The organism is Pseudomonas sp. 05N36 (genome assembly GCF_056397385.1).
In genome coordinates this window covers 1-115,343 of record NZ_JBFTNH010000006.1, presented here as the reverse complement: position 1 = coordinate 115,343, position 115,343 = coordinate 1, and the positions used below count along the sequence as shown (strand labels likewise).

Annotated in this window: 103 protein-coding genes, 1 tRNA gene and 1 pseudogene (1 of these 105 running past the window's edge); 42 read left to right on the top strand and 63 right to left on the bottom strand. The window is 60.0% G+C overall.

All coding sequences use genetic code 11. The annotated features are described in order from the left end of the window. The 8 genes from AC1DIH_RS10845 to cmoB all read left to right on the top strand — a co-directional run. On the top strand, positions 1 to 1,293 hold the 3' portion of the coding sequence (locus tag AC1DIH_RS10845) for a carbohydrate porin (protein WP_477771668.1). The gene continues 90 nt to the left of window position 1, outside the view; the window shows 1,293 of its 1,383 coding nt (coding positions 91–1,383); its start codon lies beyond the left edge, outside the window; it ends in the stop codon at positions 1,291 to 1,293. Positions 1,294 to 1,502: 209 nt separating this feature from the next. Then, positions 1,503 to 3,914 (top strand): glucose/quinate/shikimate family membrane-bound PQQ-dependent dehydrogenase, encoded by a 2,412-nt coding sequence (locus AC1DIH_RS10840; protein ID WP_477771667.1) that lies wholly within the window; start codon positions 1,503 to 1,505, stop codon positions 3,912 to 3,914. A gap of 409 nt (positions 3,915 to 4,323) precedes the next feature. Beyond that, the gene (locus AC1DIH_RS10835) at positions 4,324 to 4,695 is read left to right on the top strand and encodes a DUF6124 family protein (protein WP_477771666.1); all 372 of its coding nucleotides are present in this window, start codon (positions 4,324 to 4,326) and stop codon (positions 4,693 to 4,695) included. Between the two features lie 708 nt (positions 4,696 to 5,403). Further along, positions 5,404 to 7,824, top strand: coding sequence for an endopeptidase La (gene lon / locus AC1DIH_RS10830; protein ID WP_477771665.1), 2,421 nt, complete (start codon positions 5,404 to 5,406; stop codon positions 7,822 to 7,824). Positions 7,825 to 8,028: 204 nt separating this feature from the next. Beyond that, the gene (locus AC1DIH_RS10825; RefSeq protein ID WP_216741109.1) at positions 8,029 to 8,421 is read left to right on the top strand and encodes a protease inhibitor I42 family protein; all 393 of its coding nucleotides are present in this window, start codon (positions 8,029 to 8,031) and stop codon (positions 8,419 to 8,421) included. Between the two features lie 2 nt (positions 8,422 to 8,423). Then, complete coding sequence (locus AC1DIH_RS10820; protein WP_477771664.1) at positions 8,424 to 9,059, top strand: lysoplasmalogenase; 636 nt, start codon at positions 8,424 to 8,426, stop codon at positions 9,057 to 9,059. A 217-nt stretch (positions 9,060 to 9,276) separates the two neighbouring features. Next, on the top strand, positions 9,277 to 10,056 hold the full coding sequence (cmoA, locus tag AC1DIH_RS10815; protein WP_173860016.1) for a carboxy-S-adenosyl-L-methionine synthase CmoA: 780 nt from the start codon (positions 9,277 to 9,279) through the stop codon (positions 10,054 to 10,056). Further along, complete coding sequence (cmoB, locus tag AC1DIH_RS10810) at positions 10,053 to 11,009, top strand: tRNA 5-methoxyuridine(34)/uridine 5-oxyacetic acid(34) synthase CmoB (RefSeq protein ID WP_477771663.1); 957 nt, start codon at positions 10,053 to 10,055, stop codon at positions 11,007 to 11,009. The genes cmoA and cmoB overlap by 4 nt, the downstream gene beginning before the upstream one ends. A 140-nt stretch (positions 11,010 to 11,149) precedes the next feature. On the opposite strand, the gene tadA is transcribed toward cmoB, so the two are convergent. The 7 genes from tadA to treP all read right to left on the bottom strand — a co-directional run bounded on the left by tadA (position 11,150) and on the right by treP (position 20,765). Further along, positions 11,150 to 11,647: a tRNA adenosine(34) deaminase TadA gene (gene tadA / locus AC1DIH_RS10805; RefSeq protein WP_477771662.1), complete on the bottom strand. Its 498-nt coding sequence runs from the start codon at positions 11,645 to 11,647 to the stop codon at positions 11,150 to 11,152. Then, complete coding sequence (locus AC1DIH_RS10800) at positions 11,647 to 13,023, bottom strand: multicopper oxidase family protein (protein ID WP_477771661.1); 1,377 nt, start codon at positions 13,021 to 13,023, stop codon at positions 11,647 to 11,649. The genes tadA and AC1DIH_RS10800 overlap by 1 nt, the downstream gene beginning before the upstream one ends. 248 nt (positions 13,024 to 13,271) lie before the next feature. Then, on the bottom strand, positions 13,272 to 13,562 hold the full coding sequence (locus AC1DIH_RS10795) for a PTS sugar transporter subunit IIB (RefSeq protein WP_477771660.1): 291 nt from the start codon (positions 13,560 to 13,562) through the stop codon (positions 13,272 to 13,274). Positions 13,563 to 13,564: 2 nt separating this feature from the next. Continuing rightward, complete coding sequence (gene ptsP / locus AC1DIH_RS10790) at positions 13,565 to 16,099, bottom strand: phosphoenolpyruvate--protein phosphotransferase (protein WP_477771659.1); 2,535 nt, start codon at positions 16,097 to 16,099, stop codon at positions 13,565 to 13,567. A gap of 61 nt (positions 16,100 to 16,160) precedes the next feature. Then, positions 16,161 to 17,384 carry a carbohydrate porin gene (locus AC1DIH_RS10785; protein ID WP_477771658.1) on the bottom strand — a complete coding sequence of 408 codons (1,224 nt, stop codon included), beginning with the start codon at positions 17,382 to 17,384 and terminating at the stop codon, positions 16,161 to 16,163. Between the two features lie 96 nt (positions 17,385 to 17,480). Then, on the bottom strand, positions 17,481 to 19,130 hold the full coding sequence (gene treC, locus AC1DIH_RS10780; RefSeq protein ID WP_477771657.1) for an alpha,alpha-phosphotrehalase: 1,650 nt from the start codon (positions 19,128 to 19,130) through the stop codon (positions 17,481 to 17,483). A 192-nt stretch (positions 19,131 to 19,322) separates the two neighbouring features. Then, the gene (gene treP / locus AC1DIH_RS10775; protein WP_477771656.1) at positions 19,323 to 20,765 is read right to left on the bottom strand and encodes a PTS system trehalose-specific EIIBC component; all 1,443 of its coding nucleotides are present in this window, start codon (positions 20,763 to 20,765) and stop codon (positions 19,323 to 19,325) included. Positions 20,766 to 20,987: 222 nt separating this feature from the next. Here treP and treR point away from each other — a divergent pair, with 222 nt between their 5' ends. Continuing rightward, entirely contained in the window at positions 20,988 to 21,692 is a 705-nt protein-coding gene (treR, locus tag AC1DIH_RS10770) for a trehalose operon repressor (protein WP_427544386.1), read from the top strand. Positions 21,693 to 21,791: 99 nt separating this feature from the next. Further along, positions 21,792 to 24,839, top strand: a complete 3,048-nt coding sequence (locus tag AC1DIH_RS10765; RefSeq protein ID WP_477771655.1) for a membrane-targeted effector domain-containing toxin — start codon at positions 21,792 to 21,794, stop codon at positions 24,837 to 24,839. An 89-nt stretch (positions 24,840 to 24,928) separates the two neighbouring features. On the opposite strand, the gene guaA is transcribed toward AC1DIH_RS10765, so the two are convergent. From guaA to AC1DIH_RS10745, 4 genes are all read right to left on the bottom strand, one after another. Continuing rightward, positions 24,929 to 26,506 (bottom strand): glutamine-hydrolyzing GMP synthase, encoded by a 1,578-nt coding sequence (gene guaA / locus AC1DIH_RS10760; RefSeq protein ID WP_477771654.1) that lies wholly within the window; start codon positions 26,504 to 26,506, stop codon positions 24,929 to 24,931. A 99-nt stretch (positions 26,507 to 26,605) separates the two neighbouring features. After that, positions 26,606 to 28,075, bottom strand: coding sequence for an IMP dehydrogenase (gene guaB, locus AC1DIH_RS10755; protein WP_145015140.1), 1,470 nt, complete (start codon positions 28,073 to 28,075; stop codon positions 26,606 to 26,608). Positions 28,076 to 28,338: 263 nt separating this feature from the next. Then, positions 28,339 to 28,887, bottom strand: coding sequence for a sugar ABC transporter ATPase (locus AC1DIH_RS10750; RefSeq protein ID WP_145015139.1), 549 nt, complete (start codon positions 28,885 to 28,887; stop codon positions 28,339 to 28,341). A 166-nt stretch (positions 28,888 to 29,053) separates the two neighbouring features. Further along, complete coding sequence (locus AC1DIH_RS10745) at positions 29,054 to 29,815, bottom strand: sulfite exporter TauE/SafE family protein (RefSeq protein ID WP_477771653.1); 762 nt, start codon at positions 29,813 to 29,815, stop codon at positions 29,054 to 29,056. 127 nt (positions 29,816 to 29,942) lie between these two features. Here AC1DIH_RS10745 and xseA point away from each other — a divergent pair, with 127 nt between their 5' ends. From xseA to leuA, 3 genes are all read left to right on the top strand, one after another. Next, positions 29,943 to 31,322, top strand: a complete 1,380-nt coding sequence (gene xseA / locus AC1DIH_RS10740; RefSeq protein WP_054595815.1) for an exodeoxyribonuclease VII large subunit — start codon at positions 29,943 to 29,945, stop codon at positions 31,320 to 31,322. A gap of 3 nt (positions 31,323 to 31,325) precedes the next feature. After that, entirely contained in the window at positions 31,326 to 32,147 is an 822-nt protein-coding gene (locus tag AC1DIH_RS10735; RefSeq protein WP_477771652.1) for a peptidoglycan DD-metalloendopeptidase family protein, read from the top strand. A 480-nt stretch (positions 32,148 to 32,627) separates the two neighbouring features. Next, positions 32,628 to 34,307, top strand: a complete 1,680-nt coding sequence (gene leuA, locus AC1DIH_RS10730) for a 2-isopropylmalate synthase (protein WP_477771651.1) — start codon at positions 32,628 to 32,630, stop codon at positions 34,305 to 34,307. Between the two features lie 198 nt (positions 34,308 to 34,505). Here the strand turns inward: leuA and AC1DIH_RS10725 are convergent, their stop codons facing one another. The 21 genes from AC1DIH_RS10725 to trmJ all read right to left on the bottom strand — a co-directional run bounded on the left by AC1DIH_RS10725 (position 34,506) and on the right by trmJ (position 53,341). Continuing rightward, positions 34,506 to 35,297 (bottom strand): amidohydrolase, encoded by a 792-nt coding sequence (locus AC1DIH_RS10725; protein WP_477771650.1) that lies wholly within the window; start codon positions 35,295 to 35,297, stop codon positions 34,506 to 34,508. Next, on the bottom strand, positions 35,285 to 36,433 hold the full coding sequence (locus tag AC1DIH_RS10720) for a pyridoxal phosphate-dependent aminotransferase (protein WP_477771649.1): 1,149 nt from the start codon (positions 36,431 to 36,433) through the stop codon (positions 35,285 to 35,287). Before AC1DIH_RS10720 ends, AC1DIH_RS10725 begins: the two co-directional genes overlap by 13 nt. 156 nt (positions 36,434 to 36,589) lie before the next feature. Further along, entirely contained in the window at positions 36,590 to 38,053 is a 1,464-nt protein-coding gene (gene der, locus AC1DIH_RS10715; protein WP_427544411.1) for a ribosome biogenesis GTPase Der, read from the bottom strand. 143 nt (positions 38,054 to 38,196) lie between these two features. After that, entirely contained in the window at positions 38,197 to 39,348 is a 1,152-nt protein-coding gene (gene bamB, locus AC1DIH_RS10710) for an outer membrane protein assembly factor BamB (RefSeq protein ID WP_427533316.1), read from the bottom strand. Beyond that, positions 39,341 to 39,982: a tetratricopeptide repeat protein gene (locus AC1DIH_RS10705; RefSeq protein WP_477771648.1), complete on the bottom strand. Its 642-nt coding sequence runs from the start codon at positions 39,980 to 39,982 to the stop codon at positions 39,341 to 39,343. The genes bamB and AC1DIH_RS10705 overlap by 8 nt, the downstream gene beginning before the upstream one ends. Before the next feature lie 40 nt (positions 39,983 to 40,022). Then, complete coding sequence (gene hisS, locus AC1DIH_RS10700; protein WP_477771647.1) at positions 40,023 to 41,312, bottom strand: histidine--tRNA ligase; 1,290 nt, start codon at positions 41,310 to 41,312, stop codon at positions 40,023 to 40,025. Positions 41,313 to 41,335: 23 nt separating this feature from the next. Continuing rightward, positions 41,336 to 42,445: a flavodoxin-dependent (E)-4-hydroxy-3-methylbut-2-enyl-diphosphate synthase gene (gene ispG / locus AC1DIH_RS10695; protein ID WP_427533318.1), complete on the bottom strand. Its 1,110-nt coding sequence runs from the start codon at positions 42,443 to 42,445 to the stop codon at positions 41,336 to 41,338. Positions 42,446 to 42,448: 3 nt separating this feature from the next. Next, the gene (locus AC1DIH_RS10690) at positions 42,449 to 43,477 is read right to left on the bottom strand and encodes a RodZ domain-containing protein (RefSeq protein WP_477771646.1); all 1,029 of its coding nucleotides are present in this window, start codon (positions 43,475 to 43,477) and stop codon (positions 42,449 to 42,451) included. Further along, the gene (pilW, locus tag AC1DIH_RS10685; RefSeq protein ID WP_054595804.1) at positions 43,477 to 44,235 is read right to left on the bottom strand and encodes a type IV pilus biogenesis/stability protein PilW; all 759 of its coding nucleotides are present in this window, start codon (positions 44,233 to 44,235) and stop codon (positions 43,477 to 43,479) included. Before pilW ends, AC1DIH_RS10690 begins: the two co-directional genes overlap by 1 nt. A gap of 12 nt (positions 44,236 to 44,247) precedes the next feature. Beyond that, positions 44,248 to 45,396 carry a dual-specificity RNA methyltransferase RlmN gene (rlmN, locus tag AC1DIH_RS10680; RefSeq protein ID WP_145015130.1) on the bottom strand — a complete coding sequence of 383 codons (1,149 nt, stop codon included), beginning with the start codon at positions 45,394 to 45,396 and terminating at the stop codon, positions 44,248 to 44,250. 28 nt (positions 45,397 to 45,424) lie between these two features. Then, entirely contained in the window at positions 45,425 to 45,850 is a 426-nt protein-coding gene (gene ndk / locus AC1DIH_RS10675; protein WP_007903599.1) for a nucleoside-diphosphate kinase, read from the bottom strand. Positions 45,851 to 45,940: 90 nt separating this feature from the next. Further along, positions 45,941 to 46,141: a Fe-S cluster assembly protein IscX gene (gene iscX, locus AC1DIH_RS10670; protein ID WP_477771645.1), complete on the bottom strand. Its 201-nt coding sequence runs from the start codon at positions 46,139 to 46,141 to the stop codon at positions 45,941 to 45,943. Positions 46,142 to 46,155: 14 nt separating this feature from the next. Further along, positions 46,156 to 46,497, bottom strand: a complete 342-nt coding sequence (fdx, locus tag AC1DIH_RS10665) for an ISC system 2Fe-2S type ferredoxin (protein WP_054595801.1) — start codon at positions 46,495 to 46,497, stop codon at positions 46,156 to 46,158. Positions 46,498 to 46,500: 3 nt separating this feature from the next. Then, complete coding sequence (gene hscA / locus AC1DIH_RS10660; RefSeq protein WP_477771644.1) at positions 46,501 to 48,363, bottom strand: Fe-S protein assembly chaperone HscA; 1,863 nt, start codon at positions 48,361 to 48,363, stop codon at positions 46,501 to 46,503. Positions 48,364 to 48,414: 51 nt separating this feature from the next. Next, positions 48,415 to 48,936 (bottom strand): co-chaperone HscB, encoded by a 522-nt coding sequence (gene hscB, locus AC1DIH_RS10655; protein WP_054595799.1) that lies wholly within the window; start codon positions 48,934 to 48,936, stop codon positions 48,415 to 48,417. Between the two features lie 8 nt (positions 48,937 to 48,944). Beyond that, positions 48,945 to 49,268, bottom strand: a complete 324-nt coding sequence (iscA, locus tag AC1DIH_RS10650) for an iron-sulfur cluster assembly protein IscA (RefSeq protein WP_477771643.1) — start codon at positions 49,266 to 49,268, stop codon at positions 48,945 to 48,947. Positions 49,269 to 49,302: 34 nt separating this feature from the next. After that, entirely contained in the window at positions 49,303 to 49,689 is a 387-nt protein-coding gene (gene iscU / locus AC1DIH_RS10645) for a Fe-S cluster assembly scaffold IscU (protein WP_003443374.1), read from the bottom strand. Between the two features lie 94 nt (positions 49,690 to 49,783). Next, positions 49,784 to 50,998, bottom strand: a complete 1,215-nt coding sequence (locus tag AC1DIH_RS10640; protein ID WP_477771642.1) for an IscS subfamily cysteine desulfurase — start codon at positions 50,996 to 50,998, stop codon at positions 49,784 to 49,786. A gap of 50 nt (positions 50,999 to 51,048) precedes the next feature. Beyond that, positions 51,049 to 51,540 carry a Fe-S cluster assembly transcriptional regulator IscR gene (gene iscR, locus AC1DIH_RS10635; protein WP_019693470.1) on the bottom strand — a complete coding sequence of 164 codons (492 nt, stop codon included), beginning with the start codon at positions 51,538 to 51,540 and terminating at the stop codon, positions 51,049 to 51,051. 251 nt (positions 51,541 to 51,791) lie between these two features. Further along, positions 51,792 to 52,568, bottom strand: coding sequence for a serine O-acetyltransferase (cysE, locus tag AC1DIH_RS10630; RefSeq protein WP_477771641.1), 777 nt, complete (start codon positions 52,566 to 52,568; stop codon positions 51,792 to 51,794). 2 nt (positions 52,569 to 52,570) lie between these two features. Next, positions 52,571 to 53,341 carry a tRNA (cytosine(32)/uridine(32)-2'-O)-methyltransferase TrmJ gene (trmJ, locus tag AC1DIH_RS10625; protein ID WP_347929010.1) on the bottom strand — a complete coding sequence of 257 codons (771 nt, stop codon included), beginning with the start codon at positions 53,339 to 53,341 and terminating at the stop codon, positions 52,571 to 52,573. A gap of 146 nt (positions 53,342 to 53,487) precedes the next feature. On the opposite strand from trmJ, the gene suhB reads away from it, so the two are divergent. Then, positions 53,488 to 54,306 carry a type III secretion system regulator SuhB gene (gene suhB, locus AC1DIH_RS10620; RefSeq protein WP_427543145.1) on the top strand — a complete coding sequence of 273 codons (819 nt, stop codon included), beginning with the start codon at positions 53,488 to 53,490 and terminating at the stop codon, positions 54,304 to 54,306. A 249-nt stretch (positions 54,307 to 54,555) separates the two neighbouring features. Here suhB and AC1DIH_RS10615 read toward each other — a convergent pair whose 3' ends face one another. The 6 genes from AC1DIH_RS10615 to queA all read right to left on the bottom strand — a co-directional run bounded on the left by AC1DIH_RS10615 (position 54,556) and on the right by queA (position 60,643). Next, entirely contained in the window at positions 54,556 to 55,110 is a 555-nt protein-coding gene (locus AC1DIH_RS10615; RefSeq protein WP_123582688.1) for a glycine zipper 2TM domain-containing protein, read from the bottom strand. Between the two features lie 118 nt (positions 55,111 to 55,228). After that, on the bottom strand, positions 55,229 to 56,143 hold the full coding sequence (secF, locus tag AC1DIH_RS10610; protein WP_477771640.1) for a protein translocase subunit SecF: 915 nt from the start codon (positions 56,141 to 56,143) through the stop codon (positions 55,229 to 55,231). Positions 56,144 to 56,152: 9 nt separating this feature from the next. After that, on the bottom strand, positions 56,153 to 58,021 hold the full coding sequence (gene secD, locus AC1DIH_RS10605; protein WP_477771639.1) for a protein translocase subunit SecD: 1,869 nt from the start codon (positions 58,019 to 58,021) through the stop codon (positions 56,153 to 56,155). A 63-nt stretch (positions 58,022 to 58,084) separates the two neighbouring features. Beyond that, positions 58,085 to 58,420, bottom strand: a complete 336-nt coding sequence (yajC, locus tag AC1DIH_RS10600) for a preprotein translocase subunit YajC (RefSeq protein WP_019693477.1) — start codon at positions 58,418 to 58,420, stop codon at positions 58,085 to 58,087. Positions 58,421 to 58,463: 43 nt separating this feature from the next. Continuing rightward, the gene (gene tgt, locus AC1DIH_RS10595; protein WP_477771744.1) at positions 58,464 to 59,579 is read right to left on the bottom strand and encodes a tRNA guanosine(34) transglycosylase Tgt; all 1,116 of its coding nucleotides are present in this window, start codon (positions 59,577 to 59,579) and stop codon (positions 58,464 to 58,466) included. 14 nt (positions 59,580 to 59,593) lie between these two features. Continuing rightward, positions 59,594 to 60,643 carry a tRNA preQ1(34) S-adenosylmethionine ribosyltransferase-isomerase QueA gene (gene queA / locus AC1DIH_RS10590; protein WP_123582692.1) on the bottom strand — a complete coding sequence of 350 codons (1,050 nt, stop codon included), beginning with the start codon at positions 60,641 to 60,643 and terminating at the stop codon, positions 59,594 to 59,596. A gap of 107 nt (positions 60,644 to 60,750) precedes the next feature. On the opposite strand from queA, the gene AC1DIH_RS10585 reads away from it, so the two are divergent. Together AC1DIH_RS10585 and AC1DIH_RS10580 are read left to right on the top strand one after the other, a co-directional pair. Next, a tRNA-Leu gene (locus tag AC1DIH_RS10585) sits at positions 60,751 to 60,835 on the top strand. Between the two features lie 163 nt (positions 60,836 to 60,998). Further along, complete coding sequence (locus AC1DIH_RS10580) at positions 60,999 to 61,190, top strand: Arm DNA-binding domain-containing protein (RefSeq protein WP_477771638.1); 192 nt, start codon at positions 60,999 to 61,001, stop codon at positions 61,188 to 61,190. A 70-nt stretch (positions 61,191 to 61,260) separates the two neighbouring features. Here AC1DIH_RS10580 and AC1DIH_RS10575 read toward each other — a convergent pair whose 3' ends face one another. Beyond that, entirely contained in the window at positions 61,261 to 62,007 is a 747-nt protein-coding gene (locus tag AC1DIH_RS10575; RefSeq protein WP_477771637.1) for a hypothetical protein, read from the bottom strand. 670 nt (positions 62,008 to 62,677) lie between these two features. Here AC1DIH_RS10575 and AC1DIH_RS10570 point away from each other — a divergent pair. From AC1DIH_RS10570 to AC1DIH_RS10550, 5 genes are all read left to right on the top strand, one after another. Then, entirely contained in the window at positions 62,678 to 63,154 is a 477-nt protein-coding gene (locus AC1DIH_RS10570; protein WP_054595777.1) for a formate dehydrogenase subunit gamma, read from the top strand. After that, positions 63,151 to 64,713, top strand: coding sequence for a formate dehydrogenase beta subunit (locus tag AC1DIH_RS10565; protein ID WP_477771636.1), 1,563 nt, complete (start codon positions 63,151 to 63,153; stop codon positions 64,711 to 64,713). The genes AC1DIH_RS10570 and AC1DIH_RS10565 overlap by 4 nt, the downstream gene beginning before the upstream one ends. Further along, entirely contained in the window at positions 64,710 to 67,595 is a 2,886-nt protein-coding gene (gene fdhF / locus AC1DIH_RS10560; RefSeq protein WP_477771635.1) for a formate dehydrogenase subunit alpha, read from the top strand. The genes AC1DIH_RS10565 and fdhF overlap by 4 nt, the downstream gene beginning before the upstream one ends. Beyond that, on the top strand, positions 67,592 to 67,813 hold the full coding sequence (locus tag AC1DIH_RS10555) for a formate dehydrogenase subunit delta (protein WP_477771634.1): 222 nt from the start codon (positions 67,592 to 67,594) through the stop codon (positions 67,811 to 67,813). The genes fdhF and AC1DIH_RS10555 overlap by 4 nt, the downstream gene beginning before the upstream one ends. Before the next feature lie 375 nt (positions 67,814 to 68,188). Then, positions 68,189 to 68,647 (top strand): hemerythrin domain-containing protein, encoded by a 459-nt coding sequence (locus AC1DIH_RS10550; protein ID WP_477771633.1) that lies wholly within the window; start codon positions 68,189 to 68,191, stop codon positions 68,645 to 68,647. 146 nt (positions 68,648 to 68,793) lie between these two features. On the opposite strand, the gene AC1DIH_RS10545 is transcribed toward AC1DIH_RS10550, so the two are convergent. After that, positions 68,794 to 69,678, bottom strand: coding sequence for a LysR substrate-binding domain-containing protein (locus AC1DIH_RS10545; protein ID WP_477771632.1), 885 nt, complete (start codon positions 69,676 to 69,678; stop codon positions 68,794 to 68,796). A 104-nt stretch (positions 69,679 to 69,782) separates the two neighbouring features. On the opposite strand from AC1DIH_RS10545, the gene AC1DIH_RS10540 reads away from it, so the two are divergent. Beyond that, positions 69,783 to 71,027 (top strand): MFS transporter, encoded by a 1,245-nt coding sequence (locus AC1DIH_RS10540; RefSeq protein WP_477771631.1) that lies wholly within the window; start codon positions 69,783 to 69,785, stop codon positions 71,025 to 71,027. Between the two features lie 119 nt (positions 71,028 to 71,146). Here the strand turns inward: AC1DIH_RS10540 and AC1DIH_RS10535 are convergent, their stop codons facing one another. Next, entirely contained in the window at positions 71,147 to 72,475 is a 1,329-nt protein-coding gene (locus AC1DIH_RS10535; protein ID WP_477771630.1) for a sensor histidine kinase, read from the bottom strand. Positions 72,476 to 72,483: 8 nt separating this feature from the next. Then, on the bottom strand, positions 72,484 to 73,194 hold the full coding sequence (locus tag AC1DIH_RS10530) for a response regulator (RefSeq protein ID WP_477771629.1): 711 nt from the start codon (positions 73,192 to 73,194) through the stop codon (positions 72,484 to 72,486). A gap of 199 nt (positions 73,195 to 73,393) precedes the next feature. Between AC1DIH_RS10530 and AC1DIH_RS10525 the strand changes: the two genes are divergently transcribed. The 5 genes from AC1DIH_RS10525 (at position 73,394) to AC1DIH_RS10505 (ending at position 75,518) form a co-directional block, all read left to right on the top strand. After that, positions 73,394 to 73,657 (top strand): hypothetical protein, encoded by a 264-nt coding sequence (locus AC1DIH_RS10525; RefSeq protein ID WP_477771628.1) that lies wholly within the window; start codon positions 73,394 to 73,396, stop codon positions 73,655 to 73,657. A 53-nt stretch (positions 73,658 to 73,710) separates the two neighbouring features. After that, positions 73,711 to 74,151 (top strand): bleomycin resistance protein, encoded by a 441-nt coding sequence (locus tag AC1DIH_RS10520; RefSeq protein WP_477771627.1) that lies wholly within the window; start codon positions 73,711 to 73,713, stop codon positions 74,149 to 74,151. Positions 74,152 to 74,245: 94 nt separating this feature from the next. Further along, positions 74,246 to 74,824, top strand: a complete 579-nt coding sequence (locus AC1DIH_RS10515; RefSeq protein ID WP_477771626.1) for a DedA family protein — start codon at positions 74,246 to 74,248, stop codon at positions 74,822 to 74,824. A gap of 188 nt (positions 74,825 to 75,012) precedes the next feature. Continuing rightward, positions 75,013 to 75,267, top strand: a complete 255-nt coding sequence (locus tag AC1DIH_RS10510) for a type II toxin-antitoxin system prevent-host-death family antitoxin (protein ID WP_262116002.1) — start codon at positions 75,013 to 75,015, stop codon at positions 75,265 to 75,267. Beyond that, positions 75,264 to 75,518, top strand: a complete 255-nt coding sequence (locus AC1DIH_RS10505; RefSeq protein ID WP_477771625.1) for a Txe/YoeB family addiction module toxin — start codon at positions 75,264 to 75,266, stop codon at positions 75,516 to 75,518. Before AC1DIH_RS10510 ends, AC1DIH_RS10505 begins: the two co-directional genes overlap by 4 nt. A gap of 180 nt (positions 75,519 to 75,698) precedes the next feature. Here AC1DIH_RS10505 and AC1DIH_RS10500 read toward each other — a convergent pair whose 3' ends face one another. Beyond that, complete coding sequence (locus AC1DIH_RS10500) at positions 75,699 to 76,880, bottom strand: acetylornithine/succinylornithine family transaminase (protein ID WP_477771624.1); 1,182 nt, start codon at positions 76,878 to 76,880, stop codon at positions 75,699 to 75,701. A gap of 102 nt (positions 76,881 to 76,982) precedes the next feature. On the opposite strand from AC1DIH_RS10500, the gene AC1DIH_RS10495 reads away from it, so the two are divergent. The 4 genes from AC1DIH_RS10495 (at position 76,983) to AC1DIH_RS10480 (ending at position 80,002) form a co-directional block, all read left to right on the top strand. Next, positions 76,983 to 77,891: a LysR family transcriptional regulator gene (locus AC1DIH_RS10495; RefSeq protein WP_427532678.1), complete on the top strand. Its 909-nt coding sequence runs from the start codon at positions 76,983 to 76,985 to the stop codon at positions 77,889 to 77,891. Between the two features lie 131 nt (positions 77,892 to 78,022). Beyond that, positions 78,023 to 79,036 (top strand): GGDEF domain-containing protein, encoded by a 1,014-nt coding sequence (locus tag AC1DIH_RS10490; RefSeq protein ID WP_477771623.1) that lies wholly within the window; start codon positions 78,023 to 78,025, stop codon positions 79,034 to 79,036. Continuing rightward, positions 79,036 to 79,434: a GNAT family N-acetyltransferase gene (locus tag AC1DIH_RS10485; protein WP_477771622.1), complete on the top strand. Its 399-nt coding sequence runs from the start codon at positions 79,036 to 79,038 to the stop codon at positions 79,432 to 79,434. The genes AC1DIH_RS10490 and AC1DIH_RS10485 overlap by 1 nt, the downstream gene beginning before the upstream one ends. Positions 79,435 to 79,564: 130 nt before the next feature. Further along, positions 79,565 to 80,002: a GNAT family N-acetyltransferase gene (locus AC1DIH_RS10480; protein ID WP_477771621.1), complete on the top strand. Its 438-nt coding sequence runs from the start codon at positions 79,565 to 79,567 to the stop codon at positions 80,000 to 80,002. A gap of 159 nt (positions 80,003 to 80,161) precedes the next feature. On the opposite strand, the gene msrA is transcribed toward AC1DIH_RS10480, so the two are convergent. From msrA to msrB, 3 genes are read right to left on the bottom strand one after another with little or no spacing between them, the layout of a single operon-like run. After that, on the bottom strand, positions 80,162 to 80,869 hold the full coding sequence (gene msrA / locus AC1DIH_RS10475; RefSeq protein ID WP_477771620.1) for a peptide-methionine (S)-S-oxide reductase MsrA: 708 nt from the start codon (positions 80,867 to 80,869) through the stop codon (positions 80,162 to 80,164). A gap of 58 nt (positions 80,870 to 80,927) precedes the next feature. Then, complete coding sequence (locus tag AC1DIH_RS10470) at positions 80,928 to 82,727, bottom strand: cytochrome c biogenesis protein DipZ (protein ID WP_477771619.1); 1,800 nt, start codon at positions 82,725 to 82,727, stop codon at positions 80,928 to 80,930. A gap of 44 nt (positions 82,728 to 82,771) precedes the next feature. Further along, entirely contained in the window at positions 82,772 to 83,290 is a 519-nt protein-coding gene (msrB, locus tag AC1DIH_RS10465; protein ID WP_477771618.1) for a peptide-methionine (R)-S-oxide reductase MsrB, read from the bottom strand. 152 nt (positions 83,291 to 83,442) lie between these two features. Between msrB and AC1DIH_RS10460 the strand changes: the two genes are divergently transcribed. From AC1DIH_RS10460 to AC1DIH_RS10450, 3 genes are all read left to right on the top strand, one after another. After that, positions 83,443 to 84,159, top strand: a complete 717-nt coding sequence (locus tag AC1DIH_RS10460; RefSeq protein WP_477771617.1) for a response regulator transcription factor — start codon at positions 83,443 to 83,445, stop codon at positions 84,157 to 84,159. Then, positions 84,156 to 85,682: a sensor histidine kinase gene (locus AC1DIH_RS10455; protein ID WP_477771616.1), complete on the top strand. Its 1,527-nt coding sequence runs from the start codon at positions 84,156 to 84,158 to the stop codon at positions 85,680 to 85,682. Before AC1DIH_RS10460 ends, AC1DIH_RS10455 begins: the two co-directional genes overlap by 4 nt. A 90-nt stretch (positions 85,683 to 85,772) precedes the next feature. After that, a complete protein-coding gene (locus AC1DIH_RS10450) occupies positions 85,773 to 86,285 on the top strand; it encodes a hypothetical protein (protein ID WP_477771615.1) in 513 nt (170 codons plus the stop codon). Between the two features lie 53 nt (positions 86,286 to 86,338). Here AC1DIH_RS10450 and AC1DIH_RS10445 read toward each other — a convergent pair whose 3' ends face one another. Both AC1DIH_RS10445 and AC1DIH_RS10440 read right to left on the bottom strand, forming a co-directional pair. Further along, a complete protein-coding gene (locus AC1DIH_RS10445; protein ID WP_477771614.1) occupies positions 86,339 to 87,694 on the bottom strand; it encodes a hypothetical protein in 1,356 nt (451 codons plus the stop codon). Continuing rightward, positions 87,694 to 88,746 (bottom strand): LysR substrate-binding domain-containing protein, encoded by a 1,053-nt coding sequence (locus AC1DIH_RS10440; RefSeq protein WP_477771613.1) that lies wholly within the window; start codon positions 88,744 to 88,746, stop codon positions 87,694 to 87,696. The genes AC1DIH_RS10445 and AC1DIH_RS10440 overlap by 1 nt, the downstream gene beginning before the upstream one ends. A gap of 94 nt (positions 88,747 to 88,840) precedes the next feature. On the opposite strand from AC1DIH_RS10440, the gene AC1DIH_RS10435 reads away from it, so the two are divergent. From AC1DIH_RS10435 to AC1DIH_RS10420, 4 genes and pseudogenes are all read left to right on the top strand, one after another. Beyond that, positions 88,841 to 90,760: an FAD/NAD(P)-binding protein gene (locus tag AC1DIH_RS10435; RefSeq protein WP_477771612.1), complete on the top strand. Its 1,920-nt coding sequence runs from the start codon at positions 88,841 to 88,843 to the stop codon at positions 90,758 to 90,760. Positions 90,761 to 90,790: 30 nt separating this feature from the next. Then, the gene (locus AC1DIH_RS10430) at positions 90,791 to 91,861 is read left to right on the top strand and encodes an NAD(P)H-dependent flavin oxidoreductase (protein ID WP_477771611.1); all 1,071 of its coding nucleotides are present in this window, start codon (positions 90,791 to 90,793) and stop codon (positions 91,859 to 91,861) included. A 379-nt stretch (positions 91,862 to 92,240) separates the two neighbouring features. Further along, positions 92,241 to 92,945, top strand: coding sequence for a hypothetical protein (locus AC1DIH_RS10425; RefSeq protein ID WP_477771610.1), 705 nt, complete (start codon positions 92,241 to 92,243; stop codon positions 92,943 to 92,945). 366 nt (positions 92,946 to 93,311) lie between these two features. Next, a pseudogene (locus tag AC1DIH_RS10420) lies at positions 93,312 to 93,551 on the top strand (YebG family protein); the annotation flags it as partial. Positions 93,552 to 93,714: 163 nt separating this feature from the next. Here the strand turns inward: AC1DIH_RS10420 and AC1DIH_RS10415 are convergent. The 4 genes from AC1DIH_RS10415 to AC1DIH_RS10400 all read right to left on the bottom strand — a co-directional run bounded on the left by AC1DIH_RS10415 (position 93,715) and on the right by AC1DIH_RS10400 (position 98,050). Continuing rightward, a complete protein-coding gene (locus AC1DIH_RS10415) occupies positions 93,715 to 94,824 on the bottom strand; it encodes a dihydrolipoamide acetyltransferase family protein (protein ID WP_477771609.1) in 1,110 nt (369 codons plus the stop codon). A 28-nt stretch (positions 94,825 to 94,852) separates the two neighbouring features. After that, positions 94,853 to 95,839 (bottom strand): alpha-ketoacid dehydrogenase subunit beta, encoded by a 987-nt coding sequence (locus tag AC1DIH_RS10410; protein ID WP_477771608.1) that lies wholly within the window; start codon positions 95,837 to 95,839, stop codon positions 94,853 to 94,855. Then, on the bottom strand, positions 95,832 to 96,929 hold the full coding sequence (pdhA, locus tag AC1DIH_RS10405; protein ID WP_477771607.1) for a pyruvate dehydrogenase (acetyl-transferring) E1 component subunit alpha: 1,098 nt from the start codon (positions 96,927 to 96,929) through the stop codon (positions 95,832 to 95,834). The genes AC1DIH_RS10410 and pdhA overlap by 8 nt, the downstream gene beginning before the upstream one ends. Before the next feature lie 101 nt (positions 96,930 to 97,030). After that, positions 97,031 to 98,050, bottom strand: a complete 1,020-nt coding sequence (locus AC1DIH_RS10400) for a Leu/Phe/Val dehydrogenase (protein ID WP_477771606.1) — start codon at positions 98,048 to 98,050, stop codon at positions 97,031 to 97,033. 184 nt (positions 98,051 to 98,234) lie between these two features. Between AC1DIH_RS10400 and AC1DIH_RS10395 the strand changes: the two genes are divergently transcribed. Then, positions 98,235 to 99,038 (top strand): SirB1 family protein, encoded by an 804-nt coding sequence (locus AC1DIH_RS10395; protein WP_477771605.1) that lies wholly within the window; start codon positions 98,235 to 98,237, stop codon positions 99,036 to 99,038. A 175-nt stretch (positions 99,039 to 99,213) separates the two neighbouring features. Here the strand turns inward: AC1DIH_RS10395 and maiA are convergent, their stop codons facing one another. From maiA to hmgA, 3 genes are read right to left on the bottom strand one after another with little or no spacing between them, the layout of a single operon-like run. Continuing rightward, a complete protein-coding gene (gene maiA, locus AC1DIH_RS10390; protein WP_477771604.1) occupies positions 99,214 to 99,849 on the bottom strand; it encodes a maleylacetoacetate isomerase in 636 nt (211 codons plus the stop codon). 12 nt (positions 99,850 to 99,861) lie between these two features. Beyond that, positions 99,862 to 101,166 carry a fumarylacetoacetase gene (fahA, locus tag AC1DIH_RS10385; protein WP_477771603.1) on the bottom strand — a complete coding sequence of 435 codons (1,305 nt, stop codon included), beginning with the start codon at positions 101,164 to 101,166 and terminating at the stop codon, positions 99,862 to 99,864. Between the two features lie 3 nt (positions 101,167 to 101,169). Beyond that, a complete protein-coding gene (hmgA, locus tag AC1DIH_RS10380; protein ID WP_477771602.1) occupies positions 101,170 to 102,474 on the bottom strand; it encodes a homogentisate 1,2-dioxygenase in 1,305 nt (434 codons plus the stop codon). A 165-nt stretch (positions 102,475 to 102,639) separates the two neighbouring features. Here hmgA and AC1DIH_RS10375 point away from each other — a divergent pair, with 165 nt between their 5' ends. Next, entirely contained in the window at positions 102,640 to 103,446 is an 807-nt protein-coding gene (locus AC1DIH_RS10375) for an IclR family transcriptional regulator (RefSeq protein WP_477771601.1), read from the top strand. Positions 103,447 to 103,470: 24 nt separating this feature from the next. Here the strand turns inward: AC1DIH_RS10375 and AC1DIH_RS10370 are convergent, their stop codons facing one another. The 6 genes from AC1DIH_RS10370 to AC1DIH_RS10345 form a co-directional block, all read right to left on the bottom strand. Beyond that, entirely contained in the window at positions 103,471 to 105,945 is a 2,475-nt protein-coding gene (locus AC1DIH_RS10370; protein ID WP_477771600.1) for a dermonecrotic toxin domain-containing protein, read from the bottom strand. Positions 105,946 to 106,154: 209 nt separating this feature from the next. Then, positions 106,155 to 106,310, bottom strand: a complete 156-nt coding sequence (locus tag AC1DIH_RS10365) for a hypothetical protein (RefSeq protein WP_477771599.1) — start codon at positions 106,308 to 106,310, stop codon at positions 106,155 to 106,157. A 112-nt stretch (positions 106,311 to 106,422) separates the two neighbouring features. After that, complete coding sequence (locus AC1DIH_RS10360) at positions 106,423 to 106,776, bottom strand: hypothetical protein (RefSeq protein WP_477771598.1); 354 nt, start codon at positions 106,774 to 106,776, stop codon at positions 106,423 to 106,425. A 667-nt stretch (positions 106,777 to 107,443) separates the two neighbouring features. Further along, positions 107,444 to 108,355, bottom strand: a complete 912-nt coding sequence (locus AC1DIH_RS10355; RefSeq protein WP_477771597.1) for an SDR family oxidoreductase — start codon at positions 108,353 to 108,355, stop codon at positions 107,444 to 107,446. 218 nt (positions 108,356 to 108,573) lie between these two features. Further along, positions 108,574 to 108,981 carry an HPF/RaiA family ribosome-associated protein gene (locus tag AC1DIH_RS10350; RefSeq protein ID WP_477771596.1) on the bottom strand — a complete coding sequence of 136 codons (408 nt, stop codon included), beginning with the start codon at positions 108,979 to 108,981 and terminating at the stop codon, positions 108,574 to 108,576. A 213-nt stretch (positions 108,982 to 109,194) separates the two neighbouring features. After that, positions 109,195 to 110,142 carry a LysR substrate-binding domain-containing protein gene (locus AC1DIH_RS10345; protein WP_019693524.1) on the bottom strand — a complete coding sequence of 316 codons (948 nt, stop codon included), beginning with the start codon at positions 110,140 to 110,142 and terminating at the stop codon, positions 109,195 to 109,197. Between the two features lie 135 nt (positions 110,143 to 110,277). Between AC1DIH_RS10345 and AC1DIH_RS10340 the strand changes: the two genes are divergently transcribed. Continuing rightward, a complete protein-coding gene (locus tag AC1DIH_RS10340; protein ID WP_477771595.1) occupies positions 110,278 to 111,654 on the top strand; it encodes an L-serine ammonia-lyase in 1,377 nt (458 codons plus the stop codon). Positions 111,655 to 111,717: 63 nt separating this feature from the next. Beyond that, entirely contained in the window at positions 111,718 to 113,019 is a 1,302-nt protein-coding gene (locus AC1DIH_RS10335) for a serine/threonine transporter (protein ID WP_477771594.1), read from the top strand. A gap of 317 nt (positions 113,020 to 113,336) precedes the next feature. Here the strand turns inward: AC1DIH_RS10335 and tnpC are convergent, their stop codons facing one another. Next, positions 113,337 to 114,869 (bottom strand): IS66 family transposase, encoded by a 1,533-nt coding sequence (tnpC, locus tag AC1DIH_RS10330; RefSeq protein ID WP_477771593.1) that lies wholly within the window; start codon positions 114,867 to 114,869, stop codon positions 113,337 to 113,339. 18 nt (positions 114,870 to 114,887) lie between these two features. Next, the gene (gene tnpB, locus AC1DIH_RS10325; protein WP_019412232.1) at positions 114,888 to 115,247 is read right to left on the bottom strand and encodes an IS66 family insertion sequence element accessory protein TnpB; all 360 of its coding nucleotides are present in this window, start codon (positions 115,245 to 115,247) and stop codon (positions 114,888 to 114,890) included. Between the last annotated feature and the right edge of the window lie 96 nt (positions 115,248 to 115,343).

Sequence of the window (115,343 nt, the reverse complement as noted above, 5' to 3'; positions counted from 1 at the left end):
CTGAGTCTTGCCGCCTACTCTCAGGCTGCCCCTGCATTCGATAGCGACTCACCGTGGATGCTCGGCGACTGGAACGGCACACGCACCGAACTCGCGGAAAAAGGCTACGACTTCAAGCTCGACTACACCGGCGAGATGGGCAGCAACCTGCACGGCGGCTACGACCACGACCGCACCGCGCGCTACAGCGACCAGTTCGGCCTCGGCACGCACCTGGACCTGCAAAAAATCCTCGGCTGGCACGACGCTGAATTTCAGCTGACCCTCACCGAACGCAGCGGCAACAACATCAGCAACGACCGGGTCAACGATCCGCGTGTCGGCGGTTTCACCTCCGCCCAGGAAGTCTGGGGCCGTGGCCAGACCACCCGGTTGACGCAGATGTGGTATCAGCAGAAATTCTTCGATCAGAAACTCGACATCAAGGCCGGCCGTTTTGGCGAAGGCGAAGACTTCAACAGCTTCCCCTGCGACTTCCAGAACCTGGCGTTCTGCGGCTCCCAGGTCGGCAACTGGGCTGGTGGCATCTGGTACAACTGGCCAGTCAGCCAATGGGCGCTGCGGGTCAAATATCACCTGACGCCCGAGCTCTACGCCCAAATCGGCGCCTATGAACAGAACCCGTCGAACCTGGATCGCGACAACGGCTTCAAGCTCAGCGGCAGCGGCACCCAAGGCACGGTGCTGCCGGTGGAGTTGGTGTGGACACCGAAACTCAACGGTCTGCCCGGCGAATACCGCGCCGGTTATTACTACAGCAGCGCCAAGGCCACCGACGTCTACAAGGACAGCAACGGCCAGCCCGCCGCCCTGAGTGGTCAGCCCTACCGCAGCGCATCGAGCAAGCACGGCGTCTGGCTGGGCGTGCAGCAGCAACTGACCAGCCGCGCCAGCGATAACTCGCGGGGCTTGAGTGTGTTTGCCAACGGCACGATGCACGACAAGAAGACCAACGCCGTCGACAACTATGTCCAGGCCGGCGTCGTCTACAAAGGCCTGTTCGATGCCCGCAGCAAGGACGACATCGGCTTCGCCATGGCCCGGGTTCACGTCAACCCGGCCTTCCGTAAAAACGCCGAGGCGATCAACCAGGCACACGCGGTCTTCGACTACAACGACCCGTCCTTCTTGCCGCCGCAAGACACCGAATACAGCGCCGAACTCTATTACGGCGTGCATGTGACCAACTGGCTGACCGTGCGCCCGAACCTGCAATACATCCGCCATCCCGGTGGCGTGAATGAGGTCGATGACGCGCTGATCGGCGGGATCAAAATCCAGTCGTCGTTCTAACCAACGAGACAGAACCTGTGGGAGCGGGCTTGCTCGCGAAGGGGCCGTCAGCTTCGACATCAATGTTGACTGACCCATCGCTTTCGCGAGCAAGCCCGCTCCCACAAGGAATGCATCACTGAGCTTTTTGTACTGAAACCTGCCCGTGCCTGATCGTCATCTACAGTGAACAGGCGCGGGACTACTTAAACGTCACGGAGAACCACACTATGAGCACTGATGGTGCTTTGAGTCGAAGCCGCCTGCTACCGAGCCTGCTCGGTATCGTGCTTCTGCTAATGGGCCTGGCCTTGCTGGCCGGGGGGATCAAGCTGAGCATGCTCGGCGGCTCGCTGTATTACCTGCTGGCCGGGATCGGCCTGGTGCTGACCGGGATTTTGCTGCTGGCTGCCCGCCGTGCGGCGCTGGGCCTGTACGCCGTGGTGCTGTTCGCCAGTACGGTGTGGGCGCTGTGGGAAATCGGTCTCGACTGGTGGCAACTGGTGCCACGTCTGTCGCTGTGGTTCGCCCTTGGCGTAGTCCTGCTGTTGCCGTGGTTCCGCCGTCCGCTGCTGCGTGACGGCGCCGCTCCGCTGGGCACTGCCGCGCTGAGCGTGGCCGTGGTTTTGGCCGGCGCCACCGCGGTTGCCAGCCAGTTCACCCACCCGGGTGAGATCATGGGCGAGCTGGGCCGCGACACTGCCGACATGACCAGCACCGCGCCAGCAATGCCCGAAGGCGAGTGGCAGGCCTATGGCCGCACCGAATTCGGCGACCGCTACTCGCCGCTGAAGCAGATCACCCCGGCCAACGTCGGCAAGCTGCAAGAAGCCTGGCGCATCCGCACCGGCGACCTGCCGACCGCCGATGACCCGGTGGAGCTGACCAACGAAAACACCCCGCTGAAGGTCAACGGCATGCTCTATGCCTGCACCGCCCATAGCAAGGTGCTGGCGCTGGACCCGGACACCGGCAAGGAAATCTGGCGCTTCGACCCGCAGATCAAGAGCCCCGTAGGCTTCAAGGGCTTCGCCCACATGACCTGCCGTGGCGTTTCCTACTACGACGAGAACGCCTACGCCAAGGCTGACAACGCTTCGGCCGCCGTCATCTCCGAAGCTGGCAAAGCGGTTGCGCAAGCCTGCCCGCGTCGTCTCTACCTGCCTACCGCCGATGCTCGCCTGATCGCGCTGAACGCCGACACCGGCAAAGTCTGCGAAGGCTTCGGCGATCACGGCGTGGTTGACCTGACCCAAGGTATCGGTCCGTTCACTCCCGGCGGCTACTACGCCACCTCGCCGGCGGCGATCACCCGTGATCTGGTGATCATGGGCGGTCACGTCACCGACAACGAGTCGACCAACGAGCCGTCCGGCGTAATCCGCGCCTTCGACATCCGCGACGGTCACCTGGTCTGGAACTGGGACAGCGGCAACCCTGAGGCGACCGAGCCTTTGGCTCCGGGCAAGACCTACACCCGCAACTCGCCGAACATGTGGTCGCTGGCCAGCGTCGACGAAAAACTGGGCATGGTCTACCTGCCGCTGGGCAACCAGATGCCAGACCAGTGGGGTGCCGACCGCACGCCAGGCGCAGAAAAATTCAGCGCCGGCATCGTTGCCCTGGATCTTGCGACCGGCAAGGTGCGCTGGAACTTCCAGTTCACTCACCACGACCTGTGGGACATGGACGTCGGCAGCCAGCCGACCCTGCTCGACATGAAGACCGCCGACGGCATCAAGCCGACGCTGATCGCACCGACCAAGCAGGGCAGCCTGTATGTGCTCGACCGTCGCAACGGCACACCGATCGTGCCGATTCGCGAAGTGCCGGCGCCGCAAGGTGCAGTCACCGGCGACCATACCGCGCCGACCCAGGCTCGCTCGGACCTCAACCTGCTCGCTCCGGATCTGACCGAGAAGGCCATGTGGGGCGCCAGCCCGTTCGACCAGATGCTCTGCCGCATCCAGTTCAAGCAACTGCGCTACGAAGGCCAGTACACCCCGCCGTCATTGCAGGGCAGCTTGATTTATCCGGGTAACGTTGGTGTGTTCAACTGGGGCAGCGTGTCGCTCGACCCGGTTCGCCAGATGCTGTTCACCAGCCCGAACTACATGGCGTTCGTCTCCAAACTGATCCCGCAGGCTGAAGTGGCTGCCGGGAGCAAGCGCGAGAGCGAGACCTCGGGCATCCAACCCAACACCGGCGCACCATACGCGGTGACCATGCACCCGTTCATGTCGCCATTCGGCGTACCGTGCCAGGCTCCGGCCTGGGGCTACGTCGCCGGTATCGACCTGACCACCAACAAAGTGGTGTGGAAGCGCAAGAACGGCACCAGCCGCGACAGCTCGCCACTGCCTATCGGCCTGCCGATCGGCGTGCCAAGCATGGGCGGCTCGATCGTCACCGCCGGCGGCGTCGGCTTCCTCAGCGGCACCCTGGACCAGTACCTGCGCGCCTATGACGTCAACAACGGCAAGGAACTCTGGAAGTCGCGCCTGCCGGCCGGCGGCCAAGCCACGCCGATGACCTACACCGGCAAGGACGGCAAACAGTACGTCCTGCTGGTGGTTGGCGGCCATGGTTCGCTGGGCACCAAAATGGGCGACTATGTGATCGCTTACAAACTGTCGGAATAAGCGTTAACCGCAGTTAAAACGAAGGCGACTACCGCGAGGTAGTCGCCTTTTTTGTGGCCGATGGAATCGTTCCCACGCTCTGAACCGTAGCAGCTGCCGAGCCTGCGAGGCTGCGTTCGACTGCGAAGCAGTCGCTGAATCAGACCGCGCGTTCTTCCAGGTAAAATGTGGATGCAGGATTTGCGAGGACTTCGTCCTCGAACGCAGCCTCGCAGGCTCGGCAGCTGCTACGGGAGTAGTCCTGCACCGTCTTTAAACTGCCGCGGGAACGTAGGACCCAGAGAAGCTTCCGACATGTATTTAAGGTTGCTGGTGGGAAGCCGCATCACTAGTCTTTGGTGGTCGCTGCCCATTCAGCGACCGGGTTTGACCGTCCGAACACACTCCAGGTGCACATAGGAGCGTCACCATGCACAAAGTCTCTCCCGATTTCCCTGAAACCCCAAGCACTTCCCCTTACGCCTCCACCGACTCGAAAAAACTCCACGACGCTGCCGAACGGGCGCTGGATCATTACCTGAAACCACCGTTCGACAAGGGCAATCTGCCCGACAAACGTCCCTCCAACATCTTCGCGGTCATCCCCGATCTGGATAACGAAACCCTGCTGGCGCATGCCTCGGAAACACTCGCCTCGGTCAATGTGCTGGCCAGCGATTTGGCGTTTGAGCTTGAAGGCACGCGCCGACATGTGGCGTTGGCGATTCAGCAAATGGTCTCGTTGGGGGAACTGTTGGTGAATCGGGCACTGGATAGTTTCGATCAGCCAGAAGAGCGGTAGCGCCGGATTGTGGGAGCGGGCTTGCTCGCGAAGAGTTCATCACATTCAACATCTCAGTTGACTGCCAGTCCGCCTTCGCGAGCAAGCCCGCTCACAATTTTGATCGATGTACATCAGCCTCTAAAACCGTACACGCCCCAACCACTCAGGCCGGCCGGTAGGCCGCCGTGCTGTTGCCTTTGATTTTGATCCACCCGCCCCTTTCGGGAGGCCGAGTGGAGGTGTTCATCAGGGGGTGGGCGCGCAGCGCCGTACGGCGCAGCCGGACACATCGAGAGGAGGTCGTCGCGAAGCAGACCGTAGGCGATGCCCCCTGATGAATACCGTAGCGAGGGAACGCCGAGCCTAAGCGAGGTGCCGTACGCTTGGGGCGAGCGTTTTTTGCTTACTTTTTTTAGGCGCTTGTAAAAAAAGTGAGTCGCCGTCAGGGCGAAACCCTAAGTGGCCGTTACCGCAGGAATGGATATGTACACCTGCAAGACATTGGCCGGCTGTCCGGCCGCCATCGCGAGCAGGCTCGCTCCCACAGTTGAACTGTGTACATCCGCAAGAGGTTGGCCGGCTGTCAGGCCGCCATCGCGAGCAAGCTCAGCTCCCACAATAGTTGGGCGAATACACCTTATGAAACACCCGCTAACAACCGCCCCCCATTGAAACCACCCACCACCTGCCCCATCTATCCCTCATACCCCATTGCGCAGGTGYCCCATGAGCGACCAGCAAGAATTCCCGGATAACCCGAGCGACTACGCCGACCCCGAAAACGCCGAACACCACACCTCAACAGGCAAAGGCCTGGCCCTGCCCGGCCAGAACCTGCCGGACAAGGTCTACATCATCCCGATTCACAACCGCCCGTTCTTCCCCGCGCAAGTACTGCCGGTGATCGTCAATGAAGAACCCTGGGCCGAAACCCTCGACCTGGTCGCCAAGTCCGAACATCACTCGCTGGCACTGTTCTTCATGGACAGCCCGCAAGAAGACCCACGGCATTTCGACACCTCCGCCCTGCCGCTCTACGGCACGCTGGTAAAGATCCATCACGCCAGCCGCGAAAACGGCAAACTGCAATTCGTCGCCCAGGGCCTGACCCGCGTACGCCTCAAGACCTGGCTCAAACACCATCGCCCACCGTACCTGGTGGAAGTCGAATACCCGCACCAGCCAAGCGAGCCGACCGATGAGGTCAAGGCCTACGGCATGGCGCTGATCAACGCGATCAAGGAACTGCTCCCGCTCAACCCGCTGTACAGCGAAGAGCTGAAAAACTACCTCAACCGTTTCAGCCCCAACGATCCGTCGCCACTGACCGACTTCGCCGCCGCCCTGACCTCGGCCACCGGCAGCGAGCTGCAAGAAGTGCTCGACTGCGTGCCAATGCTCAAGCGCATGGAAAAAGTCCTGCCGATGCTGCGCAAGGAAGTCGAAGTCGCGCGCTTGCAGAAAGAAATCTCCGCCGAAGTGAACCGCAAGATCGGCGAACACCAGCGCGAGTTTTTCCTCAAGGAACAACTCAAGGTCATCCAGCAGGAACTGGGGCTGACCAAGGACGACCGCAGCGCCGACGTCGAGCAGTTCGAGCAGCGGCTGGTGGGCAAGGTCCTGCCGCCACAGGCACAGAAACGCATCGAAGAGGAAATGAACAAGCTGTCGATCCTCGAAACCGGCTCGCCGGAATACGCCGTCACCCGCAACTACCTGGAGTGGGCGACAGCGGTGCCGTGGGGCGTTTATGGCGAGGACAAACTCGACCTCAAGCACGCGCGCAAAGTCCTCGACCAACACCATGCCGGGCTCGACGACATCAAGGACCGGATCCTCGAATTCCTTGCGGTCGGCGCCTACAAAGGCGAGATCGCCGGCTCCATCGTGCTGCTGGTCGGCCCGCCTGGCGTGGGCAAGACCAGCGTCGGCAAATCCATCGCCGAGTCGCTGGGGCGGCCGTTCTATCGCTTCAGCGTCGGCGGTATGCGCGACGAAGCCGAGATCAAGGGCCACCGCCGCACCTACATCGGTGCGCTGCCGGGCAAACTGGTCCAGGCGTTGAAAGACGTTGAAGTGATGAACCCGGTGATCATGCTCGACGAAATCGACAAGATGGGCCAAAGCTTCCAGGGCGACCCAGCCTCGGCATTGCTGGAAACCCTGGACCCGGAACAGAACGTCGAATTCCTCGACCATTACCTGGACCTGCGCCTGGACCTGTCGAAAGTGCTGTTCGTCTGCACCGCCAACACCCTGGACTCGATTCCAGGTCCGTTGCTCGACCGGATGGAAGTGATTCGCCTGTCGGGTTACATCACCGAAGAAAAGGTCGCCATTGCCAAGCGTCACCTGTGGCCAAAACAGCTTGAGAAAGCCGGGGTGTCGAAAACCAGCCTGTCCATCAGCGACAGCGCGCTGAAAGCCCTGATCAACGGTTACGCCCGCGAAGCCGGGGTGCGTCAGTTGGAAAAACAACTGGGCAAACTGGTGCGCAAAGCGGTGGTGAAGCTGATCGACGAACCGAAAGCTGTAATCAAGATCGGCCCCAAAGACCTCGAAGCCTCACTCGGCATGCCGGTGTTTCGCAACGAACAAGTGCTGTCCGGCACCGGGGTCATCACCGGCCTGGCCTGGACCAGCATGGGCGGCGCGACCTTGCCGATCGAAGCCACGCGCATTCACACCCTCAACCGCGGCTTCAAGCTCACCGGGCAACTGGGTGACGTGATGAAGGAATCGGCCGAGATCGCCTACAGCTACGTCAGCTCGCACCTCAAGCAGTTCGGTGGCGACGCGAAGTTTTTCGACGAAGCCTTCATCCACCTGCATGTACCCGAAGGTGCAACACCGAAAGACGGCCCAAGCGCCGGCGTAACCATGGCCAGCGCCCTGCTCTCGCTGGCGCGCAACCAGCCGCCGAAAAAAGGCGTGGCCATGACCGGCGAGCTGACGTTGACCGGGCATGTACTGCCGATTGGCGGGGTCCGCGAGAAGGTGATCGCGGCGCGTCGGCAGAAGATCTTCGAACTGATCTTGCCGGAGCCCAACCGTGGCAGTTTTGAGGAACTGCCGGATTACCTGAAGGAAGGGATCACCGTGCACTTTGCCAAGCGCTTTGCGGATGTGGCGAAGGTGTTGTTCTGACAGTGATGTAGCGCCATTACCATTGCCATCGCGAGCAGGCTCGCTCCCACAGGGATAGTGATAAACCTGTGGGAGCGAGCTTGCTCGCGATGACGTCAGCACTCACGACGCCAAACCTTCGGCCGTCCCGGTCGGGACCGTCACACTTTGATTCATCTTCGGTTATGCTCGCCGTTCGTCGTGAATACCGGAGTTCCAGATCCAATGTCCCCTACCCGTCTGCTTCTGCCCCTGAGCCTCGCCCTGCTGGCCGCCTGCGCCACTCAACCGAAACAGAACGTGACGGTGGAAAAACAAAGCGAATGCCCGGTGCAACTGAACAACGGGCAACACCTGATCCTGACCCTGCCAAGCAACCCGACCACCGGTTATCGCTGGGCGATCCAGGATTCGGCTGGCGGTGTGCTGCGGGCGATCAGTCCCGAGGTTTACAGCAACCCGGAAAACACCGGGCTGGTGGGCAGTGGCGGGCAATCGACCTGGCGCTTTCAAGCGTTCGCTGCAGGCAACGGACGTTTGCGCCTGACTTATCAACAGCCGTGGGAACCGGAAGTCGAACCTGCACAAACTTTCGACTGCGCGATTTCGGTCAACTGATCATGGGCTGGCTGATTCTGGCGCTGATGGGCGCGGTGACGTTTCTTTACGGAGTGAGCATTCACGCCGCGTTGCTGTGCCTAGTGGTCAAACCGTTGCCGGTGTTGGCGCTGCTCGGCTGGTTGCACGACGCGCCGCCCAGCGACTATCGGCGCTGGATCAGCCTTGGCCTGATGTTTTCGGTGCTCGGCGATGTGCTGCTGGCGTGGCCGGGGGATTTGTTCGTGTTTGGCCTCGGCGCGTTTCTGGTGGCGCACCTGGTGTACTTGAAAGCCTACTTGAGTGATTGCCGACGCCTGGCGCTGGCGCCGCTGACCTTCGCGCTAGGCGTCGGTGCTGTGTTGCTGGGGATCCTGATCAGCCATGGCCTGGGGCCGTTGCTGGTTCCGGTGATCGTCTACGGCGTGGCCATCAGCGCCATGCTTTGGCGAGCCTTGGCCCGTTTGGGCAGCGACGTGCCCAAGCGCTCGGCGCTGTTGGCGGCCGGTGGTGCGTTGGCGTTTGTGTTCTCCGACAGCGTGATCGGCATCAGCCGTTTTGTCGTGCCGTTTGAAGCCGCACCTTACGTGATCATCCTCAGCTACTGGCTGGGGCAATGGGGGATTACCGCGTCGGCGTTCTCCCAGAAACCGCGCTGAACCCTGTGGCGAGGGAGCTTGCTCCCGCTGGGTTGCGAAGCGGCCCTAAACCCGGTGAACGCGGTGTACCTGACAAAACCCGATTGCAGGTTTTGGGAGTGCTACGCACTCCAACGGGAGCAAGCTCCCTCGCCACAACAGCCCGCTCGCCGCACAGATTGCGTGAACCAGGCGGTTTATCAGACAACCCGCGCATCCCCCCGTCAATTTGGCTAAAATGCCGGCCTTTTCCACATCCGCCGCTGGAACCGCCGTGAGCAAAGAATCCGATCGCCTTTTCGCCCAGCCTTTGGCCCAGGTGCCTGACTTCGCCTTTAACGAGGACGTGGTGCGGGTGTTCCCGGACATGATCAAGCGCTCGGTGCCGGGTTACCCGACCATTGTCGAAAACCTCGGTGTGCTCGCGGCRCAATTCGCCCAGCCGGGCAGCGTGCTCTACGACCTCGGCTCGTCGCTTGGCGCTGTGACCCAGGCCCTGCGCCGTCATGTGCGCACCGACGGTTGCCGGGTGATTGCGGTGGATAACTCGGCGGCGATGGTCGAGCGTTGCCGCGAATACCTCAACGGCCAGGACTCGATGTTCCAGGAGCTGTTGCCGGTTGAAGTGATCGAAGGCGACATTCTCGCGCTGGAGTTCAAACCGGCCTCGGTGGTGGCGCTGAACTTCACCCTGCAATTCATTGCCCCGGACCAACGCCTGGCACTGCTTGCACGTATTCGTCAGTCGCTGTTGCCGGGCGGCGCACTGATTCTGTCGGAAAAGCTGCGTTTCGAAGATGCCGAAGAACACGCGCTGCTCACCGACCTGCACATCGCCTTCAAACGCGCCAACGGCTACAGCGAACTGGAAATCGCCCAGAAGCGCAGCGCCATCGAAAACGTCATGAAGCCCGACAGCCTCCAGGAACACCGCGAACGCCTGCTGGCCGCCGGGTTCTCGAAAGTCGTGCCGTGGTTCCAGTGTCTTAACTTTGCCTCGTTGATTGCCTTGCCATGATTGATCTGTCCCCCCTCGCCCGCCGTCTGGCCGGCACGCCACTGGCCGATTGGGCCAACACCCTGCAAGCGCAACTCGACGTAAAAATGGAAAAAGGTCACGGCGACCTCGAGCGCTGGCAGAGCGCGCTGGACGCCTTGCCGAAGCTCCAGCCGAGTGAAGTCGACTTGCTGAACGGCCTGACCCTGAACACCGACTGCGACGATGAAACCCGCGCGCAAATGCGCACCGCGCTGATGGGTTTGTCGCCTTGGCGCAAAGGTCCGCTCGACCTGTTCGGTGTACACGTCGACACCGAATGGCGTTCGGACTGGAAGTGGTCGCGAGTCGCCCCGCACCTGGACCTCAAGGGTAAACGCATCCTCGATGTCGGCTGCGGCAACGGCTACTACATGTGGCGCATGCTCGGCGCCGGTGCCGACAGCGTGATCGGCGTCGACCCGAACTGGCTGTTCTTCTGCCAGTTCCAGGCGGTGCAGCGTTACCTGTCCGAGCCCAACGCCTGGCACCTGCCGTTTCCTTTTGAAGACCTGCCACCGAATCTGGAAGGCTTCGACACCGTGTTTTCCATGGGCGTGTTCTACCACCGCCGCTCGCCAATCGAGCATTTGCTGGCACTGAAGGATTGCCTGGTCAAGGGCGGTGAGCTGGTGCTGGAAACGCTGGTGATCGAAGGCGATGAGCAGCAGGTGCTGGTGCCGGAAGACCGTTATGCGCAGATGCGCAACGTCTGGTTCCTGCCGTCGGTGCCGGCGCTGATGCTCTGGCTGCGCCGTGCCGGATTCAGCGATGTGCGCTGCGTGGATGTCAGCGTGACCACGGTTGAAGAACAACGCGGGACCGAGTGGATGAAGTATCAGTCGCTGAGCGACTTTCTCGATCCGGATGATCACAGCAAGACCATTGAAGGTCTGCCGGCGCCGATGCGCGCGGTGATCGTGGCCAAAAAATAACGCCCAATCTCCCTGCCAATGGAGATCCCCCCTGTGGGAGCGAGCCTGCTCGCGATGAGGCCCTAACATCCAACATCAATGTTGAATGTCAGGCCGCCATCGCGAGCAGGCTCGCTCCCACAGTTGATTTGTGTTGTGTCTCAAACTGCGGGTTTGGCGCGTCGGGCCTTGAAGAACTCGCTCAGCACCGCGCCGCACTCTTCGGCCAAGACCCCGCCTTCGACCAGCACCCGGTGGTTGAGAAAGCCCTGGGTAAAGAACTGCCCCTGGCTTTGCACGATCCCAGCCTTGGGCTCCAGCGCCCCATAAACCACCCGCGCAATCCGTGAATGCACGATCAAACCGGCGCACATGCTGCACGGTTCCAGTGTGACGTACAGCGTGCTGCCCGGCAGGCGATAGTTGCTCACGGCCTGCGCCGCAGCGCGAATCGCGACCATCTCGGCGTGGGCGCTCGGGTCGCTGCCGCTGATCGGGCAATTGAAGCCGCGACCGATGATTTCACCGTCCTGCACCAGCACCGCGCCCACCGGCACTTCACCGAGGGCGGCACCTTGCGCGGCCAGCGCCAGGGCTTCACGCATGAAGTCCTGATCGCGGCTACGGTCGATGATCTTCGCCGGGCGTATCTGACGCATCAGGCCACCTCGATCGCGGCCATCAGGCCGGTTTCCATGTGGTCGATCACATGGCAGTGGAACATCCATACCCCCGGGTTATCCGCCACCAGCGCTACCTGGGCGCGTTCGTTCTTGCCCAGCAGGTAGGTGTCGGTGAAATACGGAATGATCTTTTTGCGGTTCGAGGCAATGACCTTGAAGCTCATGCCGTGCAAGTGAACCGGGTGCTGGTACTGGGTCATGTTCTTCAATTCGAAAATGTAGCTTTTGCCTTTCGCAAGCTTGGCAATCGGGCGGTCGGCGCAGGTTTTGTCGGTGATGTCCCAAGCCTTGCCATTGATCTGCCAGAGGCTCGGCGGCTTGCCATTATCGACGTTCACCGACACCGATCCAACCCATTCGAAATTGAAGTTGAGCTTCTCGGCATTGGCCAGGTCCGGCTCGGAAATCGGGTTGGCCGGCAGCGCCGGTGGCCACTGGGTTGGCGCGTCATTGTTGGCCACCGAACGCAAGGTGCCAATGCGCACCGGCCCGTTACGCAGCGACAATTCTTCACCCGCCGCTGGGGCCTTGATCGCCAGGCAAATCCGCATGCCGGGGCCTAGCCAGTATTCCTTACCCAGCGGACGCGGCTCGATCGGGTTGCCGTCGAGCGCGTAGATCTGCGCTTCGACGCCCGGAATGTTGAGGCGGTAAGTCAGGGTGTTGTCGAGATTCAGCAGGCGCACCCGGGTGATCTGCCCGGCCGGCAAGTCGATCACCGGCAGTGGCACGCCATTGATGGTCGCCAAACGCCCGGCCGTGCCGCCGCGCGCCGCTTCACGAGGAACGCTGAACGGCACGAAGGCGCCCTCTTCATCGACGTGCCAGCTTTTCAGGCTGAGGGTCTTCTCGTACTTGAAACCGGTGGGCTCGCGTTCTTCGATGATCAGCGGCCCGACCAGCCCGCGCCCCAGCTCTTCGCTGCTGTTGACGTGCGGGTGATACCAGTAGCTGCCAGCGTCCGGCACGCGGAATTTGTAGTCGAAATACTCGCCCGGCAGTACCGGCAATTGCGAGACGTACGGCACGCCGTCCATCTCCAGCGGCAAACGGATGCCGTGCCAGTGAATGGTGGTGGGCACCGGCAGGTGGTTGATGAAGCGCACCCGCAGCCATTCGCCCTGGCGCACCCGCAGTTCCGTCCCCGGCGCCGACGGACCAAAGGCCCAGGCCTCGGTTTTGTGCCCCGGCACCAGCTCGACATCCAGCGGCGCGGCGATCAGTTCGTAGTCATGACCCGCACTGGCGTCGGCCATTTTCCCCAGCCAGTAACGCGATGCACCACCCGCCCCGACGCCCACCACTGCCAAACCGGCCAGACCACCCAGTATTTGTCGACGGGTAAAGGACATGAACTCAACAACCTCACGTATCAGCGGCAGGCCTGAGCCCGCAAAAGGCGAATACGATACACCTGCGGATGAGAAACAGTAAGGGCAACAAAGGGACGCACATCACCTGTGGCGAGGGAGCTCGCTCCCGCTCGAGTGCGAAGCAGTCGTAAAACCATCCTGTGCTTGGTGTCTGGCGGAATGCGATTTCAGGTTTTAGGGCCGCTTCGCGCCCCAGCGGGAGCAAGCTCCCTCGCCACAGGATTCGGTTACGCATCCAGTCCTGTGATCAGGTGCACCACCCCGCCCGCCAACGCCATCACCCCCGGTACACCCGCCGCACGCAAGGCTGTCGCGTCCAGCAGCGCGGCATCCTTCAACTCCACCCGCACCCGCGTCAGGGCAACGTGCTGTTGCGACTTGAGGTTGCTCGCCCCGCCCAGCGCGGCCACGACATTCGCTGTCAGGCCCGAGACAGGACGGGCAGCCACCTTCGGCTCATCCACCACCAGGTCCGGGGTCAGCGCCTTCCAGAACGCCCGTTGCATTTTCTCGAACATGTTCAGCTCTCCAACACCTGTGAAGTTTCGACCATCGCCTGCTGCTGCACACTCAAGGCCTCGCGGACCTGCTCGGCGCTTTCCAGCCCCAGCACCTGATGCGCGATGGCCTGACAGTCGCTGAGCTCGACCTCGCGAATCGCCGCCTTGATCGCCGGAATCAGCGGCACGCTGACCGACAGTTCATCCACGCCAAGCCCCAGCAACAGCGGCACCGCCAAGGTCTCCGAGGCCAGCGCGCCACACACCCCGACCCACTTGCCATGGGCATGGGCGGCCTTCACGGTGCTGGCGATCAGGCGCAGTACCGATGGGTGAAAACTGTCGGCCTGACTGGCCAGGCGCGGGTGATCGCGGTCCATGGCCAGGGTGTACTGGGTCAGGTCGTTGGTGCCGATGGAAAAGAAATCCACTTCAGGTGCAAACAGGTCCGCCATCAGCGCCGCTGCCGGGACTTCGATCATGATGCCCAGTTTCGGCAGCTCCGTGAGCCCCAGCGCCAGCGCCTCTTCTTCAAGCATCAGCCGCGCCAGACGCAGCTCCGACAGCTGGCTGACCATCGGCAACATGATGTGCAGACGCGCCAGCCCGGCGCTGCTCAGAATCGCCCGGAACTGCTCACGCAGCAGCTGCGGACGCTCCAGGCACAGGCGAATCCCGCGCATGCCCAGAAACGGATTGGCCTCGCTGTCCATCGGCACGTAGGCCAAGGGTTTGTCGCCGCCGACATCCAGCGTACGCACCACCAAATTGCGTTGCGGGCCCAGTGCGCGGGCGATGGCGCTGTAGGTGCCGGCCTGTTCATCGTGACTCGGCGCCACGCTGCGCTGCTGATACAAAAACTCCGAACGCAACAGGCCGATACCTTCAGCCCCGAGGCTCATGGCCTGCTCGGTTTCGGCCAGCGAAGCAACGTTGGCCGTGACTTCAAAGTGATGACCGTCGCGGGTGACGGCGGCCCGTGCAGCGTTTTCCAGTTCGTGTTGATGACGCTGGCGTTGCTGCTGGCGTTTGGCATGCAACTGCTCGATCACCGACACCGCCGGGTCCAGGTGCAATTCGCCCTTGTCGGCATCGAGCAGCACCCGCGTGCCACTGGCCAGCGACAGCACTTGCAGCGGCAAACCACACACGGCCGGCAAACCCAAGGCCCGGGCGAGAATCGCCACATGGCTGGTGGCACCTCCGCCGACGGTGGCGAAGCCCAACACCTTGCTGGTATCCAGCGCGGCGGTCTGCGACGGTGTCAGTTGTTCGGCAATCAAGATCGCCTGATCCGGCAACTCCCAGACACCGTCCGGCACCCCGAGAATCAGCTTGAGCACACGCTGACCGACGTCCATCAGGTCCAACGCGCGCTCAGCAAGCAACGTGCTGCCCAGCGACTTGAACAGCGTGGCGGTGGCTTCGGTGGCACTGTTCCAGGCAAACGCCGCGCTCTTGCCCTCAGCGATCAGGGCCTGGGCTTGCTCCAGCAGGCTCGGGTCTTCCAGCAGTTCCTGATGCGCCTTGAAAATGTCCGCCTGCGCCTCAGCGGTTGCGTTGTCACGCAAGCGTTGCAGCGCCTGCGTCGCGTGTGTCAGCGCACATTCCAGCGACTCGCGCTCCACCTGCTGATCCGCAGCAAACTCAGGCATTTCCAGAGCACGCTCCGCCACTTGCACCACGTACCCGAAGGCCGAACCCGCCGAAGCGCAGACACCGCGCAGCAGCTTCGCCGACACCTCCTGCGCCTGAACCACTGGCGCGACCACTGCCACCGCAGTCACAGCCTCGCCGCAGCCATCCGCCAGTAATTGGGCCAGCGTGCTGATTGCCAATTCGGCATCTTCACCTACCGCACTGACCTGCAACGCATCGCCGTGCACCGTCTGCAACGCCATGATCGCTACCAGCGACTTGGCGTTGGCGCTGTCCTGCTGCTTGTGCAGGCAAATGCTCGCCGCAAAGCCTTTCGCCGCCTGCGCAAAGACCGCCGCCGGCCGTGCGTGCAGGCCATTGGGGTTGGGCAGATGAACCGGTTTGGAGAACAGCGCTTCGCCCTCCTCCTGCGCAACAACGGTACGCGGATCGCCCAGGCTCAGGCGCAACACCGGCTGCGCACAGGCCACCAGACCGCTGTCCGGTGTCAGCAGACTGAAGGGCTCGCCGCTGACCACCAGCATCAAGGTCAACAGGCTGCGGGCATGCAGGGCAATATAGTCGGCATCGAACTCGATCAACGGCTGCCCGGCTTCAACACGCTGCCCCTGCTCGACCAAGGCGCTGAACCCTTGGCCTTTCAGGTTCACGGTGTCCAGGCCAATGTGCAGCAACACCTGTACACCGCTGTCATCGGTGATGCTGATCGCATGGCCGCTGTGTTGAAGATTACTGACGGCGCCGGCCAACGGTGCGCACAGGACCTGCGAGGTCGGGTCGATGCACAGGCCGTCGCCGATTACCCGGCTGGCGAACACCGGATCCGGTACGTGATCAAGCGGCATCAGCACCCCGGACAGCGGCGCCAGCAATTGCAAGGGTTGGGTTAGGGTCATGACTTCACCTGCGGTTTTGTTCTTTGAAGTGCCGATGGAGCACGAGCCCCGACAGCATCGCTTATTTCCACCAGTACTCGACCTGCAATCCGACGTTCGCACCATGCAATGCCGTGCCGAACGCGCCGGTATCGGACAACGCCGAACCTTGCGCCAGTTCATTGGCCGCACGCTTGGCGGCCTCGTTCCAGCTGGCATAGGTGTAGTACAAACGCACCTCGGGGCGTTCCCAGAACCCCGGACCTTTGGGCGACCAGGTCGGGGCAAAGGTGAACTTGCTCAGCTTGCGCGTGCCGCCGGGCGCCTCAACCTGATCGTGCCCCAGCTCAGTCACCAGCTTGAATTGATCGGTGATCGCATACGCCGGACGAACTCCCAGGGAAATCCAGTTCTGGCCGTTACCGTCCGGGCGAATATCCTTTTGATAGACCGCTTCGACCTGACCACCAAAACGCGGCGTCAGTTGCCAGTCGAAGAACTCCACCAGCCGGTAGCTCTTGTTGCGGTCATCCAGCCCCACGTCGCCGGTGTAGCCCAACCCGGTGCCGGGCCCTTCGCCGTATTGCAGCGCCAGTTTGTTCTTGCCGCCGAAAAAGTCTTTCTGCACATGTTGAGCAGTGATCGCCCAGCCTGCGTGCGCGTCGCGACGGTCGGGCTTGTCGATGTAGCTCAGGCCAAACTCCAGCTCGCCACCAGGGTTGGTATCAAAGCCTGAGACGTTGAAATCGTGTCGAGTCACGTAGTCCTTCTGGTACAGGTTGTCCTTGCGCGAAAACGCGTAGCTGTATTTCAGATCGCCAATCTTCACGTCCTCGATACCGCCGCCCGTGGCGCTCTGGTTCCAGTAGTAGAAGTCGGAAATGTGGATGTCGTTTCGTTTGTAGTAGCGCCGACCGGCCCACAGCGAACCGCCGTTAAGGCTCGGCAGGTTCGACCACTGCGCATACATCTGCGGCATCCGCACCGAGCCGTTGTCACCCTGGAACGTCAGATTGCGGTCGTACTGGTTGTACAGCGAAGCCATGCCATCGACGCTGAGCACCGAGCCGTCATCGAGGGTCAGCAGGTTCTGACGCAACTCCAGCTCCGCGTACTGTTCGCACTCGTTACCCAAACGGTACTTCGACTCTGCGCCGGGCAGTTTGAAACACGATTGCGAGCCGCCATTGACCGTGCTCCCGACGCCGCTGCGCAGGTAGCCGGCGAACTCCAGAGCGTGGGCCGAGAACGGCAATACCAGGCACACGCACGCTGTTGCAAGGCTACGATTTATTGTTGTTTTCAAGAGCCACCCCATTATTTTTATTGTGCTCATCCGGCAAAACCTGCGCGCAAAAAGCCCCCGCGCAGTGCCCTGCGAGTTGTTTGAAAAGCCTGTTGTTTAGTGGTCGGTCAGGTGCAGAACGAACGACTCGTAAGGCCGCAGGAACAGTTGCTGCTTGCGCACCTCACTGTCCGGGTAGTTGCTGATCACCCGGCGTTGCAACATGCAGTCGGTGATCACCCGCTCCGGCAGCTCGACTTCACACGCCGTGCCATAGAAGTTGTTCACCACCAACAGCCGCTCGCCTTCTCCTTCACGCAGGTACACCCAGACCTGTTTGTGCGTGGGCAAGAGCTGGCGATACACGCCGTCCTGGATCAGCGGTTCGCTGCGGCGCAAGGCAATCAGTTGGCGATAGTGGTGCAGCACCGAAGTCGTGTCGTCGAGCTGGTTTTCGACGTTGATCTGCGTGGCGTTGGCCGGCACGCCGATCCACGGCTCGGTGCTGCTGAAACCGGCATTGGGTAACGCGCTCCACTGCATGGGAGTGCGACTGTTGTCGCGGGATTTCTGCATGATCGCAGCCATGCTCGAGGCCTCGGACTCGCCCGCCTCGCGCTTGAGCCGGTAGATGTTCAGGGTTTCGACATCCCGGTACTGCTCGATGCGTTCGAAGCCCGGGTTGGTCATGCCCAACTCTTCACCCTGATAGATGAACGGCGTGCCCTGCAAAAAGTGCAGCGCGGTGCCGAGCATCTTCGCCGAGACCACTCGATGTTCGCCGTCATCGCCAAACCGCGACACCACGCGCGGCTGATCGTGGTTACACCAGAACAGCGCATTCCAGCCGCCACCGGCCTGCATCCCGGTCTGCCAGTCGGAAAGGATGCGCTTGAGTTCAAGGAAGTCGAAGTCGGCGCGAACCCACTTCTGCATGTTGGGGTAATCGACCTTCAGGTGATGAAAGTTGAAGGTCATCGACAGCTCTTTGGAGTCCGGCCGCGAATAGCGGATGCAGTGCTCAAGGCTGGTGGAAGACATCTCGCCAACGTTGATCAGGTCATGGCCTTCGAAGACTTCGCGGTGCATTTCCTGCAAATATTCGTGCACGTTCGGGCCGTCGGTGTAGAAGCGTCGGCCATCGGTGTGGTCTTCGGGGAAGTCCGTCGGCTTGGAGATCAGGTTGATCACGTCCAGACGGAAACCGCCCACGCCTTTGTCACGCCAGAAGCGCATCAGCTTGAAGACTTCAGCACGGACCTGCGGATTGTCCCAGTTGAGGTCGGCCTGGGTGTGGTCGAACAGGTGCAAAAAGTACTGCCCGGTTTGCGCCTCGTATTCCCAGGCCGAACCGCCGAACTTGGACTCCCAGTTGTTCGGCTGATCGCGCCAGATGTAGAAGTCACGGTACGGGTTATCAAGGCTGCTGCGCGCTTGCTGAAACCAGCTGTGCTCGATGGAGGTGTGGTTGACCACGATGTCGAGCATCAGCTTGATCCCGCGCTTGCCGGCCTCGGCGATCAGCAACTCGCAGTCGGCCATGGTCCCGTAGCTCGGGTCGATGGCGTAGTAGTCGCTGATGTCGTAGCCGTTGTCGCGTTGCGGCGACCGCAGGAACGGGGTGATCCACAGGCAGTCGACACCCAGCCATTGCAGGTAATCAAGCTTGGCCACCACCCCGAGCAGATCGCCCGTGGGGTTGCCGGCGTGGCTGTGAAAACTCTTCGGGTAGATCTGGTAGATCACCGAACGCTGCCAGTCTTGCATGGCGGATTCCTTCAATGAATTTATGCGCTGAGCATTGTTCTTTTGTGGCGAGGGAGCTTGCTCCCGCTGGGCCGCGAAGCGGCCCCAAAAACGTGTAAATGCATTTAGCCAAGCACACCGCATCCGCCGGTTTTACGACTGCTTCGCAGCCGAACGGGAGCAAGCTCCCTCGCCACAGGTGTGCTCAGCCTGTTAAGCCACTCGATATCCCGCTCGAACGATTTTCATGCTCATGCCACAGGTCAAAACAAACGGCACGACCATGGCGATGACCATCCCGACAATGAACATCGGAATGAACTGCGGGATGATCGAGATAAAACCGGGCAAGCCGCCGACACCGATCGCCGAGGCCTGAACCTTGTTCAGCGACAGGAACATGCAGCCCAGCGCCGAGCCGGTCAGTGCGGCGTAGAACGGAAACTTGTAGCGCAGGTTAACGCCGAACATCGCCGGTTCAGTGATGCCGAAATAGGCGGAAATCGCCGAGGTCGAGGCCATGCTTTTGTCCCGCGCGCTGCGGGTCATGTAGAACACCCCGAGTGCCGCGCTGCCCTGAGCGAGGTTGGACATGACGATCATCGGCCAGATGAACGTGCCGCCCTGGGTCGAGATCAACTGCAGGTCCACCGCGAGAAACATGTGGTGCATGCCAGTGATCACCAACGGCGCATAGAGCAGACCGAAAATCGCCCCGCCAACCATCGGCGCCAGGTCGAACAAGGTCACCACGCCTTCGGTAATCAGAATCCCCAGGTGCCGGGTCACCGGACCGATCACGGCCAGCGCCAACACCCCGGTCACGACGATGGTGGTAATCGGCACCACCAACAGTTGAATGGCATTCGGCACCCGTGCCCGCAGCCATTTTTCAATGACGCTCATGACGTAGGCGGCCATCAGGATCGGCAGGATCTGGCCCTGGTAGCCAACCTTCTCGATCTTGAACCAACCGAAAATATCGAAGTACGGCAGGCTCTGGCCGTCCAGCCCGGCCACCGCCTTGCCGTAGTTCCAGGCGTTGAGCAGGTCCGGGTGAACCAGCATCAGGCCGAGCACGATGCCGAGGATTTCACTGCCGCCAAAACGCTTGGCCGCCGACCAGCCAACCAGCGCCGGGAGGAACACGAACGAGGTGTTGGCCATCAGATTGATCAGGCTCCAGACACCGTCCAGCGTCGGGTAGGCCTCAAGCAGGGTCTTGCCTTCGATGAACATGCCTTTGGCGCCGATCAGGTTGTTCACGCCCATCAGCAGGCCGGCAATGATCAGCGCCGGCAGGATTGGCATGAACACATCGGAGAACACCCGCACCAGACGCTGCATGGCATTGGTCTTGTCGGCGCCCTTTTGCTTCACATCGGCGATGGTCGACGCGGCAAGGCCGGTCTGTTGGCGTAGCGCGGCGTAGACCTTCTCGACCTCGCCGGGACCGATGACCACCTGAAACAGGCCGCCGGTGAAAAACGAGCCTTTGACCAGGTCGATCTGGTTCAGCGTCGCGCTGTCGACCCGCTGCGGGTCTTTGAGGGCCAGGCGCAGACGCGTGACGCAATGCGCGGCCTGTTCAAGGTTGTCAGCACCACCGAGGCTATGAAGCAGCTCGCTGGCGATAGTCGGGTAATCGTGGCTCATGCTTTTTCATCCACTGTGTTTTTTTGTTGTTGGCAGCATGCCGAAGCGAAAAGTACTCGTCTGTACGAGTTAATGCAACAACTCGTACAGACGAGTTTCAATTTGTTTACCCACAAGCCGACCAGTGGCTCTATTTCCCACAGGTGAGGATTTCAACGCTAAATGGACAAACCCCACCTCTGCCCTTAAGGTTCCTGCCTTGAGCACAACGCAGCCATCCCTATGAGCAAATACAACCAGATCTACAGCGATCTGCTTGCCAGCATCACCACCGAACGTCTGGAACGCGGCGCGCGGCTGCCTTCCGAAACCGAATTGATGGACAGCTACCAGGCCAGCCGCGGCACCGTGCGCAAGGCTATCGAACTGCTTCAGGAACGCGGCTTCGCCCAGAAAGTCCACGGTAAAGGCACCTTCGTACTGTCGACCAACCCGATCGAATTCCAGCTCGGCGGCATCGTCAGTTTTCAGGAGACCTACCCAAGGCTGGGCAACGACGTCAGCACCGAGGTCGTGGAGTTCGAGCAGATTCCCCTGCAAGGCGCCCTGCTCGAACACCTGAAAGCTGAAGAAGGCAGCCTGATCACGCGGATCAAGCGCGTGCGTCGAATCGACGGCAAGCGGGTGATCCTCGACATCAACCACTTCGTCGCCGACCTGATTCCGGGGCTGAACCGCGAGATCGCCGAGCACTCGATCTACGCCTTCATCGAGCAGACCCTGCAACTGCAAATCGCCTACGCCCAACGCACCATCGAAGCGGTGCCCCGCAGCAAGGACGACCAGCAGCACCTGGACCTCGACGGCCAGAGCCATGTGATCGTGGTCAGCAACCAGACCTTTTTGCAGGATGGCCGCCAGTTCGAATACACCGAATCGCGGCATACCCTGGACAAGTTCTACTTTTCTGATGTGGCGCGGCGCTGACCCTACACCTTCCGGAATCGTGTTTGAGCATAACTATGTAGTGCACTTCCCTTGAGCAAATGAGCAATCCTCTCAGCCCATTTCTCAAGGAGCGAGAACATGCCTACCGATCAAACACGTGAAACGCTGCCCGATAACACAGACAAACAACACCTGCTGGCCATCGCGCCCGTCATCGTGACTGCCTGTCCCGACTTGCACGAAGAAGCCCATGGGATGGCCACCGAAATCCTGAAAAAACACGGCATTACCGGCCTGGACCCCGATCAGGTCTGGTGGCATCGTTTTGGCAATGTCACGGCCAGCAGCACCAAGACCTTCCTGGGTTGGGAGCACTACCCTAAACCCACTCAGTCAATGACCCTGACGCAACTGGTCATTCATCGGTATTACGTCACCGATCAGGATTACTTCGATCAGCTGGACTGTTACGGCGGGTTTTACACCGCCGATGCAACCGCCAGCATTTACAACGAAACCAACGAAGTGCGGATGTACCCCAGCGCCGTGCTCAAGGACTTCTGGCACGAGACCTTCAGCGATCGGTATCTGGCCAAGCTGAATGCCTACTGGAGCGTGCATTTTGATGACTACCGGACCCTGGCGAAATGCAACTACCTGAGTAAAGCCGTCGAGGCACGGGAAAACGGTACGCTGCAGGAGGAAGAGTTTCAGACCGTTATCCGGGCCGTCGCCGCAGACAAAAACTGGCCGCTCACCCTGGAGAACTTGCGAGCGCAAACCTCAGCACCCGCTAATCTGCGGGTATGCGCCCTGGATGTAGCCGGGCATGTCGCCACCGATATCCTGCGTATCGATGACGGTAGCGGACGGCAAATCACCTATGTTCCCGGCGCCACTGATGCGTTCCACGTGCACCCGACGCTGACGGACATGCATTGGTGGATCCTGCTGCAAATGAACGATGACACGCGCTATGCCGAATTCATGACGCATTTCCCGCTGTCGGTGCGCCAGGAGATCCACGACAACATCACGCCCCTGATGAACCAGTTGGTGGGTACGTGGGGCAAATACGATCACCATCTGATCAATCAAAAAAACATCACCGTCAGCGGCGACGCGTTTTCCTGGCTGAGCCGTAATGTGCAGAGCGCAATGTCGCAAGAGGCCGATCTGTCCCTGGTGACCAACGGACAACTGCGTAAAGGCATGTGGCTGGGCTACCTGAGCGCCGGCCTGCACGTCTTCGGGCCGCTGGCGCTGCTCGGCTGGCCGATTGCACTGCCGGTAATTGGAGCCAGCATCGCGTCCATGGGCTTGAACATCGACAAGGCCGTCAACGGCAAAACCGTGGCCCAGCGCAAGGAAGGCGTAAAAGGCGCCGTGCTGGCTGGCATCAACCTTCTGTTCAACCTGCCGCTGCTCAAGGAGGTCGATGTTCTGGAGGAGGTCGGCGCTTCGGCCGAGGCCGCCGAAGCCGCCGAAATGGCCAGGCTGCGGGAGACCACCAATCCTGCTGAACCGATCGGTGCGCAAGGACCGGAGGTATCCGACGGTTCAGAGGCCGCAGTTACTCAAATTCAAGAGTTCATCCCGCTGAAGCCGGAGCCGGCACAGCACCTTGAAGTACCGGAGCACTGGCAAAGTAACGAGATTCTGGAAAGTGAGGCGCCGCTTGCCACCAGCGGCAAGTTCCAGGGCATCTACTCGCTCAACTCCCCCCCCTCGACTGCGATCATGATGAACGACGCAGCCTATTACGTGCGCTACGAAGCCGACATCAATGGCGGTGGCACCTGGGCCATCATCGACCCGGCAAACCCATACGCGTCCACGGGATCGATACCCGTGCGCTTGAATGCCGAGGGCGAGTGGGAGCTGACATCGAAACCCGGTTTAAAGGGTGGCGGCAAAGACGACCTCGCCGCTGTTGCGGGACCTTCCCGGTTTCCCGACCATGTCCGGCCACCGGAAGCATTTAGTGTGCCCTCGACGAAGTACGATACCGCCACTGGGCGGTCGCTCAACGCCCTGGCGTTAGGCAAAAAAGAAACCCACGTAAAAATAATCAACCTTCCCAACGGACGCATACAAGGGCTGACAGCCTATGAAGAGTTCGTCGCAGGACATCGCGCCGCCCTGTTGAAAGATACTCGCGCCCTCTTTTCCAAAGAAAACTTCTTTGCCTCATTACCGGCACGTCCGGTACAGCCCGTCATCACGCCGTCCATGACTGTCCCGGAACTCATTCAGAACATCTTCGATGCTTCACCGGGGTTGGTGATTGGAGAAAGCCAGGATCGAATTGCCAGCATGCGGTTCCTGATCGAGAACATGCAGACGTTGGCCAGGCAAGGCGTCAAGACGATCTACATGCATCGCCTGCTCAACGACTTCAATCAATTCGACCTGAATACCTTCCTCAGAAGCGCAAAAATGGAAGGCATGCTCGAAAAGTATCTGAAACAGCTCCAAAGCGATCCCGCCGGGCAGTTCACCCCACTCGAGGTCGTCAAGGTGGCTCGCGAGAACGGTATCCGGATCCAGGCGACCGACTGCCTGGCAAGCTACCGCTATCCAGCATCGCCCTTGATTGACGTTCAGGAACAATCCATTAAAAACTACCTCACCACCACGATCATGCGTGCCAATGAAGCGCTTGGCAGCTCAGGTAAATGGGTGGTCCTGACGGGCCAGGAAAACACCAATACCTTTAGAGGCATTGCCGGCATCAGTGAAATGAACGGCGGTGTCGGTTTGCGTATTGAGGAGGTGCTTCCAGAACGCAGCCTGCAGATAGAGATAGACCACGGCATCGAGGTGGGTCGCAATGCCAGCCCACCACCGGTCAACTTTCATGGAGAGTTCGACACCTTGTATGCCGATATCAACCTGCAAGTGCCGACGCCGATGCTGCAACGAACGCCGGACGAAATCGCTCGCCTCCTGTTCCGCCAGGGAATGTTCACCTTCAAGGAAACTGATGGAACCTGGACATTGATCCATCGCAGCAGAACCAATCTGATCATAGAAACCCTGGTTGAACGAACGGCCAATGGGCAATACCTGGTCAATCGCCCCGCCTGGATCGACGTCCATCAAAAACCTTACCCCAGCCTGGTCGATCTTTCGCACGCACTCACCCGCATGGGCATGAAGCTCGAAGGACGCTTGCCAGCGTAGGAAAACACCGTAACGCGATACGCAAAAGGCCCCGTGAATTCACATTCACGGGGCCTTTCGGTTATTACGGACGATCAGTCAGATCGGGATCATTCCCACTCGATCGTCGCTGGCGGCTTGCTCGACACGTCGTAAGTAACGCGGGAGATGCCTTCGATTTCATTGATGATCCGGCCGCTGACGGTTTCCAGCAGCTCGTAAGGCAGGTGAGCCCAACGCGCGGTCATGAAGTCGATGGTTTCTACTGCACGCAGGGCGACAACCCAGGCGTAACGACGGCCATCACCCACCACGCCTACCGATTTCACCGGCTGGAACACCACGAATGCCTGGCTGACCTTGTGGTACCAGTCGGCTTTACGCAGTTCTTCGATGAAGATGTGGTCGGCGCGACGCAGCAGGTCGGCGTATTCCTTCTTCACTTCGCCAAGGATCCGCACGCCCAGGCCCGGGCCCGGGAACGGGTGACGGTAGACCATGTCGTACGGCAGGCCGAGTTCCAGGCCCAGACGACGGACTTCGTCCTTGAACAGCTCGCGCAGCGGTTCAACCAGCTTGAGGTTCATTTCTTCCGGCAGGCCACCCACGTTGTGGTGCGACTTGATCACGTGTGCCTTGCCGCTTTTCGCGCCAGCCGACTCGATCACGTCCGGGTAGATGGTGCCTTGGGCCAGGTACTTGATGTTGTCGAGCTTGCAGGATTCGGCATCGAACACGTCGATGAAGGTACGGCCGATGATCTTGCGCTTCTTCTCTGGGTCGCTTTCGCCTGCCAGGTTACCGAGGAACTGGTCTTCGGCGTTGGCACGGATCACCTTGACGCCCATGTTCTCGGCGAACATGGCCATCACTTGCTCGCCTTCGTGCAGACGCAGCAGGCCGTTGTCGACGAAGACGCAGGTCAGTTGGTCGCCAATGGCTTTGTGCAGCAGTGCGGCAACCACCGAGGAGTCAACGCCGCCGGACAGGCCGAGCAGTACGTTGTCGGTGCCGACCTGGGCGCGGATGTTGGCGATGGCGTCTTCAGCAATCTTCGAAGGCGTCCACAGGGCTTCGCAGCCGCAGATGTCGAGGATGAAGCGCGAGAGGATGCGACCGCCCTGCTTGGTGTGGGTCACTTCCGGGTGGAACTGCACGCCGTAGTAGCCGCGAGCATCGTTGAACATACCGGCAATCGGGCAGCTCGGAGTGCTGGCCAGGATGTGGAAATCCTCTGGCATCTTGGTGACCTTGTCACCGTGGCTCATCCATACGTCGAGACCGAACAGGCCATCAGCGTCGATGTGGTCTTCGATGCCGTCCAGCAGACGGCTCTTGCCGACGACGTCGACACGGGCGTAACCGAACTCACGCAGCTCGGAACCTTCAACCTTGCCGCCCAGTTGCTCGGCCATGGTCTGCATGCCGTAGCAGATACCGAAGACCGGGACGCCCAGGTCAAATACGGCTTGCGGGCAGCGCGGACTGTCAGCGACGTGCACGGACTCGGGGCCGCCGGCGAGAATGACGCCTTTTGGAGCGAATTCGCGAATCGCGTCTTCATCCATGTCGAACGGGTGCAGTTCGCAGTAAACACCGATTTCACGCACGCGACGGGCGATCAGCTGGGTGTACTGGGAACCGAAGTCGAGGATCAGGATGCGGTGAGCGTGAATGTCGAGGGCCATGATTCAGTCTCGTCTAAGTAATTCAAAAACAGTCGTGATTCAGAAACAACTCGGGGCTGAATAGAACAGCCCCGGTTGCTTAACGATTTGCTTGAAGGCTCAACCTACGCGGTAGTTTGGCGCTTCTTTAGTGATCTGTACGTCGTGGACGTGCGACTCGGCCATGCCAGCGCCGGTGATGCGCACGAACTCTGGCTTGGTGCGCATTTCTTCGATGTCGGCACTGCCGGTGTAACCCATCGAGGAACGCAGGCCGCCCATCAGTTGATGGATGATGGCGCTCAGGGTGCCCTTGTACGGAACACGCCCTTCGATACCTTCCGGAACCAGCTTCTCGGCGCCTGCCGAGGAGTCCTGGAAGTAACGGTCGGAAGAACCTTGAGCCTGGGACATGGCGCCCAGCGAACCCATGCCACGGTAAGCCTTGTACGAACGGCCCTGGAACAGTTCGATCTCGCCCGGCGCTTCTTCAGTACCGGCGAACATCGAGCCCATCATCACGCAGGAGGCACCGGCAACGATGGCCTTGGACAGGTCACCGGAGAAACGGATACCGCCATCGGCGATCAACGGAACGCCGGTGCCTTCAAGGGCAGCGGCGACGTTGGCGATGGCGCTGATTTGCGGCACGCCGACACCGGCAACGATACGGGTGGTGCAGATCGAGCCAGGGCCGATACCGACCTTGACCGCGTCCGCGCCCGCTTCGGCCAGCGCCTTGGCAGCAGCGCCGGTGGCAATGTTGCCGCCGATCACCTGGACTTCAGGGAAATTCTGCTTGACCCAGCGAACACGGTCGATCACGCCTTTGGAGTGACCGTGGGCAGTGTCGACCACCACCACGTCAACACCGGCAGCAACCAGTGCCGCGACGCGATCGCCGGTGTCTTTACCGGTACCGACCGCAGCGCCTACGCGCAGACGACCCTGGTCGTCCTTGCTGGCCAGTGGGTAGGCCTTGGCTTTTTCGATGTCGTTGACGGTCATCATGCCTTTGAGGGCAAATTTATCGTCGACGATCAGCACGCGCTCGATACGGTGCTTGTGCAACAACTCGCGAACGTCGTTCTTGTTGGCGCCTTCCTTGACCGTGACCAGACGCTCTTTAGGCGTCATCACTTCACGGACAGTGGCGTCCAGACGGTTCTCGAAGCGCACGTCACGGGAAGTGACGATACCGACCAGGTCGCCATCGTGCAGTACCGGAACGCCGGAGATGTTGTGCATGCGGGTCAGTTCGAACAGCTCACGCACCGTGGCATCAGCCTCGATGGTGATCGGGTCCTTGACCACGCCGGCCTCGTACCGCTTGACCTTGCGCACTTCGGCAGCTTGCTGCTCGATGGTCATGTTCTTGTGGATGATGCCGATGCCACCTTCCTGAGCCATGGCGATTGCCAGACGGGCCTCAGTGACGGTGTCCATGGCGGCGGAAACCAGTGGAATATTCAGCTCGATGCCACGGGTAAGGCGGGTYTTGAGACTGACTTCGTTAGGAAGCACCTCGGAATAACCGGGCACTAAAAGAATGTCGTCGAAGGTCAGAGCTTCTTGGCTGATACGCAGCATCGCGGGGGCTCCCGAGCGGGAAAATGGAAGCGCGCCATTATACTCAGACACCCCCGCCGGCTCAATGTAAAACTCAGCCTATTATCGGATGGGCTTATTTTGGCCAGACGCAGTCCCTGTAGCAGTTGCCGAAGGCGACGTTCGGTTGCGAAGCAGCCGTAAATCCGCATAACGCGATTCAACAGGAAAAACGGGATGATCGAGTAGCGCCCGCTTCGCGGCCGAACGTCGCCTGCGGCAACTGCTACAGGGACGGCGGCGCCTTACAGTTCCACTTTCACCCAACTCACCGGCAGGTCGAGCCATTCGGCGAACTCGTCGATGAAGCTCTGCTTGAACCCGGCCTCGGCCCAGTTATTGAAGATAAAGCCCAGGTTCGAGAAGCCGCACTCCTGCAGGAACAGAAAGCCGTTGATGTCGTCTTCATGCCCGCATTCCGGGCAGATGAAGTTGTCGGTGCGCCCTGGCATCCAGTCTTCCAGGCTTTCGAACAGCGCTTCGCCGATCTCCTTGCGGCATTCGGCACAACCGGCTTCTTCGAGAAAGCCCTTGGCCGGTGTATAGATGCAGCGCTTGGTGATGATTTCCAGCCCATTGATCGGCTCGCCGAATGGCAGCGCTTCGGGATGCAACACCACCGCCCGCGCGCCCGGTGCGATGGCGTGGGCCATGCGATTGCCGGTACGACCGCAGGTGGTGAGCTGTTCTTCAATGATGTTCTTGCGCACCAGCCACCGCACAATCGCCCGCGCCCGAGGTTCGTGCACCGGCAGTGTGGAGATTTTCGGGACGAGGATGCTTTGCGAGTTCATGGGTGCAGCCCTGTTGCAAACACTGAAGATTATCCCTGTGGGAGCGAGCCTGCTCGCGATGGCAGCAGATCAGGCAACCTCGATATTGATTGTGATGGCCTATTCGCGAGCAGGCTCGCTCCCACAGGATTTGGCGGTCGGCAGCTTAATCCCTGACAGGCTCAGGTCAAGTGTTCAGATACCTGACGATCAAGGCAATGCCACTGGCCAGCACCAGCCAGGTCACCAGCCGCACAAAAGCCTCGCGGGACAACCTCATGGTCAACCGTCGACCGGTCCACAGCCCCAGCGCCATTGCCGGCAACAAACATACCGCCAGTACCAACAAGGGTAGCTCGGCATAGACCCCGGCGATCGCGAACAGGCTCAAGCGCACCACCGTACTGCAACTGATCAACGCACTTTGCGTGGCGCGGGCCTCATCCTTGGGCAAGCGGCTGTTCAGATAGATGGCATATAAAAAGCCGCCACTGCCAAACAACGCCCCGAACATTCCGCCCACCGTGCCCATCGGGATCGCCCACGCGGCAGCCAACTGCGTCGGCCGGGCTTTCACCCACAAGCTGTAAATCGCATACGCGCTGATAAACAGCCCCATCAATAGCAGCAACAGGTTCGATTTGAGGTTCAGCAGGAAGATCACTCCCAACGTACACCCCACCGCCATGCACGGCAGCAAGCGCAACAACTCGGGCCTGGCGACATCGCGCCGCGACGGCAGCAGATTGCCGAATGCCGCGATGAAATCGAGCAGCACCAGTAGCGGCACGATCTTCGACAATGGCATGAACAGAATCAGGATCGGCCCGGCCACCAGCGCCGTACCGAAACCAGCGACGCCAAAGACGATGTACGCCAGGCTGATACCCAGCCCGATCACCAGCCAGTCCGTTGCGCCGAAGGCCCAATGATTCAGTAATTCCAGCAATGCAACTTCCTTTTTATCACTGTGATGGTTTTAGCCGGCAGTCCCTGTGGGAGCGCGCAGCGCTCACTTCAGCAAGAAGGTAATCGGCCATGGAGATTGATCGCCGAATGCCTTTAAACTGCGCCCCATGATTAAAGATCCCTTTGCAAGACTCGGCCTGGACCGAGAAGTCCTGACGGTCAGCCAGCTCAACGGCCGCGCGCGGGTGTTGCTTGAAGACGTGTTCAGCAACATCTGGGTCGAAGGCGAAATCTCCAACCTCGCCCGCCCGGCATCCGGCCACATCTATTTCACCCTAAAGGACAGTGGCGCCCAAGTGCGTTGCGCGCTGTTCCGGCAGAACGCTGCGCGGGTTCGCCAGGCGTTGAAGGATGGCCTGGCGGTCAAGGTCCGGGGCAAGGTTTCGCTGTTTGAAGGGCGTGGCGACTATCAGCTGATTCTCGACACCGTGGAACCTGCCGGTGACGGTGCGCTGCGCCTGGCGTTCGATGCACTGAAGGAAAAACTCAGCGCCGAAGGCCTGTTCAGTGCCGAACGCAAAGTGCCGCTGCCGGCACACCCGCAACGCATCGGCATCATCAGTTCGCCGACCGGCGCGGTGATTCGCGACATCATCAGCGTCTTCCGTCGCCGTGCGCCGCAAGTGGTGCTGACCCTGATTCCCACCGCCGTGCAAGGCCGCGAAGCCACCGCGCAGATTGTCCGCGCACTGAAACTGGCTGACGCCCGCGGTTTCGATGCGCTGATCCTCGCGCGTGGCGGCGGTTCGCTGGAAGACCTCTGGTGCTTCAACGAAGAAGCCGTGGCCCGTGCGATAGATGCCTGCGTCACCCCGATTGTCAGCGCCGTCGGTCATGAAACCGATGTGTCGATCAGCGACTTCGTGGCCGACGTCCGTGCACCGACGCCTTCCGCCGCAGCCGAACTGTTGGCTCCGGATTCCAGCGACCTGGTGCGTCGGGTCGAAAGCTTGCATCGGCGTCTGGTGATGCGCATCCGCGACCGCTTGATGCGCGATCGTCTGCGCCTGGAAGGTATATCGCGTCGCTTGCGTCATCCCGGCGAACGCCTGCGCCAGCAAGCGCAACGCCTGGACGACCTGGACATGCGCCTGCGCCGGGCTTTCGAGCGCAGTCTCAATACCCGTCGCGAACGACTGATTCGCCTGGAGACCCGCCTCGCCGGGCAACATCCGGGACGGCAACTGGCGCTGCTGCGCCAGCGCCTCGACAGCCTCGCCGAGCGCCTGCCGCGCTCGATGCGCGAGGGTCTCAAGGCCCGTCGCCTGCAACTGCAAACCCAGATGCAAACCCTGCACGTGGTCAGCCCGCTGGCGACATTGGGTCGTGGTTACAGCATTTTGCTCGATGAGCGCGGCAACGCGATCCGCAGCGCCGCACAGACCCAGAACGGCCAACGCCTGAAAGCCATACTCGGCGAAGGCCAATTGCAGGTCCGGGTTGAAGACAACCACCTGACGCCCGTCACCCTTTCTTTACTGGATTGATCCATGCCGCGTTTTCTTGCACCGCTGTTGTTGCTTTGCCTGACCTTCAACGCCCATGCCGACAGCTACATCACCCGCCTGCTGAACAAACCGGTGCCCGGCGGTGTAGCGGTGGTCGACCTGGGCGCTTCGGCTCAGGCGCCCAAGGCCAGCTACCAAGGCAAACCGGTGCTGGTGGTCAAGGAACAGAACAACTGGCTGGCGATTGTCGGCGTGCCGCTGACCGTCAAACCCGGCAACCAGCAGCTCAGTAGCGGTGGCCGTAACCTGAGTTTCATGGTCGGCAACAAGAAATACCCGGAACAGCACATCACTTTGAAGAACCAGCGCCAGGTCAATCCGAACCCGGACGACCTGAAACGCATCGACGCGGAACTGGACGAACAGGTCCGCGCCTACCGCAGTTTCAGCCCGGTGACGCCGAGCAACCTGCTGCTGGACAAGCCGGTCAATGGCCCGCTGTCGAGCAAGTTCGGGGTGCGCCGGTTCTTCAACGGCGAAGAGCGCAACCCCCACGCGGGCCTGGACTTCGCGGTGCCGGCCGGTACGCCGATCAAGACCCCGGCGGCCGGCAAGGTGATCCTGATCGGCAACTACTTCTTTAACGGCAACACGGTATTCGTCGACCACGGCCAGGGCTTCATCAGCATGTTCTGCCACATGTCGAAAATCGACGTGAAAGTCGGCCAGCAACTGGCACGCGGCGGCGTGGTCGGCAAAGTCGGCTCCACCGGGCGTGCGACCGGACCGCACATGCACTGGAACGTCAGCCTGAATGACGCGCGCGTAGACCCGGCGATTTTCATCGGCGCGTTCCAGCCTTGAATACTCGCTGAAGCCACTGGCCTCATCGCGAGCAGGCTCGCTCCCACAGGGTATCGGTGTGACCACAGATCTGGTGAACCCCCCAAATCCACTGGTGGGAGCGAGCCTGCTCGCGATGACAATTTCACAGGCACCGAAGAACTTCCCGCTGCCTGAATCTTCAATTGCGCTTAGCCCAACCCTCACGCAAACATCACAACAATTGCAGCCACACACAGCAATAAAATCTCGATAAAAAAGACTTTTCGGGTATTTATCTCAAAGTTTTTCGACTGCTTGCCATCTTTCACCCTCGCGGTTAGGGTTGAAGACATGAAAACTTCTCACACCCTCATTCAGCTCCGCCAGCACCGCAGCCTGTGCCTCGTCAGCGCACGACTGCCGGGCTGAATCGCGGTGCCTCGTCCCACGTTTTATCCAACGTTTTTTTGATCCACCGGCAGGCCGCCTTTTTTCGGCCCACACAATAAGGATTTTCCGATGAGCATGCTCAAAGACCCGTCTTCGAAATACCGCGCCTTCCCGACAATCGACATTCCGGATCGCACCTGGCCGTCGAAGACCATCACTGCCGCGCCGATCTGGTGCAGCTCCGACTTGCGCGATGGTAACCAGTCGCTGATCGAGCCAATGGACGCGGTGAAAAAGCTGCGCTTCTGGAAAACCCTGGTCGCCGTCGGCGTGAAAGAAATCGAAGCCTCTTTCCCGGCCGCCTCGCAAACCGACTTCGACTTCGTGCGCACCCTGATCGAAGGCGGCCACATCCCGGACGACACCACCATCCAGGTGCTGACCCAGGGCCGTGAAGACCTGATCGAGCGGACTTTCGAATCCCTTCGTGGCGCGAAAAAAGCCATCGTTCACCTCTACAACGCGACCTGCCCTTCCTTCCGCCGGATTGTCTTCAATCAGGACAAGGACGGGATCAAGGCCATCGCCGTGAACGCTGCCAAGCTGTTCGTCAAATATGCCGCCAAGCAGCCGGAAACCGAGTGGACCTTCGAATACTCGCCAGAGACGTTCAGCGCCACTGAGCTGGAGTTCGCCAAGGAAGTCTGCGACGCGGTGATCGAGGTCTGGAACCCGACGCCTGAGCACAAGGTCATCCTCAACCTGCCGGCTACCGTCGAATGCGCTACACCGAACATCTACGCTGACCAGATCGAGTGGTTCGGCCGTCACATCAACCGTCGTGACAGCGTGATCATCAGCCTGCACACCCACAACGACCGTGGCACTGGCGTTGCGGCCACCGAACTGGGCCTGATGGCGGGCGCCGACCGTGTCGAAGGCTGCCTGTTCGGCAACGGCGAGCGTACCGGTAACGTTGACCTGGTCACCGTGGCCTTGAACCTCTACACCCAGGGCGTTGACCCTGAGCTGGATTTCTCCGACATCGACGGCGTGCGCAAAGTCGTTGAAGAGTGCAACCAGATTCCGGTGCACCCGCGTCACCCGTACGTCGGCGACCTGGTTCACACCGCGTTCTCCGGCTCGCACCAGGACGCCATCCGCAAGGGCTTCGCCCAGCAGAAACCGGATGCCCTGTGGGAAGTGCCGTACTTGCCGATCGACCCGGCCGACATCGGCCGCAGCTACGAGGCGGTGATTCGCGTCAACAGCCAGTCCGGCAAGGGCGGTATCGCTTACCTGCTGGAACAGGAATACGGCATCAACTTGCCGCGCCGCATGCAGATCGAGTTCAGCCAGGTGGTACAACGCGAAACCGATCGCCTGGGCCTCGAGATGACTGCCCAGCAGATCCACGCGCTGCTGCACAGCGAGTACTTGCAGGCCAACACGCCGTACGCGCTGGTCAGCCATCGCTTGCAGGAAGAAAACGGTCACAGCGCCGTCGAAGTCGAAGTCTCCAGCAAAGGCCAGGGCGAAACCAACCTGCACTGGCGCGGCAAGGGCAACGGCGCCCTGGAAGCATTGGTGGCCGGTCTGCCGATTCCCGTGGAGATCATGGACTACAACGAACACGCCATTGGCGCAGGCACCAATGCCAAGGCTGCGGCCTACATTGAACTGCGCGTGAACGGCGAGCGTGCAGTGCATGGCGTGGGCATCGATGAAAACATCACCACCGCCAGCTTCAAGGCCCTGTTCAGCGCGCTGAACCGCTCCCTGAGCCAGCCGGAAGCGAAAGCGGCGTAAGCCGTCCGCTGAAACGCAAAAGGCCCCGAGGTGACAACCTCGGGGCCTTTTTTGTGCCTGCAAGCTTTGTGTTACCTGTGATGGCCCCATCGCGAGCAGGCTCGCTCCCACAGGGTTATGTGCTGATTGTTGGACCTGTACAAATCCAATGTGGGAGCGAGCCTGCTCGCGATGAGGGCCTAGAAGGCAGCGAAAATCTCAAGTCAGTTCGAAGGTATCGGCATCCAGATTCGCCGGGAACCGTGTGCGATACGCCGCCAGCTCCGCAGCGCTCAGCACGACCTGAAACACTCCATCGGCCTCACCGACACCCAGCAGCGTCTCGCCCTGGAAATCCAGTACCTGGCTATCACCGGTATACGCAAAACCCTTGCCGTCGGTGCCAATCCGGTTCACCGCCGCGACATAGCAGAGGTTCTCGATGGCCCGCGCCGGCAGCAAACGGTTCCAGTGCTGACGCCGTGCACCCGGCCAGTTGGCGGTGTACAGCAGCAGGTCGGTGTCTTGCGCATCGCGGCTCCACACCGGGAAACGCAAGTCATAGCAAATCAGCGGACGCACCCGCCAGCCCTTGAGCTCGAACTGCACCTGACGCTCGCCGGCGGTGTAATGCTTGTGCTCGCCGGCCATGCGAAACAGGTGACGCTTGTCGTAATGCAAGACCTCACCGTCCGGCCGCGCCCACAACAGCCGATTGCGATGGCTGCCATCGGCGGCCTGGACAATCACGCTGCCGGTAATCACCGCATCAAGTTTGGCGGCTTGCGCTCGCAGCCATTTACTGGTCGGGCCGTTTTCCACTTCAGCGAGGTTTTGCGACTCCATCGAGAAACCGGTGGTGAACATCTCCGGCAGGATGATCAGGTCGGCGCCCCGCGCCTGCTCCAGCAACTGTTCGAAATGCTCGAGATTGGCCTTGCGGTCATGCCACGCCAATGTGGTCTGGATCAACGCAACGTTCAGATTGGGCAAAGCGGTCAGATCGCGCATAGTTTCTCCGCTGCCTGACGCAGCGTCTCCTCACGCTTGGCAAAACACAGGCGCACCAGACGCTGTTCTGGCAGCGGGTTCTGGTAGAACACCGAAATCGGGATCGCCGCCACGCCATGCTCGCGCGTCATCCACTTGGCCATCTCGACATCGTTCAGGTCCGGGCGGATCTGCGAATAGTCGACCAACTGGAAATAGGTCCCGGTGGCCTTGGTAAAGCTGAACCGCGAAGGCGCCAGCAAATCACAGAACAGATCACGCTTGGCCTGATAGAAACCCGGCAACTCTTCGACATGCTCCGGGTGCTCGGCCATGAAGTCGGCCAGTGCGTACTGCAACGGGGTCACACCGCAGAAACTGACGTATTGATGCACCTTGCGCAGTTCTTCGGTGAGCGCCGGTGGCGCGACCACGTAGCCGGTCTTCCAGCCAGTGACGTGGTAGGTCTTGCCGAAGGAACTGACCACGAAGGCCCGCCGGTACAGCTCTTCATGGGCCAAAACGCTGGCATGCGCTACGCCGTCAAACACCAGGTGTTCATACACCTCGTCACTGATCAGGTAGATATCGCGGTCGCGAATCAACGCTGCCAACTGATCCAGCTCGGCACGCGAGATCAGCGCACCACTCGGGTTATGTGGCGAGTTGAGGATGATCATTCGCGTACGCGGGCTCAGCGCGTCGGCGAGCTTCTGGAAGTCGATGGCGAAATCCTTCCCGCCCAGCGGCACATGCACGCAACGACCGCCGGCCAGCGCCACCGAAGGCTCATAACTGTCGTAGGCCGGATCGAAGACGATCACTTCGTCACCGCTGTGGATAACCGCCGCAATGGCGCAGAAGATCGCCTGGGTCGCGCCGGGAGTGATGGTCACCTCGGTGTCGGCATTGACGCTCACGCCATAGCTGCGAGCGATCTTCGCCGCCACTTGCTGGCGCAGCGCCGGCAGGCCGGTCATCGGTGAATACTGGTTATGGCCATTGGCGATGTGCCGGCCGACCGCATCGCACAAGGCTTGCGGAGCATCGAAATCGGGGAACCCCTGGGACAGGTTGATCGCGCCGGTCTGTGCCGCGAGCTGAGACATTTGGGTGAAGATAGTGATGCCGATATTCGGCAGCTTGCTGGTGATCATCGGTGATTCCCTACTGAACACCCGGCTCTAACGGCGGCACGGGAGAGCCCCCGAGGATAGCTCAAACGCCAGACACGAAAAAGGGCGCCATCGGCGCCCTTCCTCTAATACAGCTACCACAAGAGCCCATTCCGAGGGGATGGGCCGGCGCACCAATCAGCGCTTGTCGCGGCGCTTCTTGTCGGCTTTCTTGTGGTGCGACATCAAGCGGCGCTTCTTGTTGACCTGACGGTCGGTGAGCGTGTTCTTGTTGCCTTCGTACGGGTTCTCGCCACCTTTGAACTCGATGCGGATCGGCGTACCGACCAGCTTCAAGACGCGACGGTAAGTGTTTTCCAGGTAACGGACGTAAGAGTTCGGAACCTTCTCGACCTGGTTACCGTGGATCACGATCAGCGGCGGGTTGGCGCCACCCAAGTGGGCATAACGCAGCTTGATCCGGCGGTTGTTGACCATCGGTGGCGCGTGCTCGCCAACCGCGTCCTCGAGGATCTGGGTCAGGCGGTTGGTCGGCCAGCGAGTGATCGCCGACTTGAACGAGTTCTGTACCGACTGGTACAGGTTGCCCACGCCAGTGCCGTGCAGCGCCGAGATGAAGTGGATATCGGCGAAGTCGACGAAGAACAACCGACGCTCCAGCTCGATCTTCACGAAATCACGCTCGGACGGCGTCATGCCGTCCCACTTGTTCAGGGCGATAACGATGGCACGACCGGCTTCCAGGGCAAAGCCCAGCAGGTTCAGGTCGTGGTCAACCACGCCTTCACGGGCGTCCATCACGAAGATCACGACGTTGGCGTCTTTGATCGCTTGCAGGGTTTTGACCACCGAGAACTTTTCAACTTCCTCGTGGATCTTGCCGCGCTTGCGCACACCTGCGGTGTCGATCAGCGTGTACTTCTCTTCGTTACGCTCGAACGGGATGTAGATACTGTCGCGGGTGGTGCCGGGTTGGTCATAGACGATTACCCGGTCTTCACCAAGCATGCGGTTGACCAGGGTCGACTTGCCGACGTTCGGGCGACCGATGATGGCGATCTTGATGCCATCCTTTTCGCTCGGACCCGGAATCCGGATCGCTTCCTCGCCTTCGGCGACGTTAGCGTTGAGATCCTCTTCTTCGGTGTCACGCGGGAACTCGCTCAGGGCGGCTTCCAGCAGTGTGTTGACACCGCGACCTTGCGCACCAGCCACACCAATGGCGTGGCCCATGCCCAACGGGGCGAATTCGGCGCGGGCCATTTCAGGATCGATGTTGTCGATCTTGTTGGCCACCAGCAGGGAGCGTTTGTTGCGCTTGCGCAAGTGCTCGGCAATCATCTGGTCGGCGGCGGTGAAGCCAACCTTGGCATCTACCAGGAACAGAACGACATCGGCTTCTTCAATAGCCAGCAGCGACTGCTCGGCCATCTTTTCATCCATGCCGTGCTCATCACCGGAAATACCACCGGTGTCGACCAGGATGTAGGAGCGCCCTTGCCACTTTGCCTCACCGTATTGGCGATCACGGGTCAGACCGGAAAGGTCGCCGACAATAGCGTCGCGGCTTTTGGTCAGGCGGTTGAACATGGTGGATTTGCCGACGTTCGGTCGGCCCACCAGGGCGATTACGGGAACCATGCGGCTCTCCACTTCGTTATTTCAGAAAATACAAAAGCCGCTGCGAGGCAGCGGCTGGTGCTCGGGGCAGCACTTGATGTACTGCGAGCCTTGTAAAACAAGGCCGCCTGGGAACATTGCTATCCCCAAGCATAGTCAAACCATTACTTGATGGTCAGGGCTTCCAGTTTGCCGCTGTTGCCATACACGTAAATCATGTCACCCATCACCAGCGGACGGGCACGCAGGCCGTCGCTGTCGATGCGTTCACGGCCGACGAAACGACCGTCCACCTGACTCAACAGGTGCAGGTAACCTTCCAGGTCACCGACTGCAACGTAGCTGGAGAACACTTCCGGTGCCGACAGTTGACGGCGGGCCAGTGAGTCGTTGCTCCACAAGGAGGTGGTCGAACGCTCGTCGACGCCTTCAACGGTACCCGAAGACAGGCTGATGTAGACGCTGCCGAAACCTTGGGCGACACCGGCATAGCTGGAAGCATCACGCTGCCAGAGCTGACGACCGCTTTGCAGGTCCAGGGCTGCTACGCGCCCCTGATAGCTGGCGACATAAATCTTGTCGCCGGACAGCAGCAGGCCGCCGTCGATATCGACCACGCGCTCCAGCTCCGAGCGACCCTGTGGAATCGCAATGCGCTGTTCCCAGACCGGCACGCCGTTGGAGATATCCAGCGCCACGACCTTACCGGTCGACAGGCCGGCAATCGCCAGGCGATTGGTCACGATCGGCGCACTGGTGCCGCGCAGAGTCAGGACCGCAGGCGTGCTGTCATACAACCAGCGCTGGTTGCCGGTGGAAGCGTCCAGACCGATCAGACGATCGTCCTGGGTTTGCACCACCACCACATCACCGTTGTTGGCAGGCGGCGCGAGCACTTCACTGGTCACGCGAGCGCGCCATTTCTCTTCACCGGAGCTTGCGTCCAGGGCAACCACTTCACCCTTGAGCGTGCCGATCATGACCAGACCGTAACCCACGCCAACGGCGCCGGACACAGGCAGCTCGAGATCCTTCTTCCATTTGACGTCGCCGTTCATGCGATCCAGCGCCATCACCACGCCTTTGACGTCGGCAGCATAGATGGTGTTGCCATCGATGGCCGGCACCAGCATGTTGTAGGTCTCGCCCTGGCCGCTACCGACCGAACGGCTCCACTGCTTTTGCAGGACCACTTCTTCCTTGAACTTGACCAGCTCGGCCGGCGGCAATTCTTTTTTGCTGTTGCTGCTGCAACCCGCGGCCAGAATGGCCAGAGCCAGCAATGCTGCATGTTTCCAACGGATCACGTCACGCATCCCCTTTGGCCAGGTCGTCCAGCTTGATTTGTAAGCCACCGACCGCCGCTTCATCCGACAGCGCAGCCTTGGCTTTTTGGTAAGCAGCATGGGCTTCATCGGTACGACCCAACTGGACCAGCAGGTCACCCTTGAGTTCTTCGCGAGTGGCCAGGAATGCCTGATCGGCATCACCTTCGAGCAATTTCAGTGCTTCGTCAGCCTTGTTCTGTGCGGCCAGGACCTGAGCCAGACGCTGACGCGCCACTTCGCCCAGCGCCGGGTTGGCAGGTTTGTCAGACACAACCTTGAGCTGGCTTGCAGCGTCATCCAGCTTGCCGCTGTCGACCGCGACTTTCGCCACGAACAGGCTGCCGTATTGGGCGTAAGCCGTGCCGCCGAACTCGCTGTTGAGCTTGTTGGCGAGGTCCGCTACACGGGCCGCGTCAGGCTTGCCGTCCGGGGTCAGCGTGGTTTCCAGCAGTTGCTGGTAAAGCATCGAGGCGCCTTGCGACTGATTGCTCTGATACTTGTGAAACGCCTGCCAGCCGAACACGATGACCAGTGCCAACAAACCGCCGGTTACGAGAGGTTTGCCGTTACGCTGCCACCAGTCTTTGAATTCCGCCAGATGTTCCTCTTCGGTACTCGACACCCCAATACTCCTTATTCGCTAAATCGGCTGTTTGACAGCTTCAACCCTGCACGACGCAGGTGGCCAGGTGAGCGGCAAGCGCATCCCAGGCAATGCTTTGTTGTTCGCCCTGGCCACGCAGGGGTTTGAAACCTACCACTTGCTGGGCCATTTCGTCGTCACCGAGGATCAATGCGTACCGCGCACCGCTCTTGTCGGCCTTCTTGAACTGACTTTTGAAGCTGCCCGCGCCCGCATTGATCTGCAGGCGCAGGTTTGGCAGCTGATCACGCACCCGCTCGCTCAGTGTCAGGGCGGCCAGTTCGGCAGCCTCACCGAAGGCGCACAGGTAGACATCAACCTGCCGGGAGATTTCTTCCGGGATCTGCTCCAGGGTTTCGAGCAGCAGCACCAGGCGCTCGATGCCCATGGCGAAACCAACGCCCGGCGTCGGCTTGCCGCCCATCTGCTCGACCAGGCCGTCGTAACGGCCACCCGCGCAGACAGTGCCCTGGGCACCGAGTTTGTCGGTGACCCATTCGAATACGGTTTTGCTGTAGTAATCCAGCCCGCGCACCAGCTTCGGGTTGATCACGTAAGGAATGCCGGCAGCGTCCAGACGAGCCTTGAGGCCCTCGAAGTGCACGCGGGATTCTTCATCGAGGTAATCGGCCATCTTCGGTGCATCGACCAGCGCCGCCTGGGTATCGGCGTTCTTGGTATCGAGCACTCGCAGCGGGTTGGTTTTCAGGCGGCGCTGGCTGTCTTCGTCCAGTTGGTCCAGGCGTGCCGTCAGGTATTCGACCAGTGCATCGCGATAACGAGCGCGAGATGCGCTGGTGCCCAGGCTGTTGAGCTCGAGCTTGACCGCGTCACGGATGCCCAGCTCGCCCCACAGGCGCCAGGTCAGCACGATCAGCTCGGCGTCGATGTCCGGACCATCAAGGTTGAAAACTTCGCAACCGATCTGGTGGAACTGGCGATAGCGACCTTTCTGCGGACGCTCGTGGCGGAACATCGGGCCGATGTACCAGAGTTTCTGCACCTGGCCACCGCCGGTGATGCCGTGCTCAAGCACTGCACGCACGCAGGCCGCCGTGCCTTCAGGGCGCAGGGTCAGCGAGTCGCCGTTACGGTCTTCGAAGGTGTACATCTCTTTTTCGACGATGTCGGTCACTTCACCGATGGAGCGTTTGAACAGCTCGGTGAACTCGACGATCGGCATGCGAATCTGCTTGTAACCGTAGTTATCCAGCAGACGCGCAACGGTGCCCTCGAAATGACGCCACAGCGGGGTCTGTTCGGGCAGGATGTCGTTCATGCCACGTATGGCTTGCAGAGACTTGCTCACTTTAAATCCTTAAATTCGTTCGATCAGCCGCGCGCGATCAGCGCTGCGTCGGCTTCGACCTTTTCGGCCGCTTTCTGGCGGATCAGCCTTTCCAGCTCATCCACCAGATTGTCATTCGTCAATTTCTGCGACGGCTTGCCATCGATGTAAATCAGGTTCGGCGTACCGCCAGTCAGGCCGATATGGGCCTCCTTGGCTTCGCCGGGACCGTTGACCACGCAACCGATGACCGCGACATCCAGCGGCACCAGCAGATCTTCGAGGCGCCCTTCCAGTTCGTTCATGGTTTTCACCACATCGAAGTTCTGCCGCGAGCAGCTCGGGCAGGCGATGAAGTTGATGCCACGGGAACGCAGGTGCAGGGACTTGAGAATGTCGTAGCCGACTTTCACTTCCTCGACCGGGTCAGCCGCCAACGAGATGCGAATAGTATCGCCAATCCCTTCGGCGAGCAGCATACCGAGGCCCACGGCGGATTTCACTGTGCCTGAACGCAAACCGCCGGCTTCAGTGATGCCCAGGTGCAGTGGCTGGACGATTTCCTTGGCCAGCAGACGATAGGCTTCGACGGCCATGAACACGTCGGAGGCCTTCACGCTGACCTTGAAGTCCTGGAAGTTCAGGCGTTCAAGGTGCTCGACGTGACGCAGCGCCGACTCGACCAGCGCGGCAGGCGTTGGCTCGCCGTATTTCTTTTGCAGGTCTTTTTCCAGGGAGCCGGCGTTGACGCCGATACGGATCGGAATCCCGCGGTCACGGGCGGCATCGACCACCGCGCGCACACGGTCTTCACGACCGATGTTGCCCGGGTTGATCCGCAGGCAATCGACGCCCAGTTCGGCTACGCGCAAGGCGATCTTGTAGTCGAAGTGAATGTCGGCAACCAACGGCACCTTGACCAGTTGCTTGATGCGACCGAAGGCTTCGGCCGCGTCCATGTCCGGAACGGAAACCCGCACGATGTCGACACCGGCCGCTTCCAGACGATTGATCTGGGCCACGGTGGCGGCAACGTCATTGGTGTCGCTGTTGGTCATGCTCTGTACAGCGATAGGCGCATCACCGCCCACCGGTACCGAACCAACCCAGATCTTGCGGGATTCGCGACGTTTGATTGGAGATTCGCCGTGCATGACTTATTGACCCAACTTCAGGCGAGCAGTCTCGCCACTGGTGAACGGAGCTACATCGACCACTTGCCCGTTGTAGCTGACCTGCGCGCCACGGGCGTAGCCCAGGCGTACTGTAAACGGTGGTTTACCGCTGACGTCGGCGGTTTCGCCCTTATGCTTGAGAGCGCTCAACAGCACTTTGCCGTTGCCATCGGTGACTTGTGTCCAGCAGTTGGCAGAGAACTGAATCTGCACCTTACCCGCACCGGCAACCGGAGTGGCCGGTGCAGCAGCCGAAGCGGCAGGTGCTGGCACGGCTGCCACGACTGGCGTTGGCGCAACAGCCACAACCGGGGCCGCCGGCGTCGCAACAACCGGGGCTGGCGCGGTACGCACTGGAGCGACAACCGGGGCCGTCGGTGCAACCACCGGAGCGGCCGGCGCCGGCGCTTCGGCAGTTGCCTGAACTTCGGCAGGCGCCTGGCCTTCAGGCAATGCCAGAGGCGTCCCGGCTTCGGCCTGGCCTTCTACCACGGCCTGATCTTCCGGCTCGTCGAGCGGATGGATCTGCGTGGTGCCATCGGCGCCTTCGACTTCGACGTGTTCAGGGCTAAGGCCAATCAGGTCCTTGGTGCGCAATGAGGTTTGATCCTGCCACCAGACAAAACCGCCACCCACCACGGCCATCAGCAGCAACAGGCTGACGATGCGCAAAATGGTGTGGGAGACCCGCGATGGCTCCTCGATACGCCCAAGGCTGTGCACGTTGCTGCCCTGGGAGTCGGTGCCGGTGTGCTGGTCGAACTGCTGGACCAGAACGGCCTGGTCCATGCCGAGCAATTTGGCGTAGGCGCGGATATAGCCGCGAGCAAAGGTATGCCCCGGCAGCTTGTCGAAAGCGCCGTCTTCCAGATTCTTCAAGGAATTAGCGGTGAGATTGAGCTTGAGCGCTACTTCCGCCAGCGACCAACCATTGCTTTCGCGGGCCTGACGCAGGGTCTCTCCGGGGTTTACGCGAGTCGCTGCTACAACTTCTGGATGCGCCGCTTTCATCATTGCTCCGACAGGTATTGCTGATATTCCGGCGTACCGGGATAGAGTCGTTTTAATTGCAGGCCAAAACTGGCGGCCTTGTCGCGATCTTCGAACACTTTGGCCAGCCGAACGCCGAGCAATAGACTACGTGCATTTTGCTCGGCGAGCAGGCTAAAACGATCGTAATAGTCACGCGCGGGCACATAATGCCTGTCTTCGTACGACAACTCAGCCATTTCCAGCAACGCCCGTGGCTGTTGGCGGTTCAGGCGCAGGGCTTTTTCCAGTTGCTGCCGGGCCAGGTCACGCTGACCGAGCATCGAGGCCGTCATGCCAAGGTTCTCGAAAACCCGTGAACGCTCAGGATAAAGGCTATCGGCAGCCGCTTGTTCAAAGCGCTCGTAAGCTTCTTTGTAACGTTTCTCTTCAAAGAGAAAGCTGCCGTAGTTGTTCAGGATACGAGCATCGCCAGGACGGCCGGACAATGCCTTGCGAAAATGCTGATCCGCGAGCTCGGGTTCCATCTCGGCCTGGAACACCAGGCCCAGCGCTGCGTTGGCATCCGGGTCGGCGCTATCCAGTTCGAGGGCCTTCTTCAACGGGACTTTCGCCCGTTCGGTCATGCCCTGCTGCAGATACCCCACGCCCAGCTGCACATACGCAGCACGCGCCTCATCGCGCCCCTTGCTGGTTTTCATCGGATTGAAATCACCCGACAGAACACAACCAGCCGACAGGCTGGCGAACAGCAGAAGCAGCGCTAGGCGCAGTGACATAGAGATCCTCTCTTAAGTACGATTCGCAGCGTCTTGCGGCATATCGTTGTCGGCGCTCAACTCACGCACGGCGATATAACGTTCGCTACGACGGGTGCGATCCAGCACCTGTCCTACCAATTGGCCACACGCAGCGTCGATGTCTTCGCCACGGGTGGTGCGCACGGTGACATTGAAGCCAGCGTGATGAAGTTGATCCTGGAAACGACGGATGGCGTTGTTGCTCGGCCGCTCGTAACCGGAATGAGGGAACGGGTTGAACGGGATCAGGTTGATCTTGCAAGGCGTGTCCTTGAGCAACTCGATCATTTCAACCGCATGCTCGACCTTGTCATTGATGTCCTTGAGCAAGGTGTACTCGATGGTCAGCACGCGCTTTTCGCCCAGGGACGACATGTAGCGGCGGCAGGACTCGAGGAGCATTTTCAGCGGGTACTTCTTGTTGATCGGTACCAACTGGTTACGCAGCGCATCGTTCGGTGCGTGCAGGGACAACGCCAGAGAGACGTCGATGTGCTTGGACAGCTCATCAATCATCGGCACCACGCCGGAGGTCGACAGGGTCACGCGGCGCTTGGAGATGCCGTAGCCCAGGTCGTCCATCATCAGGTGCATGGCGGCAACGACGTTGTCGAAGTTCAGCAGCGGCTCACCCATGCCCATCATCACCACGTTGGTGATGGCACGGTCGGCGGTTGCCGGGATGCTGCCGAACGATTTATTGGCAATCCACACCTGGCCGATGACTTCGGCGGCGGTGAGGTTGCTGTTGAAACCTTGCTTGCCGGTGGAGCAGAAACTGCAATCCAGGGCACAGCCTGCCTGGGACGAAACGCACAGAGTGCCGCGCTTGCCCTGGGGAATGTAGACGGTCTCGACGCAGCTGCCGGACGCCACGCGCACCACCCACTTACGGGTGCCGTCGCTGGAGATGTCCTCGCTGACCACTTCGGGGCCGCGAACCTCGGCAATAGCCTTGAGCTTGTCGCGCAAGGCCTTGCTGACGTTCGTCATGGCGTCGAAATCATCGACGCCAAGGTGGTGAATCCACTTCATTACCTGACCGGCACGGAAACGCTTCTCCCCGATTGAGTCGAAGAATTTTTCCATTTCCTGTTGAGTCAGACCCAGCAGGTTGGTTTTTACAGTCGATGTAGTCATGGATTCACCTTCACTCTTAAGCCAATGCTTAGCGAGTGGTTACTTCAGTAGCTGCGAAGAAGTACGAGATTTCGCGAGCAGCAGCGGCTTCGGAGTCCGAACCGTGTACAGCGTTGGCGTCGATGGAGTCAGCGAAGTCAGCACGGATGGTGCCGGCAGCAGCTTCTTTAGGGTTGGTAGCGCCCATCAGCTCACGGTTCAGAGCGATAGCGTTTTCGCCTTCCAGAACCTGAACGACAACCGGACCGGAGATCATGAAAGCAACCAGGTCGTTGAAGAAACCACGAGCGCTGTGCTCAGCGTAGAAGCCTTCAGCTTCAGCTTTGGACAGTTGCTTCAGTTTCGAAGCTACAACGCGCAGGCCAGCTTTTTCGAAACGAGTGGTGATCTCGCCGATAACGTTTTTTGCAACGGCGTCAGGCTTGATGATGGAGAAAGTACGTTGAACAGCCATGGTGTAACTCCAGAAACGGTAATTTGCGAAAAATTAAACCCGCGAATTATACGCGGGTTCTTGGGTATTGCCTAACGGCGTACAATGCGTTCAGTCGGCTTCTTCGATCCAGGCCGCTTGAATCGCTTCAAGCACCTTCTCGCCACCGCGGGCCGGGTCATCACTGAAGTCCGGCAGAGCCATGACCCAGTTATGCAGATCGACGAAGTTCACGTAACGCGGATCCACTTCCGGCTTGCTGTCAGCCAGCTGGATCGCGATTTCCAGCACATCAACCCATTTAAGACTCATGCCAGTTCCTTGAATCAGTGCGGCGCTTCGGCAGCGTGGTTGAGCGAGTATTTAGGAATTTCAACGGTCAGGTCTTCAGTCCCGACGATTGCCTGACAGGTCAGGCGCGACTGCGCTTCCAGACCCCAGGCCCGATCAAGATAGTCCTCTTCCAGCTCATCGGCCTCATTCAGCGAGTCAAAGCCTTCGCGAATGATGCAGTGACACGTGGTGCAGGCACAGACGCCGCCGCAGGCGCTCTCGATCTCGATATGGTTCTCATGAGCCACTTCGAGAATGGACTTGCCGGTCTCAGCCTCTACGACCATGCCGTCCGGGCAATGCTCGGCGTGTGGCAGAAAAATGATCTGCGGCATCAGTTATTCCTCGATTTCATTCAGGTTGCGCCCCGCCAGAGCGGCTTTCACCGTCGAGTCCAGGCGGCGGGCAGCAAAGGCATCGGTCACTTGCGACAGACGCTTGGTCTGTTGCTCGATGGCGTAACCATCGGTGCCTTTCATCAATTCGGTCAGTTCCTGCATCTGCAACTCGATGACCATGCGTTCTTCGGCGTCGAGCAGGCGCTCGCCGTCGACATCGAGGGCGCCCTGCACCGCTTCGATCAAACGCTGGGCATCGACCTGCTGTTCACGCAGTACGCGGGCGACCTTGTCGTCGTTGGCGTGCTGGAACGAATCCTTGAGCATGCGGGCGATTTCACCGTCGGTCAGGCCGTAGGACGGCTTGACCTGAATGCTCGCCTCGACACCCGAACCCAATTCGCGGGCGGCCACGCTGAGCAAGCCATCGGCATCGACCTGGAAGGTCACGCGAATCTTCGCCGCACCCGCCACCATCGCCGGAATGCCGCGCAATTCGAAGCGCGCCAGGGAACGGCAATCGCTGATCAGCTCGCGTTCGCCCTGCAGCACATGAATCATCATGGCCGACTGGCCGTCTTTATAAGTCGTGAAGTCCTGAGCGCGGGCAACCGGGATGGTGGTGTTACGCGGAATCACCTTCTCCATCAGACCGCCCATGGTTTCCAGCCCCAGGGACAACGGAATCACGTCGAGCAGCAATAGTTCGCCGCCATCGCGCTTGTTGCCCGCCAAGGTATCGGCCTGGATCGCAGCACCAATGGCCACCACTTGATCCGGATCGATCTCGGTCAGCGGCTGACGACCAAAGGCCTCGGCTACGGCGTTGCGAACACGCGGTACGCGGGTCGAACCGCCGACCATCACCACTGCGTGCACGTCTTCCAGTTCGATACCGGAATCACGCACGGCGCGACGGCAGGCTTTCAGGCTGCGAGCGACCATCGGCTCGATCAGCGCATCGAAAGCTTCACGGGTCAGTTCGGCTTTCCACTCGCCATAAGCAACTTCAACGCTCGCTACATTAGTCAGCGCTTCTTTAGCCGCGCAGGCGGTTTGCAGCAGATGACGCTGCGCACCCGGATCGAGGTCGGCGGACAGGCCCGCGCTCTCGATGATCCAGCCAGCAATCGCGTGGTCGAAGTCATCGCCGCCCAGGGCGCTGTCGCCACCGGTCGCCAGTACTTCAAACACACCGCCGGTCAGACGCAGAATCGAAATATCGAAAGTGCCGCCGCCCAGGTCGTAAATGGCAACCAGGCCTTCAGCATGTTGATCCAGACCGTAAGCCACCGCCGCAGCGGTTGGCTCGTTGAGCAAACGCAGCACGTTCAGGCCGGCCAGCTTGGCCGCATCCTTGGTTGCCTGGCGCTGTGCGTCATCGAAGTAAGCCGGAACGGTGATCACCGCGCCAACCAGTTCGCCGCCCAGCGTCAACTCGGCGCGCTGACGCAGCACCTTGAGGATATCGGCGGAAACTTCGACCGGGCTTTTCGGCCCTTGCACGGTGTCGATGAACGGCATGTGCGACTCGCCATCGACAAAGCGGTACGGCAGTTGCTCGCCCAATTGCTTGACGTCGGACAGACCACGACCCATCAAGCGCTTGACCGACAACACCGTGTTCAGCGGATCGGTAGCGGCTGCCAGCTTGGCGGACTCGCCGACCTCGACACGGTCAGCGTGATAGCGCACCGCAGACGGCAGGATGACCTGCCCGTCAGCGTCGGCCAGTGGCTCGGAAAGACCACTGCGCAACGCAGCGACCAGCGAATTGGTAGTGCCCAAGTCGATCCCCACAGCCAGACGACGCTGGTGCGGTTGAGGACTTTGGCCGGGTTCGGCGATCTGCAGTAGGGCCATCGTTATCAGGACTTATCTGTATATCAGGCGTGCGACCGAGGCGGCACTGGGTTAATCGTCGAGGCGCTCTTCTAACTGGCGCACTTCGTAGGTGAGCTTGTCGAGGAACTGCATGCGCCGCATCAGGCGTTCGGCCTGTTCACGCTGCACTGCATCATTCCAGCAAGCTGCGAAGCTTTCGTTCAATACATCCTGAGCGACTTTCAGGCGGCGCTTGAACACCACAATCCCGGCCAGGTCGGCACTGTCTTGCAGGTCTTCGAGCTCTTCGCGCCATTGCATCTGCTGCAGAAGAAATTCCGGATCATGCACCGTGACCTCCAGCGGCAGCTCGCGACCACCCATGGCGAGCAGGTAACGCGCGCGCTTGGGGGGACTTTTGAGCGTCTGGTAGGCCTCGTTGAGGCTCGCGGATTGCTCTAGCGCCAGCCGTTGCTCACGCTCGGAAGCGTCAGCAAAGCGGTCTGGATGAACGCCGCGCGCCAACTCACGGTAGCGCGTAGCCAGCTGATCGAGATCCAGATTGAAGCTCGGTTGCAGCTCAAATAATGCGAAATGACAAGGAGTACCCACGAGCAGCCTCAGATGTTGAAGCTTTCGCCGCAGCCACATTCACCGCGCACGTTGGGATTGTTGAACTTGAAGCCTTCGTTCAACCCTTCCTTGACGAAATCGAGCTCGGTGCCGTCCAGGTACGCCAGGCTTTTTGGATCGATGATCACTTTCTCGCCGTGGCTGACGAAGACCTGATCGTCTTCCCCCACCTCATCGACAAACTCCAGCACGTAGGCAAGGCCGGAACAGCCCGTGGTGCGAACACCCAGACGAATCCCATCACCCTTGCCGCGCCCGTCGAGGGAGCGTCGCACGTGTTGAGCAGCCGCTTCTGTCATGCTGATAGCCATCGGTGACTCCTTACTCGTCGCCAATACTTGAAAGTCAGATCAAGCCTTTCTTCTGCTTGTAATCGCGAACGGCAGCCTTGATGGCGTCTTCAGCGAGTACCGAGCAGTGGATTTTCACTGGCGGCAAGGCCAGTTCTTCAGCCAGCTGGGTGTTCTTGATGGTCTCTGCTTCGTCCAGGGTCTTGCCCTTCATCCACTCGGTAGCGAGGGAGCTGGAAGCAATCGCAGAGCCGCAGCCGTAGGTCTTGAACTTGGCGTCTTCGATGATGCCTTGCTCGTTGACCTTGATTTGCAGGCGCATAACGTCGCCGCACGCCGGAGCGCCGACCATGCCGGTGCCGACATCAGGATCTTCCGCGTCCATCTTGCCGACGTTGCGCGGGTTCTCGTAGTGGTCGATGACCTTTTCGCTGTAAGCCATGATTCAATCCTCACTCATCAGAGAGTCGCTCTTCGGGCCCTGCAAGCCAACTTTTCAACAGGGTTACAGAGCCCGTGTGCGGCGACTTAATTCGTTAGTGTGCCGCCCACTCGATTTTCGAAATGTCGACGCCGTCTTTGTACATGTCCCACAGCGGCGACAGAGCGCGCAGCTTGGTGACGGCCTCGCAGACTTTCTGCGCGGCATAATCGATTTCTTCTTCGGTGGTGAAGCGGCCGAAGGTGAAGCGAATCGAGCTGTGTGCCAGTTCGTCGTTGCGGCCCAGGGCGCGCAGTACGTACGAAGGCTCAAGCGACGCCGAGGTGCAGGCCGAACCGGACGATACCGCCAGGTCCTTGAGCGCCATGATCAGCGACTCGCCTTCAACGTAGTTGAAGCTCAGGTTCAGGTTGTGCGGAACGCGGGCGGTCAGGCTGCCGTTGACGTACAGTTCTTCGAGGCCTTCGACCTGCTTGAAGAAACGGTCGCTCAGGGCTTTGATCCGAACGTTTTCGCTAGCCATGTCTTCCTTGGCTACACGGAACGCTTCGCCCATGCCAACGATCTGGTGAGTGGCCAGGGTGCCGGAACGCATGCCGCGCTCGTGACCGCCGCCGTGCATGGTCGCTTCAAGGCGAACACGCGGCTTGCGGCTGACGTACAGCGCGCCGATGCCTTTAGGGCCGTAGGTCTTGTGGGCCGAGAAGGACATCAGGTCGACTTTCAGCTTCTGCAGGTCGATCTCGACCTTGCCAGTGGACTGCGCAGCGTCGACGTGGAACAGGATGCCCTTGGAACGGGTCAGTTCGCCGATGGCTGCGATGTCGTTGATGGTGCCGATTTCGTTGTTCACGTGCATGACCGACACCAGGATGGTGTCATCGCGCAGCGCGGCTTCGATCATTTCAGGCGTTACCAGACCGTCTTCACGAGGATCGAGGTAGGTGACTTCGAAACCTTCGCGCTCCAGTTGGCGCATGGTGTCGAGGACCGCCTTGTGTTCGATCTTGGTGGTGATCAGGTGCTTGCCTTTACTGCCATAGAAATGCGCGACACCCTTGATTGCCAGGTTGTCGGACTCGGTGGCACCGGAGGTCCAGACGATTTCACGCGGGTCGGCGTTGACCAGGTCGGCGAMCTGGCGGCGAGCGTTTTCGACCGACTCTTCGGCTTTCCAGCCGAACACGTGGGAGCGGGACGCCGGGTTACCGAAGTTTCCGTCGACCAGCAGGCATTCACTCATCTTTTGCGCGACACGCGGATCAACCGGGGTGGTCGCAGAGTAATCAAGGTAAATCGGCAATTTCATGGACTCTCTCCTAATTCAGGCTGGCTGGCGTGCCGCTAGCTCTTTGGCTGTCATTCGACGGCGGACGCTTCAATCTTGTCCAGACGCGGTGTCTTGCTGTTGCAACGACGCTGGTCCTGACGCTGGGCTACTTCTTGCACTTCACGGCGAGTGACAAGGTCAGCCAAGCTGATACCGCTCAGAAATTCGTGGATTTGCAGGCTCAGATCACACCACAAGTGGTGGGTCAGACAGGTGTCGCCGCCATGGCAATCACCCAGTCCCTGGCATTTGGTTGCGTCGACCGATTCGTTTACCGCATCGATCACCTGAGCGACCTGGATGCCCTGCATGTCACGCGATAGCTGGTAGCCACCGCCTGGTCCACGGACACTGGAAACCAGATTGCTGCGGCGCAATTTGGCGAAGAGCTGTTCGAGGTAGGACAGGGAAATGCCTTGGCGCTCAGAGATATCGGCCAGGGACACCGGGCCATGTTGCGCGTGCAACGCCAGGTCAAGCATGGCGGTGACAGCGTATCGGCCTTTTGTAGTCAGTCGCATGGACAATTACCACGGAGTTACGGGATGGGGGCGAGTATGCAATTCCCGAGTATTCAAGTCAACTATAAGACCTAGTACTTTAGTCAGGTTTACCCGCAAAAGAGCGCGCGCACTATAGCAAAGGCTGGCGGTGATCGACCAGCAAATGCGCGTTATCGTTCATCGCGAGCAGGCTCGCTCCCACACTTGATCTGCGCAACACCAGAGATCCAGTGTGGGAGCGAGCCTGCTCGCGATTGGGCCAACCCGATTCAGCTGGCCTGGCTTTCATCCTTGCCTTTTACGCAGGCGAAGTCTTCTTCGCGCAGCTCGGGCAAGTCCTTGGCACAGTAAGGGCTGCCCAGGTCCTTGAGCGCGCCGCACATGTCTTCCAGTCGACCATCGACCGCTTGCAGGTGATCCAGCAACTGACCGATGGCTCGCGCCACCGGGTCTGGCATGTCTTCACCGACGCCGTAGGCATCAAAACCAATCTTCTCGGCCATGGCCTTGCGCTTGGCTTCCAGCTCATCATCGGACTTGACGATAATCCGCCCCGGAATCCCGACCACTGTCGCCCCTGCCGGCACAGCCTTGGTCACCACCGCATTGGAGCCCACCTTGGCCCCCGCCCCCACGGTGAACGGCCCCAACACCTTGGCGCCAGCGCCTACCACTACGCCATCTTCCAGCGTCGGGTGGCGCTTGCCTTTGTTCCAGCTGGTACCGCCGAGGGTCACGCCCTGATACAGCGTCACGTCATTGCCGATTTCAGCGGTTTCGCCGATGACAATGCCCATGCCATGGTCAATAAAGAAGCGACGGCCGACCTTGGCACCCGGATGAATTTCGATCCCGGTCAACCAGCGACCGAAGTTCGACACCAGTCGCGCCAGCCATTTCCAGCCCATGCCCCATAACGCCGACGACAGGCGATGAATCCAGATAGCGTGCATGCCCGGGTAGCAGGTCAACACCTCAAACGCATTACGTGCCGCCGGGTCACGGTGGAAAACGCTCTGGATATCTTCACGCAAACGCTCGAACATCATTAATCCTTCCGTTTAAGAAGCTCGCCACGGGCCGCTTTCTGGGTTTCCGTGAGGATGCCACGCAAAATATTCATTTCCGCCCGGCTGACCGAGCTTCGTCCGTACAATCGACGCAGGCGCGCCATCAAGTGCCGCGGCTTTTCCGGATCGAGAAACTCGATGGCCACCAGCGTCTGCTCCAGGTGCTCATAGAATCGCTCAAGCTCATCCATGGTCGCCAGCTCGCCGCTCTTGGTCGACGCCACTTCTTCCTTCTCGATCTTGCTTGGCTGACCTTGGGCCGCCAGCCAGGACATGCGCACTTCATAGCTCAACACCTGCACCGCTGCCCCGAGGTTCAGCGAACTGAACTCAGGGTCTGATGGAATGTGCACGTGATAATGACATCGCTGCAGCTCTTCATTGGTCAGGCCGGAATCTTCACGACCAAAGACCAACGCAATCTCGGCGCCTTGCGCTGCTTCCTCAACCACTTTCGTCCCGCATTCACGGGGATCGAGCAGCGGCCAAGGGATACGACGATCACGGGCGCTGGTGCCCAGCACCAGGTTGCAGCCGACCAGCGCATCTTCCAGCGTGGCGACGACTTGGGCGCTTTCCAGGATGTCACCGGCACCGGAAGCTCGCGCATCGGCTTCGTGGTGCGGGAACAACCGCGGCTCGACCAGCACCAGTCGCGACAGGCCCATGTTCTTCATGGCACGCGCAGCCCCGCCGATATTCCCCGGATGGCTGGTATTGACCAGGACGACACGAATGTTCTGCAGCAAGGGAGGCGCTCTCTGACAGGGAAATTAGGGAGCAAATCTTACAGTTCCTCCTACCGTTAAGCTATGAAAGCGAACGTCGACCTTCACCTGTAGAAACTTTCTGATAGAATGCTCGGCTTTCTTTAACAACCTTAGGTGACACATCCATGCAGCCCATGCTGAATATCGCGCTGCGCGCCGCCCGCAGCGCCAGTGAATTGATTTTCCGCTCCATCGAGCGCCTGGATACCATCAAGGTCGACGAAAAAGACGCCAAGGACTACGTGTCCGAAGTGGATCGCGCTGCCGAACAGAAAATCATCGACGCACTGCGCAAGGCTTACCCGAATCATTCGATCATGGGTGAAGAGACCGGCATGCACGCCGGCTCCGGGATCGAAGGCGAAGAATACCTGTGGATCATCGATCCACTGGACGGCACCACCAACTTCCTGCGCGGCATTCCTCACTTCGCTGTCAGCATCGCCTGCAAATACCGCGGTCGCCTGGAGCACGCTGTTGTTCTGGACCCGGTTCGCCAGGAAGAATTCACCGCCAGCCGTGGTCGCGGCGCTCAACTGAACGGTCGTCGCCTGCGCGTCAGCGGTCGCACCAGCCTGGACGGCGCCCTGCTGGGTACCGGCTTCCCGTTCCGTGACGACCAGATGGACAACCTCGACAACTACCTGGGCATGTTCCGCGCCCTGGTTGGCCAGACCGCCGGCATCCGCCGCGCTGGCGCAGCGAGCCTGGACCTGGCTTACGTCGCTGCCGGCCGTTTCGACGCCTTCTGGGAGTCGGGCCTGTCCGAGTGGGACATGGCGGCAGGCGCCCTGCTGATCCAGGAAGCTGGCGGCCTGGTGAGCGACTTCACCGGCGGTCACGACTTCCTTGAAAAAGGCCACGTCGTTGCCGGCAACACCAAATGCTTCAAGGCAGTACTGACGGCCATCCAGCCGCACCTGCCAGCCTCGCTGAAACGCTAAGCGCCAGGCACAAAAAAGCACCCTCCGGGGTGCTTTTTTATGCCTGAAATTTGCCCCCCCCCACAAACACCACACCCCCAACGTGGGAGCGAGCCTGCTCGCGATAGCGGTATGTCAGCCAGCGTCAATGTTGAATGTTAGACGGTCATCGCGAGCAGGCTCGCTCCCACAGGGGATGGGTGGCGGCGCATAAATTCGGGGTATAAAAAAAGCACCCTTTCGGGTGCTTTTTTGAGTCTGGCATTCAGCTTATTTCTGAGCGGGCTGGTTCTGACCGAGGATCAGATGACCATCCTTGTCGACCGGAATCTGGTTGCCCGGATCACGATCCATCCGCACTTTACCTTCCTTGCCGCCCAGCGAATACCGAACGTCATAGCCTACGAGCTTGTCGCTGAGGTCATTGACCGTCTCGCAACGTCTTTGCATCGTGGTGGTGGTATCACCGTTCTGCATGCGCTCTTGCACCTTGTTACCGGCATAACCACCGCCAACCGCACCCGCCACCGTGGCGAGCTTCTTGCCATTACCGCCACCGACCATGTTGCCCAACAAACCACCGCCGACCGCACCGATCACCGTACCGAGGATCTGATGCTCATCCTTCACCGGCGCCTGCCGGGTCACAGGCACATCCCTGCACACTTCACGCGGAGTCTTGATCTGTGTTTTGACCGGCTCTACCGCCAGTACTTGCGCATACTCAGGTCCGCCGCTTTTTACCAGGCTGTAGGTGGCAACAGCGCCTCCGGCAGTGACACCGACAGCACCCAATACCGCACCAACCAGTAACGACTTGTTCACTTGAACCTCCTGACCATCACATGCGGGACATGCCCGCGCTTCTCCCAACGTTGGAGCATAAAAAAAGGCGCGAGTTCAATACTCGCGCCTTCTTGTTATAACGAGAGGAAATAACGCCTCAAGGACGGTCGTCCACTTCCTTCTCGGTATTGGCCGGAGGAATCAGGTCCTCGCTGCTCAGGTTCAGCCAGATCAGCACCACGTTGGCGATGTAGATCGACGAGTAAGTACCCGCCAGAACACCGATAAACAGCGCGATAGAGAAACCGAACAGGTTGTCACCACCGAAGAACAGCAGCGCAGAGATCGCCAGCAAGGTGGAGATCGACGTCGCCATGGTCCGCAGCAGGGTTTGGGTGGTCGAGATGTTGATGTTCTCGATCAGCGTTGCCTTGCGCAGCACCCGGAAGTTCTCACGAACCCGGTCGAATACCACAATGGTGTCGTTGAGCGAGTAGCCGATGATCGCCAGCACCGCCGCCAGTACCGTCAGGTCGAAGGTGACCTGGAAGAACGACAGGATACCGACAGTCACGATCACGTCGTGGATCAGCGAAACGATTGCACCGACCGCGAACTTCCACTGAAAGCCGAAAGCCAGGTAGATCAGGATACCGCCCAGCGCCATCAGCATGCCGAGGCCGCCCTGGTCGCGCAGCTCTTCACCCACCTGCGGACCGACGAACTCGACGCGCTTGACCACAGCCGGGTTGTCGCCGCCGACTTTCTGCAGTGCCTCAGCGACCTGGTGACCCAATTGCGGGTCTTCGCCAGGCATGCGCACCAGCAAATCGGTGGTGGCGCCGAAGCTCTGAACGATCGCTTCGTGATAACCCGCCTCAGTCAGCTGGGAACGAACTTTCAAGACGTCGGCCGGACGCTCGTAGGTCAGCTCGATGAGCGTACCGCCGGTGAAGTCCAGACCGTAGTTCATGCCCTTGTGGAAGCAGCTGAACAACGCCAGAGCGGTAAGGAACAATGTGACGCCGAACGCAACGTTGCGAACGCCCATGAAGTTGATAGTACGTAACATGGCAGCCCCTTAAATCCACAACTTCTTGAAGTCACGACCGCCGAAGATCAGGTTGACCATCGCGCGGGTCACCATGATGGCCGTGAACATCGAGGTAAAGATCCCGAGGGACATGGTCACTGCGAAGCCCTTCACCGGGCCGGTGCCCATGGCGAAGAGGATGCCGCCGACCAACAGAGTGGTCAGGTTGGCGTCGAGAATCGCGGTGAATGCCCGGCCGAAGCCTTCGTTGATTGCCCGCTGCACGGTCATGCCGGCCGCGATCTCTTCACGTATCCGCGAGAAGATCAGTACGTTGGCGTCGACCGCCATACCCATGGTCAATACGATACCGGCGATACCCGGCAGGGTCAGCGTTGCCCCCAGCAGCGACATCAAGGCCAGCAGCAGCACCATGTTCACCGCCAGCGCAACCGTGGCGATCACGCCGAAGAAGCGGTAGATGGCCATGATGAACAGCGAAACGAACAGCATGCCCCACAGCGACGCATCGATACCCTTGGTGATGTTGTCAGCACCCAGGCTTGGACCGATGGTGCGTTCTTCAGCAAAGTACATCGGTGCCGCCAGGCCACCGGCGCGCAGCAGCAAGGCCAGCTCCGAGGACTCGCCCTGACCGTTCAGGCCCGTGATGCGGAACTGAGCACCCAGCGGCGACTGAATGGTCGCCAGGCTGATGATCTTTTTCTCTTCCTTGAAGCTCTGGACCGGCACGTCTTTCTCGACGCCGTTGACCATCTGCTTGACGTAAGTCGTCACCGGGCGTTGCTCGATGAAGATCACCGCCATGCTGCGACCGACGTTGGAGCGCGTCGCACGGTTCATCAGCTCACCGCCGTGACCGTCCAGACGAATGTTCACTTCCGGCGTACCGTGCTCACCGAAACCAGCCTTGGCGTCAGTCACCTGGTCGCCAGTGATGATCAGGCCACGCTCGATTTGCGCAGGAGGACGCTTGCCCTCACGGAACTCGAAGGTCTCGGAAGTGGCTTTCGAAGCACCCGGCTCAGCTGCCAGACGGAACTCCAGGTTGGCCGTCTTGCCGAGGATACGCTTGGCTTCGGCAGTGTCTTGCACGCCTGGCAGCTCAACCACGATGCGGTTGGCACCCTGACGTTGAACGATCGGTTCGGCAACACCCAGCTCGTTGACGCGGTTACGCACCGTGGTCAAGTTCTGCTTGATGGAGTATTCGCGGATTTCCGCCAGCTTGGCCGGGGTCATCGCCAGACGCAGTACCGGTTGGCCATTGAGGTCGGCCGGAACAATGTCGAAATCGTTGAAGTTCTTGCGGATCAGCGCACGAGCATCTTCACGGGCAGCTTCATCACTGAAACCCAGCTGAATGGCGCCATTGATCTGCGGCAGGCTGCGATAGCGCAGTTTCTCTTTACGCAGCAGGCTCTTGACGTCGCCTTCATAGACTTTCAGGCGGGCGTCGAGGGCTTTTTCCATGTCCACTTCAAGCAGGAAGTGCACACCACCGGACAAGTCCAGACCCAGCTTCATCGGATGCGCGCCGACAGTGCGCAGCCATTGCGGGGTGGTTTGTGCCAGGTTCAGTGCGACGACGTAGTCATCACCCAGCGCCTTGCGCACGACGTCTTTGGCTGGCAGTTGGTCTTCCGCCTTGGTCAGGCGCAACAAACCGCCCTTGCCATTGGCCGACAGAGTGGCCGCCTTGACGTTGATCCCGGCATCGTTGAGCGCTTTGCTCACGCGATCCAGATCAGCCTGATTGACCTGCAGCGCAGTGCTTGCACCGCTGACCTGAATGGCCGGATCGTCAGGATAAAGATTGGGAGCGGAATAAATCAGACCGACCGCCAGCACCGCCAGGATCAGAATGTATTTCCACAGAGGGTATTTGTTCAGCATCACGCCGCCCGCTTATGACGCGGGGCGCCTTGCGCGCCCCGTCGATTGAGTAGAAGTTGAAACTTAGATCGCTTTTAGCGTGCCTTTTGGCAGCGTGGCGGCAATGGCGCCCTTTTGGAATTTCATTTCGACAGTGTCGGAAACTTCCAGAACAACGAAATCATCTGCCACTTTAGTGATCTTGCCGGCAATACCACCGGTGGTCACAACTTCGTCGCCTTTCTGCAAGCTGCTCAGCAGGTTCTTCTGCTCTTTGGCGCGCTTGGCCTGTGGACGCCAGATCATCAGGTAGAAGATGACCAGGAAGCCGACCAGGAAAATCCACTCAAAGCCGCCGCCCATTGGGCCTGCTGCAGGGGCACCAGCATCAGCCATGGCATTAGAGATAAAAAAGCTCATTTAGCACTCCAGTTGCAAATGTTGAATCTTGGGGTCAGAAAACTCAGTCCAAAGGCGGTACGGGTAACCCGCGTTTGGCGTAGAAGGCATCGACAAAGGCGGCCAATGTACCCTGTTGAATAGCCTCGCGCAAACCAGCCATAAGTACCTGGTAATGGCGCAAATTGTGGATGGTATTCAACATGCTACCCAGCATTTCTCCACACTTGTCCAGATGGTGCAGATAAGCACGGGAGAAGTTCTGGCAGGTATAGCAATCGCAGGTCGGATCGAGCGGCGAATCATCATGGCGATGAAACGCGTTACGGATCTTCAGCACACCAGTATCAATGAACAAGTGCCCATTGCGGGCATTACGGGTTGGCATCACGCAATCGAACATGTCCACACCGCGGCGCACACCCTCAACCAAGTCTTCCGGTTTGCCAACGCCCATAAGGTAACGAGGTTTGTCAGCCGGCATCTGGCCTGGCAGATAATCCAGGACCTTGATCATCTCGTGCTTGGGCTCGCCCACCGACAGACCGCCGATGGCCAGGCCATCAAAACCAATCTTGTCGAGGCCTTCCAGGGAGCGCATGCGCAGGTCCTGGTGCATGCCGCCCTGAACGATACCGAACAGCGCCGCCGTGTTGTCGCCATGGGCGTTTTTCGAACGCTGGGCCCAGCGCAACGACAATTCCATGGACACCCGCGCCACATCTTCATCGGCCGGGTACGGCGTGCATTCGTCGAAAATCATCACGATGTCGGAGCCCAGGTCGCGCTGAACCTGCATCGACTCTTCCGGGCCCATGAACACTTTCGCGCCATCCACCGGAGAAGCGAAGGTCACGCCCTCCTCCTTGATCTTGCGCATGGCGCCCAGGCTGAACACCTGGAAACCGCCGGAGTCGGTCAGAATCGGGCCTTTCCACTGCATGAAATCGTGCAGGTCGCCGTGCTTCTTGATCACTTCGGTGCCAGGACGCAGCCACAGGTGAAAGGTGTTGCCCAGAATGATCTCGGCGCCGGTCGCCTCGATATCCCGCGGCAACATGCCCTTGACCGTGCCATAAGTGCCGACCGGCATGAAGACTGGGGTTTCGACGGTGCCACGCGGGAACGTCAGGCGACCACGGCGAGCCTTGCCGTCAGTGGCCAGCAATTCGAAAGACATACGACTGGTGCGACTCATGCTTGATCCTCAGGGCCGCGCGGTGCGGGATTACGGGTGATGAACATCGCATCACCGTAGCTGAAAAAGCGGTATCCATGCTCGACGGCGGCCTTGTAGGCGGCCATGGTCTCGGGATAACCGGCGAACGCCGAAACCAGCATCAACAGCGTGGATTCGGGCAAATGAAAGTTGGTCACCAGGGCATCGACCACATGGAACGGCCGGCCTGGGTAGATAAAGATATCGGTGTCGCCGCTAAACGGCTTGAGCACGCCATCGCGGGCCGCGCTTTCCAGCGAACGCACGCTGGTGGTCCCCACCGCCACCACGCGCCCACCCCGCGCACGGCATGCAGCAACCGCATCCACCACGTCCTGGCCGACTTCCAGCCATTCACTGTGCATGTGGTGATCTTCGATCTTCTCGACCCGCACCGGCTGAAAGGTGCCAGCGCCTACGTGCAAGGTCACGAACGCCGTCTCGATACCCTTGGCGGCAATCGCCTCGAGCAACGGCTGATCGAAATGCAGCCCCGCCGTCGGCGCCGCCACCGCGCCCAAACGCTCGGCGTAGACCGTCTGATAACGCTCGCGGTCCGAGCCTTCGTCCGGGCGGTCTATATAAGGAGGCAACGGCATGTGCCCGACGCGGTCGAGCAGCGGCAGCACTTCTTCGGCGAACCCCAGTTCGAACAACGCATCATGACGCGCGAGCATTTGCGCTTCGCCACCTCCGTCGATGAGGATCGTCGAACCCGGCTTCGGCGATTTGCTGGAACGCACATGGGCCAGCACGCGATGACTGTCGAGCACCCGCTCGACCAGAATTTCCAGCTTGCCGCCGGAAGCTTTCTGGCCAAACAGCCGCGCCGGAATCACCCGGGTATTGTTGAACACCATCAAGTCGCCCGGGCGCAAATGCTCAAGCAAATCAGTGAATTGACGGTGCGCCAGAGCGCCGCTGACCCCATCCAGGGTCAACAGGCGACTGCCGCGCCGCTCAGCCAAAGGGTGGCGAGCGATCAGCGAATCAGGGAGTTCGAAAGTAAAGTCAGCAACGCGCATGATGGGGTTCGTCTAGCAGGGCCGGGAAGTCTAGCGGAAATAGTGAAAATTCTCCATGTACCTGATTGACCGACGGTTATCTCATCTCTATACTTCGCCGCCATTGAGCCCTGATGGCGGAATTGGTAGACGCGGCGGATTCAAAATCCGTTTTCGAAAGGAGTGGGAGTTCGAGTCTCCCTCGGGGCACCATTTGATGTACATAGACGTCCAAGGACGTCTACGCAACACCCCTAGAGCCCGCTAACTGCGGGCTTTTTGGTCTCTGGGGTTCCATCCCCATCCCTTGCCAGCCAGGCTCTTTTTGGTACATTTTCTGTACATATTCCAGTTCGAGAACCGGAGGTGTACAGCCATGCCCCTCACTGCCTTGCAAATCAAAGCCTCCAAGCCGGCCGACAAGCAATACACGTTGGGTGATAGTTCGGGTCTTGCCCTGCTGGTGAAACCCAACGGCAGCAAGTACTGGCACTTCCGGTACACCTATCAGGGCCGACCGGCGCGCATGTCACTGGGCGTGTATCCGCATATTCATCGTGCTGATTGACTTTGAAGAAGCCCTTTGTTGTTGAAGTCGATCATCTGTCCATCTTCCGCCTGAAGAAAATCCCTGCAGGTTACTTCAGCGCCTTTACGACTCGAACGTCGATGGGAAATCCTTCCGGTCCGGCCAATTGCTTCCACCCCACGTACTGAAAAACCCCTTCCTCATCAATGTAATCGCCTCGCTCCACCATTTCGCCGCCCAGCACTGCGACGTGCTTATAGACGCCGCAGCTGCCATCCGAACGACGGACGGTGTAGATCACATAGGGTTTGGCGTAATACGCGGCGCGGAAATGGCGGCCGCAACCAAAATCGACTGTGATCATCAAGGTCTTCAGATTCGCTTCGCCATCCAGCTCGGCGTGCTGGTCGAGGGCCCCGATTTCGCCGACGTCGCTGAAGCCCAGAGAGCGAGCACGCTTGTATTCCGAGGAGTTCAGGTGTTCGGTCTGGGCTTGCTGCAAATGCTGATCTATTTCCTCGCCGTATTCAGCACTGCCCTTGGCCGCTATGTCTTGCGCTTGGGGGATGACGCTTTCGCAGCGGGCGTAATCGGGGGAGCCGAGGCTTTGCTGGGCGAGATTCTTGCGATGTACAGTAAAGGTTCGCAGATAACTCTCGATAGTGGGCAAGACATCCTTGGCCGTCTGGCGCCCGTTCTGCACATCGGTCACTGCCCGCTGTAATTGCTGGCAATCGGAGAGGTAGGTCTTCCAGGCGTATTCCGGGGTTTCTTCCCAGTCGGCGAGCGCCGGGGTCATCACGACGGCGAAAGTGATCGCGCAGAACAGACGCGAGGCTGGAGCGAGAGTGAGCATGCGTAGTCCGTTACAAAGATGAAAAAAGTGGCGCGACGCTACTATTTTGCCATTTCGCTAGCAGAAAAGGGGACAGACCTTCCGTTGGTGAGGTGTGATGTTTGTGGGGGTGGACTGCTTGGGATGATGGTTGGGGATTCAGCATTGGTGGTGGCTGGTCTGGCGCCTTCGCGGGCAAGCCCGCTCCCACAGGGATTGCGGTGGTCTGACAGGGATTGTTAGCCCTGAGTTTTCGGGGGGTTCAGTATTCGGGTCGGAGCGAATGCTGAGAAATCCGTTTCGAAGTTTCCACCGTGAATGCCTCCCGGTGAACTCGGCCATCACCTTCCCCGCCTGCAATCCTTTTTGCATAACCTCTAAAGCAAAAAGGCATAAATCCCCTCCAGAGACGGCGCCTTCGGCCACACTCTTCTAGACTTAACGGGTAGTCGTAGAAAGAACCGAACACGTCGCTTTCGTGCAGATGATTCAAAGGCGGCGTGGCAAGCTGCCCTATATGCCCTGAAGAGGTGCGGCGAAGACCGTACCGGGCCCAACAAGATGCCCGCTCAGGGTGCCTGGCCAACGGCCTGAAAATGCCACGATACCGTGACGTGGCGTGACTGCCGCAGCCGACACTTTCGGACAACCGACAACCACCTGGTTTGCCCGTGATCGTGAGGAATGCTGTATGCCTGATGAGATGTTGCACCTGTCTATGGTCAACAACCTGCTGGAGCGCCACAAGGGTTCGCCCGGCGCGCTGTTGCCGATCCTTCATGATATTCAGGAGGGCATCGGTTACATCCCCGATGCCGCCGTCCCCGAGATTGCCCATGCGCTGAACCTGAGTCAGGCCGAGGTTCGCGGGGTGATCAGCTTCTACCATGACTTCCGCACCGCCCCTCCGGCGCGGCATATCCTGCGTCTGTGCCGGGCCGAGTCCTGCCAGAGCCGCGGTGCCGAGCAGCTCGCGGCGCAATTGCGTGAACGCCTGCAACTGGACGACCACGGCAGCAGTGCCGACGGCAGCATCAGCCTGCGCCCGGTGTATTGCCTCGGCGCCTGCGCCTGCTCGCCGGCCCTTGAGCTGGATGGTCAGGTGCATGCGCGCCTCAGCGCCGAGCGCCTGGATGCCCTGCTCGACGCTTGCCTGGAGGACGCATGATGCCGGCTTTCTATCTGTCCCGTGATTCGCTGGCCCGTGCCGTGGGTGCCGAAGAGGTTGCGGCAGCTCTTATCACCCATGCCCGGGGACGCTTTGTGCCTCTGGAGTTGCAACGCACCAGCTCGCGCGGCCTGTACTGGCTGGAACCGCTGCTGGAAGTGGACAGCCCGCAAGGCCGTATCGGCTTCGGCCCGCTGACCGCGGCCGATGTGCCATCGGTGCTCGATGCGCTGCAAGGCGAGCCGTCCGCCCATCCACTGGCCTTGGGCCTGGTGGAAGAATTGCCTTACCTGAAGACGCAACAACGCCTGCTGTTCGCCCGCGCCGGCATTACCCGGCCGCTGTCGCTGGACGATTACCGCGCCCATGGCGGTTTCGAGGGTTTGACCCAGGCCATCGCCCTGGGCGGCGAGCAAACCGCGACCGCCGTGTTCGATTCGGGCCTGCGTGGCCGTGGCGGTGCGGCGTTCCCGGCCGGCATCAAATGGCGCACGGTGCGTGGCACTCAGGCGGCACAGAAATACATTGTGTGCAACGCCGACGAAGGCGACTCCGGCACTTTTGCCGACCGTATGTTGATGGAAGGCGACCCCTTCCTGCTGATCGAAGGCATGGCCATTGCCGGCATCACCGTCGGCGCCAGCTACGGTTACATCTATGTGCGCTCGGAATATCCACGGGCTGTGACCACGCTGCGCGCGGCATTAGATATCGCCCGGTCCGCCGGTTACCTCGGCGCCAATGTCGGCGGCAGCGGCCTGGCCTTCGACATGGAAGTGCGGGTCGGTGCCGGCGCTTACATTTGCGGTGAAGAAACCGCGTTGCTCGACTCGCTCGAAGGCAAGCGCGGGATCGTCCGCGCCAAGCCACCGATCCCGGCGTTGCAGGGCCTGTTCGGCCTGCCGACCCTGGTGCACAACGTGCTGACGCTGGCCTCGGTGCCGATGATTCTGGCCAAGGGCGCGCAGTTCTATCGCGATTACGGCATGGGCCGTTCGCTGGGCACCATGCCCTTCCAGCTGGCGGGCAATGTTCGTCACGGCGGTTTGGTAGAGCGGGCCTTTGGCCTGACCCTGCGCGAACTGGTGGAAGAGTACGGCGGCGGTACCGCCAGTGGCCGACCGCTGAAAGCCGCACAGGTTGGCGGTCCCCTCGGCGCCTGGGTGCCACCGGGGCAATTCGACACGCCGCTGGATTACGAAGCGTTCGCCGCCATCGGCGCCATGCTCGGTCACGGTGGTGTGGTGGTCGCTGACGACAGCCTCGACATGGCCCACATGGCGCGTTTCGCCATGCAGTTCTGCGCCGAGGAATCCTGTGGCAAATGCACCCCTTGCCGTATCGGCTCGACCCGCGGCGTGGAAGTGATCGACCGCCTGCTGGCCGCGCCGGACCAGAGCAGTCGCGATGAACAGGTGATCATCCTCAAGGACCTGTGCGACACCCTGCAGTACGGTTCGCTGTGCGCGCTGGGCGGCATGACTTCCTATCCAGTGGTCAGCGCCCTCAAGTACTTCCCCGCTGACTTCGGTCTGCAAGCCTCGGAGGCCGACCAATGATCACTCTCTTCGACCCGAACACCGATATCGATCTGGGCACCCCGGCTCGCCACAGCGAAGTGCAGATAACCCTGAACATCGACGGCCAAAGCATCAGCGTGCCCGAAGGCACTTCGGTGATGCGCGCCGCCGCAATGCTCGGCACCACCATTCCCAAACTGTGTGCCACCGACAGCCTGGAAGCCTTCGGCTCGTGCCGCATGTGCCTGGTCGAGATCGACGGCATGCGCGGCTACCCGGCGTCCTGCACCACGCCGGTCAGCGAAGGCATGAGCGTGCACACCCAGACGCCAAAGCTCGCGACCCTGCGCCGCAACGTCATGGAGCTGTACATCTCCGATCACCCGCTGGACTGCCTGACCTGTTCGGCCAACGGCAACTGCGAGCTGCAAACCGTCGCCGGCCAGGTCGGCCTGCGGGAAGTGCGTTACGGCTATGAAGGCGAGAACCATCTGGACGACCAGAAGGACACCTCCAACCCCTACTTCGACTACGACCCGAGCAAGTGCATCGTCTGCAACCGCTGCGTGCGCGCCTGCGAAGAAACCCAGGGCACCTTTGCCCTGACCATTACCGGGCGCGGTTTCGAATCCCGGGTCGCGGCCGCCGGTGGCGAGAACTTCCTCGACTCGGAATGCGTGTCCTGCGGCGCGTGTGTACAAGCCTGCCCGACCGCGACGCTGATGGAAAAAAGCGTGGTCGAGCTGGGTCAGCCCGAACACAGCGTGATCACCACCTGCGCCTATTGCGGCGTGGGCTGCTCGTTCCGCGCCGAGATGAAAGGCGACCAGGTCGTGCGCATGGTCCCCGACAAGAACGGCCAGGCCAACCACGGCCACTCGTGCGTCAAAGGGCGCTTTGCCTGGGGCTACGCGACCCACCCGGATCGCATCACCAAGCCGATGATCCGCAAGCACATCAACGACCCTTGGCAGGAAGTCAGCTGGGATGAAGCGGTGACCTACGCCGCCAGCGAATTCCGTCGCCTGCAACAAAAATACGGTCGCGATTCCATTGGTGGCATCACCTCCAGCCGCTGCACCAACGAAGAAACCTACCTGGTGCAAAAACTGGTGCGCGCCGCGTTCGGCAACAACAACGTCGACACCTGTGCGCGGGTCTGCCACTCGCCGACCGGCTATGGCCTGAAACAAACCCTGGGCGAGTCCGCCGGCACCCAGAGCTTCGACTCGGTGATGCAGGCCGACGTGATCCTGGTGATGGGCGCTAACCCGAGCGACGCCCACCCGGTGTTCGCCTCCCAGCTCAAGCGCCGCCTGCGTGAAGGCGCGCGGTTGATCGTCATCGACCCACGCCGCATTGACCTGGTGGACACGGTGCATGCCCGCGCCGAACTGCACCTGGCCCTGCGCCCGGGCACCAACGTCGCCATGCTCAACGCCCTGGCCCACGTCATCGTCACCGAAGGCCTGCTCAACCAGGACTTTATCGACGCCCGTTGCGAAGGCAACGATTTCGCCCAGTGGAAGGCGTTCGTCAGCCGCCCGGAAAACTCGCCGGAAGTTCTTGGCGACATCTGCGGCGTCGCCGCTGCCGACATCCGCGCCGCCGCCCGGCTGTATGCCACCGGTGGCAATGCGGCGATCTACTACGGCCTCGGCGTTACCGAACACAGCCAGGGCAGCACCGCGGTCATGGGCATCGCCAACCTGGCCATGGTCACTGGCAATATTGGCCGCGAAGGCGTGGGCGTGAACCCGCTGCGTGGGCAGAACAACGTTCAGGGCTCCTGCGACATGGGCTCCTTCCCGCACGAGTTGCCCGGCTACCGGCACATCTCCAACGAGGTGATTCGAGCGCAGTTCGAACAGGCCTGGAACGTTACGCTGCAACCCGATCCGGGCCTGCGCATTCCCAACATGTTCGAGTCGGCCCTGGCCGGCAGCTTCAAGGGCCTGTATTGCCAGGGCGAAGACATCGCCCAGAGCGACCCCAATACCCAGCACGTCACCGCAGCCCTGTCGGCCATGGAATGCATCGTGGTGCAGGACATTTTCCTCAACGAAACCGCCAAATTCGCCCACGTGTTCCTGCCGGGCGCTTCGTTCCTGGAGAAAGACGGCACCTTCACCAACGCCGAGCGGCGCATCTCCCGAGTGCGTAAGGTCATGGAACCGCTGGGCGGCAAGGCCGACTGGGAAGGCACGGTGGCTCTCGCCAACGCGCTCGGTTACCCGATGAACTACCAGCATCCGTCGCAAATCATGGATGAAATCGCCAGCCTGACGCCGACCTTCACCAACGTCAGCTACGCCGAACTGGAACGCCACGGCAGCCTGCAATGGCCGTGCAACGCCGAGGCACCGGACGGCACGCCAACCATGCACATCGACGAATTCGTGCGCGGAAAAGGACGCTTCATGCTCACCGGCTACGTGCCCACCGAGGAAAAGGTCAACAGCCGCTATCCTCTGCTGCTGACCACCGGGCGGATCCTCAGCCAGTACAACGTTGGCGCCCAGACCCGGCGTACCGAAAACGTCGCCTGGCACGACGAAGACCGCCTGGAAATCCACCCGACCGACGCCGAGAGCCGTGGCATCAACGAAGGTGACTGGGTTGGCATCGGCAGCCGCGCCGGACAAACTGTCCTGCGTGCGCGGATCACCGAACGGGTCGCCCCGGGCGTGGTGTACACCACCTTCCACTTCCCGGAATCGGGGGCCAACGTCATCACCACCGACAACTCCGACTGGGCCACCAACTGTCCGGAGTACAAGGTCACCGCCGTGGAAGTCAGCCGCGTCTACCACCCTTCCGAGTGGCAAAAACGCTATCAGGCGTTCAGCGACGAACAGCAACGCCTGCTCGACGAACGTCGTGCGGCACGCGCCGGAGCAAAAGCCGAGGTACGCCGATGAGCACTGCCAACCTGATCAAAATGGCTAACCAGATCGCCCAGTACTTCGCCACCGAACCGGACCAGCAACAAGCCGCGCTCGACGTGCGTAATCATATGAAAATGTACTGGACGCCCGGCATGCGCAAGGAATTGCTGGCCTGGCAAACGGAGCATCAGGGCGCAGACTTGCACCCGCTGGTGCAATCAGCAGTCAGTGGGGCGGGCTGGGAGGCTTAGGTTCACCTGATCCATTGGAATTGCCCCTTGGCCCGTGAAGACAGGCCAAGGGGCAAACTCATGCTCCGCTTGATAACGCCTCCCGTTCTTCCCCCCTCAAAAAAACCACCGTCCCCCTGTTATTTGCAGCCTTCCCTGCAGTCGATCAAATAACGCATATCAACACTGACCTGATATTTCAAATTCATCCAAGGGCTGCACATTTCCCGGGGTGAGTATTGGGCGCCCGACTATACTAAAAAGGTTTAGTACACAGTGATGAATGCTGTGGGTGGAGGCATTAGACGCGATGGAAGTTAATATATGGCCACCCTTGGAAGTTGGTGATTAATAATAATTTTCCATGATGCTTTGGTGTAGCGGAGAGGACTTTATATGAACAACCTGTTGAATGAACTGCACACCTATCATCATGAGGTGGCTAAAAAAATTACCCAGATCAAAGCATTACTGGGAAAAATGAAGCATGAATCCGCCGATGCCGATGATCGCACGTTGTTGTTTCAGGAACTGGAAGCCTTGCATGGCGACGCAGAGCGGCATCACCATGAAAATGAAGAGATTATCCGACGGGCCTTGCTGGAGACCGAGGCACCGATCCACCCACGGGTCAAGGATATCGAGCGCGACCATCTGGCATTTGGGCGCATTGCTGGACAACTCAAGGCGTTGGAAGAGTCAACTCAGGAAATGAAAGTGATCGCTGATACCATCGATGACTATATCAAGAAATACTATGATCATATGGAGTCCGAGGAGAACATCTTCTTCCCGATGGCAGATAAGTGGCTGTCTGATACTCAGTGGCAGGAAGTAAAGAGTCAGTGGCATTAGTTGGAGCGCCCAACCACGTCCAACCAATAGCAGCCATCACGCAGGAAAATACAGGGACAGACCACGATAATGAATATGAGAAACCGTGGTTTGTCCTCTCATGTCCGTTTTACACGAACATCACACTAACGCTCGAAATTTATCGCTCAGTAAACAATTTCACTTCGAATTGCCTGCATGACGATATTCGACAAACGCTCGGTCAGCGGATCAGGGTTAGCCTCTCTTCGATGCAGCATCAAGGCTATGGAAGGTAAAGGCGGCAAACCGCGTTCGCCGGCAGCCAACAGTTCGGTCCCCGATTGCAAGCCCAAGGCTGTCCTGATCGTGTAACCCAAACCGGCTTCGGTCGCGGCTGACAGACCGTTGAGGCTGGAACTGGTGAACGACTGCAGCCAGGGAATTCCCTCGCGATTCAGCGCCGCAGTGGCCATCGAATGAAAAGGACATGGCGCGTCAAACGCAATGATGGGCAGCGGTGTCCCTGATTCGATACGCCAGTCGAGGTACTGGTGAGAAGAGCCGATCCACTCCATTTGCAGTTCCGCCACCCGCTCCCGGTATCCGACGTCCGGCACGTCACCCCACACCACCGCCAAATCGAGCGAGCCATTTTCAATCCGGCTTAGCAGGTCAGCATTACGCGCAATCCGGGCTTCCACTCGAACATCGGGATGAGCCCTGGCGAATCTGCCCAACACCGTCGGCAAGAAGCTACTGAGATCCTCCTGAAGCCCGAGGCGTACCCATCCCTTGAGCTTCAGCTCGGAGACGGCCGTGATGGTCTCGTCGTTGAGACTCAAAAGACGCCGAGAGTAATTGAGCAGCACCTCTCCCGCATCAGTCAGGGCAAGCCCGCGACCTGCCTTTTTGAAAAGCGCTGAGCCCACCTGGGCTTCCAGTTTCTTCAACTGGGCGCTGATGGCTGAAGTCGAACGCGCGAGTTTTTGCGCCGCCTTGGCAAAGCTGCCCAGTTCGACCCCGGTGACGAAACTGCGCATGGCATCTAGATCGAAATTTACCGGCCTCATGACAATCCTGTTTTTCGGGACGAACACACAAAATAATTTGATATTCGAGACGATACCCGCATGAGAATCTTTTGGCCCACAACTATTCAACGAGTGGGATTCTTATGCCTGTGGATAACGGTCACCGCTGGAAAGTGCTGGGTGTCGGTGTTGCTGCCAACGCAAGCTTTTCCAGTGTCGTGGGTGGACTACCCGCGACAGCGGTTTATATGCGAGCAACGTATCAGCTCGATAACGCCGAGTTGGGGCTGGTCTTGGGGATTTTGGGACTCGGTATTGCCGTCAGTGAGATCCCGTGGGGGTTATTGACTGATCGCTGGGGTGATCGTCCTGTGCTGCTGACGGGACTTCTCTCCTCCGGGATCGCGCTGCTTGGGCTGGCCATGCTGGCCTTGTATGCGCCAACGATTGTGTTGCTGGCCATTGGGCTGTTCGTGGTGGGTCTGCTGGGCAGCAGCGTCAACGGCGCCAGTGGTCGAGCCATCATGGCCTGGTTCAAAGAGGGCGAACGAGGGTTGGCCATGAGCATTCGGCAAACGGCGGTTCCGGGAGGTTATGCCTTAGGGGCGGTCGTGCTGCCCTACCTTGCCCATACCTATGGATTTGTCGAAGTATTCAGTGCTTCTGCCATCTTCTGTCTCACCGCCTGCCTGTGTGCCTGGTTCTGGTTGTATGAGCCGGACTTCTCCAGCGACGCGGCGAAAAAACAGAGTAAAGAGCCCACAACCAGCCCACTGAAAGACTCAAGAGTCTGGCGAATCGTTTTAGCCATCGGCCTGCTCTGCGCCCCGCAATTTGCCATTCTTACTTATGCCGCCGTGTTCTTTCATGACTTTGGCAACATCAACATCACATTGGTCTCCGCTACGTTGGCAGTCATACAGATCGGCGCGATCGTCAGCAGAATCTGGAGCGGGCGCTGGACCGATAAAAACAAAAACCGCCGTAGTTACCTTAAAACCTGTGCATGGCTGAGTGCCCTGACCTTTTTGGTTCTGGGCTGCACGGTATCGGCCGCCAGCTTTTACGGAATGAGCGAAACACCGCTGGCCAGCGCCCTGATCATCGCCGTGATGGTAGTCGCCGGGATCAGCGTATCCGCCTGGCACGGCGTGGCTTACACCGAACTCGCGACACTGGCAGGCGCCAGTCGGGCAGGCACGGCGCTGGCCATGGGCAATACCTGCGTCTTTGTCGTGCTGTTCGCGACCCCTATCGCTGCGTCGGCCCTCATGACTCATTTCTCATGGGGCGTGGTGTGGCTGGCTGCGGCCTTTTGTGCCCTGTTGACGGTGCCGCTCTTTCCACGCGAGGAAAAAGCCTATGCATTGGAATTTGGCTCGGCCTGAAATCGCTATCCCTGAAACGCCATGGAAAAGCACGGAAAAGGGGACTGATTTATTTTCATGAGAACTGGACACCAGTTATGGGACTTCAATCAGCCCCCCACTAACTTTCTCTACCCCACCTACACCGGCAACACCACCCGCGCCTCCAACCCTCCACCTGAGCGGTTGCGCACGGTCAGCGTGCCGCCGTGTTCCAGAACGATCGCCCGCGCCGCCGACAACCCCAGCCCCACGCCCCCCGTGCTTTTATTCCGCGACCCTTCCAATCGAAAGAACGGCGCAAACACCTGTTCATAACTATCTGCAGGAATCCCCGGCCCGCGATCAAGTACCCGAACGATCACCTGTTCATCCTCCTGCCGCAGTTCAATCGCCGGTTCACTGGCGTACTTGATCGCGTTCTCCAGCAAATTGGTGATCACCCGTTTCAGCCCCAGCGGGCGGCCGAAGTAGACCAGTCGGGGTGGGCCACTGAAGGTGATGTCGATGGATTGGTCGCGGTAGTCGTCGATCAGGGTTTGCAGCAGTTCGGCCAGGTCGAACTGGGTTGCCTGTTCCAGGCGAGCGTCGTCGCGGAAGAATTCCAGGGCGGAATTGATCATGGCCTGCATTTCGTCGACGTCGCGAAACAGCCGTTGTTGCTGCTCCGGGTCTTCGATGAATTCGCCACGCAGGCGCATGCGGGTCAGCGGGGTGCGCAGGTCGTGGGAGATGGCGGCGAGCATCTGCGTGCGGTCTTTGATGAAGTGCTGCAACTGGGCCTGCATGGCATTGAACGCGAGGATCGCCTGACGGATTTCATGCGGGCCGACCGGGTCGATGGGCGGTGCGCGAAAGTCGACGCCGAAGCGTCGGGCGCCTAGGGCGAATTGCTGCAAGGGTTTGGCCAGCCGGCGGGTGGCGATCAGTGCGACGACGCTGGTCGACAGCAACACCAACAGAATCACGATCAAGGTTCGTGGCCCTTCCGCCAGCCCCCAGCTGCGTGACGGCACGCTGAACATCAGCCAGGACTGATCCGCCAGTTGCACCAGCAAGGCGTAGTGCCCGTTCTTCTGTGGCCAGTCGCCAGGTTGGTAGGCTTCGACCCGGCGGGTCGGCGTGTTGAACAGTCGCTGGGCCTCCGGTGAGGCCGTGCGGTAAGCCGCTTCGGGCGTGTCCGGCAAGTCGAGGCCTTGACGGGTGGCATGCCAGCTGACGCTGAAGGTGTTTTCGCTGGCGGCCTTCGCCAGGCGCTCGCGCTGCGACGCTTGCGAGGCTTCCATCATCCGGGTAATGGACGCGGTTTTTTCCAGGAGTCCGGTTTCGGCCAACGGTGGATAAGCCCAGACGCCGGCCAACTGGATAAACAGCGCGTTGAAAGCCAGCGATGTGAGCATCGCGATAAGGGTGGTCAGGGCGATCCAGCGGGCCACGGTGTCACGCGGGCGCAGACGCAGAGCAGCCATGAGTTTTTTCACTGGCGGGTCACACTGGGGGTGAACAGATACCCGCCGTTGCGCACGGTACGAATCATCTCGGGGCGCTTGGTGTCGTACTCCAGTTTGCGCCGCAAACGGCTGACCTGAACGTCGATGCTGCGATCGAACGCCTCATGCGTGCGGCCCCGCGCCAGGTCCAGTAACTGTTCCCGGGTGAGAATGCGCTGCGGATGCTCGACAAACACCAGCAGCAAGTCGAACTCCCCGGCCGACAGCGGAATCATCACCTGATCCGGTGAACGCAGTTCCCGACGAGTGAGGTCCAGTTGCCAGTCGGCGAACTTGATCAGCGGGCGCGGCGCTTCCCCGGTCAGCGGGCGGCTTTCGCCGGCCCGGCGCAGCACGGCGCGCACGCGGGCCAGCAGCTCCCGGGCGTCGAACGGTTTGCCCAGGTAATCATCGGCGCCCATCTCCAGCCCGACCACCCGATCACTCAACTCACCCATGGCGGTCAGCATGATCACCGGCGTCGGGTATTGCTGGCGCAGGCGTTGGCACAGCGTCAGCCCGTTCTCGCCCGGCAGCATCAGGTCGAGAATGATCAGGTCCGGCGCCTGGCGCTCAATCGCCGCCCACATCGAGGCGCCATCGGTGGCGACCTCCACCGCATAGCCTTGTTGCACAAAAAATTTCTTCAGCAGCGCGAGGACCTCAAGGTCGTCGTCCACGATCAAAAGACTGCTCACCAGCGGCATCACTTAAGGTCTGAAAGAACCCACATCTAAAACCATTCGGCGCGCTCCGTCATATATTTCAATCGGGTAACAAAGCGACAGCCAGGTAAAAAAGCAGACATCTTTGCGCAAGGCTCGAATGTCAGCATCGGTCACCTTTTCCCGAAGACTGTTTGCGCATGCGTACACCGCTGCCAGGAAGCCCAGACCGATGATCTCTGAAAACCAGCCGCTGATCCTGCAACAACGCGTGGTGAAACACGCTAACGCCAACCTGCACTGCCGCGAAGTCAGCCTGCAACTGTCGAGCGACCAGCGCGAGGTCATCCTCACCCGCTACACCGAACACTACAGCCCCGACGGCCTGCAATGGGTCGAACGCAGCCACCGTGTGTCGGTGAACGAGCTGCTGCGCTGGGTGGTTGAAAATGGTGAGGCACAAACGTTGATGCAGGGTGGGGACGATCAAGATTGAGGCGCTATCCTGAGCGCACATTGATCGGGCTGGATGCTCACTAAAGGAGAAGTATGTTTTCAAGGAACAGAATGGTCCCCGAACTGATGGTCGGCGACATCCGGAACAGTCTGGATTTCTGGACCGGATTGGTTGGCTTCAGGGTCGCCTACGACCGTCCCGAAGAGGGATTTGCCTACCTCGATTTCGACGGGGTGCAGGTCATGCTGGAGCAGTACGACCCGCTCGAAGGGCAATGGGTGACCGCTCCACTGGAACCGCCATTTGGGCGCGGCATCAACTTTCAGATGACGGTCGACAGTGTCGGGCCGATTCTCCAGCGCTTGGCCGCTGCCGAGTGGCCATTGTTTCGCCCGTTTGCCGAGAAGTGGTATCGATCCGGTACGGTGGAAGTCGGCCAGCATGAGCTGTTGGTGCAGGACCCGGACGGTTATCTGCTACGGTTGGTTGAGTATCTGGGGGAGCGTCCGCTCTCGAATGTCGCAGCCACATAATCGCTTCAATCATGAATGCACGGGCAACGACCCCAGCCGATAACGGTCCACCATTACTCAGCCTCCACAACACGCCAAAGGCCGCCAACCGCCCATGTTCGAGCACATAGACCTCAATCACCTCCTCGCGACCTACGGCTATTGGGCGGTTTTTATTGGCTGTGTCATGGAAGGCGAAACCATCCTGATATTGGGCGGCATGGCGGCGCATCAGCATTTGCTGAAGCTTTGGCCGGTGATCGCCTGGGCCAGCGCCGGCGGAATGTTGGGGGATCAACTGCTGTTCTGGAGCGGCCGTTATTTCGGCACGCGACTGTTGCCTCGTCTCAAACGCCAGCAAGCGCAGATCAAGCGCGTCAGCGGATTGATCGCACGCTACCCGTCGATGTCGGTTTTTTCGGTGCGCTTTCTGTACGGCATGCGGTTGGTGGGCCCCATGGTGATCGGTGCCAGTGGCCTGTCGCCGTTGCGTTTTTCACTGTGGAACATGCTCGGTGCAATGGTCTGGGCCACACTGTTTGTCAGCGGCGGTTATTGGGCGGGCGAAGCGCTTCAGCAATTGTTCGGTGACATCAGGCCTTACCGACTGCCGATTGCCTTGGGTGTTGTGGTGGTCGTTGCGGTTGTGGGGTTGATTCTGCACCTCAGGAACAAGCGTAAGTTGCAGCAGTAAATCAGGCGGCTTTTACTCAGATCGAACCTACATTTTTCAAGGAAACGTCTTGAAGACAACGGAGCATACCGAGCGCCTAATCGAGGCTGCTTTTTGACCTCCTCCGTTCGTAAAGACCACTCGTAGGTATCACCTTGCCAACATGTACTCATTTCTGTACGGTTTTCGCATCAAGCGAGGACAACACCATGCAAACGATCAACTACACCAATGCCCGGGCACATCTCTCCGAAACCATGGATCGAGTCAATGAAGACCGCGCCCCGCTGCTGGTAACCCGGCAGAAAGGTGAGCCGGTGGTGATGATTTCCCTTGCCGAATACAACGCCCTTGAAGAAACCGCCTACTTGCTCCGTACTCCGGCCAATGCCGAGCGTCTGATCAAGTCGATCAACAGCCTGCGTGCGGGGAAGACCAAGCCAAGGCAGCTCATTGAAGAATGAACATTCTGTTCACCCCCGAAGGCTGGGACGACTACCTCTGGTTTCAGCAGAACGACAAGGCCGGGCTCAAGCGGATCAACCTGCTAATCAAGGCAACCTTGCGGGATCCGTTCGCAGGCCCCGGAAAGCCTGAGCCACTCAAACATAACCTTAGTGGTTTTTGGTCCCGCAGGATCACTGCCGAGCATCGCCTGGTCTACACGGTGGAAGGGGGCGAACTACAGATCGTGATGTGCAGATACCACTACTGAACATCGACTAACTTCACGTTCTCGCCTCTTGCTCACTCCTACGGACTTGTGTGCACCATCGATCTCGACCACGCCACCGAACCGTAGGAGCAAGGCTTGCCTGCGATGGCGGTCTTAAGGATGTCATCGCCGGCAAGCCGTGCTCCTACGAAGTGCGTAAGCGCATCTCAAACGGAACGATCAGTTGTCAGCTCCCCTCACCATCCGCCCTACCCCCCGCACAATCATCTCCACCTCCCGCTCATCGATGGTCAGCGGTGGCAGCAAGCGAATGGTCTTGCCCCGTGTCACGTTGATCAGCAGCCCGTGGTCCCGCGCGGCGATCAGGGTCAGGTCGCGAATAGGCCGGGCCAGTTCGATGCCGATCATCAAGCCTTGGCCACGGATCGCCAGCACCTGCGGGTTGCCATCGAGTTCGGCGTGCAAGCGTGCGAGCAGGCGTTCGCCCTGACACTTGGCGTTTTCCAGCAAGCCTTGTTCTTCGATGATTTCCAGCACGGTGCAGCCGACCCGACACGCCAGCGGGTTTCCGCCAAAGGTGCTGCCGTGGCTACCCGGGGTGAAGAGTTCGGCGGCTTTACCGCGAGCCAGGCAAGCGCCGATCGGGACGCCGTTGCCCAGGCCTTTGGCCAGGGTCATGACATCCGGCACGATGCCTTCGTGTTGAAAGGCGAACCATTGCCCGGTACGGCCGATGCCGGTCTGGATCTCGTCGAGCATCAGCAGCCAGTTGCGCCGATTGCACAATTCGCGCAGGGCTTTCAGGTAGCCGGTCGGCGCGAGTTGCACGCCGCTCTCGCCCTGAATCGGCTCCATCAAAACCGCCACGATGCGCTGGCCATGAGTCTGGTGGGCCTTATCCAGTGCGGCGAGATCGCCGAACGGCACTTTGATGAAATCCCCCGGTAGCTCCTGAAACCCCAAGCGCACCGCAGGGCCATCGCTGGCCGACAAGGTGCCCAGCGTGCGGCCATGAAAGGCGTTTTCCATGACCACCACCAACGGCTGCTCGACACCTTTGTGCCAACCGTACAACCGGGCCAGTTTCAGCGCGGTTTCATTGGCCTCGGCGCCGGAGTTGTTGAAGAACACCCGGTCGAGCCCCGACAACTGCGTCAGCTTGTGCGCCAACCGTTGCTGCCAGTCGATGCTGTACAGGTTAGACGTGTGCAGCAACAGGCCGGCCTGTTCGCTGATGGCGCTGACCACCTTCGGGTGCGAGTGGCCGACATTGGTCACGGCCACGCCCGCCACCGCATCCAGATATTCACGACCAGCCTGATCCCACAGGCGTGTGCCCAGCCCTTTGGTAAAACTCAAGGCCAGGGGTTGATACGTGGTCATCAGGCAGGCGGCGGTCATGACATCAAGCTCCATCATTGGTCAGTGTTTTTGCAGTATCGTTAGCCACCTGAGCTGGATAAACGCCGAAACACTTCAATCATTTTAAAGCTGGGCTTGATAATGGACTTACTGCTGGCGATGTCGGTTTACGTGAAGGTGGTCGAGGCTGGCAGCATGACCGCCGCCGCCCTGGAGTGCGAAATGTCGACCACCATGGTCGGCAATCACCTGCGGGCGCTGGAGCAACGCCTGGGCGTCAGCTTGCTGCACCGTACGACGCGACGTCAGCGCTTGACCGAATTTGGCTCGACCTATTATCAGCGCTGTCTTGAGGTGCTGGGGCTAGTGGCCGACTCCGAACGGCTGGCCGAACAAACCCAGTGCGAACCCAGCGGAACATTGCGGATTACCGCCCCGCTGACCTTTGGCACAGAACGCCTGGCGCCCGCCTTGAGCGAATTCGTGTTGCGCTGTCCGCAGGTCAAGCTGGATGTGGTGTTGACCAATCAACGCCTTGATCTGCTGGACAACGGTTTTGATGTGGCGATTCGCTTGGGTAACACCGAACCGTCCAACCTGATCGCACGGCCACTGGAGGACTACACACTGACCATGTGTGCCTCGCCGGCGTATCTGGCACGCCGTGGCACACCGCAAAAACCGGAGGAGCTGGCCGATCACGACTGCCTGGCCTTTGCCTACCCGGCGGGCGATGAATGGCGCTCGGTGGAAAAACAGTGGCGCCTGAGCGGCCCTGACGGGGAGATCGTCGTGGCAGTGAGCGGCCCGATGCTGATCAATAGTTCATCGGGCCTGCACCAGGCGGCGCGCACTGGGATGGGTGTGGTGATGCTGCCGGATGCTCTGGTGGATCAAGACCTTCGGGAAGGGAAACTGGTGGCCCTGATGCAGGACTATCAACTGCCCCGTCGCCCGATGAATCTGATCTACGCGCAGGACCGCTACCGTTTGCCAAAGCTGCGCAGTTTTGTCGAGTTTGCGTTGCAGACATGGGGTAAACAGAACTGATCGCCCACGCCATTATTACTACGCAAGAGGCTTCTATCCCTTGATTTCCGGCGCTACAGTGTCAACGCGCCATGAGTTAGTCTTTACGACTGGCCGGCCACTTGAAGATCAGGGCAGCAGGGAGAGCGGTGATGGTTGAGTTGTCCAGTATCGAGCCGTTGAAGGTCAGCCTGACTGATCTGAATGAAGACATGCTGCACGCGATTCTGGAACTGGTCAGCGACGGGATCTGGGACTGGAACGCCAACACCGGGTTTGTCTACCGCAATCGCGGTTGGTACGACATGCTCGGCTACGCGCCTCATGCACTTGAGAACAACGTGCTGGCCTGGGAGAACGCGATTCATCCCGACGATTACCAGCAGGTGATGCTGCAATTCGATGCTCACCTGCATCAGCGCTCGCCCCGCTATCAAACCGAGTACCGTTGCCGCAGGCGGGATGGCCGCTACATCTGGATCGAAGATCGCGGTCATGTGATCGCACGTAACAGCGATGGCTCAGTGGCGCGGATGATTGGGGCGAGCCGCTGCATTGAAGACAAGAAGCGACTGCTCGAGCAACTCGAACGGCGCAATCATTCCCTCGAAGCGATGGTCGAGGAACGGACCCGCGAGTTGTCTCTGCTCAATCAGCAGTTACAGGCGCAGCTGGACGAGAACCGCAAACTGGCAGAAAGCGACACCCTGACCGGGATCGCCAACCGCTATCTCCTGGAAAAAGCCCTGCCACTGGAATGCGAGCGCTCCCAGCGTTTTCGCCAGCCGCTGTCGCTGATCGCCATGGACATCGATGACTTCAAAAACATCAACGACCATTACGGCCATGCCTTGGGCGACGCGGCGTTGGTGCACGTGGTCGAAAGCGTCAAACGCTGCGTGCGCGAAGGTGACTTGCTGGCCCGTTGGGGCGGCGACGAGTTCATCGTGATCCTGCCCAACAGCACCGCGGCCACCGCACGCGCCGTCGCCGAAAACATCCGCCTTGAGCTGTCGAGCCTGCCACCGGTGGGCGACTTCCAGGTCACGATGAGCTTTGGTGTGGCGCAACGCTTTGAAGACGAGCAACAAACCGGCCTGCTGGCTCGGGCGGATCAGGCGTTGTACCGCTCGAAGATCATCGGCAAGAACATGATTTCCGGATGATGAGCCTGCCTATCCGCGACGCACGCCCCTCTGATGTCGAGTCCATTCGACGCTTTCTTCAACTGAACGGATGGGCTCATCGCACAGGCTCCGTAGAGCATTTTGCACAACTGATCACTAACTCCCAACGCACCGCCGTGGCCGTAAAGGACGCGCAGATCGTCGGATTTGCCCGAGGCCTCACCGATGGGTTGTCCAATGGTTATCTGTCGATGGTCGTGGTGTCCGACCAGCATCGGCGAGAAGGTATCGGACGGGCACTGGTCGAGCACATTATGGGTGAGAACAAAGACGTGACCTGGGTTTTACGCGCAGGCCGATCAGGGGCTTCGGAGTTTTTTTCGGGGCTGGGCTTTGAGGCCTCAACCATTGCTATGGAGCGCCCCAGGATCAAATAGAACGGTATGTTCTCCTGCGGTTTGAACACTACGGACAGTCAATTCGATAAAAGGACGATCACAAAAGACCATGGATACCCTAACGAGCTATCGCCGGGCGACAGTCGCTGACCTCCTGAGCATTTGTAAAATGGGGCAACAGCTCAATAGCCTGCACCATCGCGAACGGCCGGATATTTATGCGCCTGAAACGCAAGACTTCAAGCGGGACCAAGCCCACTGGCTTCCTTATTTGGACGGTGAAAACCAGGCAACCTTCCTCGCCGAGCAAACGGGCGTTGCCATCGGTTTTATCACGCTCCAGGTAACACTGCTCAACAGCCCACTGTTGCAACCGCAACGAGTATCCCGTGTCGGCTCGGTTTGCGTCGACGATGCATTTCGCGGGCGAGGTGTTGGTCGCAGGCTGATGGAGATGGCTCAAGACTGGGCCATCGAACAGGGCGCCAGCGATTTGCGTTTGACGGTATGGGCATTCAACAAACCCGCATTACGCCTTTATGAAGAACTGGGTTATGAGGTTCGCTCTGTCGAAATGGGCAAACGTCTGGAAAACAGGGAAGCCTGACCAGCCTAATGCCAGTCAGTTAAGCGCAATCCATGTGGGAGCGAGCCTGCTCGCGATAGCGGTGGGTCAGTCAACATTGATGTTGAATGTTATGCAGTCATCGCGAGCAGGCTCGCTCCCACAGGTTTGTGCCTTAACTGACAGCCCCCCCTTTTCGTCCTAAAGTCCCGCCTTCACCAACACCGGTTTTTCCTGATACCGCTCCGGGTACAGCTGTTTGAGTTGCGCCACTTTCGGCAGGTCGTTGATCACGATGTAGGGATACGTCGGATGCTCCGTCAGGAAGTTCTGATGGTAGGCCTCTGCCGGGTAGAAGCCGTTGTAGGTTTCGAGTTTGGTCACGATCGGTTTGTTGAAGGCATGCGCTGCATCGAGCTGTGCGATGTAGGCCTGGGCGACTTTTTGTTGCTCGGCACTTTCGACAAAGATCGCCGAGCGATATTGGGTTCCGGTGTCCGGGCCCTGGCGATTGAGCTCGGTGGGGTTGTGAGCGACCGAGAAGTAGATTTGCAGCAAGGTGCCGTAGCTCACCTGAGCAGGATCGAAAGTGACCTGAACGGATTCGGCATGGCCTGTGTCACCCTCGCTGACACGCTCGTATTGCGCGGTGTTCGCCGTACCTCCGGCATAACCGGAGAGCGCATTCTTGACGCCTTTGACATGCTGGAACACGCCTTGAACCCCCCAGAAGCAACCACCGGCGAACACCGCCGTTTCGCTGTTGGCCTTGGGCGTTTCATCGACGGCAGGCGGCGCGATGGCGACTGCATCTTCGGCAGCGCCGAATGAAAAAGCCATGCATTGGCCTGCAACTGCAGCGACGGTCAGCCCGAGCAGGGTCTGGCGCCAGGTAAATCGGGTTTTCATGATGACGACTCCTGCATAAGTAGATTCAAAGATCGCAGCCTTCGGCAGCTCATGCTCATCAACCAAAGGTAAACGCATACGCCGACACGCCCGGGTCGAGGAACTCGATGCTGAAGGTCCGATCTGCCACGTCGCCGGGTTGGCGCACCAATTGGTAGAGGCGTTGTTCGGTGACGCTGCCACTGCCATCCGGGGCGACATCGGTGCCGTGGGCATCGCCCGGGGCCTTGCCGTCGATCATGACTTTGAAGCGCACCGGTTTACCGTCGGCGCCGGGGCCCAGCACCAGGTGCAGGTCGCGGGCATGGAAGCGGTAAACGATGCGGCTGGCCGGGGCCGCCGATGTAGCGCGCTCCGAACCGACGTTCCAGTGGCCGTCCAGCGTCCAGTCATTCAGCGCCAACGCCGCGGGGGCGCTGTAGGCAGCAATCTTGTCGGGCGCGAGGCTCGCCCCAGGTACGAAATGTTCCAAACGCTGGTAGCCGACGTAGGTTTCCGGCGAGCGCACTTCGTTCATGTCCGGTGCCCGTTGCACGCCTTGGGCGCTGGCATCGATCAGGCCATCAGTGACTTTCGCCGCGCCGGCTTCACGCAACAACTGCTGGATCACCCGTTCCGATTCGGCGTAGTTGCCCTCGCCAAAATGGTGGTAGCGAATGCGTCCCTGAGCGTCGGCAAAATAGTGCGCCGGCCAGTATTCGTTGTTGAAAGCCCGCCAGATCCTGTAGTCGTTATCGATGGCCACCGGGTAATTGATGCCCAGGTTCTTCATGGCCTTGGTCACGTTGCCCACATCCCGTTCGAAGGCGAACTCCGGCGCATGCACACCGATCACCACCAGGCCCTGATCGCGGTACTTCTCGGCCCAGGCTTTGACGTACGGCAAGGTGCGCAGGCAGTTGATGCAGGAGTAAGTCCAGAAATCCACCAACACCACTTTACCCTTCAACGCTTGAGCGCTGAGCGGCGCTGAATTCAGCCACTGCACGGCGCCATCCAGCGACGGCAGGTTGCCTTCGACGGGCAGCGGCGCGGGAGCGTTGGCGGCCACTTTCATCGCACCACCGACGGCCATCATGGCTGAGCCTGATTGATCGTCGGCGGACGTCGGAATCCGCGCCGTCATCGCCCCGGACTTACCCGCCAGTCGACCGACCAGCGCCTGTTCAAGCCCACTGGTGGACGCGGTTGATACCCGCGCCAGAATCCCGGTGTCCAGCCCCAGGGCAATAGCGGCCACACCCGCCAGCATCGCCGCACCAAGACCACGGCGCAGCCATTCACCGGCGCCGATCGAACGCTTCATCGCCGCGAAGACTTTACCGCCCAGCAGCAAGGCGACCGCGAGGGAAGTGGCGGCGCCCAGCGCGTAGGCCAGTAACAGCAAGGTGGTGCCGATGCTTGCCCCTTGCAACGCCGCGCCGGTCAGCACCAGCCCGAGGATCGGCCCGGCGCACGGTGCCCAAAGCAGGCCCGTGGCGACGCCGATCAGCAACGAAGCAGCGGGACGCGGCCGGGTATCGGCGCCCGCCGCTTCCGACAGTCGACTGCCGGCGGCCACCAGTGGACGCGTCAGCCGCTCGGCGAGTTGTGGCAGCAGCAGCGTCAGCCCGAACAGTGCTACGAACAGCAACGCGAGCCAGCGACCGTACTGATTGAGTTGCACCACCCAACCGCCGCCCACCGCCGCCAACGAGGCGACGAGCGCGAAGGTCAGCGCCATCCCCGCCAACAGCGGCAAGCCACTCTTGATAAACGGCTGCCCGGTGCGAGCGAAGACAAACGGCAGTACCGGCAGAATGCACGGGCTGAGAATCGTCAGCACACCACCGAGATAAGCGAGGACCAGAAGCCACATAACAAGGACCTGTATGAAGTGAAGGAAAAAACCTGCCCATGGTGTCAGGCCGCTTGCGGCTTGAAGGTCATCGCCAGACCGTTCATGCAGTAGCGCAGACCGGTCGGTTTTGGCCCGTCGTTGAACACATGGCCCAGATGGCCGCCGCAGCGTCGACAGTGAACTTCTTCGCGCAGCACGCCGAACGAGCGGTCTTCGCGGGTCGCGACGGCATGCTCCAGGGGCGCCCAGAAACTCGGCCAACCGGTATGGCTGTCGAATTTGGTTTTCGATGAAAACAGCGCCAGATCGCACCCCGCGCAGGCGAAAGTACCGTCGCGGTGTTCGTTGTTCAGTGCGCTGGAATAGGCCCGTTCGGTGCCCTCTTCGCGCAGGATTTCGTACTGCTCGGCGCTGAGCAGTTGGTGCCATTGCGCATCAGTGTGGGTGACCTCGAAGGTCTCGGCAGCACTCGCCTCGCTGATCAGCAGCGAGTGCCCGGTCATTTTTGGCAATACACCGGCAACCAGCGCTGCAAGGCCCAGCCCGCCGCCCGTTAGAAGAATCTGTCGCCGTGAAAACATGGCCCTCTCCCTAAATTCGCCGTGGATGACATGGAACACAGCCTAGGCTTGAGGTGATCGCCAAATCCTCACGTGGAGTTAAACAATTCGTGATAACTCGCCGAGGGAAAACCCCGCACAATACGTGCACTGCGCAACAGGATTAAGTCCCAATGGATCAACCCAAACGAGTCCTGGTAGTCGAGGACGACAAACACATCGCCGACCTGATCTGCCTGCACCTGCGCGACGAACATTTCGAGGTCGTGCACAGCGCCGATGGCAACGAAGGCTTGCGCCTGCTCGAGCAAGGCAGTTGGGACGCACTGATCCTCGACCTGATGCTGCCGGGCGTCGACGGCCTGGAAATCTGCCGCCGCGCCCGCGCCATGGCCCGTTACACCCCGATCATCATCACCAGTGCCCGATCGAGCGAAGTACACCGCATTCTCGGCCTGGAGCTGGGCGCCGACGATTACCTGGCCAAACCCTTCTCGATGCTTGAGCTGGTGGCGCGGGTCAAGGCCCTGCTGCGACGGGTCGACGCCATGGCCCGCAACCTGAAAATGGACACTGGCAGCCTGACCTGCGACGGGCTGTTCATCGACCCGATCACCCGCGATGTGTCGCTCGACGGCAAGCGCCTGGACCTCACCCCACGCGAGTTCGACCTGCTGTACTTTTTCGTCCGGCAACCGGGCAAGGTCTTCTCGCGCATGGACCTGCTGAACGCCGTCTGGGGTTACAGCCACGAAGGCTACGAGCACACCGTCAACACTCACATCAATCGTCTGCGCGCCAAGATCGAAACCGACCCGGCGCAACCGGTGCGGATTCTCACGGTGTGGGGCCGTGGCTATAAATTCGCCCCGGCGCAGGAGCAGCCATGAGACTGACACTCACCCAGCGCCTGTCGGCGGTGTTCGCCCTGTTGCTGTTGGTGTGCAGCGGCACGTCGGTGTGGATGCAGGTGCGCTCCAACCACATGCATGAGCTGGAAGTGGTGCAAGGCTTGTCCCGGGACCTGGCGCAGCACATCGCCCACGACACCCAGTTGATGGACGCCAATGGCTTGAAACCCGATGCGCTGCGCGAGTTGTTCAGCCAGTTGATGCTGGTGAACCCGAGCGTCGAGGTGTACCTGCTCGACAGCAGCGGCCGGGTGGTCGGCAATGCGGCGCCCGAAGGCCACCTGCGTCGCGAACAGGTCGATCTGGCGCCCGTGCGGCGCCTGCTCAACGGTGAACCCCTGCCGATTCTCGGCGACGACCCGCGCAGTATCGACGGGCGCAAGGTGTTCAGCGCCGCACCGCTCAAGGTCAACGGTCAGCAGGTCGGCTATCTCTACGTGGTGCTGCTCAGCGAAGAACACGACCGCTACGCCGAACGCGGCGCCACCAGCGCGGCGCTGAATACCGCGCTGTGGTCGATCGGGATGGTCGCGTTGCTGTGCCTGATCGCCGGTCTCACGGCGTTTACCCTGATCACCCGGCCGCTGCGCCGCCTGACCGACACGGTCGCGCATTTCGACATCGACGGCGTACCGGCCGCACCGCCCTCGCCAGCGCCCTCAGGTACCGTGGAGAACCTCGCCACTCAGGACGAAATCGCCGTGCTCGATGCCGCCTTCCGGCAGATGCAAAAACGCCTGGGCGAACAATGGCGCTCCCTCACCCGCCAGGATCAGGAGCGCCGCGAGCTGGTCGCCAATATCTCCCACGACCTGCGCACACCGCTGGCGTCGCTGCATGGCTACCTCGAAACCCTGTCGTTGAAAGACGCCAGCCTGACCCCGGCCGAACGCCGCCGCTACCTGGGCATCGCCCTCGACCAGAGCCGCAAGGTCGGCGGCCTGGCGCAGTCGTTGCTGGAACTGGTGCGCCTGGAACACGGCTTCGTCCAACCGGTACTGGAGCGTTTTTCCCTGACCGATCTGGTGCAGGACATCTTTCAGAAATTCGAACTGACCGCCGAAGCTCGACACGTGCAGCTCAAGGCAAGCTTCGCAACGAACGTCTCGGCGGTCTGCGCCGACCTGGGGTTGATCGAGCGCGTGCTGACCAACCTGTTCGACAACGCCTTGCGCCACACACCCGATGGCGGGGAAATCGACATCAGCCTTGCCCCGCAGGGCAAGTTCGTCGAAATCACCGTCAGCGACAGCGGCCCGGGCATCGCCGCGGAACTGCGCGAAGGCTTGTTCCTGCGGCCCTTCAACATTGGTGGCGCACGCCGCGACGGTGGTTTGGGATTACGCATCGTGCACCGGATTCTGCAGCTGCATGGCCGCGAGATCCACTTGCTCGATGTACCGGGACAAGGTGCGACCTTCCGCTTTTCGCTGCCGGTGGATGAGGAAACAGCAACTGCGCTGGCGGTTCGTTCGATGAATCTGAATTCGCCCCAGCGATAATCCGCTAATCTCCCTGACATTGACTCAAGCAAGGACGCTGACCATGTTTTACCAAACCACCTCGCCTCAACCCCGCGCAGGTATCCGCTGATGCTCGATATCCTGCAAGGTACGCCGCTGTGGGTCTACGGGGTTTTCCTGTTGATCTGTTATTACGGGCTCAGGGCCAGGACGCCCAGCCGGGAAAGCAAACGCTCGCTGCTCATTACACCGGGCGTACTAACGCTCTGGTCGTTCTTTTCACTGAACTACCACGGACAGCCCGAGTTGGCGCTGGGCAGCTGGCTCGCCGGTATCGCGCTGGGCAGTCTGGTGGCGATTGCGTTGTTCTCGCGCCGTGGGCTGACGCTGGACAGCGACGGCAAAGACCTGATCGTTCCCGGCACCTGGAAAATTCTCTACATCTCTCTGCTGTTCTTTGCGGTGAAGTACTTCATCGGCTATCAATCCGCCGTTCACCCGGAGCGCTCGGCCAGTGTGCAGATGCTGGCACTCACCGGCATCGCCTCGGGTTTTACGCTAGGGCTCTTTTGCGGTCGGGCAATCACGCTGTACCGCGAATTGCTAGCGCTGCTGGCACTCAAGAACGCTTCCACCGCATAAAGAAAAGCCCGCACTTCATATCGAAGGCGGGCTTTTTCTCTACGTCGCAACCACTACCCGGCCACTGCGGCCATGTACACAAAACCGCCCAACGCAAACGCCAGCGCAAACTTCGCGTGGCTTTCAAAACTGACCTTCCACGGCGACTCATTCACCGACGCCGCCGCCGTCACCGCACTGATGGACACCGGCGAGATCAACTGCGAAATCACGAACATCGCGATCCACGCCTGATACTCGACTGTGACGGGCAGCTGGGTAATGGGATGGAAGATCGGAAACACTGCGGCGAACAGAATCATCGGATGGATGCCAATGATCGTCAGCAGTGGCATCAGCCCCAAAATCAACAGCAACTGCACCGGAGTCGAGCTCAACAGCAGTTTGAAGTCACCGTCCAACGGGCTGAACAACTGCGCGGTTTCCGGCGCACCGAGTGCCACTTGCAATGCGCCGCAGGCGATGAACAACAGGATTTCGGCACTTGAACGCTGAAAACCTTCACCGATGGTCGCCGCCAGTTCCGCGATGCCATATTTGGCCCATAGCGACACCACACCGGTGATGGAAACTGCCAGCGCGACCGTCGTCACCGTGGGGTAGCCGAGCAGCAGTTTGCCGACCACAATCACGCTGATGAAGATCGCCAGCGGCAGCATCAGCCCGTGTGACGCGCCGTCTTTTTCCACGGGCGCCAGTTCAATCGCCGGCTCTTTCTCGCTGCGGGTAAACACCAGGCACAACAGCGCCAGCGGCGCCCCGGTGAGCAACGCTTGCGACCAGCTCAACCCGGGGAACATTGCGCTGACCGCCGCCGCCCCCGCAGTGGTCGGCGCAATGAACATCGTCGCCCCCACCGCACGCATGGCCAAACGCAAGTGGTACAGATGATTCAGGCGGGTGCTGCGGGTGAGGGAGCCGACAATGGGCACGGTTGCCAGGCTCAGGAAAAACGCCATGGCGCTGTAGAGCAGAAAGATCGGTCGCGCACTGCGCCCAACGACGGGATGACTGAGCGCCCGTTCGATCCGCCCTTTGATGTCCTGCCGATCCAGGTAAGCACGCAACTGCCCAATCCCCAGCAGCAGCAAAATCACCCCTTCGAACGAACCGGCGCCGCGCACCGGATTGAAAGGAAGGGTGGTGAAAACCGCGAGCGCGGCGACGATCACCAACACCCCCAACCCAAGACGTGCAGATGTTTTGCCCAGCCAACTGCTGAAGGTCAACGCCAGCCCGGCGACGATCAGGCCGAATGTCAACGCATCCGCCACCTTGCCATGAGGAATGACCAGCGCCTTGGCGATCAGCCCTATCACCAGCGCCGTAGCGATTACCGCCAGCGCAGTGGCGCGTGTCGACCCTTTCGACGCCACAGCGGAGTGGAGCGCGCGCGTATCCCTGGACATTAAAAATTTCCGAGCTGGGCTGTATCGCTGTGGGCGATAGTCAGCGCAAAACGCTCCCTGGCCAGAGCGTTGTTGATCACCAGCGCATCGCACACGGTTTCAGAGAACGACACCATGGCCGGCGTCCAGGTGTTCTGCTGCGCCGCCGCAAAATAGGTGTCGACGATCGCGTAGCGCTCCGGCAAGTCGAGGCTATAGATGTTGAAGCGGGACTTCTGGGCTTCGACCGTAGACTTTGGCAGTACGGCATAGCCCATGCCCGCCGCAACGCAGCCGAGCATGGCGTCCAGCGTACCGAAATCGATGATGCGCGCCGCCGAGACCCCACACGAGGCGAGCAGCAGTTCAATGCTGTGGCGATAACTGCAGCCTTGGCGAAAGGCCAGGAAGGTTGCCGTCAGCAGGGTTTCCTTGGATGGCATTTTCTCCAGCGGCCGAGAAGAGATCAGCACCAGTTCCTCGGTGAAGGCTTTGTACATGTGGAACCGCCGGTGGTCGACTTTGCCGGCCACAAACACGCAATCGAAGCGCCCTTCCACCAATCCCCTGACCAGATCGGCAGTCGGCCCGGTGGTGAGTTTGATATCGACTTCAGGGTTTTTGCCGTGGAAGCTCGCCAGGATCCCCGGCAAGCGAAACGCTGTGGTGGTCTCCATCGCGCCGATGCGCAGCTCGCCACTTAGGGACTGGCCGCCTCGGAAAAAGGCCACGGCCTCGTCGTGATTTCTCTGAATTCTGTCAGCATATTCGCTAAGTGCGTGACCGGCCGAAGTAAGGCGCGCCCGGCCATTGCGATCGATCAGTTGAGCACCCAACTCGGTTTCGAGCTTTTTGATATGTGCAGTGACATTGGACTGCACGGTGTGTAGCCGTTCAGCGGCGGCGACGAAGCTGCCCGTTTCAGCCACAGCCAAAAATATACGCAGTGATTTGAGCTGCATGGACCTGCCATCCCTGGACGCGAACATCTCGAAAAGTGATGCGCAGTATCTCGGATAATCGTTGGCAAAGCCATTTTTGCGCTGCGTATCCTGCCCCGGTTTTAAACGCATGCAAGGTGGCGCCGAGCAGAACAGCGCCGGATTCAGGGAATGGTCTTGCAGGACGTCGAGGTAACGCCTCGCCAAGAATAAGGGAGTTGGGCAGATGCAACAGGCTACGCTAGCGATCGCGATTATCGGCATGGGGCCACGGGGCCTGAACGTGCTCGAACGAATCACCGCCTACGCTTGCGATCAAAAAAACCACCAGAACATAGCAGTGCATCTCATCGACCCCGGTGTGCCGGGCGAAGGCGTCCACCATTCTTCGCAACCTGACTACCTGCAACTCAATACCGTCGCATCGCAGATCACCCTGTTCATGGACCCGACCGTGGTCGAGGCCGGGCCGTTGATCGAGGGGCCAAGCCTGTATGAGTGGGCTGTCGGCAACTGGAAGCACCCGTTACCGCTGGGACCCAACACGTACCTGCCGCGCAGCGCTTTTGGCGAGTACCTGAACTGGGTCTACAAGTTCCTGATCGCCCGGCTGGAACAGCACTGCGAAGTGCATCTGCATACCTGCACGGCCAGCGATATCGAACAGACCGCGAGCCAATCGTTCGTCATCCAGACCACGAACGGTAAAACGATCAACGCCGACTACCTGTTCCTGACCACGGGCCACTCGGAAAACCACCCGGACGCTCAGGACATCGAGCGTCGCGCCTTCGTCGCGACCCACAGTTTCAACAACACCCATCTGCGCTATGTGGTCACCGGGCCACAGCCGATCCACACGCAACTCGACGAAATATCCCCTGACGCCTCAGTGGCAATCGAAGGCATGGGCCTGACCGCCATCGACGCGATCACCGCGCTGACCGCGGGCCGTGGTGGCCGCTTTGAACGTGACGAGAGCGGCGTGCTGAACTATCTGCCGTCCGGCGCAGAACCGTCGCTGGCACTGTTCTCGCGCAGCGGCATCCCGTTCGCCGCCCGCGCCGTGAACCAGAAAGGTGTCTCGGGTCAGTACCAGGCACGGTTCCTGACCCGTGAACAGATCAATAAATGGAAGCTGGCCCACAAGCCCGGCGAGCTCGACTTCCACAATCACATCTTCCCGCTGATTCTGCGCGACATGGCCCATGCCTATTACCTGTCCTATGCCGCCCGGTTGCATGGCAGCTCCTTCGCCGAGTTGCTCGACTCCACGCTGGTCCATCTCGACACAGCGGCGGCCGAAAACGTGCTGCGCGAATGCTGCCCGCAGATTCCACGGTTTTCCTGGGACACGCTGGCCAACCCCATCAGCCGCAACGCCCTGGCCAGCAAGGAACATTTCCATCAGTGGCTGACCGACTACCTGGAGCAAGATCTGGCCGAGGCCCAAGAGGGTAATTGCGAAAGCCCGATCAAGGCCGCCTGCGATGTGCTGCGCGATATTCGCGACAACCTGCGCCAAGTGGTCGATTTCGGCGCGCTGTCGGCGGCATCGCACAAACGCTTCATGAACGAGTTCGTCCCGGTGATGAACCGCCTGGCCGTTGGCCCGCCACTGCAACGCACTGAGGAAATGCTCGCGCTGATGCGCGCGGGTTACCTGATGGTCAGCTTCGGCCCTGAAACCCGTGCGCACATGGACGGTGAGTCGTATTCGTTCACCATCAAAAGCGCGAGCCTGCCCGACCGTGAGTTCCGGGCTGATGTGCTGATTCGTGCCCGGGTGCCGAAATCGTCGCCCAACCAGGACAAATCACCGTTGCTCTATCGCCTGCTGGAAAAGGGCCTGGTTCGCCCGTTTACCAATCAGGGTATGGAGATTGGCGGCATCGATGTCGATGAAGGCCTGCACATTATCCCGCTGAGCGGCAAACCGCTGAGCAATGCCTGGGCCTTGGGGACCCTTTGCGAAGGTGCCAAGTTTTATACCTACATCGTTGCGCGACCGTTCGTGAACTCCACTGCGCTGGTGGACGCAGGACGCAGCGTGGGTGAGTTGTTCCGGCAGATCAACGCGCCGCAAATGACCAGGAAACCGGCAGCCTGCGTCGCTGACGCTTCAAGATCGCTCGTTCACCTTTAACCTCTGAAACTCGACCCGGGAGTCATTGATATGGATCTGCGCGCCCCCCCTGAAAACCCGACGCTGACACAATTGCTCGGCATTCAGTATCCGATCATCCAGGCGCCCATGGTCGGCGTGTCGACACCGGCACTCGCGGCCGCGGTGTCGAATGCCGGTGCCCTGGGTTCGATCGGCGTGGGTGCGAGCAATGTCACTCAGGCCAGGGCGATGATTGCCCAGACCCGGGCGCTGACCTGCAAGCCGTTCAACGTCAACCTGTTCTGTCATCGCACACCCGAACCGGACCAGGCCTTGCAGTCCGATTGGCTGAAGCACCTGCAACCGTTGTTTGCCGAGTTCGACGCGCCTGCGCCCACCACACTGAATGAGATCTACACCAGTTTCGTCGATGACCCGGACATGCTCGAATTGCTGCTGGTCGAACGTCCGGCCGTGGTCAGTTTCCACTTCGGTCTACCGTCGACGTCCTGGATCGATGCCTTGAAGCGCGCGGGCATCGTGCTGCTGGCCACCGCGACCGATCCATACGAAGCCGAACTGATCGAACGTGCCGGTATCGATGCAATCATCGCCCAAGGCGTCGAAGCCGGCGGCCATCGCGGTGTGTTCAATCCGCAACAGGATGCCCTGACCGGGACTCTGGCGCTGGTCAGAACCCTTAGCCGGCAGCGTTCGATCCCGATCATCGCCGCGGGCGGGATCATGGACGGACAGTCGATCAGCGCCATGCTGAAACTCGGCGCGCAAGGTGCGCAGTTGGGCACCGCGTTTATCCTGTGCCCCGAAACCGCCGCCAACCCGCGCTACCGCGCCGACCTGAAAAGCCCGAAAGCCGCCCATACGCGTATCACCAGCGCAATTTCCGGGCGACCGGCGCGCGGCATGATCAATCGCCTGATCACTGACCTGGATACCGCCGGTGCACCGCAATGCCCGGCGTACCCGCTGACCTACGACGCCGCCAAAGCCCTGCACGCTGCCGCCAGCGCCAAGGGTTGCAACGAATTCGCGGTGCAGTGGGCCGGCCAGGGTGCTGCGCTGGCGCGGGAAATGAGCGCCAAGGCCATGGTTGAAGTGCTGATCGCCGAGATGAACTGATTACCCTTGCCGGTAAGTAAAGGGATTTCAGGCTCGGCACATTCTGTAGCAGCTGGCGAAGCCTGCGTTCGGCTGCGAAGCAGTCGTAAAATCAGACGCTATGTTTTTTCAGGTTAACCGTGGAGGCAGGATTTACGGCCGCTTCGCAGCCGAACGCAGGCTTCGCCAGCTGCTACAGGTCGTGTAGCGGCTTAACTTGCCGGCACGCGGGGCTTTTTTGCGCAACGATTGGCCGCTGTTGCGGTCACATCGGTCGCTGCGTTGCCCTGATCGTCCGTTGGTCCGTGACAACATCGCAGCGGTCCAATAGATTAAGCGACCCGAAAACGCCGATGCCGTTCTCGTCTTAAATTCTGTTTAAAGAAGTAGTGAAATTTCAATGCCAGATTCCAATACCGCTGAATCCGTAATCACCTTGTCGTCCAAAGCGGAATACGAAAACTCCATCAATCTTTCACAACACGTGCCGCAGGCCAAAACCATCAGCGAGATGGTCCTGGACGCCTTCCACACCTCGAAAGAAAGCGACCAGATTCGCGAGTTGCGCGCGGCCATCCGCCAGGCTCACGACCGCTTCGACGACGACAAGGCCTACGAACTGATGGGCGAGCTCAAACAACTCAAGGACGCCGAGGCCGCGGATATCGCCGCCCTGGAAGACCTGAGCAGCAAGTTCCCGATCAGCCGGATTCTGTCGAGCTTCAAGGATGACCCAAGCTTTCAGGAGCTGGTCTACGGCCTGGCGCTGAAAGTGCTGAACCAGACTCATCAGGCCATCAGCAACCCAAGCGCCGGCAAGAGCAAGGCCGCCCGCGCCAAGAAAGAGATCGAAGTGTTCAGCATCAGCAAGGACGGCGTCAGCGTCAGCCTGCCACTGCGCACCCCGCGCTCCAAGCCGAACGTCGACCGTGAAGCCTTCGAATTCCTCGGCTTCACCTTTGTGGGTGAAGGCGACGAGGCTGAGCTTGCCAGCGAGACCTTCATCGACAATGCCGGCACCGAACAACCGGCCACCCGCAAAGCCATCATCACCGCCCTGCAACAGCAGACGGCGTTCGATGGCTACAGCATCGCGGCACAGTAACCACCCGCGATTCCTGCACAACGGCTCGTAGCAGCTGTCGAGCCTGCGAGGCTGCGTCCGATGACGCAGTCCTCGCAAATCCTGAATACGCGGTTCGCCTGAAAGAACGCATTGCCTGATTTTACGGCCGCTTTGCGGCCGGACGCAGCCTCGCGGGCTCGACAGCTGCTACGAGCGCTAGACGTAGCCTCGCGGGTACGGCTGCTGGAACAAGCGATTGGGCCACTCGGTCCGCCTGACAAATCCTGAATCCGGTCTACATTAAAAAGCCACTACCCAAAGCGCAGGGATTCGCTTATCCTTTTGGCTGTATATAAATACAGTAGTCGCAAAAGACAACTATCGTGAAGGCATGTGAGGTGGTGAATGGCCGTCGAAGTGGTATACCGCAGCAGCCGAGATCTGGAGCGCTTGTTCATGGATAAAGCCGAAGCTGACCGTCATGACAAAATGCTCGAATTGGCCGAATTGCTGGCTGAAGTGTTGCAAAAAGCGGTTCCGTCGCTGACCGAGCAACAGGTGGAAGAAGCCGGGATCTACATGGCGAAAAACCGCGATGTGTTCGCCAAGGCGTTCAAGAGCCAGCCGGACGCCCTGTCCGAATTGCTCAACGTGCCGGTTGCAGCCGCTGCACCTGCAGAGCCAACGGAACCAGCCGAGCCAGCGGAGCCTGCCAAACCCGCAAAATCGGCTAAGCCCGCGAAGTAAGCAACGCCCGAATTGAATAGGCCCTGAGTCACTGACTCAGGGCCTTTTTCATGCCTGCGTTTCAACTGTCCGGTTGTTCCAGTGCCTCGACCAACACCTTGAAGAACCGCGCCGCTTCCCCTCCCGTCACTACCCGGTGATCGAAGGTCAGCGACAGCGGCAATATCGGGTGCACCACCACCTTGCCCGCCATTGCCACCGGTTCGTCGCGAATGGCACCGGCTGCGAGGATCGCCACTTGCGGCGGTACGACAACCGGGTTGGCATAGCGCCCGAACATCGTGCCGAAGTTCGACAAGGTCAGGGTCGCGCCCATCATTTCCCTGGCCGGGATCGAGCGCGCCTGCACGTCGGCGCGCAAGCGAGTGATGCCTTCTTTCAAATCCTCTGACGAGCGATTACCGACATCGCGCAACACCGGCACGAACAAACCGTCGGGGGTGTCGACGGCAATACCCAGATTGAGGGTGTCGTGGTGCTTGATCGACAAGGACTTGCCATCAAAGCCACTGTTGAGCATCGGCTCCACGGCGCAGGCTGCCGCCATGGCCTTGGCCAAACGGATCAACGGATCACGGGCACGGCCCCAGCGATGCAGGTCGGCATCGGCGTAGAGGGTCACCGGCACCACCTCGGCGTGGGACCTGGCCATGTTCAGCGCCATGCTGCGGCGCACCCCGCGCAGCTTCTCCCCGCCAAATTTGTCGCGCTCGGTTTGCGAGGCACTTTCCACATCGCTGCGGGTGATCAGCCCATCGGGGCCGGACCCGCTCAGCCCAGTCAACTCGACGCCCAGTTGCCGGGCCAGTTGCCGCACCGCCGGGGTTGCGCGCGCGCTCATGTGTTCACGGGTCGAGGGCGCGGCGCCCACGAAAAACTGATCGTCCTGATGACTGCCGCCACCTTCAAGCCGGCCTACCACCGTGCCGGCATCCGCCTCGCCTTCATACCCCAGCAAGGGTTCGCCGACGTGCAGGATGTCACCTTCACCGCCGAAGGTTTTCGCCACCACGCCGTCGTAAGGTGCGGGAATATCCACCAGGGCCTTGGCGGTTTCCACCGAGACCAATAGTTGATCGGCCTTCACCGTATCGCCGACCTTGACGTGCCATTCGACGATTTCCGCTTCTTGCAGCCCTTCGCCCAAGTCAGGCAGTTTGAAATATTTCATTGCAGCCTCCCGGGCCTCAGGCGCCTCTTTAAAAGTGGTGCAGCACGCTGTCACAGGCGTGAAGGATGTCTTCGACGTTGGGCATGTACAGCAACTCTTGCCGATACAGTGGTGGCGGAATGTCCGGCGCGGTGACCCGCAGGATCGGCGCCTGCAAATCCAGCAATGCACGCTCGTAGAGACTGGCGGCGATTTCCGCGCCGACGCCACAGGTTCGCGGCGCTTCATGGACGATCACGCAACGGCCGGTCTTGCGCACCGACGCCTCCAGCGTGTCGAGGTCCAGCGGCTTGATGCTCGCGACATCGATCACCTCGGCCGAAATCCCTTGTTCCGCCAGCGCATCGGCCGCCTGCAAGGTTTCCATGACGCTGGCGCCCCAGCTGATCAGGGTGATATCTCTGCCTTCACGCAAGGTGAAACAGGTATCGAGCGGCAGGCGTTTGCCATCGTCGATCAACGGTTGCGGGTTCATTCGGTAGAGCCGCGTCGGTTCGAGAAACACCACCGGGTCCGGGTCGTCGATGGCCGCCAGCAGCAGGCCATAAGCCCGCGCCGGTGATGAAGGAATCACCACGCGTAACCCCGGGATATGCGCAAACAGCGCCTCGGTGCTTTCACTGTGGTGTTCCGGTGCACGAATCCCCGCGCCCATCGGCGAACGCAGCACCATCGGGCACGTGATTCGCCCGCGCGTGCGGTTGCGCATGCGGCTGGCGTGGGACACCAGGTGCTCCATGGTCGCGTAGATGAAGCCCATGAACTGGATTTCCAGCACCGGTTTCAAACCTTGGGCCGCCATACCGATCACCAGCCCGCCGAGCATGGTTTCGGCCAGAGGCGTATCGATCACCCGCTTGAAGCCAAAGCTGTCGCGCAGCCCTAGCGTGGCGCGAAACACACCGCCGTTCACGCCGACGTCCTCACCGAGCACAATCACGTTTTCGTCCTCGCGCATGGCCCGGTGCAACGCCAGGTTGACCGCCTCCAGCAGCGTGACTTTGCCGTTACTCATGAGCGGCCCCTCCTGCACGGCGCGCCGCGCGTTCGAGCAACCACTCGCGCTGCTCGGCCAGTGCCGCCGGCCACTGGGCATAAACGTGATCGATCACCGATTCAGCTGACTGTTGGCCAGCCGCATCGAAGTTATCCACAGCGCCCTGCACCAGCGCCTGACACTCGGCAATCAGTGCCTGTTCACGCCCTTCGTCCCACACGCCCTGCCCCGCCAGATAACGTTGCAAGCGCTTGACCGGTTCTTCAAGCCAGGCCTGTTTGACCTCTTCGGCCGGGCGATAGCGGGTCGCATCGTCTGCGGTGGTGTGATCGCCGAGACGGTAACTCACGCACTCCAGCAACACCGGACCTTTACCGTGACGCGCGCGTTCGAGGGCGATTTGCACCCGGTCGTAGACCGCGATTATGTCGTTACCATCGACTTGCTCGCCGTGGAAACCGGCGCCGATCGCCTTCTGCGCCAGGGTTGGCGCCGCGCATTGAATCCGCCGTGGCACCGAGATCGCCCACTGGTTGTTGTTGATCACGAACACCACCGGTAACTGCCAGGCCCCCGCGACGTTCAAGGCTTCAAGAAAGTCGCCCTTGCTGGTGGCGCCATCGCCGCAGGTGGTCACGGCTACCCGGTGCTCGCCACGAATCTTGAATGCACTGGCGACTCCGCACGCGTGCAGCGCCTGGGTGGCGATCGGCACGCAGATCGGGAAGTCCTCGACCGCCGCGGGCTCGGCAAAATCGCTGCCGCGCTCATCGCCGCCCCAGTACAGCAAAATCTCTTCCATGCGCACCCCGCGCATCAATTGCACGCCAGTGTCGCGGTAATACGGGATCAGCACGTCTTCAGGATGCATCAGGCTGCCGACTGCCACGCCGATCGCTTCCTGACCAAGCGTGGGTGCATAAGTGCCGATGCGCCCGGTGCGTTGCAGGGCGACGGCTTTTTGATCGAAGAGACGGGTCAGGACCATTTGCCGGTAGAGGCGGGTCAGCAGATTGAAGTCGTCGGCCCAGGCGGGAAGTTCGCTCAATGCCAGGCCGTCAGGGGATAAATAGCGGGTGTAGGGAACGTCGACCTTGTTATGGGACATGGCACAGCTCCTTGCACGCCGGGTCAGCGTGCCGTTGTCGGGCCTGACGCTCGTGGCGCCAGGCTCTGGGAGCAAGTCGACCGGGTAAGGCCCTCACTCCGTCATCGGTACAGCACTTTCTCTGCCAGCTCATCCGCCACCCGGGCCGGCGAGCGTTTTTCAGCCTGGGCGTGGGCGAAGACTTCGGTCAGCCGCGAGCTGATTTTCGAGAGGTGCGCGGTGATGTTCGACAACGCCTCGCCACGGTGTTTGAGCGATACATAAATCAACCCGCCGGAATTGATCACGTAGTCCGGCGCATACAGGATGCCGCGGTTCTCCAACTGGTCGGCCACCAGCAGGTTGGTCAGCTGATTGTTGGCCGAACCCGCCACTGCGGCGCAGCGCAATTGCGCAACGCTGTGGCTGTTGAGCACGCCGCCCAACCCGCAAGGCGCGAGGATGTCGCACGGGGTGCTGAGCAGCGATTCGTTGGCAATCGGACGGGCGCCCAACTGCTCGATGGCCAGTTGCACCTTGCCGGCGTCGATGTCGCTGACCAGCAATTCGGCCCCGGCGGCATGCAGTTGCTCGGCGAGGGAAAAACCGACATTGCCCAAGCCCTGGACCGCCACCCGCAGGCCTTCGAGGTTGTCACTGCCCAAGCGGGCCATGGCCGTGGCGCGAATACCGGCGAACACCCCCATGGCGGCATGCGGCGCCGGATCGCCGGCGGCGGTGGTGCTGGTGACATGCTGGGTTGTCTGGGCAATGCAATCCATGTCGGCGACCGAAGTACCGCTGTCGATGGCCGTGATGTAGCGACCGTCAAGCTGTTCGACAACGCGGCCGAAGGCCTCGAACAAGGCTGCGCGACTTTCTACGTGAGGCGGGCGAACGATCACCGCCACCCCGCCACCCTGTGCCAGGCCGGCCAGTGCGGCCTTGTAACTCATGCCTTGCGCCAGGCGCGCAGCATCCACCACGGCGCTTTCATCGTCGGGATAGGCAAGGTAACGGCAGCCACCAAGGGCGGGGCCCAAACGGCTGCAATGAATGGCGATCACCGCCTTCAACCCGGTCACCGGGTCAACGCTCAGGTGCAGCGATTCAAGGCGAGTGCTTTGCATGAGAGCGAACATCGTAGGGCTCCCGAATCACTTCTTGTAGTCGCCAGTATAGGCCTGCGGCTGAAAATTGCTGAAGCGCACCGGAATAAGCAGCAGGGCTTTTAAAGCCTTTGAGACATAACCTGCAACGGCATGTGTAGAGCACTGGACGAATGCCTGAGACGGGGCTAAAACGAGGCATTCGACGGAGATTTTGATGAACCCGCGCCACGCTTTTTTCGCCTGTCTGCAACGCTCGCCACCGGCGCTCTTCGAAGCGGCGCTGTGGATCGCTGCCGAGCACGATCCGCTGGTGAAGCCCGAGGTGCTGCTGGAGCAATTCAAGGATCTGCAACAACGGGTCAGTGCCGGTCTGCCGATGTTGCCGGTCAGCGAGTTGGCCCAACCGTTGTTGCGGCGACTCAATGACATGGGTTATCAACAGGACGAATCCATCCCGCTGCGCCCGCAAGCGGCGCTGCTCAACAAGGTGCTGGAACGCCGACGCGGGCAACCGCTGGCCCTCGGTTTGATCGCACTGGAGTTGGCCCGGCGGCTGGAGATCCCAATGGTCGGGGTGAATTTTCCCGGGCACTTTCTGTTGCGGGTGCAGGGGGCCGATCATGTGCTCGATCCGTGTGGCGGTCGGCGCCTGTACCCCAACGACTGCCGAGAATTGCTGCAGCGCCAGTACGGCCCGAATATGCAGCTCAATGCCGAGCATCTGGTGACGAGCGATCCGGTCCAGATGCTGCAGCGGCTGTCGCGCAACTTGCGTCAGTTGCATTTAGCCAACGACGACAACATCGGCGCGCTGATCGATGCCGAGCGAGTGCTGGAGCTTGGTAATGCTTGCGTCAGCGACTACCTGGCCCGCGCCAGCCTCTATCAGCGGCTGGACTGCCCCAACGCCGAACGTTTCGACCTGGAGCATGCCTTGCTGCTCACCGACGACCCGATCCAGCGCATCCGCCTGACTGAACGGCTGGGGCATTTACCGCCTAACAGCGTGGTGCACTAAACCATTAACCACCGCGATCCTGTGGCGAGGGAGCTTGCTCCCGTTCGGCTGCGCAGCAGTCGTTAACCCAGTTGGTTCGTTATATCTGATAAATCACCAGCCCCCGATTTAGGGCCGCTGCGCGCCCCAGCGGGAGCAAGCTCCCTCGCCACAAGAACAATTAGTGTCCGTTCAGCTATGGGGTATCGGGCTGATTGGCCGGGTGGGCCTTGATGAAGGCCGGGTGCTGCGCGGCCAGCGCCGCGACCCGGCGAATCCGTGGATACGCCTCAAGGGAAATGTTGAACCGCTCGGCCGCGTACAGCTGCGGAATCAGGTAGACATCCGCCAACCCAGGCGCGCTGCCGAAACAGTAACCCTCATCGCCAATCAAGTGCTCGACTGCCGACAGCCCCTGAGTAATCCAGTGGCCAATCCAGTGCACCACCTGCGGCTCATCATGTCCGAGTTGGCGCAGCTGATTGAGCACGCTGACGTTGTGCAGCGGATGAATGTCGCAACCGATCAACGCGGCCACCCCACGCTCATGCGCGCGCCTGGCCAGGTCTTTGGACAGCAGCGGCACCTGTGGATAACGCTCTTCCAGGTACTCGATGATCGCCGGGGACTGGATCAGCAACTCGCCTTCATCGGTGCGCAAGGCTGGCACCCGGCCTTGCGGGTTGATGTGCAAATAAGCCGGTTGCTGGTGTTCGCCACCTTGCGGCGCGATCAGGTTGATCGGCAGCGCCTGGTACTCCAGCCCTTTGAGTGCCAGGGCAATGCGCACCCGAAAGGACGATGTCGAACGGTAGTAGGTAAAGAGTTCCATGGCCTGAACCTCTTAGCGCGCCGGCAGGATTTTGCCGCGGCATTCGCCGAAACCAATGGAGGCGAAACCGTCACGGCTGCAGCGTGCACGCAGGATGATTTCGTCGCCGTCTTCAAGGAACTTGCGCACCTCGCCCGAAGCCAGTTCGATCGGCTTTTTACCGCCTTCGGTGATTTCCAGCAGACTGCCGAACTGGCCGTTTTCCGGCCCCGACAAGGTGCCCGAACCGAACAGGTCACCGGCCTGCAACTGGCAACCGTTGACGCTGTGGTGCGCGACCATTTGCGCCACGGTCCAGTACATGTATTGAGTGTTGCTCAGCGTCAGGCGATGGGCTGGCAGGTTTTGTTCGCGCATGGCTTCGGTCAGCAGCAGCACTTCCAGTTCGATATCGAAGGCGCCAGCGGCCTGATCGCGTTTGTCGAACAGGTACGGCAGCGGCTGCGGATCGCCCTCGGGACGCGCCGGTTGGGCACGGCGGAACGGCTCCAGCGCTTCAGCGGTAACGACCCATGGCGAGATGCTGGTGATGAAGCTTTTCGACAGGAACGGCCCCAGTGGCTGGTATTCCCAGGCCTGGATGTCGCGCGCCGACCAGTCATTCAGCAGGCAGAAACCGGCGATGTGCTCGGCAGCGTCGCCGATGGCAATCGAGTCGCCCATCTCATTGCCCTGGCCGATCCAGATGCCGAGCTCCAGTTCATAGTCCAGACGCGCACACGGGCCGAAGGTTGGTTCGGTCTGACCGGCTGGCAAGGTCTGGCCTTTCGGACGACGCACGTCGGTGCCGGATGGGCGAATGGTCGATGCACGACCGTGGTAGCCGATCGGCACGTACTTGTAGTTCGGCAGCAGCGGGTTGTCCGGGCGGAACAGTTTGCCGACGTTTTGCGCGTGCTCGATGCCGACGTAGAAGTCGGTGTAATCATTGATCTTCGCAGGCAGGTGCATCTGGCAATCGGCGGCCAATGGCAGCAGTTTTGCGCCTTGTGCTTCGATCTTGCCGCGCAGGGTGCTGCCTTCGGTGAACAGTTCCAACAGACGCTCACGCAGGGCCACGCGGGCGCCACGTCCGAGGTCGAAGAATGCGTTCAGCTGACCGCCACGGGTGGCTTCGACGGCCGCACGCGCCGCACCGTCAAACAGACCGGCCTCGAGCGCTGCTTCCAGATCGAAAATATGCTCGCCGATTGCCACACCGCTGCGCGGCGCCGAACCCTGGGTGCTGAACACGCCCAGCGGCAGGTTCTGCAGCGGGAAGTCGGTGTGACCGTTGGCGGAGGCAACCCAGCTACGAGTGGGGGTGGTCTGAGTCATGGGTTATCTCCGGTTCGGATTGAATGTGACGGGCAGCGAGGCCCAGCATGCATCGTAGTTGTTTTGCAGTTGCTGGCAATCGAGGGCAAAGCGGCTTGGGCGCAACACCTGGCTGGTCTCGAACATGAAGGCCATGGTGTTGTCGATTTTGCTCGGCGCCAGCTCGGCATTGATCGCCTTGGTGCAGGTTTCACCGTCCGGCCCGTGAGCGCTCATGCAGCTGTGCAACGACGCGCCACCCGGCAGGAAACCTTCGGCCTTGGCGTCGTAGGTGCCCTGGATCAGGCCCATGAATTCATTCATCAGGTTGCGGTGGAACCACGGTGGACGGAAGGTGTTTTCGGCCACCATCCAGCGTGGCGGGAAGATCACGAAATCGAGGTTGGCCAGACCGTGGACGCTGGTCGGCGACGTCAGCACGGTGAAGATCGACGGGTCCGGGTGATCGAAGCTGACCGTGCCAATAGTGTTGAAGCGGCGCAGGTCATATTTATACGGCACATTATTACCGTGCCAGGCGACCACGTTCAGTGGCGAATGGTCGAGTTCGCAGCCCCACAACTCACCGAGGAATTTCTGTACCAGGGTGGTCGGCTGCTTGAGGTCTTCGTAGTGCGCAACCGGGGTCAGGAAGTCCCGTGGATTGGCCAGACCGTTACTGCCAATCGGCCCGAGGTCCGGCAGGCGCAGCGGCGCGCCATGGTTCTCGGCCAGGTAGCCACGGGCTTGCGGGTCGAGCAATTCGATGCGGAATTTCAGACCGCGTGGCAGCACGGCGATTTCCAGCGGTTCCAGTTCCAGCACCCCGAGTTCGGTGGCGATGCGCAACCGACCCTGCTCCGGTACCAGCAACCACTCGCCATCAGCGTTGAAGAACACCCGCTCCATCGAGCGATTGGCGCGGTAGTGATAAATACTGATCCCGGCCGGTTTTTCCGAACCCGAGTTAGCCGCCATGCACACCAGACCGTCGATGAAATCGGTCGGCTCGCCAGGAATCTCCAACGGGTTCCAGCGCAGGCGGTTGGGCGTCACGCCGCCCAGCGGTCCGCCAGCCAATTGCCGCTCCAGTTTAACGAACGCCGGGTGATTGGCCGACGGCTGAATACGGTACATCCAGGTGCGTCGCGCTTCACTGCGCGCCATGGTGAACGCAGTACCGGAGAACAGTTCGGTGTAGAGACCGTACGGGGCTTTTTGCGGGGAGTTCTGGCCGACGGGCAGTGCGCCGGGCAACGCTTCGCTGCTGAATTCGTTGCCGAAACCTGACTGGTAAACCAGCGCTGGCGCCGTTGAATCAAGGTTCATGGAGCCTCCTGAACAGGGAGTAGGCCGTGGCCTATGGCTCCTTTTCAGAAGTCTCGGCACGCCCAGGTTATTTTTATCGTAATTCGATTACGCATAACGTAATTTGATTGGTATTGACCGTCAAGCTATAAAGACGCCCATTCGTCCCGGGATCACACCGCCTCCATGGAAAAGCCGCGCAGCAGCACCGCCGACAACGGCAAACAGAAAGTCCGCTCGGCCGAAGTCGGCACCGACATCCTCAAGGCCCTGGCCGAGTTGTCGCCATCGACGTCGTTGTCGCGCCTGGCCGAACACGTGCAGATGCCGGCGAGCAAGGTTCACCGCTATTTGCAGGCGTTGATCGCCAGTGGCTTTGCCGAACAAAACGCCGCCACCAACCATTACGGTCTCGGTCGCGAAGCCTTGCGCGTTGGCCTGGCTGCTTTAAACAGTATGGACGTGCTGAAAGTCGCCGCCCTGCCACTGGCCGAGTTGCGCGATGACCTGAACGAAACCTGCTTCCTCGCGGTGTGGGGCAACCAGGGCGCAACCGTGGTGCATATCGAGCCCGCCGTGCGCGCAGTAACGGTGGTGACGCAACTGGGTTCGGTGCTGCCGCTGCTCAGTTCATCCACCGGCCTGGTGTTCAGCGCTTTTTTGCCGAACCGCGAAACCATCGAGTTACGCGAACTGGAAGTGCAGGCAACGGCTGCCCATCCGCTGGCCGATAACCAGGTCTATGCGACCTTGTGTGAACAGATCCGCGAACGCGGCCTGCATCATGTGCATGGTTTGCTGATGCCGGGCGTCGATGCGCTCTCGGCGCCGGTGTTCAATGCGGTCGGCCAGGTGGCGGCCGTGCTGACCATTGTCGGCCCGACGTCGTTGTTCCACGCCGACGAAAACGGCCCGGCGGCGCAGCGATTGCTGGCGGCGACCCGGGCCGTGAGTTGGCGGATGGGGTATGAGCCCAACGCCGTCGTCGGTTAAATCATTCGCGCTGAACGCCTGTGTTTACCCCAGTAACGTCTGCTCGCTGGAATCGGGCTCTTTGAGTGCCTCTTTCATCAATTCAGTCATCACCGCCAGATCCACTGTTGTTCCACTGCACGCAGAGACAACGCTCAAACAGGTATTCGCATCGCCCAGGCGCTTGGCAATCGCCTTCTGCACCTGCGAGAAACCCAACTTGCCGATACGCATCGTGGCCAGTTCCAGCATGCAATCGAGGTAGCTTGCGAATACCCACGAATGATCTCCTTCGTGATAAGCCTTTGCCCCCTCGAACACCCCTTTTGTCATCACGACAGCACTTAACCCAAGACCGATCGGTGGAAAGACACAGCCTACGACGGTGACTGCCGCTACCGCAGCGTCGTAGGTCAGCTTGGCGACAATCTCGATGAGACTTGTGGTTTGTGCATCGACCCCGTCGATGATCTGCCTGATCATCTCGCTGTAACAACCGGAAAAGTCGAATACGCGGCTATGAACATGCAGTGCCGGCGGCTCGTCGTCGGTACTACGTTGTTTCATCTCTTCGATGTAGGCGTTGATCACTCGCTGATCGGTGTATTTGACTCGCGCGCAGTAATAACTGCCTAAACCACCCACTTTCACCGACCTGGCGAACTCGGCCCGTGGTCGAAACCAGCGGCCGTCAGGTGCATTCGGGGTATACAACAGATCCGTGGCCACGCCATCGCTCATCAAGCGAAAAACATAAACGCCCTGGACCTTGCGGTTTTGCAGATAAAACCTGTACACGCCGTTGCGCTGGGGAGATTCAGGGTCATCATTGGCTATTGGATCGGTGGCTTCCGGTACTCGCAACCGATCAATAGCCTGTTCGATACGTTCATAGTGTTCCCGCGAAAGCACACCGCTGAACAGTTCCGCCAATGCGGCTCGCTGCATTTCATGCAGTTGCAGGTTGACATAGACATCGCGTTTGAGCGCGTAACCAGGGGCATCGGGGTCCAGGTAGTCGGTGGACAACATGTCGATGTATTTTTCGCCCGGACGCAATGTCTTCGACCAGCCCACGATATATTTCATCAGCACATTGGCCATCAACGTGTCGGAAATGGGGGGATGGCCGGCCAACAAACGCAGTGCTGGGTAGATTCCCGGGTTATGTATCGGCCCGCTGTCTTCCGTGATGTGTTGTTCCTTGATGATGAGCTGAGACAAGGTCATTTCTTGCGACTCGTCCAGCACCACCTTTATCAGATCGGGGTTCACGACGACTGTTTCACCGTGTTCCGCCAGAACATCTTCAACCCTTTGTTTGATGAGGTTGTACGCAAACTTCTCGTAGCTGATCAGCGCCGCCTCATGACTGGCGAGCCGGGTCAACGCTTTAAGCTCGGTGTTCAAACGGGCGAAATACTGTCGATGGTAGGCGGTGGCCGAACGATAACCGGCAGGAATGACCGCCTCCACTTCGCCCCGCAGCCAACCGACATTGAGCAAGACACCCTGGCGCAATGCACCGGCACCAACCGATGACCAGACGTTGCGCTTGATGCCCCATTGAACCGGTAGCTCTGCCTCTAAATGCCGCATGTACGAATGGGTGCGCTCTCGCTCACTGGCGTGAGACTGCCGACTCAGGTAACTGCGTCCTTCTGGCAACCTCGTCCAGTTGAACATATGGAAGTTCAGTTGTTTGAAGCTAGGAAACTCGAACCAGACCCTGCCCCCCGGCGCATCAGGCGCATAGAGAACGCAAGTACCGCCCTCACCTTCTGGTCCGCAATAGACAATCATCCCTTGAAAGGGGATTTTCCAGCTATCGAGTAAAAGATCTCCCGCCGAATAGTTTTCGGCGTTCTGACTGGCCCGTTCGACGATCTTGAGGCTGTCGTCACTGATATGCCCTTGCAACTTTGCACTGAACGAGCTCAGGTCCGTGCGACCGTCCAGCACGGCTTGCAGGGCTTGCAGTACCGCTTCACTGGTGTACTTTTCTTCAAATTTCTCGGCATACAGCGAGCGCATGCTCTCGCTGCCCATCACTGCCTTGAGGTCTTCTTCGGTCAAGCCTGACGGCAGCGCCTCGCCTTCAAGGGTGAACGCCAATGGGGCAGAGGACGGATCATACAAACCATTGAGCATGAACTCGGGAAGCGTCAGGCGATTACATTGAACAACCTTTTGCGGACCCACATGGAACGTATGACGAGCGTTGACGAAAATCTGCTCCGGGTCGATGAGTTCGCCGCAGAGAATCCGGACGAACTCCTGGGCATAAGAGTGTGCGAATACCTTGAGGGACCTGGTCTCTTTCAGCTGTTCATCAAGCGCTTGCTCTTTTGCTGCCAGGGACTGTTCCGTATCGACGTAATACTGGCGATCCTCTTCACTGGCACGCTGTAGCCAATCCGGTATCAGGTGAGGTTGTTCGGCCATCGCCCGCTTAGAGGGGCGTAGAAGCGCGTCCTGAAACGTTCCCTGTAGCGCTTCTGTTGAAAGTTTTATATTCATTCACTGTTCCTTATGACATTTGTAAACGGCCTATTACCGCTCCATGCGTCGAGAGAGTTATTTAAATCACAGCCCGGTACGCCAGTAACTTCTAGCGGTGACTCGAGCCATGAGTGAGTGCATGAGGTATGAGCATCTCCCTCAAACCGCGTAAGTTCGAGACTGTTTCGAAACAGCCCAACCATAAAAAACAACGCCTGGCCAAACAGTTATTTATTTCGATAGGATTCGACGAGCGGTTCCCCCAGATCATTAACCACGACCGAGTTCAGATAGATTTCGTCCGCATTGATACCGCAGCCTAAATCCTCAAAACACGCATTGAGTTGCTCACTGACTTCTTTCAGCAAATCCGGGTTCGCCATACATAAATTCCTTTTAAATACTATTCAGCTGACTAATGCACACTCCGCAACGGGAATGCGTTCGTGAATGACCATTACAAAGCCGCCTGCCATCACGAGCAGCGCCGCACGGTCAGAACGGCTCAGCGAAGAGCGCTTCCTTTCGGAACTCGATTACAATCCCATGGCAGATCCGATTAAACTCCCTGACATCCAGTACCGCCGTATTAACCTGATATTTCGGATCCCGGCTCCATCGAATAGAGTAAATCCCACCGAGCGTTTCATCGAATGATGGCAGCTCATCATGCTGTACTTTTTCCATGACGACCCAGGTCAGCGACTCGGAATAAGCGACAACCGCCTGCCCAAGATCGTTGATCACCGCACTGGAATAGTAAGTAGTATCGGGATCCAGACCATAACCACGACTTTTAAAAATATGCTTCAACTTGCTACGTATTTTTTCGAGAAGAACATCAGTCATTATAAAAATACCGCTTATTAAATAGTGATTTAGAGCACCAGAAAACAACAAGACAACTGCACATCTGGCGCCCAACTACTTATAGGCATTTAGCACACAGCGCGCACCCGAAAACTTGTGTTAATTCGTAAAATCAACAACTAAAAAACACTCTGAATCGATCAGACGCTGAACTCTTACAACAAGTGAAGTGCTCTATTTGTTGAAGTCCACAGCCTGCGCCTGGGCACAGCAACCCAAGGCAACCGCGACGGTGAGCACCTGCGACATGAAGGTAGATACGGAGACTGTCGGGGGAGTTGCGTGGCAGCGACTGTTGCCGAGGCTGTAACAGTCATTGTCCCGAATCGCTATTTTTCCTTTGGGGATAAGGACTTATCCTTGCCTGGCTTTCAGGGCAATACGGCCGAAAGCACGAAACACCGAGGTGTGACTTTCCCGCCTCATTAGCAACAGAATCCAGATGATTTGAATCCGTTTCAGTTCATCGACCCGTGTTCACTGACGTTGATTTGTAGCTCCTTGATCCAACGTCTTACCTTGGCCGCTGCGTTTGCAGCGGCCTTTTTTTAGGGCGAAATAAAAGAACCCCGTGAGCACGGGTTTCGATGGGGGGAGTGCCCGGAGGCGAAGCTGATTGAGCGCAGGCCGGCAATAGTCCTCGGTATTACAGCGAATACCTCTGCAAATTCCCCATCATTTCCCTCAACGCTTCAATGTTGTCCTTTGGATGCGCCGCACCTTCAAAGTCGCAGATCTGCTCCCAGTGAGCAGCAACATCTTCCGGAGAGAAGCCCTCACGCGGATCAAACCCGGCGCCGAGGCTGCGTTCCCAGCGCACCTTGCCCATCCAGCCACCGCCGACTTCGAACAGGCCAGAGGATTCCTGGCAGTTCTCGCTGGCCAGGTACACCACCAGCGGGCTGACCAGTTCCGGCTTCAACTGTTCGAAGACTTGTGGCGGAATCAGGCCTTCGGTCATGCGCGTGCCGCCGGTCGGGGCGATGGAGTTGACCAGAATGTTGTTCTTGCGGCCTTCGATGGCCAGGGTGCGGGTCAGGCCATAAAGACCGAGTTTGGCCATGCCGTAGTTGGACTGACCGAAGTTGCCATAGATACCGGAGGTCGAGGCGGTGAAGATCACTCGACCGTAGTTTTGCTCACGCATGTGCGGCCACGCGGCACGGGTGACTTTATAAGCACCTTCGACATGCACGCGGTAAACCAGGTCCCAATCGCCGTCTTCCATTTTGTGGAAGGTCTTGTCGCGCAGAATCCCGGCGTTGTTGACCACCACGTCGATGCGGCCAAAGGCGTCGAGGGCGTGCTGCACGAGTTTGTCGCCGTCGGTCACCGAATCGTGGTTGGCCACGGCAGTGCCACCGGCTTCGCGAATCTCTGCCACCACGCGGTCGGCTGCCGAGGCATTGGCGCCTTCGCCTTGAGCCGAACCACCGAGATCATTGACCAGTACCTTGGCGCCCTGCCTGGCGAATAACAACGCATGAGCCCGTCCGAGACCGCCGCCTGCACCGGTGACGATCACCACTTTATCTTCAAAGCGCACAGACTCTTTCATTACCAAACTCCAGCAGGCCAGGGACAGTGAGCCCGAGTGTCAGGCACGGCGCCGGTAGTCACAATCAACAGGGCTGAGGCTGAATGGTGCGCAATAAGGCTGGGGGATGATGAGCGACAGATGTGCTGACGCCCTGCACGACGGTGTTCAAGGCATAAACGAAACGGGCCTGCATCTGCAGGCCCGTTTTCAGTGGGGTGGTAAGGGTGTTTCAGGCATCAGCTATTGAAAGCGGCCTGTTCGTTCTCGAGAAATTCTTCTTCAAGTAGCGCATCGGCATGAGCACCCGAGTTGATCGGCGTGACGGTGGCGCGTTTACCGCGCAATTTGCCGAACAGGTGTTCCAGGGCGTGTTCAAGCTTGGCGGCCGCCCCGTCGATGGCCAGTTCCAGTGTGTCGGCTTTATGAGTAACGGATACCGGTTGATGGCCTTTTGGCCGCGCTTCAAGTTGGCAGCGCATGTCGTGTGGACCGGGTTTATCGCCGTTCTCGTCCCGCAGGTGGACTTCGACCCGTGTCAGGTCTTCTTCGTATCGTTCGAGCGTGCTCTCAATGGTAGTACGTACCCACTCCTCCAGTCGGATGCTGCTTTGAATATGGTTATCGCTATTGACTTGGATTTGCATAGTTCATCCCTTATTTCAGCTAGCTCGCGAGAGGTCCGGTGCAGTGTTTGAAACCTGGTTGGCCGTGACCTCTTGGTTACAGAGTTGGGCAGATGGAGAAACAATTCAACCCCTAAAAAAAGATAAATATTCCTACGCAAAAAAAGCCGGACAACGGGCAAAAGCGCTGTTAATGTCGGGAGTCGACTCGATCCGCAATGCCGCAATAAATCCTCACAATTGCCCCTCACCCAGGGGGTGCAACCCACGAAAAATCTCCGCTTCCTCCACCAGCCAGTCATGCACCGCGCGCACGCCCGGATGGCTCAGCGCCCCCGGTGAATACAGCAATACATAGCGTTTGTAGTTGGGCACCGCGACGCCAAATGGCACGATCAGCGTGCCACGCTCCAGCTCATCGTTGAGCAAGGTCCGGCGGGCGATGGCCACGCCCATCCCGGCAATCGCCGCCTCGATGGTCAGGTGGTTGCGGTTGAAGGTATGCCCACGCCGCACGTCGGCGCCGTCGAAGCCGATGGCGTTCAGGTAAAACTCCCACTCCGCGTATTCATAACTGCCGCGCCAGGCGGTGATGTCGTGCAACAACGGAAAATGCACCAGATCCGCCGGCCCGTGCAGCGGCGGTCGGCCACGCAGCAGGCTCGGCGCGCAGACCGGGAAAATCTGCTCATCGAGCAAGGCTGTGGATAACAACCCCGGGTAACTGCCATCGTTCAAGTCGATGGCCAGGTCGAAGTCGCCTTCGTGCAACGCCACGCTGCTGTCCTCGGCCACCAGCCGCAACTGGATATCCGGAAAGCGCTGCTGCAAACGCGGCAGGCGCGGCGTCAGCCATTTGCCGAGAAACGAAGGAATCGAGCGCAACCGCAGGATGCCGCTGATCATCCCCGCATCCAGCCGGCGCAATTCCGCGTCGATGCTGCCATAGGCCTCGTTGACGGTAATCGCCAGGCGCTGGCCTTCGGCACTCAATTCGACACCCCGGGCGCGGCGGTGAAACAGACGAAACCCCAGGCGCTCTTCCAACTGGCGGATCTGCTGGCTGACGGCACCGGGGGTGATGTGCAGTTCCTCGGCGCAGCGGGTGAACGACAAGTGGCGTGCCGCACAGGAAAACACATGCAGCCAGACGTAGGTCTGGGCATGAAATTGACGACTCATCGTTTAGTCCTACTAAAGCCTGTCTTAGGAAGTTTCGTTGGTCAGCACTGACCGAGGTAGGCAGTATCGCCGACATTGCGCTTGGCCTACAAAAAATGGCGGCGATTCCTACTCCATTGCTTGTAAGGCTTTAGCATGGCTATCAGTGTTTTCGATCTCTTCAAAGTCGGCATCGGTCCGTCCAGCTCCCACACCGTCGGCCCGATGCGCGCTGCGGCAACCTTCACTCAGGCGCTGTTCGACCAGGGTTTGCTGGAGCAAACCCGACGGGTGGAAGTCCGTCTCTACGGCTCGCTGTCCGCCACCGGCGTCGGCCACGCCACTGATCGCGCCTGCGTCATGGGCCTGATGGGCGAATGGCCCGACAGCATCGACCCGACCTGCATCGGTCCGCGTATCCAGCAGTTGCGTGAAAATGGCGAACTGCTGCTGGCCGGTCGCCGGAACATTGCCTTCGATTGGCAACGCGACTTGCTGCTGCTCGACGAAAGCCTGCCCTACCACCCTAACGCCATGTCGCTGACAGCCTTTGGCGAAAACGGCCAGCTGTGGGAACAAACCTACTACTCGGTCGGCGGCGGTTTCATCGTTGAAGCAGCTGAAGCCGAGTCGGGCGTGCCGGCCGCCAGCGACGTGGTGTTGCCGTACGAGTTTTCCAGCGCCGTGGAATTACTGTCGCTGTGCAACCAGCACGGCTTGCGGGTTTCCGAGCTGATGATGGCCAACGAACGGGCCTGGCGCAGCGATGCGGAAATTCGCAGCGGCCTGCTGCACATCTGGTCGGTGATGCGTGAATGCGTCGAGCAAGGCCTGCGCCACGAAGGCGTGCTGCCGGGTGGTCTGGATGTGCCGCGCCGCGCTGCGAAATTGCACCGCAGCCTGCTGGAAATCGGCAAACCGAATGTCATCAGCTCGACCCTCTCGGCGATGGAATGGGTGAACCTGTTCGCCCTCGCCGTGAACGAAGAAAACGCCGCCGGCGGTCGCATGGTCACCGCACCGACCAATGGCGCGGCGGGGATCATCCCGGCAGTGCTGCATTACTACATGAAGTTCAACCCCGACGCTTCGGACGACGATGTCGTGGCGTTTTTCCTCGCCGCCGCCTCGGTGGGCATCCTCTGCAAAAAGAACGCCTCGATCTCCGGCGCCGAAGTCGGCTGCCAGGGTGAAGTCGGTTCCGCCTGCGCCATGGCCGCTGCCGGCCTCGCCGATGTATTGGGCGCGACACCCGAACAACTGGAAAACGCCGCCGAAATCGGCCTGGAACACAACCTCGGCCTGACCTGCGACCCGGTCGGCGGGCTGGTTCAGGTGCCGTGCATCGAGCGCAACGCGATTGCCGCGGTGAAGGCAATCAACGCCACGCAAATGGCCCTGCGCGGCGACGGCAAACACTTCATTTCCCTGGACCGGGTGATCCGCACCATGCGCGATACCGGCGCCGATATGCACGACAAATACAAAGAGACTTCACGGGGCGGCCTGGCCGTGAGCTGGGTGGAGTGCTGACGAGCATTCCCTGACCGCCTGCATTACGTGAGCCCGAGCAAGAATAATAACGAGGCGATACTGATGACCGATGTACGTACACCTGCTGCCGATAATCCTGCTGTAGAACTGCCCCGTAGTACCGCAACCACCAGCAAAGGCTGGAGCAAACACGACACCACCTGGATGCTCGGCCTTTACGGCACGGCAATTGGTGCAGGCACGCTGTTCCTGCCGATCAACGCTGGCGTCGGCGGTTTCTGGCCGTTGCTGGTGCTGGCGCTGCTGGCGTTCCCGATGACCTTCTTCGCCCACCGCGGCCTGACCCGCTTCGTGCTGTCCGGACGTTCCGGGGACATCACCGAAGTGGTGGAAGAACACTTCGGCATCGGTGCCGGCAAGCTGATCACCCTGCTGTATTTCTTTGCGATCTTCCCGATTCTGCTGGTGTACAGCGTGGCGCTGACCAACACCCTCGGCAGTTTCATGGAGCATCAGTTGCACATCGCGCCACCACCGCGCTCGGTGTTGTCGCTGGCGCTGATTCTGGGGCTGATGGCGATCGTCCGTTGCGGCCAGGGCGTGATCGTCAAATGCATGAGCGTGCTGGTTTACCCGTTTGTCGCCGCGTTGCTGTTGCTCGGCGTGAGCCTGATCCCGAACTGGAACGGCGCGTTCTTCGCCTCGGCCAGTGAAGGCATGCCGCTGCCGCTGTTCTTCAAAACCTTGTGGCTGGCGATTCCGGTGATGGTGTTCTCGTTCAACCACTCGCCGATCATCTCCGCCTTCGCCGTCGACCAGAAACAGCGCTACGGCGCCCAGGCCGAGCCGAAAAGCAGCGGCATCCTCGCCGTCGCCCACAGCATGATGGTGCTGACCGTGATGTTCTTCTGCTTCAGCTGCGTGCTGGCCCTGTCGCCGGCCGACCTTGCCGCCGCGAAGGCACAGAACATCTCGATCCTGTCGTACCTGGCCAACCACTTCCAGACCCCGGTCATCGCCTATGCCGCGCCGTTGATCGCGCTGGTGGCAATCACCAAATCCTTCCTCGGCCACTACATCGGTGCCAGCGAAGGCTTCCAGGGCCTGATCGTGAAAAGCCTGCGCGGCCGCGGCCGGGTGATGCCGGCCAGCTGGCTGAACCGCGTGACCGCGCTGTTCATGATTCTCAGTTGCTGGGTGGTGGCGACCTTCAACCCGAGCATCCTGGGCATGATCGAAACCCTCGGCGGGCCGGTGATCGCCTGCCTGTTGTTCCTGATGCCGATGTACGCGATCCGCCGCGTGCCGTCGCTGCGCCAGTATTCGGGGCAAGCCTCGAACGTGTTCGTGGTGCTGATCGGCCTGATCGCACTGTCAGCGATCATCTACTCCGTCATGCCCTGAAACGGACCATGAATAAAAAAGGCGAGCCATTGGGCTCGCCTTTTTATTGCCGGTTTATTGACCCTGAGCAGAACCGGCATGGCCCTTGCTTCGTCAGAATGGAGGCACACGGATGTTGTTGAAACCTCAGCGAGCGACCTGCCGGTGGTCCGGAAAAGCGAACCAATCCTGATCCCATCCGGTCAATGACTGCACGATCCCATCAAGCGGTGACGCATTATGGATAACCCTTTTCAACTGATCACCGACGCTTTTGCGCCGGATTATCAGGTGTAAGCGCTCCATGAACCCCACATTTTAAAGGTGGGGATCTATGGCTATCTTGGAGTTTGCGGTGTGCAGTTCCACGGCAGCAAGGCCTCGAAGTCTTCTACACTCGAGGCTTGTGGCAGGCGCTCAAGTGCGTGGCGCAGCCACGCATAGGGCTCTTGGCCGTTGGCTTTGGCCGTCTCGACCAAGCTGTAAAGTTGAGCGCTGGCCATCGCGCCTTTGGGCGTGTCGCTGAACAGCCAGTTCTTGCGCCCGATAACGAAGGGCCTGATCGCACGCTCTGCCGTATTGTTGTCGATCGGCAAGTAACCGGCTTCGGTGTAGCGCACCAACTTCATCCAGTTGCTGGCCAGGTAGCTGATGGCTTTGCCCAGTGCATTTTGCGCTGTCACTTGTGGCTGGGTTTTCTCCAGCCATGTTTGCAACTGGGCCAACACCGGTAGGCTGTTTTGCTGTCGGCTTTCGTGGCGATGATCATCGCCGACTTCTTTTAAATCTCGCTCGATACCGTACAGCTTGTTGATCAGATTCAGGGCGATATCGGCACGTCCGGTTTTGCCTTTAGGCTGCACCTTTTGCGCCTCGACAAACTTGCGTCGCGCATGTGCCCAACAGCCTAAACGCTCGATACCGGATTGCGCGCCCAAGGCGTTATAACCAGCGTAATCGTCGGTCATCAGGTAGCCGCGATAACCTTCGAGCAGGCGCGACGGAACCTCCTGCGCCCGGCTGGTCGAGTAGTCAAAAAGGATCACCGGCTGATTTGGCGGCCCGCCGGTTTGCACCCACATCCAGGATTGGCTGCTCGGTTCTCGATCAGGCTCTTTCATCACCTGTACGCGCGTTTCGTCGCAGTGGATTACGCGACTTTCCAGCAGTCGATCCCGCATCAAGTTGAGCAAGGGTTGCAGGTGTTCACCGCACTGGATAACCCAGCGCGCCAAGGTTTGGCGTGGAATATCGATACCGTGGCGGCCTAGCACTTTTTCGAAGCGATGCAGCGGTAAGCCGTCGACGTATTTGGTCGTCAGCAGCATCGCCAGGACACTTGGGCTGGCCATGCTCTTTTCAATCAGTTGAGCGGGCTTGTCCGCTGTAACCGGTGCAGTTTCGCAATCGCGGCAGGCGTAGATCTTGCGCACATGTTTGATCACGCGGATTTGCATCGGCACGATCTCGAGCTGCTCGCTGACTTCCTCGCCAATGCTGTGTTTACGGCAACCGCAGGCGCAGGTCAGCTCATGATCGGGCAGTTCGTGAATGACTTCAACACGCGGAAGATCGGCGGGCAGAGGCTTGCGTTTGCCCCGTCGCCTGGTCGGAGCTACGACCTCTTCTTCAACCGTTTCGTCGACAACCCCGGCCACGCTTTCAGCTTCGTTGAACAAGGCCATTTGCGGAGTCGTGGGATCAGCTGTCTGCTCTGACTTGCGCCCGAAAAGGCGCTGACGCAACAGCGCATTTTCTTCCTCGAGATGAACGATCTTGCCCTTATCCGACTCGCGCTCACTCAGCATTTGCTCAAGCAGTTGCTTGAGCAAAACAGGGTCGTCAGGAAGGTCTTTGGGCATGGAAATCATGCCCTGGATTATACCGAATCAGGCGACGAATCGAGGCGTCAAAACTTGATGCGGACGGTTGCGCCACAAATCAAAACCGTCCAATAACCAGTTGAGTTCTTGAACCGTCAGCACGATGGCTTCATCCGAACAATCGGGCGATGTTTTGAAGCGCTCGGACTCCAGCCGCTTTAGCCAAAGGCAAAAGCCGTTGCGCTCCCAATACAAAATCTTCACTCGGTTTCGAGGTTTGTTGAGGAACACGAAAAGCACCGGGTCAAACACCGCGACCTTGATGTCCAGTTCGACCAGAGCAGCGAGGCCATCGATGGACTTTCGGAAGTCGACGGGCTTGGGGTAGAGATAGACTTTTTCGACTTTTGCGTCGGGACGCATCATGAGGTGCTGGCTCCGGAAAGGAATCGGAAGCACAGCATTGGGGATCAGGTGGCGGCTTTGAATGTGAGGTTCATGGAGCGTTTACGGAGCGTTTAC

Coding starts and splice junctions, on each gene's coding strand:
- AC1DIH_RS10840 (WP_477771667.1), top strand. CDS start 1,503: ATGAGCACTGATGGTGCTTTGAGTCGAAGCCGCCTGCTACCGAGCCTG.
- AC1DIH_RS10835 (WP_477771666.1), top strand. CDS start 4,324: ATGCACAAAGTCTCTCCCGATTTCCCTGAAACCCCAAGCACTTCCCCT.
- lon (WP_477771665.1), top strand. CDS start 5,404: ATGAGCGACCAGCAAGAATTCCCGGATAACCCGAGCGACTACGCCGAC.
- AC1DIH_RS10825 (WP_216741109.1), top strand. CDS start 8,029: ATGTCCCCTACCCGTCTGCTTCTGCCCCTGAGCCTCGCCCTGCTGGCC.
- AC1DIH_RS10820 (WP_477771664.1), top strand. CDS start 8,424: ATGGGCTGGCTGATTCTGGCGCTGATGGGCGCGGTGACGTTTCTTTAC.
- cmoB (WP_477771663.1), top strand. CDS start 10,053: ATGATTGATCTGTCCCCCCTCGCCCGCCGTCTGGCCGGCACGCCACTG.
- tadA (WP_477771662.1), bottom strand. CDS start 11,647: ATGCGTCAGATACGCCCGGCGAAGATCATCGACCGTAGCCGCGATCAG.
- AC1DIH_RS10800 (WP_477771661.1), bottom strand. CDS start 13,023: ATGTCCTTTACCCGTCGACAAATACTGGGTGGTCTGGCCGGTTTGGCA.
- AC1DIH_RS10795 (WP_477771660.1), bottom strand. CDS start 13,562: ATGTTCGAGAAAATGCAACGGGCGTTCTGGAAGGCGCTGACCCCGGAC.
- ptsP (WP_477771659.1), bottom strand. CDS start 16,099: ATGACCCTAACCCAACCCTTGCAATTGCTGGCGCCGCTGTCCGGGGTG.
- treC (WP_477771657.1), bottom strand. CDS start 19,130: ATGCAAGACTGGCAGCGTTCGGTGATCTACCAGATCTACCCGAAGAGT.
- treP (WP_477771656.1), bottom strand. CDS start 20,765: ATGAGCCACGATTACCCGACTATCGCCAGCGAGCTGCTTCATAGCCTC.
- treR (WP_427544386.1), top strand. CDS start 20,988: ATGAGCAAATACAACCAGATCTACAGCGATCTGCTTGCCAGCATCACC.
- AC1DIH_RS10765 (WP_477771655.1), top strand. CDS start 21,792: ATGCCTACCGATCAAACACGTGAAACGCTGCCCGATAACACAGACAAA.
- guaA (WP_477771654.1), bottom strand. CDS start 26,506: ATGGCCCTCGACATTCACGCTCACCGCATCCTGATCCTCGACTTCGGT.
- AC1DIH_RS10750 (WP_145015139.1), bottom strand. CDS start 28,887: ATGAACTCGCAAAGCATCCTCGTCCCGAAAATCTCCACACTGCCGGTG.
- xseA (WP_054595815.1), top strand. CDS start 29,943: ATGATTAAAGATCCCTTTGCAAGACTCGGCCTGGACCGAGAAGTCCTG.
- AC1DIH_RS10735 (WP_477771652.1), top strand. CDS start 31,326: ATGCCGCGTTTTCTTGCACCGCTGTTGTTGCTTTGCCTGACCTTCAAC.
- leuA (WP_477771651.1), top strand. CDS start 32,628: ATGAGCATGCTCAAAGACCCGTCTTCGAAATACCGCGCCTTCCCGACA.
- AC1DIH_RS10725 (WP_477771650.1), bottom strand. CDS start 35,297: ATGCGCGATCTGACCGCTTTGCCCAATCTGAACGTTGCGTTGATCCAG.
- AC1DIH_RS10720 (WP_477771649.1), bottom strand. CDS start 36,433: ATGATCACCAGCAAGCTGCCGAATATCGGCATCACTATCTTCACCCAA.
- der (WP_427544411.1), bottom strand. CDS start 38,053: ATGGTTCCCGTAATCGCCCTGGTGGGCCGACCGAACGTCGGCAAATCC.
- bamB (WP_427533316.1), bottom strand. CDS start 39,348: ATGCGTGACGTGATCCGTTGGAAACATGCAGCATTGCTGGCTCTGGCC.
- ispG (WP_427533318.1), bottom strand. CDS start 42,445: ATGCACGGCGAATCTCCAATCAAACGTCGCGAATCCCGCAAGATCTGG.
- AC1DIH_RS10690 (WP_477771646.1), bottom strand. CDS start 43,477: ATGAAAGCGGCGCATCCAGAAGTTGTAGCAGCGACTCGCGTAAACCCC.
- pilW (WP_054595804.1), bottom strand. CDS start 44,235: ATGTCACTGCGCCTAGCGCTGCTTCTGCTGTTCGCCAGCCTGTCGGCT.
- rlmN (WP_145015130.1), bottom strand. CDS start 45,396: ATGACTACATCGACTGTAAAAACCAACCTGCTGGGTCTGACTCAACAG.
- ndk (WP_007903599.1), bottom strand. CDS start 45,850: ATGGCTGTTCAACGTACTTTCTCCATCATCAAGCCTGACGCCGTTGCA.
- iscX (WP_477771645.1), bottom strand. CDS start 46,141: ATGAGTCTTAAATGGGTTGATGTGCTGGAAATCGCGATCCAGCTGGCT.
- fdx (WP_054595801.1), bottom strand. CDS start 46,497: ATGCCGCAGATCATTTTTCTGCCACACGCCGAGCATTGCCCGGACGGC.
- hscA (WP_477771644.1), bottom strand. CDS start 48,363: ATGGCCCTACTGCAGATCGCCGAACCCGGCCAAAGTCCTCAACCGCAC.
- iscA (WP_477771643.1), bottom strand. CDS start 49,268: ATGGCTATCAGCATGACAGAAGCGGCTGCTCAACACGTGCGACGCTCC.
- iscU (WP_003443374.1), bottom strand. CDS start 49,689: ATGGCTTACAGCGAAAAGGTCATCGACCACTACGAGAACCCGCGCAAC.
- iscR (WP_019693470.1), bottom strand. CDS start 51,540: ATGCGACTGACTACAAAAGGCCGATACGCTGTCACCGCCATGCTTGAC.
- cysE (WP_477771641.1), bottom strand. CDS start 52,568: ATGTTCGAGCGTTTGCGTGAAGATATCCAGAGCGTTTTCCACCGTGAC.
- suhB (WP_427543145.1), top strand. CDS start 53,488: ATGCAGCCCATGCTGAATATCGCGCTGCGCGCCGCCCGCAGCGCCAGT.
- secF (WP_477771640.1), bottom strand. CDS start 56,143: ATGTTACGTACTATCAACTTCATGGGCGTTCGCAACGTTGCGTTCGGC.
- secD (WP_477771639.1), bottom strand. CDS start 58,021: ATGCTGAACAAATACCCTCTGTGGAAATACATTCTGATCCTGGCGGTG.
- yajC (WP_019693477.1), bottom strand. CDS start 58,420: ATGAGCTTTTTTATCTCTAATGCCATGGCTGATGCTGGTGCCCCTGCA.
- tgt (WP_477771744.1), bottom strand. CDS start 59,579: ATGTCTTTCGAATTGCTGGCCACTGACGGCAAGGCTCGCCGTGGTCGC.
- queA (WP_123582692.1), bottom strand. CDS start 60,643: ATGCGCGTTGCTGACTTTACTTTCGAACTCCCTGATTCGCTGATCGCT.
- AC1DIH_RS10580 (WP_477771638.1), top strand. CDS start 60,999: ATGCCCCTCACTGCCTTGCAAATCAAAGCCTCCAAGCCGGCCGACAAG.
- AC1DIH_RS10575 (WP_477771637.1), bottom strand. CDS start 62,007: ATGCTCACTCTCGCTCCAGCCTCGCGTCTGTTCTGCGCGATCACTTTC.
- AC1DIH_RS10570 (WP_054595777.1), top strand. CDS start 62,678: ATGCCTGATGAGATGTTGCACCTGTCTATGGTCAACAACCTGCTGGAG.
- AC1DIH_RS10565 (WP_477771636.1), top strand. CDS start 63,151: ATGATGCCGGCTTTCTATCTGTCCCGTGATTCGCTGGCCCGTGCCGTG.
- fdhF (WP_477771635.1), top strand. CDS start 64,710: ATGATCACTCTCTTCGACCCGAACACCGATATCGATCTGGGCACCCCG.
- AC1DIH_RS10555 (WP_477771634.1), top strand. CDS start 67,592: ATGAGCACTGCCAACCTGATCAAAATGGCTAACCAGATCGCCCAGTAC.
- AC1DIH_RS10550 (WP_477771633.1), top strand. CDS start 68,189: ATGAACAACCTGTTGAATGAACTGCACACCTATCATCATGAGGTGGCT.
- AC1DIH_RS10545 (WP_477771632.1), bottom strand. CDS start 69,678: ATGAGGCCGGTAAATTTCGATCTAGATGCCATGCGCAGTTTCGTCACC.
- AC1DIH_RS10540 (WP_477771631.1), top strand. CDS start 69,783: ATGCCTGTGGATAACGGTCACCGCTGGAAAGTGCTGGGTGTCGGTGTT.
- AC1DIH_RS10535 (WP_477771630.1), bottom strand. CDS start 72,475: ATGGCTGCTCTGCGTCTGCGCCCGCGTGACACCGTGGCCCGCTGGATC.
- AC1DIH_RS10525 (WP_477771628.1), top strand. CDS start 73,394: ATGATCTCTGAAAACCAGCCGCTGATCCTGCAACAACGCGTGGTGAAA.
- AC1DIH_RS10520 (WP_477771627.1), top strand. CDS start 73,711: ATGTTTTCAAGGAACAGAATGGTCCCCGAACTGATGGTCGGCGACATC.
- AC1DIH_RS10515 (WP_477771626.1), top strand. CDS start 74,246: ATGTTCGAGCACATAGACCTCAATCACCTCCTCGCGACCTACGGCTAT.
- AC1DIH_RS10510 (WP_262116002.1), top strand. CDS start 75,013: ATGCAAACGATCAACTACACCAATGCCCGGGCACATCTCTCCGAAACC.
- AC1DIH_RS10505 (WP_477771625.1), top strand. CDS start 75,264: ATGAACATTCTGTTCACCCCCGAAGGCTGGGACGACTACCTCTGGTTT.
- AC1DIH_RS10500 (WP_477771624.1), bottom strand. CDS start 76,880: ATGACCGCCGCCTGCCTGATGACCACGTATCAACCCCTGGCCTTGAGT.
- AC1DIH_RS10495 (WP_427532678.1), top strand. CDS start 76,983: ATGGACTTACTGCTGGCGATGTCGGTTTACGTGAAGGTGGTCGAGGCT.
- AC1DIH_RS10490 (WP_477771623.1), top strand. CDS start 78,023: ATGGTTGAGTTGTCCAGTATCGAGCCGTTGAAGGTCAGCCTGACTGAT.
- AC1DIH_RS10485 (WP_477771622.1), top strand. CDS start 79,036: ATGAGCCTGCCTATCCGCGACGCACGCCCCTCTGATGTCGAGTCCATT.
- AC1DIH_RS10480 (WP_477771621.1), top strand. CDS start 79,565: ATGGGGCAACAGCTCAATAGCCTGCACCATCGCGAACGGCCGGATATT.
- msrA (WP_477771620.1), bottom strand. CDS start 80,869: ATGAAAACCCGATTTACCTGGCGCCAGACCCTGCTCGGGCTGACCGTC.
- AC1DIH_RS10470 (WP_477771619.1), bottom strand. CDS start 82,727: ATGTGGCTTCTGGTCCTCGCTTATCTCGGTGGTGTGCTGACGATTCTC.
- msrB (WP_477771618.1), bottom strand. CDS start 83,290: ATGTTTTCACGGCGACAGATTCTTCTAACGGGCGGCGGGCTGGGCCTT.
- AC1DIH_RS10460 (WP_477771617.1), top strand. CDS start 83,443: ATGGATCAACCCAAACGAGTCCTGGTAGTCGAGGACGACAAACACATC.
- AC1DIH_RS10455 (WP_477771616.1), top strand. CDS start 84,156: ATGAGACTGACACTCACCCAGCGCCTGTCGGCGGTGTTCGCCCTGTTG.
- AC1DIH_RS10450 (WP_477771615.1), top strand. CDS start 85,773: ATGCTCGATATCCTGCAAGGTACGCCGCTGTGGGTCTACGGGGTTTTC.
- AC1DIH_RS10445 (WP_477771614.1), bottom strand. CDS start 87,694: ATGTCCAGGGATACGCGCGCGCTCCACTCCGCTGTGGCGTCGAAAGGG.
- AC1DIH_RS10440 (WP_477771613.1), bottom strand. CDS start 88,746: ATGCGTTTAAAACCGGGGCAGGATACGCAGCGCAAAAATGGCTTTGCC.
- AC1DIH_RS10435 (WP_477771612.1), top strand. CDS start 88,841: ATGCAACAGGCTACGCTAGCGATCGCGATTATCGGCATGGGGCCACGG.
- AC1DIH_RS10430 (WP_477771611.1), top strand. CDS start 90,791: ATGGATCTGCGCGCCCCCCCTGAAAACCCGACGCTGACACAATTGCTC.
- AC1DIH_RS10425 (WP_477771610.1), top strand. CDS start 92,241: ATGCCAGATTCCAATACCGCTGAATCCGTAATCACCTTGTCGTCCAAA.
- AC1DIH_RS10415 (WP_477771609.1), bottom strand. CDS start 94,824: ATGAAATATTTCAAACTGCCTGACTTGGGCGAAGGGCTGCAAGAAGCG.
- AC1DIH_RS10410 (WP_477771608.1), bottom strand. CDS start 95,839: ATGAGTAACGGCAAAGTCACGCTGCTGGAGGCGGTCAACCTGGCGTTG.
- pdhA (WP_477771607.1), bottom strand. CDS start 96,929: ATGTCCCATAACAAGGTCGACGTTCCCTACACCCGCTATTTATCCCCT.
- AC1DIH_RS10400 (WP_477771606.1), bottom strand. CDS start 98,050: ATGTTCGCTCTCATGCAAAGCACTCGCCTTGAATCGCTGCACCTGAGC.
- AC1DIH_RS10395 (WP_477771605.1), top strand. CDS start 98,235: ATGAACCCGCGCCACGCTTTTTTCGCCTGTCTGCAACGCTCGCCACCG.
- maiA (WP_477771604.1), bottom strand. CDS start 99,849: ATGGAACTCTTTACCTACTACCGTTCGACATCGTCCTTTCGGGTGCGC.
- fahA (WP_477771603.1), bottom strand. CDS start 101,166: ATGACTCAGACCACCCCCACTCGTAGCTGGGTTGCCTCCGCCAACGGT.
- hmgA (WP_477771602.1), bottom strand. CDS start 102,474: ATGAACCTTGATTCAACGGCGCCAGCGCTGGTTTACCAGTCAGGTTTC.
- AC1DIH_RS10375 (WP_477771601.1), top strand. CDS start 102,640: ATGGAAAAGCCGCGCAGCAGCACCGCCGACAACGGCAAACAGAAAGTC.
- AC1DIH_RS10370 (WP_477771600.1), bottom strand. CDS start 105,945: ATGAATATAAAACTTTCAACAGAAGCGCTACAGGGAACGTTTCAGGAC.
- AC1DIH_RS10365 (WP_477771599.1), bottom strand. CDS start 106,310: ATGGCGAACCCGGATTTGCTGAAAGAAGTCAGTGAGCAACTCAATGCG.
- AC1DIH_RS10360 (WP_477771598.1), bottom strand. CDS start 106,776: ATGACTGATGTTCTTCTCGAAAAAATACGTAGCAAGTTGAAGCATATT.
- AC1DIH_RS10355 (WP_477771597.1), bottom strand. CDS start 108,355: ATGAAAGAGTCTGTGCGCTTTGAAGATAAAGTGGTGATCGTCACCGGT.
- AC1DIH_RS10350 (WP_477771596.1), bottom strand. CDS start 108,981: ATGCAAATCCAAGTCAATAGCGATAACCATATTCAAAGCAGCATCCGA.
- AC1DIH_RS10345 (WP_019693524.1), bottom strand. CDS start 110,142: ATGAGTCGTCAATTTCATGCCCAGACCTACGTCTGGCTGCATGTGTTT.
- AC1DIH_RS10340 (WP_477771595.1), top strand. CDS start 110,278: ATGGCTATCAGTGTTTTCGATCTCTTCAAAGTCGGCATCGGTCCGTCC.
- AC1DIH_RS10335 (WP_477771594.1), top strand. CDS start 111,718: ATGACCGATGTACGTACACCTGCTGCCGATAATCCTGCTGTAGAACTG.
- tnpC (WP_477771593.1), bottom strand. CDS start 114,869: ATGATTTCCATGCCCAAAGACCTTCCTGACGACCCTGTTTTGCTCAAG.
- tnpB (WP_019412232.1), bottom strand. CDS start 115,247: ATGATGCGTCCCGACGCAAAAGTCGAAAAAGTCTATCTCTACCCCAAG.